Here is a 115,343-nt window from a genome sequence, read left to right as displayed (position 1 = left end):
GTCGTCCGGGCCGATCGACCCGCCGTCGAAGATCTGACGGCGGGTCGACGCCGGGGTCAGTCGGTCGGTTCGCCCTTGATCTCGCACAGGACGGCGCCGCTGGACACGGTTTCACCGACTGCTGCGGACAGCCCGGTGACGGTGCCGGCCTTGTGCGCATTGATGGGCTGTTCCATCTTCATCGCCTCGAGGACCACGACGAGATCTCCTTCGGCGACCTGGTCGCCGTCGGCCACAGCCAATTTCACGATGGTGCCCTGCATGGGCGCGGTGAGGCTGTCCCCGCCGGCCTTGGCCCCGGCCCGTCCGGTGGCTCCGGCCCGCCGGGGGGCTTTGCGTCGGGGGCCGTTCGCTGCCCCTGCGCTGCCGCCGCCCACCGGGAGGTCGCCGGGCAGGCTGATCTCCACGCGTTTGCCGCCGACTTCGACGACGATCTTCTGCCGTTCGGATTCGGGGTCCGTGCCGTCGGCGGTCGGCCCGCTGTAGGGCTCGATGGTGTTGTCGAACTCGGTCTCCATCCACGTCGTGTAGACGCTGAAGGGTTGTTCCGGGTCGTCGGGGGCGAAGGCCGGGTCGTCGACGACCGCCCGGTGGAAGGTCAGGGCGGTGGGCATGCCTTCGACCTCGAACTCGGCGAGGGCACGGCGGGCGCGTTGCAGGGTCTGCTGCCGGTCACGGCCGGTGACGATCAGTTTGGCGAGCATCGAGTCGAACTGTCCGGAGATCACGTCGCCTTGTTCGATGCCCGAGTCGAGTCGTACTCCCGGCCCGGACGGGGGACGGAAGGTCAGGACGTTCCCCGGTGCGGGGAGGAAACCGCGTCCGGGGTCTTCCCCGTTGATCCGGAATTCGATGGAGTGGCCGCGTACCGGCGGGTCGTCGTAGCCGAGTTCTTCGCCGTCGGCGATGCGTAGTTGTTCCCGGACCAGGTCGATCCCGGTGACTTCCTCGGTGACCGGGTGTTCGACCTGGAGGCGGGTGTTGACTTCGAGGAAGGAGATGAGTCCGTCCTGGGCGACCAGGTATTCGCAGGTTCCTGCGCCGACGTATCCGGCTTCGGTGAGGATCGCCTTGGACGCGCGGACGAGTTCGGCGTTCTGTTCGTCGCTGAGGAAGGGCGCGGGGGCTTCTTCGACGAGTTTCTGATGGCGGCGTTGCAGGGAGCAGTCGCGGGTGGAGACGACCACGACGTTGCCGTGGGCGTCGGCCAGGCACTGGGTTTCCACGTGACGGGGTTTGTCGAGGAAACGTTCGACGAAGCATTCGCCTCGGCCGAAGGCGGTGACGGCTTCCCGTACGGCTGATTCGAAGAGTTCGGGGATCTCTTCGAGGGTGCGGGCGACTTTCAGCCCGCGTCCGCCACCGCCGTAGGCGGCTTTGATCGCCACGGGGAGGCCGTATTCCTCGGCGAAGGCGATGATTTCCTCGGCATCCTGGACGGGATCGTGGGTGCCGGGCACGAGGGGGGCTTGTGCCCGGGTGGCGATGTGCCGGGCTTTGACCTTGTCTCCGAGGGCGTCGATGGCGGCGGGGGAGGGGCCGATCCAGGTGAGTCCGTCGTCGAGGACGGCTTGGGCGAAGGCGGCGTTCTCGGCGAGGAAGCCGTATCCGGGGTGGACGGCGTCGGCGCCGGAGCGTCGGGCGATGTCGAGAAGTTTGTCCTGGACGAGGTAGCTGTCGCCGGGGGTGGCTCCTCCGAGTGCGTAGGCCTCGTCGGCCACCTTCACGTGCAGGGCGTCGCGGTCGGGGTCGGCGTAGACGGCGACGGAACCGATCCCGGCGTCCTTGCATGCGCGGGCGATGCGCACGGCGATCTCGCCGCGGTTCGCGATCAAGACTTTGGAGATGGCCATGGCCCGGAGCCTAATGTCCCGGGAGGGTCTGTGGCGGTTTGCCGAACAGCCTAATTGACCGTGACATAGCCCACCTTCGGGGGGTGGGTGCCTGCGGCGTAATGTCGCATCATGACTGGATCTTCGACTGTATCGACTCGCACCTTGGTTTCGGGTGGGAAGCACGTGGAAATGCCTCGGTTGGGGTACGGCGTGTACCAGATCGAGCCGGAGGACGCCGCCCGCTGTGCCACCGAGGCTCTGCGGATGGGTTATCGGAGTGTCGACACGGCGGCCTTCTACGGCAACGAGGAAGGCGTCGGTCGGGCGGTCGTGGAGAGCGGGCTGCCGCGGGAGGAGATCTTCGTGACCACGAAGGTCTGGAATGACGCCCACGGCTTCGACGAGACCCTCCGCGCCTTCGAGGAGTCCCTGGCCCGGTTGGGTCTGGAACAGGTCGACCTGTATCTCATCCATTGGCCGTGCCCTGCTCGGGAGAAGTACGTCGATTCGTGGCGGGCGTTGCTGCGTCTGCAGGAGGAGGGGCGGATCCGGGCGGCGGGGGTCAGCAATTTCGAGCCGGAGCATCTGCGTCGGCTGGCGGAGGAGACCGGTCAGATGCCGGCGGTGAACCAGATCGAGTTGCACCCCTATCTGCAGCAGCGGGAGTTGAAGACCTTCCACGGGGAGCAGGGCATCGCGACCGAGGCGTGGAGTCCGCTGGCCCGGGCCGGGGATCTCTTCGCCGAGCCGACGGTGACGCGGATCGCCGAGGAGGCCGGGGTCACCCCGGCCCAGGTGGTGTTGGCCTGGCATCTGGCGCAGGGCAATGTCGTCATCCCGAAGTCGGTCACTCCGGAGCGGATGGCGGAGAATCTCGCCGCGGTGGACGTCACGTTGACACCTGCGCAGATCGACTCCCTGGACGCTCTCGACCGGGGCGGACGGATGGGCCCGGACCCGCGGGAGTTCAACGGCTGAGCGGGGGCGCGGACCATCGCGCCGGGACGGTCGACCCGGTCGTCCTGTGGGGTGCGTGTGCCGTCGACGTCGTTACCGGAAGTCCTGTCCAAGGGGCCAGCCGGACGCCCGCTCCTGCCCTTGACCCACGACGCCAGGCCAAGGGCAGGAGCTGCGGTGTCGCCGGTCAGATCTGACCGAATTTCGCCGTGAAGTGCCGCAGCGCCGGGGGTTCTTCGACGATCCGGTAGCCGGGAAGGTCGGCGGACATCGCCTTGACCTGTTCGCAGACCTCGATGACGTAGTCGATGTGGCTCTGCGTGTAGGTGCGGCGCGGGATGGCCAGGCGTACCAGGTCCATCGCGGCGGGTTTCTCGCTGCCGTCGGGCTGCTTGCCGAACATGGCGGTACCGATCTCGCAGGTGCGTACTCCGCCGATCTCGTAGAGGGCGACGGCGAGCGCCTGGCCGGGGAATTTCAACGGTTCGATGTGCGGCAGCATGGCGCGGGCGTCGATGTAGACGGCGTGTCCACCGGTGGGTTTGATGCAGGGGATGCCGAGCTTGTCCAGGGCCTGTCCGAGGTAGGCGGTGGAGGTGATCCGGTAGTTGAGGTAGTCGTGGGTGACGGTTTCCTTCAGGCCTTGGGCGAGGGCTTCGAGGTCGCGTCCGGCGAGGCCGCCGTAGGTGGGGAAACCTTCGGTGAGGATCAGCAGGTTGCGGCACTGTTGGGCGAGGTCGTCGTCGTTGAGGGCCAGCCAGCCGCCGATATTGCCCAGCGGGTCCTTCTTGGCGGACATGGTCATGCCGTCGGCGCAGGCGGCCATGTCGCGGATGATGTCGACGACGTCCCGGTCGCTCTGGCCTTCTTCGCGCAGGCGGATGAACCAGGCGTTCTCACCGAAGCGGCAGGCGTCGAGGAAGAAGGGTTTGCCGTGGCGGTGGGCGATCTCGGAGACGGCGCGCAGGTTCTCCAGGGAGACGGGTTGTCCGCCGCCGGAGTTGTTGGTGATGGTCATCATCACGCAGGGCACGTCGTTGCCGCGTTCGACCAGGAGGGTCTCCAGGCGGTCGAGGTTCATGTTGCCCTTGAAGGGGTGGTCGAGGGCGGGGTCGTGCCCTTCGTCGATGACCAGGTCGAGTGCGGTGGCGCCGGTGAATTCGATGTTGGCGCGGGTGGTGTCGAAGTGGGTGTTGCTGGGGACGACCTGGCCGGCGGTGCAGATCGCGCCGAAGAGGATCTTCTCGGCGGCGCGTCCCTGGTGGGTGGGGATGACGTGTTCGTACGGGAAGAGGTCGCGGACGGCGTCGCGGAAGAGGTAGTAGGAGGGGCTGCCGGCGTAGCTTTCGTCGCCGTGCTGGATCGCGGCCCACTGGTCGCGGCTCATCGCGCCGGTGCCCGAGTCGGTGAGCAGGTCGATGAGGACGTCGTCGGCGTGCAGGGAGAACAGGTTGTACGACGCTTCCGCGGCTTTTTCCCGACGGTAGGCCGCTGTGGTCATGCGTAGCGGTTCGACGGAGTGGATACGGAAGGGTTCGATGACGGTGCGGAAGGTCGGTTCGGTCATGGGTCCCACTTTGCCGCCAGAACACAGGGTCGTGCATGTACTTCGCTGTACTCCAAGGTTTTTTGGAAATTCCGAGGGGTTGTCTGCGCGGGTTGACCGGGTTGCGCCGGTTCTGCGGGCGACACGGTCGGTGAGGGCGTGGCGCTAGGTCTCTGTCGCCTTTCGCCGGCAGCTCTCGATCGTTCGCGGAGTGCTCTGCCGAGGGGCGGACGATCTCGCTGCCGGTCTGGCGGTTGAGGGTGGGCTCACCTCGACTGGGTGGGTTTTTTGACCCTCGTAAAGCTGACTGCTCATGTGTGGCGGTCCGATAATCCGGTGTCTGAATAATTTCTCTCCAGCCGTTCCCTGCGCCCGTTATGCCCAGCAGAGAAAGCATAGGGGGAGTAAAGCCGGTGTGGTGGGTCAGTCATTGTGGTGGGAAATCGTAAGCCGGGGGATATTCCCTATCAGGACCAGATTCCTATGCCGATATTAAAGAGCGCCCAGAAGGGTGACAATCATGCCGAAGGCATCAATCGCTTTGATAGCGGCTGTGAAATGCCATTCAGCATCAAGGACGGCATGGCAGCCGCAGACAGATGATCGGTGTTGCCGCGAGATCGTCCTCGCGGCAACACCGATCATCGAACAAGATCGAGATGGCCCGCCGGGCTTTACTTGTGCGTGCTGTTCTTCTCCCACCCGACGTCCTGCCAGCGCGGATGCAAGGAAGCGAAAGCTGCCGGACCGAAGTTCGCCAATCCCTTGCGGGTAGCCAGAACCAGCGGAGAAGTCGACATCGGGATCTGGCCGTACTGCTGGCTCCATTCCTTCTCGATGGCGTTCATCTCCTTCGCCTGCGCCTTTGGATCCTCGATCGAACCCAGTTTGCGGATACGCTCGTCGAGCTCCTTGGAGCCGGTCGAAGAATAATTGCTCTGGCTGTCGGTGCACATGGTCTGGCAGATATTGGCGATCGGCCACGCGCTCGTCACACCCCAGGCCATAGCCAAGAGCCCGAATTCACGTTTGTTCACCGTCTCGCTGAACGAAGCCGCTGGACGCTGATCGATCTGCAGATCGATGCCGGCCTTCTTCAGCTGGGACTGCACGGTCTGGGCGAGCGCGCGGCTCATCGGGTCGTCGCCGAAAGTGGTGTACTTGATCGAGATCTTCTTCCCGTCCTTGGCGTAGAAGCCGTCACCACCCATCGCGTAACCCGCACCCTCGAGGGTCTTCTTGGCATCGTCGACCGAATGGGTGACCGGCATCGTCGGCTCGTACTCCGGCTGGAAGGTGAAGAAGAGCGCCGAGTCGGTGGGCTTCTCCGTCCAGTTCAGACCGTCGAACCGAACCTTCTTCCACTCCTCGCGGTCATAGGCCTGCCAGATGGCCTTACGCACGTTGATATCGGTCAAGCCCTCGGCCTTGGTGTTGAACATGTTGACATTCAGCACCAGACGCTGGCTCCGACGGATGTCCAGATCCTTGGCGCCCTGGATCTGCTGATAACGAGACTTGTTGCCGACCGCCGTGGCGTCGATCTCCCCGTTCTTGAACGCGGGAATGGTCGCCGAGTCCTCCATCTGCCGGAAGACGACCTTGTCCAGCAGCGGCTTGTCACCCCACCAGTTCGGGTTCGCTTTCAACACGAAGGTCTTCGCCTGGTTGTCGATCTTGTCCAAGGTGAACGGCCCGGCCCGCCATTCCGGGTGGAAATCGGTCTTCATCCCTTCGTTGAAGGTCTTCGCATCCGCGGCCAGTTTCGGATGGGTGACCAATTGGAAGAGCTCCGGAACCGGGTAGAACGGTTTGGTCATGGTGACCACGACCTTGTTCTCCGCATCACCCTTCGCCACCGAGGCGATGTCCTCGAAACCCGTGGTGGAGATATTGCCGTAGCCGCCCTTGTCCATCGGGGCCCGGTTGGCCTTCCAATAAGCCTCGAAAGCCGTCCAGTCGATCGGGGTTCCGTCGTTCCACTTGGCCTTCGGGTTCATCGTGTAGGTGATGACCTGTTTGCCGTCCTTCGTCTCGACCTTCGGCATCTCCTCCAGGTAATCCTTGTTCGGTTTGATCTTTCCGTCCGACTCCCACTCGTACAGGATCGGATCGGTGGCATCGGTGATCCCGTGGTAGTCACCACTGTTGCCGTCGATATGTTGGCCGTTGTAGTTCGTCGGCCAGTCGCCGATCTCCAAGGTGAGAGTTCCCCCTTGCTCGAGAGAACCACGGTCCTTCGGATTGTTCGCCACCAACTTGCTGGCCTGGTTGATGTCCTGCTTCTCCGGGGCTGCTTTCCCGTCCTTGTTGCCGGAAGAACACCCGGCCAGAGCGAGCGAAGCGCAGATGCACAGAGCGAAAGCCGCGCGGGACGGACTGCGGGTCATGACGAACTCCTTTCGGAAGACGGCCCCGACACAGGGAGGTCGGACTGAGGGGAAGACCCCTGCACATGTGCGCTCACCAGCTGTTCCTCAGGGAAGAAACAGGCCTGTCTGTGGTCCGCGGTGCCGATCGGTACCAGCGGCGGTTCTTCGGAACGGCACTGCTGCCGCTTCACCTCGTCCAACCCGAGGAAGACCGGGCAACGGGTCGCGAAATCACACCCCACCGGACGGTCCAACGGGCTGGGCAGATCACCCTGCAGAAGGATGCGCTGCCGAGAGCGTTCCTTCACCGGATCAGGGACCGGGATCGCCGACAACAACGCCCGCGTGTACGGGTGGGTCGGATGCTCGAAGACCTCGTCGACCTGACCGATCTCCACGATCTTGCCCAGATACATGACAGCCACCCGGTCACTGATGTGCCGCACCACCGCCAGGTCATGGGCCACGAAGAGATACGAGATCCCCAGATCGGCCTTCAACCGGTCCAACAGGTTGATGATCCCCGCCTGGACCGAAACGTCCAAGGCCGACACCGGCTCGTCCAGGATCAGCAGTTTCGGCTTGAGCGCGAGCGCCCGCGCGATCCCGATCCGCTGCCGCTGCCCCCCGGAGAACTGGGTGGGGAAACGATTCAGATGATCCGGCTCCAACCCGACAGTGGCCATCAGATCCCGCACCCGGTCCTGACATTCCTTCGCGGGGGTCCCGTAGGCCTGGAGCGGTTCGGCGATGATCTCGTAGACCGTGAACCGGGGATCCAAGGCACCCATCGGATCCTGGAAGACCAGCTGGATGTTACGGCGCAGCCCGGTCACCTCGGACTTCCGGCGCAGATCATGCACCGAGGTGCCCAAGACCCGGATATCCCCGCGGGTCTTCGGCGAGAGCTCCATGATCTCCAACAGCGTGGTCGTCTTGCCGCAACCCGATTCACCGACCAACGCCAGACACTCGCCCTCGACGATGTCCAGGTCGATCCCGTCGACCGCCTTCACGTCACCCACCTGACGTTTCAGGAAAGCGCCCTTCATCAACGGGAAATGTTTGTGCAACTCCGAGACCCGCAACACCGGTTCACGCTGCTCCCGGTCGACCTCCGAGAGAGCCGCATGGGGCACCGGCGGCACCGGGAAGATCGCCTGCGGGTCGGGCAGGGCGAGCAGCTCCCGGGAGCGTACGCATGCTGTCGCGTGGTCCGGGGCCACCGGCGCCAACGGCGGTTCCTGCTCGGCGCACACCGGCGCCGAGACCGGGCACCGCGGCAGGAAAGGACACCCGGTCGGTTCGACCAACAGATTCGGCGGATTCCCCTCGATCGGGACCAGGCTGCTCTTCTCCCGCCGGTCCACCCGGGGAATCGAACCCAACAGACCGACCGTGTACGGCATGCTCGGCCGCTGGTAGACGTCGTCGATGAAACCCTTCTCCACCGGGCGACCGGCATACATCACCATGACGTCGTCCGCGACACCGGCGACGACACCCAGGTCATGGGTGATCATGACGACCGCGGCGCCGGTCTCCTCCTGGGCGACCGTGAGCAGATCGAGGATCTGCGCCTGAATGGTCACGTCCAGAGCCGTCGTCGGCTCGTCGGCGATGATCACCCGAGGGTCGTTCGCGATGGCGATGGCGATGACCACCCGCTGGCGCATACCACCGGAGAACTCGTGAGGATAGGAATCGACCCGGGTGCGTGGACTGGGGATACCCACCAGATCCAGCAGCTCGATCGCCCGCACCCGCGCCTTCTGCCGCGAGATCGAACTGTGCGCCTGCAAGGCCTCGACGATCTGATCACCGACGGTGAACACCGGCGTCAACGAACTCAACGGGTCCTGGAAGATCATCGAGATATCGCTGCCCCGATGTCGGGACATCTCCCGATCCGACAGCCCCAGCAACTCCTTGCCACCGTAGGTGATCGACCCGGTGACCTTCGCTGTCTCCGGCAACAGCCCCATGATCGCCAACGAGGTCACCGACTTGCCCGAACCCGACTCGCCGACGATGCCCAGCACGCGGCCCGGGTAGAGATCCAGATCGACCCCGCGGACGGCATGCACCGAACCCGCCTCGGAGCCGAAACGGACGTGCAGATCCCGCACCGACAGGATCGGTGACCCCGGGATCCGTGCCGTGCCTCCCGTCGTACCGTCCGTCCTGGCGGTCATGCCCGTCCTCCTGACTTGCTGTTCGGATCCAAGGCGTCACGCAGACCGTCACCGATCAACGAGAGCGACAACGTGAGCCACAACAGGCAGACCACCGGGCCCCAGAACAGCCACGGATAGGCCGACAACTGGCTGGCCGCCTGCCCGATGAGCTGACCCAGCGACACATCGGGGGCGCGCACACCGATCCCGAGGAAGGACAGGGCGGTCTCGGAGATGATCGCCCCGAAGGTGCCCAGGACGATGTTGAGGATCAGATACGACCCGATGTTCGGGATGATGTGCCGCCGGATGATCTGCCAGTCCGACACCCCCAGATAACGGGCCGAGGTCACGAACTCTCGTTCGCGCAGCGACTGGGTGGTGGCGCGGACCACACGAGCCAGGCCCATCCACCCGAACATCGTCAAGAAGAGCGCCAGATGGACGGCGCTGCCACCGGTGTTACCCATGAAGACCGCGATCAGCAGGAAGTAAGGCATCAGCAGCAACATGTCGAGCACCCACATGCCGACGCGCTCTCGGGTGCCGCCCCAGAACGCGATGGCCGTGCCATAGGCGGCGCCCAGGATAGGCGCACACACCCCGACGATGGCAGCGATCATCAAGGACTTCCCGGTGCCCCGGACCAACATCGCCCACAGATCGACGCCACCGCCATTGGTGCCCAGTATGTGCCCGCCCTCACCGGGAGGAGTCCCGATATTCAGCAGGTCCTGCTGGTCATATCCGTACTCGTTGCCCAGATTGCCCAACAGGGTGAAGGCCACCGCGACCGTGAGCATGCCCAGGCCGATGACCGAACCCTTGTTGCGCAGCAGCCGCCGCACGATCAGCCGACTCTTCGACGTGATCTCGGTGGCCGCCGGGGAATCGGCGTTCAAGGAAGGCGCGGTCTCGGTCTGCACCCGGGCGGGCATCCCCAAGGGGGCCGCATCGATCCGCGCCGACGAGGCCTCAGCCGTCAACGGCGTCGAAGGCAGGACCTCGCCCTCGGCCAAAGGCTCGGCGACCGGACCAGGACGGGTGGGATCACGTTGTTCGTTCATCTCAACTCACCCGCACCCGGGGATCGACGACGGCCACGGACAGGTCCGCGAGGATCGCCCCGATCGCGAACATCACTCCGCCGAAGGTGACACCGGCGACCGTCGCATTGACGTTCTGGGTCATCACGATGGCATCCAGGGTGTACCGGCCCAGCCCCTGCCAGGCGAACACGGTCTCGATGATGAACGTCCCGGTGAACACCATCGGTATCTGGAAAGCGATGGACTGGGCCACCGGGATGAAAGAAGTACGCAGAGCGTGTTTACGCACGGCTTGAGCCTTGGTCAACCCTTTTGCGCGTGCGGTGCGTACATAATCCGCATTGATGTTGTCGAGCAGAAGTGATCTTTGCAACAGTTGGTAGCCGACGTAGGCCACGATCGTCAAAGCGATGGTAGGGAGCACCAGGTGTTGGATCTCGTCGACGATCTGGGCGCCGGTTCCTTCCGGGGGGAGCGCCGATCGCATTCCGGTGACATAGAGGATGGTGCCTCCGGCGCTTTCATTGACCCGGATCCCGGTCATCTGCACCATCAGGTAGATGACCGGAGCAGGCACACAGCTGATGAGATAGCTGAGAGTGGTCACAGCGCGGTCGGAGAGTTTGTACTGGCGGGCGGCGGCGAAGATGCCCAGGGAGACGCCGATGATCACGGAGAGGATAGTGGCGAGGATGACGAGCCGTCCGGAGATGAGCGCTCGGACGAAGAATTCGTCATTGACCCGTGCCCCGTCGGGGCCCATGCCCCAGTCGAAGTGGAGGACGATGTTCTGCAACCACTGGAGGTATCGTTCGGTCGCGCTGAGGGTGGGATCGAGGCCGTTGGCCCTCAACTGGGCGTTGACCTGGTCGATCGTCGGCCTGGGGGTGCGTTCCAGGAGACGTGACTGCGGCTTCATGAAGTTCACCGCGGCGAAATAGGCGATGGTGGTCGCGATGAAGATCATGACCACGTAGTTGCCCATGCGGCGAAGCAGATATTTGGCCATCAGCTGGTCCCTCTGTGGCCGCTTTCTGCCGGTTGTCGTCGTCTCTTGTCGGGTGTTTCAGGCATGGGTTTTCAACCTCATTGTTTTCCGGCGCCGTCCAAGCCGCCCAGCCCTGGGGAGGGTGGTTGATCGTTGTCCTCAGATATGGCATGGCCTCCGTGCGCACCATCGCCGATGGCGCAAAAACTAGCACCAGGAAGATGCTCTTAGCGGGAACTTGAAGAAGCTATGTCTGTGTCGATGGAAAGGTCTTTCCCGGGAACATCCCGGTGGTGGCTTTCCTGGGCGGTCACCCGTGAGGAATGAACGTTCGTTCACGATTCTTTGTCCGTTCTTTTCCCGCAGGTGAACGGCTCCAACTGCTCAACTGCGCCCCGTTCCGGCCGATGGGAGGGCCAGGCATCCGTCACGGCTCCGGCCGCCGGTCGCTGCAGCGGAGCAACTCGGGCGAAGGAAGTGGCGGCATGAGGATCGGTGTCGACGAGGACTCGGCACGCCGGGTCGATCTCGAAACCTGGGCGGCGCAGATCGCCGCGATGCATCTCACCGTGGCCCGGCTGAGCCCGGCCGTCCCGGCCCGGGACGAGGACCGAGGAACCGCGCCGGTCGTCGACATCGCCACCGCCCACGGCGCCCGCGCGCACATGTTCGCCGCCAGGGAAGGCCAGATGACCGTCCAGGAAGGGCTCGGCTATCTGCGCGTCGCCTCCGCCGATCTGCAGCGCGCCCAAGAAGTCCTGGGACGGATGAGCGTGGTCTCGGCGCAAGCCCTCGACGAGAGCTATGACGCCACCCAACGGGCCGGGCTCCAGAAATATTTCGACCGTTCCGTCCAGGAGCTGGAGGGCATCGCCGAGCAGGCCCGCTATCACACCCTGCGGATGTTGGGCGGGAGTGCGTCGGCCTGGTCCCTGCCCGAAGGCGCGGTCACTCCGACGGTGGCACCGGCGATGGTGGACCGTCCCGGTACGCCCCGCAGAGAGGCCCGGCCGATGCCGACCCGGGAACACGCGGCCCCGACCGTGGACGAAAGGGCCGGCGGGCCCGGTGGTGCGGCCCCGACGGCCGCGCACGAGCCACGGGAGTGGGTCCGCTCCTCCCTGGACTCGCCGGCGCATGCCCGACTCGTCGTCGAACGGGTCGGCACCGCCGAGGACATCCTCGCCCAGGTCTCCTCGGTGGTGGACGAAGCCGAGGCGAGCATGCAACGGACGATCCGTGACTGGATGGCCGCCGAAGGCCGGGCGCCCGGTGCGGCCCGGAACGATCCGACATCTGCCACGATGAACCGGCAGATGGCCCTCCACGAAGCCACCCGCAACGGGGCGTCGGTCCTGGTGGAAGCCACCCGGGCCCAGTTCCAGGCGGTGGTCACCGTAGCCGGAGGAGTCATGGCGGCCGCGGTGCTGGGTGCGGCGGCCTCGCCGTCCCGGGAGTCAGGACTCGGGTCCAAACCCGCCGTGGAGCCGGTGTCCGGTCCGGCCGGTTCGGCTCGCACGGCCACCGGTGAACGGCGTGAGGGCTCGCACGGGCAGGGCGCCGGGGTGGCCCGCCGCTGACCCTGGCCCGGAAAGGCTCCCGTCGGCGCGCTCCGGTCGGGAAGGCGCCGGGTTCGGCGGCCGGTCGACACCTGCCATCGGCGTGGGTGACCGTCCGGCCCGGCTGGGTGACCGTTGACCGCTCCGAGGGCGGGTGATCGGCCGTCCACCCCGACTCGGCCGCCCATCGTTCTTGAGAGCGATGTCGCATTCGTCCGAATCCCCGACGGGGGATCGCCCGGTCACCGCGCGCCCGCCCCTCCACGAGAAAACGGTGAACAGCATGTACGAGCTCTCCGCCGACCACGAGGAATTCCGCGCCCACATCAGGGACTTCGCCACCGCCGAGATCGAACCCCATGTCGCCCGCTGGACCAAGGAACAACGATTCCCCGCCGAACTCATCCCCCAGATGGGCGAGCTCGGACTCTTCGGACTGGTCGTCCCCGAAGAATACGAAGGCGCCGGAATGACCCCCGAAGACGGACCCTTCACCTACCTCTGCCTGGCCATCGAAGAACTCGGACGGGTCGACCAATCCATCGGGATCACCCTCGAAGCCGGCGTCGGCCTGGGCATCAACCCGATCCTGACCTACGGCACCGAAGAACAGAAAACACACTTCCTGCCCGACCTCGCCACCGGCCGAGCCCTCGCCGGCTTCGGACTCACCGAACCCGAAGCCGGATCCGACGCCGGGAGCACCCGCACCAGAGCAACCCTCGACGGCGACTCCTGGATCGTCGACGGCGCCAAAGCCTTCATCACCAACTCCGGCACCCCCCTCACCTCCGTCGTCACCGTCACCGCACGCACCGGCACCCGCGACGACGGCCGCGCCGAGATCAGCACCATCATGATCCCCTCAGGCACCGACGGGCTCACCGTCGAACCCCCCTACGACAAACTCGGCTGGTGGATCTCCGACACCCACGGGCTCACCCTCGACTCGGTCCGCGTCCCCCAGGAGAACCTGCTCGGCACCCGAGGCCGAGGATACGGACAATTCCTCGCCACCCTCGACGACGGCCGCGTCGCCATCGCAGCCCTGGCCACCGGATGCGTCCGCCGGATGGTGGAGGAATGCGTCGACTACGCCAAGAACAGACAATCCTTCGGCCGCCCCATCGCCAGCTACCAAGGCGTCAGCTTCCAGATCGCCGACCTGCAGGTCATGGCCGAAGCCAGCAGCCTGCTCACCTACAAGGCCGCCGCCATGAAGGACGCCATGGCCGCCGGACAGGTCACCACCGCCGAATTCAAACAGGCCGCCGCCGTCGCCAAGCTCTACACCAGCGAATCCGCCGTCACCGCGACCCGCATCGCCACCCAGATCTTCGGCGGCAACGGCTTCATGGAGGACTACCCCGTTGCCCGGTTCTACCGCGACGCCAAAATCCTGGAAATCGGCGAAGGCACCTCCGAAGTACAACGCATGCTCATCGCCCGAGGACTCGGCCTGCCCTCCTGAGCCACGGAGACACCGCCCCCGGGACACAGCCAAGGAGAACAGATGAACCCCGGCAGGAAGACCTTCGCGGAATACCCCACACCCCGCCGCGAACCGGATCCCCGCGTCGGCGACATCCGCGCGCGCCTGAACGCCGCGCACGACTCCACAGCAGAACTGAACCCCAGGGCGAGAACGAAACTGGACGCCCAAGGAAAAATGTTCGTCCGCGACCGGGTCGCCATGCTCTTCGACGACGGCAGCTTCGTCGAGGACGGACGCTACGCCCACGCCCTCGCCGGCGGGACACTGCCCGCCGACGGCGTGGTCACCGGACGCGGCACCGTCGACGGACGCCCCGCGATCGTCGTCGCCAACGACCCCTCGGTGAAAGCCGGCTCATGGGGCGCCCGAACAGTGGAGAAGATCATCCGAGCCACCGAATCCGCGCTCCGGGAAGAACTACCGATCTTCTGGTTCGTCGACTCCGCAGGAGCCCGCATCACCGACCAGGTCGACCTCTTCCCCGGCCGCCGCGGAGCCGGACGCATCTTCCACAACCAGGTCGCCCTGTCCGGCCGGGTCCCGCAGATCTGCTGCCTGTTCGGACCGAGTGCCGCCGGTGGCGCCTATATCCCCGCCTTCACCGACCTGGTCATCATGGTCGACGGCAATGCCTCCATGTACCTGGGCAGCCCCCGCATGGCCGAGATGGTCATCGGGGAACAGGTCACCCTCGAGGAGATGGGCGGCGCCCGGATGCACTGCACCACCTCCGGCTGCGGCGACCTCCTCGCCGAGGACGACGAAGAAGCCATCGAACTCGCCAAGCTCTACTTCTCCTACCTGCCCGCCACCTGGCGTGACATCCCCCCGATCTACGCCGCCGAGGAACCGGCCCGGCCACTACGCGCCGACACCGTGCCGGAGACCGAATCCGTCCCCTTCGACATCCGCGAGGTCATCGAAGGCCTGGCCGACGAAGACAGCTTCTTCGAGATCAAAGCCCTCTTCGCCCCCGAACTGGTCATCGGCCTGGCCCGCCTCGACGGACGCACCATAGGCCTCGTCGCCAACAACTCCGCCGTCAAAGGCGGGGTGCTCTTCGTCGACAGCGCCGACAAGGCCGCCCGCTTCGTCCACCTCTGCGACGCCTTCTCCATCCCCCTGATCTACCTGGCCGACGTCCCCGGATTCATGATCGGATCCCAGGTCGAACAAGCCGGCATCATCCGACACGGCGCCAAGATGGTCAGCGCGGTCTCCGAAGCGACCGTGCCGCAGATCTGCGTCGTCGTCCGCAAGGCCTACGGGGCCGGTCTCTACGCCATGGCCGGCCCAGGGTTCGGCCCTGACGCCACCATCGCCCTGCCCACCGCCCGGATCGCCGTCATGGGACCCGAAGCCGCCGTCAACGCCGTCTACGCCAACAAGGTCGCCGAGATCACCGACCCCGCCGAACGGGACGCCTTCGTCGCCGCCCGACGGGAGGAATACGAACAGGACGTCGACCTCGAACGGTTGGCCAGCGACCTGGTCCTGGACGACGTCGTCGAAGCCGACCGGTTACGCGACGACCTGATCAGACGCCTGACCTACGCCTCCCGCCGGGACCGCTCCTTCAGCGACCGACGCCACGGCATCTCCCCGGTCTGAGTCCGGACTGACCCCGGCCGGGCACCGAATCCGCTCCGGCCCCACCAGCGGCATCGCTCGGAGCGAGGAGCCCCGATCAGCCCGGCAGGACGTCCGCGGTCTGCGTCGAGGACCACAACGCCGGCCAGGGAATCCCGATCTCGGCGAGCAGCACCCGCAACTCGGGCAGGGACAGGCCGACCACATTGTGATGGTCCCCGCGCACCCCGGTGACAAAAGCCCCACCCAGGCCGTCCACGGTGAAAGCGCCCGCGCACGCAAGCGGCTCACCGGTCGCGACATAGGCCTCGATCTCGGCGTCCCCCACCCGGGCGAACGAGACCTCGGTGGTGACCGTGCATCCCAAGGTCGCCCCGGTCCCTCCGGCCTCCTCGTCCCGCAGGTCGATCAACCAATGCCCCGTGTGCAACTGCCCGGTGTTCCCCGACATGGCCCGCCACCGCGCCACCGCATCCTCCGCCGAAACCGGCTTGCCGTACGCCCGACCGTCCACTTCGAAGAGCGAATCACACCCCAGGACCACCAGGTCGACGTCCCCGCCCTCGACGTCCAGCCGGGCCGCGACCTCCTCGCACTTGGCCCGGGCCAGGACCAACGCCGCATCGGCGGGTTCGAGGGAGCCGTGGACCTCCTCGGCCCGGGCGAGCACCGCGTCCTCGTCCACCGCGGAGACCACCACCCGGGCGGTGACCCCGGCGGCACGCAAGGTCGCCGCCCGAGCAGGCGACGCCGAGGCCAACACCAGCGTCACCGGCCGATCATCGGGCCGGACGGAGGAAGGTCGTGGATCAGTCGTAGCGTTCACGCCAGCACTGTACGGCGGAAGACATCCAGACCGACGCCCCCGATGTCCAAGGCCCGCCGATGGAAGGCTTTCAGGTCGAAGGCATCCGCCTCCCGGCGCCGAACCTCCTCACGCAACTGCAACCAGATGCGTTCGCCGACCTTGTACGAAGGGGCCTGACCGGGCCACCCCAGATAACGGTCCAGCTCGAAACGGAGGAAGGACTCCTGCATGTTGGCATGCCTCTGCAGGAAGGCCCACGCCTTGTCGTAGTCCCACGACCCGCCACCGACCTCGGCCGGAGCTTCGAACTCGCAGTGCAGGCCGATGTCCAGGACGACACGGGCAGCGCGCATGGACTGCCCGTCCAACATGCCGAGCAGATTGCCCGGGTCGTCCAGGAACCCCAGCTCCTCCATGAGCCGCTCCGCGTAGAGCGCCCACCCCTCACCGTGGCCGGAGGTCCACGACATGAGCCGCCGCCACCGGTTCAACAGATCCGACCGGTAGACGGTCTGACCGACTTGGAGATGATGTCCGGGCACCCCTTCGTGGTAGACGGTGGTCAACTCACGCCAGGTGCCGAATGTGGTGACCCCCTTGGGGACCGACCACCACATCCGTCCCGGCCGGGAGAAGTCGTCGGAAGGGCCGGTGTAGTAGATGCCTCCGGTCTGGGTGGGGGCGATCCGGCATTCGATCCGACGCACCGGGTCCGGGATGTCGAAGTGGGTCCCGGCCAGAGCGTCGATCGCCGCATCGGCCCGTTCCTGCATCCACGCCTGCAAGGCGTCCGTGCCCTCCAGTCGGTAACGGGGGTCGTCGTCGAGGAGATCGGCCGCCTCGGCCGGGCTGGCACCGTCACGGACCTGCCCGGCGACCCGGTGCATGAGCGCGTCGATGCGGGCCAGCTCCTCCTGCCCCCAGGCGTAGGTCTCCGCCAGGTCCACGGCGGCGCCCAGGAAATGGCGGGAGACCAGCGCGTAGGTCTCCGGGCCGACGGCATCCCGTTCGGTGGCGCCGGGCAGGAGGGCCGAGAGCTTCTCGGCGAGTTCGCCGTACCCACGTCGGGCTTCCCGGGCGCCCTCGGCGAGGAGGCCGCGGATCCGGTCGTCCTCCCCGGCGAGAGCGGCGACGGTGGCGAAGTATCCGTTGTCCCCGGCGAGCTCGCGGGCCTGTCCCAGGCAGGTCTCGACCTGGCGTCGGACAGGGGTGCGACCGCGTGAAGCCGCTTCCCGGACGGAGATGTGCCATTGGTCCAAGGCGTCGGGGATATGTCCCATCCGTCGGGCGAGGACGGCGAGTTCCTCCCCGGTGGAGGTCGGCATGAGGTCGAGGACGTCGCGGATGGCCTGCATCGGGCTGGCCAGATTGTTCATCTCGGCCAGGTCGAGGTCGGCGTCGTGGATCTCCTCCTCGAGGCCGAGGCGTTCCCGCATGGCGTCGACGGTCACCCGGTCGACATCGTCCTGGCAGGCGGCGCGGTCGAGGGCGCCCAGGGTGTGGCGGCGCAGATCGGCGAGGGCGGCCCAGCCCTCTGGGGAGAAGTCGTCGTAGCCGTCGTGCTCGCCGGGGATGCCGAACTGGGTGGCCGTGAGCGGGCTCAGCTCGATGACTTTGTCGACATATTCCTCGGCGATCCGGTCGACCTCGGTGGTGGGGCGGGGGGAGGAAGTGGAGTGGATCACGGGCCGAACCTATCCCAGGAAGACTGTCGCACAGCGGACTTCATGCAGATCAGCGCGTCGCGCTCCCGGAGGGGAATCAGCTCGTCCCACCCCAACCGGACCCCCGCACCGCTCCGGTGTTGAACGTCCTGGCCCGATGGGACCAACCCCGACGGGCCAGCGGAGACTCCTGGGCCGCGCCCCCGGCCACCGCGGCCAGCACCACGGCCACCGCCGCGAGCTCCTCCTCGGTGGGACGGCCCCGTTCCACCCGCAGGAAAGAGACCTCGTCCGTCCTCGTCCCGTCGTCGCCCATCCTGATCCCTCCACCTTCGATTCGTGGCCGACACCGACCGGCCGTCCTCTCCGACCGGTCGGCGCGGACGCTCACAACGGGATGTTCCCGTGCTTCTTCGCCGGCAGCTTCTCCTGCTTGGAACGCAAGGCGCGCAAGGCCTTCACGACCTGGACCCGGGTCTGTGCGGGTTCGATGACCGCGTCGATATAACCGCGCTCCGCCGCGGTGTACGGATTCGCCAGGGTCGTCTCGTACTGCTCGATGAACTCCCGGCGGGCGGCCTCCACGTCCCGCCCCTGCGCGGCAGCCTCGGCGAGCTGCTTGCGGTACAGGATGTTGACCGCGCCCTGGGCGCCCATCACCGCGATCTGCGCGGTCGGCCAGGCGAGGTTCACATCCGCTCCCAGATGCTTCGAACCCATCACGTCGTAGGCGCCACCGTAGGCCTTACGGGTGATGACGGTGACCAGCGGCACGGTCGCCTCCGCGTAGGCGTAGATCAACTTCGCACCCCGACGGATGATGCCATTCCACTCCTGGTCGGTGCCGGGCAGGAACCCGGGCACGTCGACGAAGGTCAGCACGGGGACATGGAAGGCGTCACAGGTACGGACGAACCGGGCGGCCTTCTCCGAGGCATCGATGTCCAAGGTGCCCGCGAACTGCATGGGCTGGTTCGCGACCACGCCGACACTGCGTCCTTCGACCCGACCGAACCCGCAGATGATGTTCGGCGCGAACAGGGCGTGGACTTCCGTGAAAGCCCCGTCGTCGAGAACGGTCTCGATGACGGTGTGCATGTCGTACGGAGTGTTCGGCGAATCCGGGATGAAGGTGTTCAGCTCCTCGTCCTGCGGGGTCACCTCGGGGACGGGGTCGAAACCGTAGACGACCGGTTCCTCCAGGTTGTTCTGCGGCAGGTAGGACAACAGCTCACGCACGTACTCGATGGCATCGTCCTCGTCGGACGCCGCGTAGTGGGCCGCACCGGACTTCGTGTTGTGCGCCTGCGCGCCACCGAGATCCTCGAAGGCCACGTCCTCACCGGTGACCGTCTTGATGACATCCGGGCCGGTGATGAACATGTGCGAGGTCTGGTCGACCATGACGATGAAATCGGTGATCGCCGGGGAATAGACGGCGCCACCCGCGCACGGCCCCATGATCAGGCTGATCTGCGGGACCACGCCGGAGGCCCGCACGTTCCGGCGGAAGATCTCGCCGTACATCGCCAGCGAGGCGACCCCCTCCTGGATGCGGGCACCACCGGAGTCGTTGATCCCGATGACCGGGCAGCCGATCTTCAACGCCAGGTCCATCACCTTGACGATCTTCTCCCCGAAGACCTCACCCAGGGAGCCGCCGAAGACGGTGAAATCCTGAGCGAAGACGCACACCGGACGGTGGTCGACGGTGCCATATCCGGTGATGACGCCGTCCCCGTAAGGACGATTGCGTTCCTGCCCGAAGTTGGTCGACCGGTGACGGGCCAGACCGTCGAGTTCGACGAAGCTGTCCTCGTCGAGGAGCTGCTCGATCCGTTCCCGCGCGGTCTTCTTGCCCTTGGCGTGTTGTTTCTCCACGGCCCGGGCCGATCCGGCGTGCAGCAGTTCGTCGTTACGCCGGTGGAAGTCGGCGAGTTTGCCTGCCGTGGTGTGCAGGTCGGGGAGGTCCTGCTGGTCCTCGGAGTGGGCGACATCGCTCATGGGCGAGAGCCTAGCCTTGGGAACATGCCGATGGCTTTGAGCGAAGATCCTTTACGTGCAACTCTCGTCACACCCGAGAGCCCGTGGCGACAGGTCGACTGTTACGAGGAAGTCGGATCGACCAATGCGGTCTCCGCGGCCGACCCGCAACCATGGCGGGTGGTGACCACCCGCCGCCAGACCCAGGGGCGGGGCCGCTACACCCGGGTGTGGGAGTCCCGGGAGGGCGCCTCGGTCGCGATGTCACTGACCGTCCCGCTGGCGGACGACCCACGCAGCTGGGGGTGGCTGCCGCTGACGACCGGACTGGCCGTGGCCGAAGCCTTGGGCGAACTGACCGGCGCACCTGCACGTTTCGTCCTGAAATGGCCCAATGATGTCCTGATCTGCCTGGACGACGGGCAGTACGGCAAGGTGTGCGGAATCCTCTGCGAGACGGTTCCCGCCCCCGCCACCGGCGGAGCACCACTGGTGGTCGCCGGGATCGGGGTCAACATCGCCCTCACCCAGGACGAACTACCCGTCCCCACCGCGACCTCCCTGGCCCTGGCCGGACTGAGCGGACCGGACGGCGAACTCCCCGGAGGCGGGGACGTCGTCATCGCGATCGCCCGCGCCTTCGCCGCGCGACACGCCCAATGGGCCCGAGGAGGAGAAGACCTCGAACGGCTGCGCTCGGCCTACCGACAGTGCTGCTCGACCCTCGGCGCCGCGATCGACGTACACCTGCCCGGTGACCTGGTAGTGCGAGGACAAGGGGTCGACGTCGCCGACGGCGGAGAAATCGTCGTGGACACCGCCGACGGCCGCCGCACCTTCGCCGCCGGAGACGTCGTCCACGTTCGCCCCGGAACGGAGGAGGATCAGGCATGATCGGCCCATGACCACCGGCAGCGGCGCCGGGAGCGCATCCACGCCCCGAGAACCCTCCGCGGCGGTGCCGACACCGGCCCCGCCCGGAGGCGACCCCGGCCGTCCGCCCAGATACGCTCGCGACGACGTCTGCGCAGCCGCAGGCATCCCGCTACCGACGGCGCGACGTTTCTGGCACGCACTGGGCTTCCCCCGCGTCGGTGACGCCGAAGCCGTCTTCACCGACGCCGACGTCGACGCCCTCACCCAGATCGTCGGCCTGATCCACCGCGGCGTCCTCGACGAGGAACGCGCCCTCGGGATGACCCGGGCCATCGGACGCAGCGCGGACCGACTGACCGCATGGCAGACCCAACTGATCCGAGAGATGGCCGCCCCCGAGAACCCCGACCGGACCTGCGACACACCGGCAGGCCCGCCATGTCCCGGAGACCCGGCCACGACCGCCCTGGCCGGCGAACTGGCCGACGAGCTCGAACCCCTGCTGATCTACGCCTGGCGCCGCCATCTCGCAGCCACCGTCTCCCAACTGAGCACCCAGGCCGACGAACTCCGCGAGAACGACGCCATGGAGATGACCGTCGGATTCGCCGACATGGTCGGATTCACCCGAGTCGTCCACCGGCTCGACGAACGCGAACTCGGCTCACTGGTGCAACGTTTCGAGGCAGCCGCCTCGGACACCGTCGCTGCCTACGGCGGACGACTCGTCAAGACGGTCGGCGACGAGATCCTCTTCTGCTGCACCTCCCCCGACGCCGCAGCCGGAATCGCCCTGACCCTCATCGACGTCCACGCGAAACAAGGCGACATGCCACCCCTACGAGCCGGCCTGGCCACCGGCCCCGTCACGGCCCGACTGGGCGACCTCTACGGCATCACCGTCAACCGGGCCTCCCGACTGACCGGCCTGGCCCGGCCGGGAACAGCCCTGGCCGACGTGCAGTCCGGCGAACGGCTCCAAGAACACCGCGGGATCCGACTGGCCGCGCTACGGGCCCGGGAACTTCGCGGCTTCGGACCCACCCGGGCCTATGCGATACGCCCCGGCCGGGAAGGACCCCCACGCCCGGACCGCTCACCGGTACCCCACCTGCGCCACACCCTTCCGCACCCACCCCGTGGAGGCCCGTCATGACAGAGCACGACCAGCTGGTGACCGTGCGCCACCACGGCCCTCAGCACCGGGTGGCCGAACTGGTGCTGAACCGGCCCGACGCGATGAACGCGGTGTCGACAGCGATGGCACGAGCCATCGCCCAGGCCGCGGCAGAACTCACCCAGGACCGCAGCATCTCCTGCGTCGTACTGACCAGCAGCCACCCCCGCGCCTTCTGCGTAGGCGCCGACCTCAAAGAACGACAGACCTTCTCCGACGCCGACCTGTTCGCACAACGGCCGACGACCCGAGCGGCGTACACCGGGATCCTGGACCTGCCGATACCGGCCGTGGCCGCAGTGGACGGTTTCGCCTTGGGCGGCGGATACGAGCTGGCGCTCGCCTGCGACCTGATCGTCGCCGGCGCCGAAGCCACCCTGGGCCTGCCGGAGGTCTCGGTAGGGGTCATCCCCGGTGGGGGAGGCACCCAGCTGCTCACCCGCCGTGTCGGCTGGTCGAAAGCCGCCCGACTGATCTTCACCGCGCACCGGATGACCGCTGCCGAAGCCGCCGGGTACGGGCTGGTCGACCTGCTGGCCCCGGCCGGGCAGGCCCGGGAACAGGCCCTGGAACTGGCCGATCGGATCGCCGCGCACAGCCCGGTCGGTTTACGACAGGCCAAACGGGCGATGCGATTGGGGGCGGACGTCGACCTGCGTTCCGGCCTGGAGATCGAGGACGCCTGCTGGCGGGCGACAGCCTTCAGCGCCGACCGGGCCGAAGGGGTGGCCGCTTTCGTCGAGAAACGTGAGCCACGCTGGCCCGGATATTGATCCTTGCCCGACTTCGCGCTGCTCACAGTGTGATTCGTGTCCAACTCTCCGGTCAGGTCACCCTGCCCGGAGCCCTTTCGGACCCTAATATGACGCCATGATCAGAGTTCTGCTGGCCGAGGACGATCCGGCGATCAGCGAACCTCTTGCCCGAGCCCTGCGCCGTGAGGGTTACACCGTCACGGTCTCCGACGACGGGCTGCGTGCGCTCGCAGCCGCGCAGGACAACCCTGACCTGGTGATCCTCGACCTGGGATTGCCGACCATGGACGGTCTGGAGGTCTGCCGACGACTACGTGGCGAAGGGCGGACCGCTCCCATCCTGATCCTCACCGCCCGGGCGGACGAGGTGGACACCGTGGTGGGCCTCGACGCCGGGGCCGACGACTACGTCACCAAACCTTTCCGCCTGGCCGAACTACTGGCTCGGGTGCGTGCCCTGCTGCGGCGGACCCCCGGATCGGCGGGCGAGGACGAGGGCGGTATCCGGATCGACGCCCAGGCCCGCCGCGCCTACATGAACGACGAGGAACTCCAGCTCACGGCCAAGGAGTTCGATCTGCTGCGGGTGTTGGTACGGGAGCAGGGCAAGGTGGTCTCCCGGGAACAGCTGATGCGGGAGGTCTGGGAGACCCAGTGGTTCGGGTCGACGAAGACCTTGGACATGCACGTGTCGGTCCTGCGTCGCAAACTGGGCGACGACGCGGCCCGCCCCCGGTACATCACCACCGTACGAGGGGTGGGTTTCCGCTTCGAACGCGCCGACGGAACGAGCTGACCGGTGCGCCGGATGCTGGTGCGGTCGACGATCTGGGCCGGGCTCGTCGGCCTGGTCGTCTTCTTCGTCCCGGTGTCGGTCCTGACGGTGCTCTTCGTCCGCTGGCACGAGGAGCACGCCGGTCGTTGCGGCGTCAGCCAGTGGGGGCACAATCCGTGGTGGCTGTTCTCGGCCGGTCTGTCCTTGGCCGTCCTGGCCAGTGCCATCGGGCTGTGGCTGTCGATCCGTCAGGCGGACCGCTTCGTCGAGCCCCTGCAACGGTTGACCGATCAGGCCGAACGTCTGGGGTCGGGCGATGCCCGGTACGAGCGGATCCAGTCGGGGATCGAGGAGATCGACCGGGTCTCGGACGTCCTCTCCCGCAGCGCGCAGCAGTTGTTGACCTCGCTGTCGGTGGAACGGGATTTCGCCTCGGACGCCTCCCATCAGCTGCGGACCCCGTTGACCGCTCTGCTGATGCGGCTGGAGGAGATCTCGCTGACCGATGACGTCACGGTCGCCCAGGAGGAGGCGAATATCGCCATCGAGCAGGTGGAACGGTTGAATGCCACGGTCGACGCGCTGTTGGCGCGGTCGCGGGGGCACACGCCGACCTCGATGACGGCACCCACGTCCTTGGACGCGGTGCTGGCGCGTCTGCAACGGGAGTGGATGCCGGCCTTCGAGGCGGCGCAGCGCACGGTCCGGGTCAGCGGGGAGCGAGGGCTCAGGTTGGTGACCAGTCAGGTCGCCTTGGCGCAGATCCTGTCCACCTTGATCGAGAACTCGTTGGTGCACGGCAGGGGCCTGGTCCGGATCGATGCCCGGCGTTCGGGGCCCTCGGGGGTGATCGAGGTCTCCGACCAGGGGCCAGGGGTGTCTCCGGAGCTGGCTCCGCACATCTTCGAACGCAGTGTGTCCACGAAGAGCACCGGTCTTGGTCTGGGTCTGGCCCGCGATCTCGCGGAGAGCCACGGGGGCCGGTTGGAGCTGGTCCAGGGGTATCCGGTGGTCTTCGCGCTCTTCCTGTCGGCGGTGGAGCCGGGTACGGACGGGGGCGCGCAGCCTTCGGTGGTGGGCTGACCGGGGGCGGCCCCGATGGCACGACATCGCTGCTGAGCTGGTGAACGACTAGCCTGGCCTGCGTGACTGATGTGGTGCGCGCTCCTGGTGGTTTTCCGGTGGTCGGTGTGATCGGCGGCGGTCAACTCGCCCGGATGTGTCAACCGCCGGCGGTGGCATTGGGCGTCCAGTTGTCGGTGTTGGTGGAGGACGGGCAGGCCTCGGCCGCACTGGTGGTCCCGTCTGCCCCGGTGGGCGGCCATGACGATCTGGCTGCGGTGCGGGAGTTCGCCCGCCGCTGTGACGTGGTGACCTTCGACCACGAGCAGGTGCCGACCGGGGTGCTGGCGGCTCTGGAAGCCGACGGGGTCGACCTGCAACCGTCGCCGCGGGCATTGGTCTTCGCGCAGGACAAGCTGCTGATGCGCCGCCGGTTGACCGATCTGGGGGTGCCCTGTCCGCGGTGGGCGCAGGTGGTGTCGGCGGAGGAAGTGGCTGCTTTCGGAGCGGAGGTGGGCTGGCCGCTGGTGGTGAAGGCTCCGCGCGGCGGCTATGACGGCAAGGGGGTCCTGGTCGCCTCGTGCGCGGCGGACGTCGAGCCGTGGCTGGCGGCGGTGGCCCGCGACCGGGCTGCGGTGGAGTCGTCCTCTACGGAGGGGGTGGGGTCGCCTCGTCCGGCTTTCGCCGACGGACTGTTGGTGGAGGAGAAGGTCGACTTCGTCCGGGAGTTGGCGGTGTCGGTGGCGCGGAGCCCGTCCGGGCAGGCGTCGGCGTGGCCGGTGGTGGAGACGGTGCAGGTGGACGGGGTGTGCGCGGAGGTCCTGGCTCCGGCTCCCGGGCTGTCGGAGGAGATCGCCGGTGCGGCGACCAGGGATGCTCTGCGGATCGCCGGCGAGTTGGGGGTCACCGGGGTGTTGGCGGTGGAGATGTTCGAGTTGGCTGCCGGTCCTGGGGAGGACCGTCCTCGGTTCGTGGTCAACGAGTTGGCGATGCGTCCGCACAACAGTGGCCATTGGACGATCGAGGGGGCGGTGACGAGTCAGTTCGAACAGCATCTGCGGGCTGTCCTGGATCTGCCTCTGGGGGATCCGCGGCCTCGTGCCCGGTGGACGGTGATGGGCAATGTGCTCGGGGGCGACTACCCGGAGTTGTACTCGACCTACCGGCATCTGCTGGCCCGGGATCCGGGGTTACGGGTGCATTTCTACGGCAAGGAGGTTCGTCCGGGGCGCAAGATCGGCCATGTGACCGTCTGCGGTGACGACCTGGCGGATCTGCGTGATCGGGCACGTCATGCCACGGAGTTCGTGTCGGGTGTGGTCACCGAGTGAGGCGGGTTTCGCGGTGTCGGTCGGGGAAGAACGTACGGAGGGATGTCTGATGAGTGGTGGACCTGTCGTCGGGATCGTGATGGGCAGTGACAGCGACTGGCCGGTGATGGAGGAGGCGGCCCGGGCGTTGGACGAGTTCGGGATCGGGTACGAGGCCGATGTGGTCTCGGCTCATCGGATGCCGACGGCGATGATCGCCTACGGGCAGGAGGCGGCCGGTCGTGGTCTGCGGGTGATCGTCGCCGGAGCGGGCGGGGCGGCGCATCTTCCGGGGATGTTGGCCGCGGTGACGCCTCTGCCGGTGATCGGGGTGCCGGTTCCGTTGGCCAGGCTGGACGGGATGGATTCCTTGTTGTCCATTGTGCAGATGCCTGCCGGGGTTCCGGTGGCGACGGTGTCGATCGGCGGGGCCCGGAACGCGGGGTTGTTGGCGGCTCGGATCGTGGGGTCGGGGACGGCGGCGCAGGACGTGCAGGTCCGCGAACGGATGGTGGCCTTCCAGGGCGAGTTGGAACGGGTGGCCCGGGAGAAGGGGCGGCGGTTGCGTGAGGGGTGTCGCTGAGGGGTGCCCGGCGGTGGGTTCCTTCCGGGACCGGACGGCACAGGACGGCACAGGACGGGACGGATTCGGGGTGTGTCCGCGCGGTGAGGAGGCGGCGCGCGTAGCGTGTCCTATGACGGGTCTGCGCTGAGCTTTCCCTCGATAGTCTTGCCGGGCAGCGGATCTCAGGAGGCATGATGCGTTTCGGGATGGTGGTTCCGCAAGGTTGTCGCTTGGATCTGGCCGGTATCGACCCGCTACAGCACTGGGGGGTCATGGCCGGTCTGGCCCGACGCGCGGACGAGGGCGACGCCTGGTCGGGGATCTGGTTGCACGATCATCTGCAGACCCTTCCGACGGCGGTCGAGGAGGCTACTCACGAGCTGTGGGCGGTGACGGCGGCTCTTGCCGCGGTCACCGTGCGGGTCCGCTTGGGGCAGGTGGGCTCCTGTCTGGCCGGTCGCCATCCTGCTGTGTTGGCGAAGACGGCCGCCACGGTCGACGTGATCTCCGAGGGGCGACTGGACGTGGGATTGGGCGCGATCCGCCATCCCGAGGAATGGCGGGCCTACGGGTTGACGGTCCCGGAGTTCGCCGAACAAGTGACTGACCTGCGGGAAGCGGCGCAGATCATGCGTCAGGCCTGGACCACCGGTGAGTTGGATTTCGTGGGGGAGAGGTACCGGACCGACGGCGGGATCTGTCGTCCGTTGCCGGTGCAGGCGGCGGCCACCGGTCGGGGACTGCCGTTGTGGCTGTCCTGTGCGGGGGAACCGGCCCTGCTGAGAGTGGCGGCCGAAGAGGCCGACGGGGTGCACCTGTCCGGTGATCCTGAGGAATTCGCCGTCCAGAGCGAACTTTTGGCTCAGCGTTGTCATGAGGTCGATAGAGATCCGGCGGAGATCATGCGGGCGGGGACCTTCGATGTGGTGATCGGTCTCGACGAGGACGATGTGCGACGCCGGGTCGACTGGTACCGCGGCCATCTGACCGCAGCCGGTGTCACCGAGGGGATCGGGTTGAGTGCTGTCGAGGAGCTGATCCGGCAGCCGCTCGTGGGCACTCCGGAGACGATTGTGCACACCCTGCAGGGCCTGCAGGCCCAGGGAATGGGGTACGCGATCTGTTATTTCCCCGAATCCGCTTATGACGTCAGCGGGTTGGACCTTTTCGAGCGGGCGGTGATTCCTCAGCTGCGCGTGCCGGGCGGAGGACATCACCGCCATTGGCCTTTCTCGCTTCCGTGATCCGGCCGCGCACGGCTGCTTGACCTGCGAAGGTATGCCTTCTGAGGTGGTTTCCTCCGAGGAGGGAGAGAAATATCACGTTCGTCTCGGCCCGCCTTCCTCCTCCTCGGCGCCGGCCGGCAGGTGAAGGCCGACGCAGGGACGGGCAGCCAGCGCGCGCGGGGCACAACGCCTTCCGGGGCGCATGCCGGGGCAGTGTCAAAGGTTCTGACCTGCTGATGTGCGCTTGTCATAGCGTTTGTGTCGGCCGAAGAGGTGGGGCCGAAGGCTCCCGAAGTGACCCAGCGGAGGGCACAACCGACCCCATATGTCATGGAGAACGTTCGAGTTTCCCTGGAGTTCTCCTGATCGTGAGCGAACTTGGACGTCGACGCTGATTAAGGGGGGGCGTGGATAAAATCCACAGACCTTCCCCCGATACTGGGATGATCATGAGTCGGTACAACTCCCGCGATCCCTACCGTGACCGCCAGGACGACGATGGCTCGACGGGTTCCCGTCGCGCCATTCGAGAAGTCCGTGGCGGCGGTGGTGCACGCGCGAACGCTTATCGGTCTCGGCGTGTGACGGAGTCTCCTTCCGATTACGCCGACGATTACGACGACAGACCGCGTCCGCGGCCGGTCGCGCCTCGGCGCCCGCCGGCCTCGGCGCGTCCTCACCCGAAGGGTGCGCCTGCTCGGCAGACGTTGTCGGATCCGGACCGGCTCCCGCCCCGATTACGTCGCCGTCGTGCCTATGCCCTGATCGGCATGACTTTCGTCGCGCCCGGTTCGGCTCAGTTGATCGCAGGCAACCGGCGCCTGGGCCAGTTCGGCATGCGGCTGTGGTTCACCTTCCTGGCCCTCGTGGTGACCGGGGCCATCCTGGCCGTGGTCAAACGTAGCTGGGTGCTCTCCTTCGCCACCCGTTCCTGGGCGTTGATCACCTTGGCGGTGATCCTGGGCGTGCTGGGATTCCTGTGGGCGGTCACCTTCATCGACGCCGCCCGCCTGGCCAGCACCCGGCGGTTGAAGGCCTCGACCCGCCGCGGGGTCGTCTTCCTGGCCGTCATCGGTATGGTGGTCACCGCGGGTCCGCTCGGCTGGGCCGCTTCCACCTTGTACACCGGAAGCACCGTCCTCGACTCGGTGTTCGACGGGGGACAGAGCAAGGGGCGTAGCAAGGGCCGGTACAACATCCTGCTCCTGGGCGGCGACTCCGGTACCGGGCGGATCGGTAACCGACCCGACACCATCATGCTGGCCAGCATCGACGGGAACACGGGGAAGACGGTCACCTTCGGTTTCGCCCGGGACACCGAGAACATCAACTTCCGCCCCGGGTCGACCATGGCCCGCTTGATGCCCAAGGGTTGGAACTGCGGCGACGAGTGCCTGCTCAACGGTCTGTACATGTGGGCCACCGAACGCAAGGACAGGTTCCCCAAGGACGTCAAGGATCCGGGGGCGCTGGCCATGAAGGAAGCCGTCGAATCGCTCTCCGGCCTCGACATCCAGTACTACGCGTTGATCGATCTCCAAGGTTTCCAGACCATGGTCGACGCCATCGGTGGCCTCGAGGTCGACGTGAAGAAACGCACCCCGGTCGGTGGCGGTACCTCCAAGATCCACGAGTGGATCGAACCGGGTCGACAACACTTCAACGGCTTCTACGCCCTGTGGTACGCGAGATCCCGTGAAGGTTCGACGAACTACGAGCGGATGGCCCGTCAGAAGTGTGTCCTGCAGGCGGCGACCAAACAGGTCGACCCGCAGAAGGTCCTGATGAAGTTCCGCGAGTTGGCCGCGGCGGGCAAGCAGGTGCTGAACACGGACATCCCGCAGGCCGAACTCGGTGAACTCGCCGACCTGGCTCTGCGCTCCCGCTCGCACCCGATGAAGAGCATCAACTTCACGCCGCCGCTGATCAAACCGTGGAGCTACGATCCCCAGGTGATCCGGTCGACCGTGGCCGAGAGCCTGGGCACGGCGACGCCCTCCCCGACGAGCACTTCCACCAGTGCTTCCTCGTCCCCGACCACCAGCACGAAGGGTTCCTCAGCTCAGAAACCTGGAGCCGGTGGCCGTACGTCGAGCACCAGCAAGAAGAGCACCGCATCGGCGAAGACTTCTTCGCCCGCACCGACCCCCACCGACGGCAGCGAGATCTGCACGGTTCCCTGACCTCGTCGCCCCTCGGGGCACCGAGTACCCCTCTCGTGGACGGAGAAGAGATGTCTGTGGACGGTGGCCTGACCCGGGACGCGAATCCCGACCGGGAACGGGCCGCATCGGCCGAGGAGTGGCCGAGCGTCAGCGTGATCATGCCCATCCTCAACGAGGAGAGGTACCTGGCCGAGGCGGTGCGTCGTGTCCTGGCCCAGGAATACGACGGCGAGCTCGAAGTGGTGCTGGCCATCGGCCCCAGCCAGGATGCCACCGCAGAGGTAGCGCAGGGGCTGTCCGCGGCCGACCCCCGGGTTCGGGTGGTGGACAATCCCAGCGGGCGAACTCCGGACGGTTTGAACGCTGCCCTGCACGCAGCCCGGCACGAGGTGATCGTCCGGGTCGACGGGCATGCCGAACTCTCGGACGGATACATCCGGACCGCGGTGACCGAACTGGAACGCACCGGAGCGGTCAACGTCGGCGGCATCATGGACGCCCAGGGCACCACTTCCTTCGAACGGGCGGTGGCCTGCGCGATGAAGTCCCCGCTGGGCGTCGGCAACGCCCGCTTCCACTGCGGTGGCGGTGAGGGGGAGGCCGAGACGGTCTACCTGGGGGTCTTCCGCCGCCAGACCCTGCTGGAGGCCGGAGGTTACGACACCCATTTCACCCGGGCCCAGGACTGGGAGCTCAACCACCGGTTGCGGCAGTCCGGGGGCCGGATCTGGTTCACCCCCGAGTTGAAGGTGACCTACCGTCCTCGCCCCACGGTGAACCGGCTCTCCCGCCAGTACTTCGAGTACGGCCGGTGGCGTCGGGTGGTCTCGGCCCGTCACGCCACGATCAACCCGCGGTACCTGGCACCTCCGGCGATGGTGGTGGGCACGGCTGCGGCCACGGTGGCCGGGCTGCGTCGTCCCGCTCTGCTGGCGATCCCGGCCGCCTATCTCACCGCGGTCGCCGCCGGCGGGATCGCCATCAGCAAAGGGCAGAAGACCAGTACGAGGGCCCTGGTCCCGGTGGCTCTGGCGACCATGCACTGGTCGTGGGGGGTCGGCTTCCTGACCAGCCCCCGGCGGTTGCGTCGCCCCGCTCAGGAGAAGTCGCAGGCGTGAACGCCCTCCGGACAGCGACGGTCGATGTCACCGTCGTCACCAGCGGACATGATGTCGCCGACGCCCGGCTGCACCGGGAGGTGGCGGCCCTGCGCGCCCGCGGACTCACCGTGGAGGTGCTCGGTCTGGGCGCTGCCACGAACGGTCCTGCGGGGGCAGCGGTGCGCACCTGGCAGCGTTCGGGAATGGCCGCTCGCGCCCTGTTGGCCCTGCGCCAGCCCTTCCTCGCCCGGGGGCGGGTGATCCTCGCTCTGGACCCGGATTCGGGTCTGGCGACCTGTCTGGTGGCCCGGGTCCGGGGGCGGAGGTCGGTCGCCGATGTTCACGAGGACTATGCGGCCCTCCTGGGGGACCGCGACTGGGCGAAGCGGTGGGGCGGCATCCCCGGGATGGTGGGTCAGGCTCTGGTCCGCAGTGGACTACGGGTCTTCGAACGCGCCGACCTGGTCGTGGTCGCCGACGAGCACGTGCCACCGCCGACGGCCCGGCAACGCCTCGTGGTCCGGAACCTGCCGGATACGTCGATGCTGCCCGAACCGGGCCCACGGTCGGCGGTGCCCAGAGCTTTCTACATCGGTGACCTGCGGCGCAGCCGGGGACTGTTCGCCATGGTGGAGGCGGTGCGACGGGCTCCCGGATGGGAACTTGACCTGGTGGGTCCGGTCGCAGCGGCCGACGAGGAAGATCTGCGGAGGCTCCTCGCGCAGGACCCGGAGCTGTCCGGGCGGGTGTGTCTGCACGGGCGTCGTCCCCCGGCGGAGGCCTGGCGTTGTGCCGAAGGTGCCTGGGTGGGGTTGATGCTCCTGGAGCCGACACCGGCTTTCAATGACGCGGTGCCGAGCAAACTGTACGAATATGTGGGATGCGGGGTGCCGGTGATCACCACCGATCTGCCCCGTCCTGCCGAACTGGTGACCCAGGGCCAGGCCGGCGCGGTCGTGGCCGGTGGCACCGACATCGAGGTCGGTGAACGGGTCGCCGAGGTGCTGCGTTCCTGGTCCGCCGATCCCGAGCCGATGGATCGCATCCGGGAACGTCTGGCGCAGGAAGCGCAGATCACCAGATCACGTCCTACCCCTTACGAGGAGCTCGCCGACCGGATCGTCGATCTGCTCGGACGCTCCTGACCCACATCCCTGGCTATCTCTGGAGGATTGATGTCCGTCCGTATCATCGACACCGCAGATGTGTCCGAACAGGCGCAGATCGGTGACGGGAGTTCCATCTGGCACCTGGCCCAGGTCCGCGAGGACGCTGTCCTCGGGGAGAACTGCATCGTGGGCCGCGGCGCCTACGTCGGCTCGGGCGTCGTGATGGGCGACAACTGCAAGCTGCAGAACTACGCCCTGGTCTACGAGCCCGCCAAGCTCGGCGACGGGGTTTTCGTGGGTCCTGCAGTGGTCTTCACGAATGACCACTATCCGCGGTCGATCTCCCCGGACGGCACCTTGAAGCGAGGGGACGACTGGGAGCACGTGGGGGTCACGGTCGAGGACGGCGCCTCGATCGGCGCGCGTTCGGTGTGCGTGGCACCGGTGACGATCGGTAAATGGGCTCTGGTGGCCGCGGGGTCGACGGTGGTGAAGGACGTCCCGGCCTATGCTCTCGTAGCGGGGACACCGGCCCGTCGGATCCGTTGGGTCGGCGAGGCCGGGGTTCCGTTGGAAGAGGCCGGGGACGACCTGTGGCGTTGCCCGCAGACCGGCCGCACCTATCTTCAGGACGGGGAGACCCTGCGTCCGCAGGACTGACCGGCTCAGTCAACGCGATCCATCTGGTGGGGTACAGCCGCGGCCCGGCGGACGTACCCCACCATCGTCTCAGGAACCGAAGACGCCGAGTCCTTCGGCGATGAGCAGCAGACCGAAGATCGCGAAGGCCGCTGCCGCGCCGATCTTGATGACCTTCTCGGGAAGTTTCCGGCCCAGCACCGCACCTACGACGATGGCCAGGGCATCGGCGGCGACCATGCCCAGGGTGCTGCCGACCCAGGTGCCGAACCAGTCCTCCTTGGTGGCCAGGGCGATGGTGGCCAACATGGTCTTGTCGCCCAGTTCGGCGAGGAAGAAGGCGACACCGACGGCGACAATGGCGGCGCCGGTGCTGTGCCGCGCCTTGTCGGCTTCGGCATCGGTGAGTTCGTCACCGCGCAGGGTCCAGGCGGCGAAGGCGAGGAAGGACAGCCCCGCGACGACGGAGACGATCCATTGTCGGTCTGCGAAGGCGTTCCCGACGACCCGTCCCAGGCCGACGGAGGCCAGGTGTACCAGTGCGGTGGCCGCGGTGATACCGATCAGGACATCCCGTGGACGGTATCGGGCGGCGAAGGTCATGGCCATCAACTGGCTCTTGTCACCGAGCTCGGCGGCGAAGATCACCGCTGTGGACAGGAGGAAGGCGTACATGGGCGGGGCTCTCGGTCAGGCACCGACCGGAGGAACCGCACAAGGGAGCCTCGGCCGACGCTAGCGTGTGCACGGTTGCGCTTTCGGCCGAAAGTCTCGTCCGCCACCGATCGGACTCGGGGTCTGCCGAGCGGTGACCGCCCTCACCGGGTACCGAGAAGAACCGGGACCAGTATGTCGATGGGGACGCGGGGGACTACTCCCTTTCGCGCTCCCATCTTAACCGGCTCCTCAGCCAGAAATGCCAGTCCGTTCTGTCTGACGAGATATGTCGTTGTCGTCGACGACCTGCGATTCGTCCGGCTGCTCTGTTTCGGCACGCCACCCGAGCACGACGACATGGGCCAGCATGACGAACCACATCGGCAGGGCCAAGGACGAACTCACCACGACTCCGGTCACGGTGAAGGCGATCAGCAGACAGGCGAGTTCAACCCGTCGGGAGATGACTCCGGCGTCCACCGGGCCACGGAGGCCGACGGTATGCCGGCAGCTGTACACCAGGAGCGCAGCGAAGGGCACGGTCACGAACAACCCGTACTGGCTGAGGATCTCGATGAAGCCGTTGTGGGCGTTGATCGTCAGGTCCTCGATCCCCGGAGGTTTTTCCTCCCCCAACCGGTACTCGAAGGTTCCCGGACCGGTCCCGAACCAGGGGCTGCTCTCCCAGTACCGCAGCCCGGCCCGGATCAGATTGATCCGCAGCCCGTCGGATTCCTCCTCGCCGGCTTTCGGCGCCCGGAGGAGAGGGTTCCGGGCGGCGAGAGCGGGGACGAGGAAGGCCGCCGCGATCATCGCACCGAGGACGACCGAGAACCCCGCGGCGATCCACCGGGCCGCCCGGGAACGACGCACCGCAGCCCACCATCCACGCCGGGCGGCAACACCGACCGCGACGACCGACAGTTGAAGGGCCACCGCACCGACCGCGCCCCGGCTCAAGGTGCTCCAGATCAACCAGGTGGTGGCTGCGGCCGTGGTCAGGAAGACCACGCTGACCCATCGAGGGACCCGGTCCAGGGACCAGGCCAACAGGGTTCCGGTGACAGCGACGAGTACACAGGCGTAGTTATTGGGATTGGAGAAGGTCCCGGCCGGGATATGAGGCTGGAAGTACCACTCGATCCAGCGGGTCACGACGATGTGTTCGTCGTACAGGATCTCCATGACGGCCACCGGGGCAGTGGTGGCCAGCACCAGAACCCACAGGGTTCGGAAACCGTACTGGCCGGCGAGCGTCCCCCTGGAGAGCAGGATCATCGCCCCGGTCACCGCGGCGGATGCGGCCATCAGCGAGATCTCACCGCGGGCGGCTTTCCCGGTCGCTCCGGGCTGGGTGTTCCAGGTGATGGCGGCCCCGACGGCCCAGGTCACCCAGAAAGCCGCCCACAGCAGTACCGAACGTGAACGCCACCAGGGCAGACGCCACAGACAGGCGGCCGTGACCACGAAGACCGCGACGAGGAGCAGCCCGATCGGGGCCAGCCAGATCCCCTTGACCCGCAAGGAGATCTGACTGATCCAGGTCAGCAGCAAGCCGGCGACCACGATCATCGCCGGGCCGGCCGACCACACGGGGGAGACGATCCGGTGGAGCCGTTCGCGCACACCGATCGTCGCCGGGGGACGGCGCTCCTCCTCCGCCGACCCCGCAGGGGAGTTCACGGTCACGGCGTACGGATCCCCGACCACTGTTCGTGCCGACGGTGGGTCGACAGGATGAAGTTCACCGCGCGTTGTGAACAGTTGTCGATGGCGTAGTCGGCGGGGAGCACCGGGTGGACATCGCCCCGGTCGTCGCGACCCGCGAGTACGGTGCGGATGCCTTCCACCACGTTCTGCGGATCCAACCCGGTCATCACGATGGCACCGGTGTCCAGAGCTTCGGGACGTTCGATGGAGTCACGCAGGGTCACCGCAGGGAATCCCAGGACGGACGACTCCTCGCTGATGGTGCCCGAGTCGGAAAGGACACACAGTGCTTCCTGCTGCAGACGCACGTAGTCGACGAAGCCGAGCGGTGCGTGGAAGAGGACGCCCTCCGGCAGCGCGCGTCCGGTGTCCGCCACCAGGGCGTCCAACCTCTTACGGGTACGGGGATGAGTGGAGACCAACATCGGCATGTCGTACGCCCTTTGGGCTGCTTCGAGACAGTCCAGAAGTGCCTCGAGCCGTGCCGGCGAATCGACGTTCTCCTCCCGGTGCGCACTGACCAGCAGGAACTCGCGTCGAGTCAGGCCCAGGTCGGCCAGCACGGTGGAGGCGGCGAACTGGGCGGCGTGATGGTCCAGGACCTCCTTCATCGGTGACCCGGTGAGCAGGATACGACGGGGATGCATGCCCTCGGCGAGCAGATTCCGGCGGGCGTGCTCGGTGTACACCAGGTTGTAGTCGGAGACATGGTCGACCATCCGCCGATTGGTCTCCTCGGGCACATTCAGGTCGAAGCAGCGGTTGCCGGCTTCCATGTGGTAGACCGGAACCCGCATCCGCCGTGCCATCACCGCGGCGATACAGGAGTTGGTGTCGCCCAACACCAGCAAGGCGTCGGGGGACTCCTCGAGGATGGCCTGCTCGACCTTCGTCAGCACCCCGCCGAGAACCGCGCCCAGTGAACTGGTGTCGACCTCGAGGAACCGGTCCGGTTTACGGATCCCCATCTCCTCGAAGAAGATCCCGTTCAGCTCGTAGTCATAGTTCTGACCCGTGTGGACCAGGACGTGCTCGACGGTCTCGTCGAGTCGGGCCATGACCCGGGACAGACGGATGATCTCCGGGCGGGTGCCCACGACGGTCATCACCTTCGTCATGACTGCTCTCCTTCTCTCGAGGCCATCCCGGTGACCTGCGACGGCAGCACCTTCTCCGGGTAGGTGTCGGCATCTGCCGGATCGTACATCTCGTTGATCCAGAAGAGAGTGAGCATCTCCTCGTCGCCGGTATTGGTGATCGAATGCGTCCACAAGGTCGGCATGTCCACGGCCACCGGAGCATCTCCGCCGACCGGGATCTCCACGACTTCGTCGGTCAGTACCTTGCGCAGTCGGATGACGCCCCGGCCTCGCACCACCACGAAACGCTCGATCTTGCGGAAGTGCAGATGGTCGCCACGGGTCACGCCGGGAACGGTCGTGGAGAAGGAACTCTGCCCGGCCCCGCCGTGCTGGCGCAGAATCTCGACGAAAGACCCCCGGGCGTCGGTGTGTGCGGTCAGCGGGAAGGACCGGACGCCCTGATCCCACATCGCGGCACGCAGGACGTTGAACAGGCGGACGTCCACGGCATCGGTCAACGTCGGGATCTGCCCGACGCGATAACAGTCGTGGAAGGACGCGAGCCGGTCGGCGACCCAGGAGATCCGCAGCGGCACCACCGCGGTAGGACGGAGCAGCACCGGCGGGTCGGCTTCGAAAGCCGCGGCGAGCAGATCCGCCACGGCGTCCTGCACGTGCAGGAGGGGGATCTCCCTGTCCCCGGTGACCTGCGGGGTCTGTCCGGCGGCGATCCGGTGGGCGAAAGTCGCGACGAAGCTGTTGTACTCCGGACGGCCGTGCTCGCCATACAGATTCGGCAGCCGTACCTCCACACAGGACGATCCCTGCTCTTCGGCGAAGGCGGCCAGCCGTTCGGCGGCGACCCGCTTACCGACCCCGTACGGGGTCTCGTCCGGTCCGGTGCCATCGGCCTGGAGGGAACCGGCCACCACGATGCGGGCCCGGGATCCGGTGCGGGTCATCGCCTCGACGAGCCGCTCGGCCAGAGCGATATTCCCCTCCCTGACCTCCTCCTGCGAGGCACGGTTGATCCCGGCGATGTGCAGGACGACATCGGCGTCCGCCACCGCATCCTCCAGCGCGGCGGTCGCAAAGGCCGTCCGGTCGATTCCCACGACCGTGCCCACCGAGGCGAGGGTCGACAGCCGGGCCCTGGTGTGCCAGCCGAGGAATCCTGCCGCCCCGGTGACGACGACCTTCATCGGGTCCCCTCGACCAGGGCCTGGATCTCCGGGAGCATCATCAGCAGCTCCTTCGTCCCGGCCAGGTCGAGACGCTCGGTGTTCTCCGAGGTGTAGTCCCCGATCCGGGCGATCTCCTGGGTGCCCTCTTCGAAGTACTGCTCGTACTGCATCGACCGGGCGTCGACCGGAACCCGGTAGTAGTCGCCCCGGTCCTCGGACTTGACCATCTCCTCCCGGGAAAGCAACGTCTCGTGGAGCTTCTCGCCGTGCCGCGAACCGATCACCGAGATGGGGTGCTCGGGACGACCCAGCAGGTCGGCGACGGCCCGAGCCAGGATCTCCACCGTGCAGGCCGGTGCCTTACGGACGAAGAGGTCGCCCGGCTCGGCGTGCTGGAAGGCGTAGGTAACCAGGTCGACCGACTCCTCCAAGGACATGAGGAACCGGGTCATGCTGGGCTCGGTGATGGTCATCGGGATGCCGGCCATGACCTGCTGGACGAACAGCGGGATGACACTTCCCCTGCTGTACATGACATTGCCGTAACGGGTCACCGAGATGGTGGTGGGGCTGTTCGGCTGCTGCCGGGCGAAAGCCTGCGCGGTCTTCTCCATGAGCGCCTTGGTCATGCCCATCGCGTTGACCGGGTAGACCGCCTTGTCGGTCGACAGGCAGACCACGGAACGGACCCCGGAGGCCGCTGCCTGCTCGATGACATTGTGGCTGCCCAGGACATTCGTCTTCACCGCCTGCTGGGGGAAGAACTCACAGCTGGGCACCTGCTTCAGCGCCGCGGCGTGGAAGACGTAGTCGGCGCCGACGAAGGCCTTGGCCACGCTCTCGGCGTCCCGGACGTCGCCCAGGAAGAAACGGAGACGGGAGTCGCCGAAACGCAGACGCATCTCGTGCTGTTTCGCCTCGTCACGGCTGAAGATATGCACCGCGGCGATGTCGTCCTCGAGCAGGCGGCGGGCCATCGTGGAACCGAAGGAACCGGTTCCGCCCGTGATGGCGACGGTCGCGCCGGACAGGCTGGTCATCAGAGCGCTTCTCCTTAGCAGGGTGGTTCAGGGTGCGGTGGCCTCGACATCGGGTCGCGGGCCGTCGACGGCCTTCTTCCCTCCGTCCAGGGGGGTGCCGCTGGTGGAGACCGGGCGGCAGCCCGTCGCAGGAATCACATGATCGGCATCTGAGCCGAGGGCGGCGCCACGCATCCATTCGTAGGCCGATACCGGGTCGGACAAGGCCGTTCCCAGAACGAGCATGGGGTCCAGGGCGGGGACGTCGACGGCATCCACCAACGGGTGCGCGGTGGCCCGCCGACCCTCCTCGTCGGAGAAGAGGTCCTCACCGAGTTTCTCGCCGGGACGCAACCCGGTGAAGATGATCTCGATGTCCTTCTTGCCCGACATGCGGATGAGGTTACGGGCGACTTCGACGATCTTGACCTGCTCACCCATCTCCAGGACCATGACCTCGCCATCATTGCCGATGGTCCCGGCCTCCAGCACGAGCTGACAGGCCTCGGGGATCAACATGAAATAACGACGCACGTCCGGGTGGGTGACGGTGACCGGACCACCGGCCTTGATCTGGGCGGTGAAGGCATGCAGCATCGACCCCCGCGACCCGAGCACATTCCCGAAACGGACCGAGACGAACCTGCCGGGCCGGTTGCGCGCGAAATGCGAGGTGAGCCGCTCGGTGCACCGTTTGCTGTAACCCAGGGTCGAGGTCGGGTCCGCGGCCTTGTCGGTGGACACGTTGACGAAGGTCTCCACACCGATTCCGGCCGCAGCTTCCAGGACGTTCAACGTGCCGCGCACATTGGTCTTCCACGCCTCGAGAGGGAAGCTCTCCAACAAGGGGAGATGCTTGAGCGCCGCGGCATGGAAGACGACCTGGGGACGGGCCTGCTCGAAGACCAGGCGCAGACCCTCCGGGTCGCGGATGTCGGCCAGGAGGAGGTCGTCGCTGTCGAGCAGCCCCTGACCGGTCAGGCTCATCTGGGTGGCCTGCAGCCCGGACTCGTCCCGGTCCAGCAGGAAGAGCCGCTCGGGGGAGAACTTGGCGATCTGACGGCACAGCTCCGAGCCGATGGAACCACCGGCCCCGGTGACCAACACCCGACGCCCCTGGATCTGCGCGGCGATGGCCGTGGTGTCCAGTTGTACCGGCGGACGGCTGAGCAGATCGGTCAGGTCGAGATCCCTCAGGTCACGGACGCCGCCCTCGGCGGTCGAGCTCGGGTCCAGGACGTCGGAGAGCGAGGGCAGGATCTTGACCTTCAGACCGGCCTCGTTGGCGCCCTCGGAGAGAACCCGCAGGTCGGCGGCAGTGGCATGAGGTGCGGCGACGATCAGCATGGTCGCCTTGGTGGACTCGGCGACCTGGACGATGTCGTTCTTCGTCCCCCGGACGGGCACCCCTTCGATACGCAGGCGCTGGCGTTCCCGGGTGTCGTCGAGCATGGCCACCGGCAGGATGCGGGCTTCCTGCTCCCGCAGCGCGCTCTTCACCAGACGCCGACCGGTGTCCCCTGCGCCGTAGATCACGGCGCGTTCCTCGGCGTCGGTCCGTTCACGCAACTCGTGGGTGCGGAAGATCCGGAAGAAGAGCCTCATCCCGAAACCGCCCAGCATCGCGAATCCGCCGCCCTGGGCTGGCGTGGCACGCGGCAGGTGGTCGGGATGCCACAGGAAGAAGACGACGATGCTGGCGACGATGATCGTGATGAACATCGACCGCATCAGGTCGAAGGTCTCCTCGTAGGAGCCTCGGGTGTGGCTGACCCGGTACGGGCCGAGCAAGGTGCCGACTGCGAGCTGGCACAGCGCGCATCCCAGGGCCAGGGTCAGGGTGATCCCGAACAGGCTGGCCGGAGCCACCTGCCCGTTGAGGACGTCGTAGCGAAGGTAGGCCGTGGCGAAAACGGCCACGACCCACATCAACATGTCCATCGCGGCCCAGAACCAACGGCGCAGGCGCGCTCGGCTCGTCGGCGACTGCGTCAGCACGAATGCCTCCCTTGCTGCCCTGCGGATTGCCGCTCTAGCCTATCCCCGCCGGAGGGCTCCCCGAACCGCGGTCGCAGGCAGGCGCCTCCCGGTGCGTCGTCCCTTCCGTCGCAGAAGTTCCCCCACTCGATAGTGTCGACCCATGCTCGCCGTCTACTGCGCCAGTCAGTCCCCCACCGACCCCCTGTCCGGTCTCGTCGTCGGGGAACGTCCGGACCCGGAACCGCGCCCCGGATGGACGGTGGTCGACCTCCGCGCAGCCACCGTGAACCGACACGACCTGTGGTCCTTGCAAGGTGTCGGACTGCCTGCGGAACGGCTGCCGATGATCCTGGGTTGCGACGGTGCCGGGGTCACCCCGGACGGACGGGAGGTGATCCTGCACGGGGTCATCCCTTCCCCGGGCTGGTCCGGTGACGAGACCCTCGACCCGCGTCGATCCCTCTTCTCCGAGGTGCACCAGGGCACCTTCGCGGAGAAGGTCCTGGTCCCCGACGCGAACCTGGTACCCAAACCGGCCGGGATGAGCTGGGAGGTCGCGGCGGCACTGCCCACCGCATGGTTGACCGCCTACCGGATGCTCTTCACCAACGCCGAGGTCACCCCGGGTTCCCTGGTGCTCGTCCAAGGAGCGGGCGGGGGAGTGGCCACCGCCTGCATCCGGCTGGGAGTCGCCGCCGGTCTGCGAATCTGGGTGACCAGTCGTTCGGCCAGGAAACGCGAACAGGCGATCGAGCTCGGAGCCGAGGCCGCCTTCGAATCCGGCGCCAGGCTGCCCGAGAAGGTCGACGCCGTCATGGAGACCGTCGGTGCGGCGACCTGGTCGCATTCGGTGAACGTGCTGCGCCCCGGCGGGACGATCGTGATCTCCGGTGCCACCAGCGGTGACGCGCCGCCCAAGTCGGAGCTGACGAAGATCTTCTTCCGCCAGTTGCGGGTCATCGGCTCGACGATGGGCAACCGCCAAGAGCTGGAGCGCCTCGTCGCCCTCGCCACCCGCCACGACCTGCAACTCCCGATCGACGACGTCATGCCGCTGGCCGACGCCCGCCGCGGCTTCGAGCGTCTAGCGTCCGGCGAGTCTTTCGGCAAGATCGTCCTCACCGTGTGAGCGAGGCGGGAGACGCCGCCCGGAGGCCGGGCCCTCGACGTGGGCTGCGGCATCGGGCGCAACTCCCGCTGGCTGGCCTCAGTCGACTTCGACGTCCTGCGCGTCGTCCGGGGTCGGCACGCGGTCGTTCACGCTGACCACGCCGCGCTCGATGAGAAGGTGCACAAGGACGCACAAGGACACGTTCGGGATATCGATGACCTCCGGCTCCGAAACGGATCAGGGCCCGCTCACGCCGGCCCCTTCCGCGTCAGGGCGCGATCTGCAACCAGTGTTCCCAGCCGCCGTGCAAGACCAACCAGGCCAACAGACCGTATCCGGCCTGGCCGGGGTGCCGCTGATCCTCGGCCGCGCTCAGCTCCGCCAGCCACTGTTCGTGTTCCAACAGGGGGTAGTAGCAGTCGACATAGGGGATGCTGCGCCGGCTGCACACATCGGACTGGGCCTCGACCAACGGCTCCAGCGCATGATTGAAATCGGCGTCGAGAGTCGGAGGCGGACCCACCACGAAGGGTGAGATGCCCCGAGCTGTCGCCTCGTCCAACATATTCGCCATATTGAGCCGAGACCGGGCGATCGTCAGCTCCTGGTCGATGTCGCCGTGCCCGACCCCCATCACGAGGCGCCGCTCCCGCCGCCCCTCCCAACGGGGAGCGCCCTCCTGGCGCCAACGGTTCAACAGATCCGCCGACGACTGCCCCCGGATGCCCAGGTTGTAGCTCGTCACATTGAGATCAGGATGCGCGGTGCGGGCGGTGACCCGACTCACCCACCCCAACGCCTTGGGGTCGCCGTAACCGGCGACGAAGGAATCCCCCATGAAGACCAGGCCGACATCACGTGGCCCGTCCGTGGCGAGCGCCTCCGCGCTGGCGATGAACTCCATCGGGGCCGCCCCCGCGCCGCTGCTGGGCTTGCTCTCTTCGTTGCTCACAGGCCTACTCAGTCCTCGTCGTCGTCGAGCCGTGCGAGCCAGGTCGCGAACCTCTCGATCGGAATCTCAAATTCCGGATTCAGATCAACGAAGGTGCGTAGCTGCTCGGCCAGCCAGTCCAACGTGATCTCCTCATCGCCGCGACGGGCCGACAACTCCTCAATTCCACGGTCGGTGAAGTACACGAGATGCATTCTGCCGCACATCAGCACTCACCGGGGACAGGGGCACGCGCCCTGTCCCCGGTGAATCGGGGCGACGACCCGGCCGACCCGACCGGGCACCCCGACGGATCAGCGGTCGAAGGACTCCCTCATCAAGGCGGCCCGCTCGACCTCGTGCTGTTTGTGCGAACCGGTGGACGGGGAAGCCGAAGCCGCCCGGGAGACCACTCGGATCGGTCGGCGCTCGCCATTCTCGGCCAGAGCCTGCGGAAGGTTGACCATCATGAAGGGCCAGGCACCCTGGTTCGCCGGTTCGTCCTGAGCCCAGACGAGTTCGGCATTCGGGTAGTGCTTCACGATCTCGGCGATCTCCCGGCCGGGCGTCGGGTAGAGCTGCTCCACCCGGATGATGGCCGTGGCTCCGTCCTGGCGTTGTTCGCGCTCGGCCTCCAGGTCGTAGACCACCCGCCCGGAGGCGAGCAGCACCCGGGTGACCGCCGCGCCGTCCAACGGTGCCTTGTCCCGTACGGCCGGTTCGAAGGTTCCTTCGGTGAAGTCCTCGACGGCACTGGTCGCCGCACGCAGGCGCAGCAACTGCTTCGGTGTGAAGACCACCAAGGGCTTGCGCGGCCGGGAGTACGCCTGGCGGCGCAGCAGGTGGAAGTAACTGGCCGGGGTGCTGGGGTTGGCGACCGTCATATTGTCCTGAGCGCACAGCTGGAGGTACCGCTCGATCCGTGCCGAGCTGTGATCCGGCCCCTGCCCCTCGTACCCGTGGGGGAGGAGCAGCACCACGGAACTGCGTTGGCCCCATTTCTGCTCGGAACTGGAGATGAACTCGTCGACGATGGTCTGGGCGCCATTGGCGAAGTCACCGAACTGGGCCTCCCAGCAGACCAGCGCATCGGGACGTTCCACCGAATAGCCGTACTCGAAGCCCATGGCCGCGAACTCGGACAGCAAGGAGTCGTATACCCAGAAGCGGGCCTGCCCGTCGCCCAGGTAGAGCAAGGGGGTCCACTCCTCGGCGCTGGCCCGGTCGATGAGGACGGCATGCCGTTGCACGAAGGTGCCCCGGCGGGAGTCCTGGCCGGCCAGTCGCACCGGGGTCCCCTCGCTGAGCAGCGAACCGAAGGCGATCAGCTCACCCATCCCCCAGTCGATGCCGCCCTCGCGGGTCATCTGGGTGCGCTTCTCCAACATGCTGCGCAGCTTCTTGTGCGGTTCGAAGCTGTCCGGCCAGTTGGTCCACAGGTCACCGATCTTGTGCAGCAACTCCGTGCTGATCGCGGTGGAATGGCTGCGGTGCGCGCGTACTTCGTCCTCGACCTGGGCCTCGGGCCGTTCCAGGCCGTCGATCTCGGTGGTCGCACCCACTGCAGGTGCCACCGGTTTGGCCTTGGCGGCTTCCTTGGTCTCCAGGAAGACCTGTTCCAGACGGCCCTGGTAGTCCTGCAATGCGGTCTGAGCGTCCTCGAGAGTGATGTCACCGCGTCCGACCAGTGCCTCGGTGTACAGCTTACGGACGCTGCGCTTGGCCTCGATGAGCTTGTACATCAACGGTTGCGTCATCGAGGGGTCGTCGCCCTCGTTGTGTCCACGGCGTCGATAGCAGATCAGGTCGATGACGACGTCCTTGGCGAACTTCTGACGGAACTCGTAGGCCAGCTCCGCCACCCGCACACAGGCCTCGGGATCGTCCCCGTTGACATGGAAGATCGGGGCCTGGATCGTCCGGGCCAGGTCGGTGGAGTACACCGAGCTTCGTGAACTCGTCGGCGCAGTGGTGAAACCCACCTGGTTGTTGACCACGACGTGCACGGTCCCGCCGGTGCGATAACCCCGCAACTGGCTCAGCTGCAAGGTCTCCAGGACGACGCCCTGACCGGCGAAGGCCGCATCACCGTGCAGGAGCAACGGCAGGACCGTGAACTCCTCACCGTGCCTGTCCAACCGGTCCTGCTTGGCCCGCACGATGCCTTCCAGTACCGGGTTCACCGCTTCCAGGTGGCTGGGGTTCGCCGCCAGGTAGACCTTCGTGGTCTTCCCGTCCTCGGACTCGAAGACGCCTTCGGTGCCCAGGTGGTACTTCACATCGCCCGATCCCTGGACGCTCCGCGGATCCTGCGTGCCCTCGAACTCACGGAAGATCTGCGCGTAGCTCTTACCGGCGATATTGGCCAGCACGTTGAGCCGACCACGGTGCGGCATGCCGATGCACACCTCGTCCATGCCGTCCTCGGCAGCGCGGCACAGCACCCGGTCGAGCAGCGCGATCACCGACTCGCCGCCCTCGAGGCTGAACCGTTTCTGTCCGACGTACTTCGTCTGCAGGAAGGTCTCGAAGGCCTCGGCGGCATTGAGCCGACGCAGGATGCGCATCTGCTCGTCCCTGCCGACCTTCTCCGCTTTGACCTCGATCTTCTGCTGCATCCACAACCGCTGGTCAGGGTCCTGGATGTGCATGTACTCCACGCCGACGGTGCGGCAGTAGCTGTCCCGCAGGACGTCCAGGATCGCCCGGAGCGTGGCCCGTTCGGAACCGCCGAAACCACCGGTGGCGACCTCCCGGTCCAGATCCCACAGGGTCAGTCCGTAGGTCTCCAGAGCGACATCGTCGTGCTGTCGCATCCGGTACTCCAACGGGTCGGTGTCGGCCAACAGGTGGCCCCGGACCCGGTAGGCATGGATCAGCTGCTGCACCCGGGCCGCCTTGGACAGGTCGTCCTCGTGGCTGGCCACCAGGTCGCGCTTCCACCGCACCGGCTCGTACGGGATGCGCAGGCTGCGGTAGATCTCGTCGTAGAAACCGTCCTCGCCGAGCAACAACCGGTGGATGATCCGCAGGAAGTCGCCCGACGCGGCGCCCTGGATGATGCGGTGGTCGTAGGTGCTGGTCAGCGTGATGATCTTGCTGATCCCCTGCCGGGCGACGGTCTCCAGGCTCGCGCCCTGCCATTCCGCCGGGTAGTCGAGCGCACCGGCGCCGATGATGCACCCCTGACCCTGCATCAGTCGGGGCACCGACTGTACGGTGCCGATCCCTCCGGGGTTGGTCAACGAGATGGTCGTCCCGACGAAGTCGTCGACCGTCAGCTTGTTGCCCCGAGCCTTGCGGACCAGTTCCTCGTAGGCATTCCAGAACTGGAAGAAATCCATCCTCTCGGCGGCTTTGATCGACGGCACCACCAGGCTGCGGGTGCCATCAGGGCGCGGAAGGTCGATCGCCAACCCGAAATTGACATGGGCCGGTCGGACCAGCTGTGGTTTGCCCTTCTCGTCCACCCGGTAGCTGCAGTTCATGTCGGGAAGCTCGGCGAGCGCCTTCACGATCGCGTACCCGATGAGGTGGGTGAAGCTGATTTTCCCGCCGCGGGTGCGTTGCAGATGCTGATTGATCTGGATGCGGTTGTCGATCATCAGTTTCGCCGGGACGGCGCGGACACTGGTCGCGGTGGGCACCTGCAGGGAGGCGTCCATGTTCGTCACGATGCGGGCCGCGGGGCCCTTGATCGCCTTGACTTCTTCGGCGTCCTGCACCTGAGGGGGACTCACTTGTGGGGTGTCCCGGGGGGTCGGGGTCTTTCCCATCGGCATCGCAGGCGGTGTCGGTTCCTTCTGTTGTGCGGGGGCCTGGCGGGTCGTCGCGGTGTCCGGCTCCGGTTCGGTTTTCTTCTCCGTCTTCTCCGGGGACTTCTTCTCGGGGGACCCGGTCCGGGCCGCGGTGTCCGCGGGTGGCCTGACCGTACTCTCGGAGGTTCGCGCACCCGTTTCGTTCCGGGGCGCGGCCTGGCCGTCCGTGCTCGCCGTGGGAGGGGTGGGCTCTGGAGCAGGTGCCGCGGTGGCGGCCGGGGCGGCCGGAGCGGCCGGAGCGGCCGGGGGGCTGCTCTCCCGGCGAGGGGCGTACCCGTCGAAGAACGGCCACCACGCTTTGTCGACGGATTCCTTGTCCTGCAGGTACTGCTCGTAGAGCTCGTCGACGAGCCACTGGTTGGGCCCGAAGCTGGCGGTGGGATCGTTCGGAGCGGGCAATTCTGCCACGGCGGACTCGCCTCTTTCGTCTGTCGCCGGTGACGGCCAGGACACATGACGGACCACCCGACGACATCGCTGGTCCGCCGGTGCCAGGCTACCCCGCGGTGGGCGGCTGGTGCGGTTCCGGAAGAAGGCGAACGGGGTCGTTCCACGGTCGATCCCACCGATCGGGACATGTCCTTCCGCCATGTCCGCTTTGTGGCGGATTAGGATGGCGGCCACTATGACCGAATGGTTGCTCGTCGGTGTGGGCATCCTGTTGACCCTGGGGACGGCCGTCTTCGTCGCGGCGGAGTTCTCCCTGGTCGCGCTCGATCGGTCCAGCGTGCACGGTGCGGCCGAGAGCGGGGATGCCGGGGCGCATGCGGTCCTGCCGTCGTTGGCGACCTTGTCCACCCAGTTGTCCGGGGCCCAGGTGGGGATCACCCTGACGACTCTGGCGTTGGGGTACATCGCGACGCCGTCGGTGGGGGCCTTGTTGACCGGCCCGGTCACTGCGGCGGGTGTTCCGGCGGAGAGCGCGTCGGCGGTGGCCTCCGGGGGTGCCCTGGTGGTGGCGACCTTGTTCTCCATGGTCGTCGGGGAGTTGGTGCCGCAGTTCCTGGGTATCTCCGTCCCGTTGGCGACGGCGAAGGTGGTGGCGGTACCGGTCCGGGTCTTCACCGTGGCGGTGCGGCCGCTCATCGTGGTGCTCAACGGCTCGGCCAATGCGGTGCTCGAGTCCTTCGGGGTGCGCCCGCAGGAGGAGCTCTCCGGGGCGCGTACCCCGCAGGAGCTGGCGTCGATCGTACGCAGGAGCGCGCAGGTCGGCACCTTGGACGAAGATCTGGCCACCCGGGTGACCAGGTCGTTGGATTTCGGTTCGCGGACGGCGGCGGACGTGATGACACCGCGGGTGCGTTGTGTGGCGGTGGAACGTACGGATTCGGCGGCGGACGTGCTCTCGCTCGCGCGTCGGACCGGTCATTCCCGTTTTCCGGTGCTCGGCGACGACTGGGACGACGTGGACGGCATGGTGCATGTGAAACAGGCGGTGGCGGTGCCGCACGGGCGGCGGGCTTCGGTGCCGGTGTCGGGTCTGATGACACCTCCGGTGCTGGTGCCGGAGACGATCGGGTTGGAACCGTTGCTGGGGTTGTTGCGCGGGGGCGGGCACCAGTTCGCGATGGTGGTCGACGAGTACGGGGGTACTTCCGGGGTGGTGACCTTGGAGGACGTGGTCGAGGAGCTGGTCGGGGAGGTCGCCGACGAGCACGACCGGCAGCTGACCTCGGCCCGACGCGATGTCCGGGGGCGTTGGACGGTGCCCGGTGCGTGGCGGGTGGACGAGGTCCGGGAACGGGTGGGTGCCGATCTGCCGGAGGGCGCGTCCTACGAGACGGTGGGCGGGTTCATGATGGCGGTGCTGGGCCGGATTCCTGCGGTGGGTGACGAGGTGGAGATCGTGGGTTGGCGGGTCCTGGTGGAGGGGATGGACGCCCGCCGGGTGGAACGGGTGCGTCTGCTGCCGGTGGATCCGGTCGTCCAGCAGCTCGACGAGGGACGGTTGCCGCGGGAGATCGGAGGCCACGGGTGAGCCCGGGGGCGGCCTTGGTGGTCTCGGTGCTGCTCCTGATGGGGAACGCATTCTTCGTGGGGGCGGAGTTCGCGGTGATGACGGCTCGGCGGAGCCAGTTGGAGCCGCTGGCCCAGGGCGGGCGCAGGTCGGCTCAGCTGGCGTTGGTGGCCTTGGAGCATGTGGCCAGTCTGTTGGCCTGTGCCCAGTTGGGGATCACGGTCTGTTCGCTGCTGTTGGGGGCCTTGGCCGAGGATGCCATCCATCATCTGATCGCTCCGTGGATCGCGCGGACGGGTCTGCCCGAGGGTGCCTCTCATCTGGTGGGTCTGTCTGCGGCCTTGTTGATCGTGGCGTACTTCCATGTGGTGGTGGGGGAGATGGTGCCCAAGAATCTGGCCATCGCCGGACCGGATCGGGCGGCCCTGTGGTTGGCCCCTGCGCTGTTGTACGTCACCCGAGCCCTGGGGCCGGTGATCCGGGTGCTCGAGTGGGTGGCGAAGTCGCTGGTCCGTGCCTTGGGTGTGGAACCTCAGGATGAGGTGAGCAGCGCGTACACGGCCGAAGAGGTCGACCGTATCGTCGTGGAGTCGGCGAAGGAGGGGCTTCTCGGCGTCGATCAGCACGGTCTGGCACGACGGGTGTTGGCTTTCGGTGATCGTGTCGCTGCAGATGTGGCCGTTCCACGGGCCGATCTGGTGACCCTGCCGCGCGGATGCACCCCTGAGGACGTGGAGCGGATCGTGGCGAAGCAAGGGTTCAGCCGGGTGCCGATCACGGATCCGTCCGGTGACCTCGCCGGTTACGTGCATCTGAAGGATGTGCTCTACGCCGACGAGGAGGAACGGGTGCAGGCTCTGCCGTGGAAGCGGGTGCGGCCGTTGGCGACGGTGTCCCCGGAGGACGAGATCCAGGACGTCCTGGTGAGTATGCAGCTCAGCGGAGCGCATCTGGCCAGGGTGGTGGACGCCGGGGGCGGGGTGAACGGGGTGGTCTTCCTGGAGGACGTCCTGGAGGAGCTGGTGGGGGAGGTCACCGATTCGACCCGGCGGTGAGTCCGGTGTGAGGGCGCCTTGCCGGAGGGTGCTCCCGGTGGTCAGGGCAGGGCGAGGACGGCTTGGGCGGTGACCGTGTCGGTGACGAGGAGGTCGACGTAGCCGCCTCGGAGTGCGCCTTGGATCGCGCGGGCCTTCTCGGTTCCGGCGGCGACGGCGACGACCTGGTCGATGGACCGTAGCCGGTCCAGGGGGACCGCCATCACCCGTTCGCACAGGGTGGCGTGGATGTGGCGGCCGTTCGCGTCGAAGTGGTGTCCGGAGATGTGACCGACGGCGCCCAGGCCTGCCAGGTAGTCGCATTCGGCGGGGGTCAGCCAGCCTTGGAAGATCGGCCCGGAGATGCCGGCGCGGTCGAGTGCGCCGATTCCGACGATCGCGACATCGGCGTGGGAAGCGAGCGCCAGCGCATTGGCCACCGATTCTTCCCTGCGCAGGGCTTGGGCGAGTCGGGGCGAGCCGACGAGGAGTGGCGCCGGCATCAGGCGGTAGGTGGCGCCGAAGCGTTCGGCGATGCGCCGGGTGACATCCGGTGAGTCGGTGACCGGGCTGTCCTTCGACAGTGCGCCGATCATCTGGACGACGCAGAGGTCGTGGAGTGTCTGGTGGGGCAGCTGTTCGACCACGGCGCTCAAGGTCGTCCCCGAGGAGGTGGCCAGGACGGTGGCCTGTCGGCAGAGGTCGACGAGGACCTCTGCCGCGGTGGTGGCGACGGCGGTGAGCGGGCTCATGCCTTCGCCGCACTGGGCGACCCGGGCGTCGCGTAGTCCAAACCGGGAGCACAAGGATTCTTCCAGGGCCATGGCGCGTTCGAGCGGGTGTCCGATGACGAACCGGACGATCTTGCGTCGCCGGGCTTCGGAGAGCAGCCGGGAGATGCGGGACCGGGAGAGACAGACCTTCTTCCCGATCTCGTCCTGGCTGAGCCCGTCCAGGTAGTACCAACGGGACACCTGGGCGAGCAGGGAGAGATGTTCACGGCCTTCCTGCACGGTCCAAGTGTGCACGAATGTGCTTTTTAGAAGGAGGACAGGTTCTCCTTACGGCTTGTGAACAGGGTATTCGTCAGCACTTATCCGGGCCTTTCTCCGTTCAATCTGCACAGATGTGCTCGTACACATTGTGTCGACCTGTGTTCCCGGGCGTACACCTTGGGCAGGCGGGCCACATCTCTCGGGGGCCCCGGCACAAAGGAGTGACGGCATATGTCATTCGTCCGCACCATCAAAGGTGACGTCGACCCTTCGACCCTCGGCGTGGTCAACGCCCACGACCACCTCATCCGGGTCGGCGCAGGCGAGGTCTACATCGACGGCGATCACATGCTCGACGACGTCGACAAGGCGGCGCAGGAAGCCACCTACTTCGTCGAGGCCAGCAAGAACTGGTCCACCGGAGGCACCGTCGTCGACATGTGCCCGGCAGCCTGCGGCCGGTCCATCACCAAGCTCAACGAGGTCGATGACAAGGTCGACGACCTGCAGGTGATCGTGGCCTCCGGGTTCCACCAGCAGAAGGTCTACCTCGAGGTCCACACCACCTGGGTGCACCAGTACACCGTGAACCAGATCGCCGATCTGCTCATCGCCGACATCTGCGAGGGCGTCGACGAGTACGACTACATGGGCCCCCTGGTGAAGCGCCACACCTCCAAGGCCGGCGTCCTGAAGTGGGCGACCGCCTACGGGAAGATCACCGACTGGGAGAAGAAGACCGGTGAAGCGGTCGTCATCGCCCACAAGGAGACCGGCTGCCCGATCAACACCCACACCACCGCAGGGACCGCCGCCCTCGAGCAGGCCCATTTCCTCCTCGGGCTGGGTGCCATCCCGGAGAAGACCGCCATCGGGCACGTCCAGCGCAATGCCGACGTCTGGTACCTCGAGCAGATCATGAAACTCGGCTGCTACCTCGAGCTCGACGGCACCAACCGGATCAAGTACCTGCCCGACCACCACCGCGTCAACCTGGTGCGTTCGTTCGAGGCCGACGGCTTCGGCAAGCAGATCCTGCTGGGCACCGACTCCGGCAAGGCGTCCTACCAGAAGGTCTACGGCTCGGTCACCGGCATCGACTTCGACCCGGCCGTCTTCGCGCCCCGGCTCATCGACGAAGGCGTCGACCGCGCCTACGTCCAGGACCTCCTGGTCGGCAACGCCCGCGAGTTCTTCGCCTTCGCCGACGGGAAACAGCAGTGACCTCCCCGAGGTTGCAGATCGCGCTCGACACCCCGGATCTGCCCAGCGCGCTGCGACCTTTGCAGCTGGCCGCCCCCGCGATCGACGTCATCGAGGTCGGGACGGTGCTCTGCCTGGCCGAAGGCATGTCCGCGGTGCGCGCCATCCGAGCAGCCTTCCCCGACAAGCCCGTCCTGGCCGACATCAGGATCGCCGAAGCCGGCCGCATCCTCGCCACGATGGCTTTCGAAGCCGGCGCCTCGCTGGTGTCGGTCGTGGCCGGCGCCAGCCTGGAGACCGTACGCCAGGTCGTCGCCGTCACCCGAGATCACGGCGGCGAGGTCCAGGTCGAGCTCGCCGACGAATGGTACGACCCCCAGCGGGCACGCACCTGGCTGGAACTCGGCGTCGACCATGTCATCGTCAAGCGGTCCCGGGACCGGGAGGCCTCCGGGGATCTCTCCTGGGGAGCGGATGATCTCGCCCGGGTCGACGAGCTCGCCGAGCTGGGATTCACCGTCACCATCACCGGCGGCATCACCGCCGCCGACCTGGCCACCTTCGCCGGGCATCCGGTCGGCATCGTCATCGCCGGGCGTTCCGTCGTCGGCGCGGCCGACCCGCTCGCTGCCGCTCGCGCACTCAAGGACGAGATGACCAGGGTGTGGGCCGGATGAGCGCACTCACCGCCGTCACCGAACTGCCCGTCGACGAACGTTCCGCAGCGGTGCCCTGTGTCGAACTCGGCATCTACGAGAAGGCGCTGTGCTTCAACGGCTCCTACGACGACCTCTTCGACCAGGTCGCCCGGGGCGGTTTCGCCTTCATCGACCTGTCCGTCGACGAGAGCACCGAGCGAGCCGCCCGGCTGAACTGGACCACCGCCGAACGGGTGGCCGTACGCCAGGCCGCCGCCCGCGCCGGGATCGCCCTGGGCGGATTGTGCCTTTCCCTGCACCGCAAGGTTGCCCCGGGAAGCAGCGACCCCGCCGTCCGGGAGGAAGCCCGCACGGTGCTCTTCCAGGGGATCGACCTGGCCGCCGACCTCGGCATCCCCGTCGTGCAGGTCGCCGGCTACTACAACTACTACGAGAAGGCCCACCCCCGGGCCCGCGAGTTCTACGTCGACTGCCTCCGCAAGGGCGCCGAACATGCCGCCCGCAGGGGGATCCTCCTGGGCATCGAGAATGTCGACGGACACGACGTCGACTCGGTCTCCGAAGCGCTCGCGGTGGTCGAGCAGATCGATTCGCCGTGGTTGCAGCTGTACCCGGACGTGGGCAATATCGCCGAGCAGGGGCTGCCGATGGAGGCCGAACTGGCTCGTGGCGAGGGCCGCATGCTGGCGATCCATGTCAAGGACGTCCGGCGCGGGGAGCCGCGTCGGGTGCCGATGGGCGGGGGGATCGTCGACTGGGACGTGGCCTTCGCCGAGCTGGCCCGGCAGGGCTGGTCGGGCCGGATGATGATCGAGATGTGGAATGACGACGCCGAGGGCGGGCTCGAGCGGGCGGTCTCCGCTCGGGAGTTCATCGAAGGCAAGCTCGCCGCTGCCGGGATCGTCGTCTCCACGACCCGTGTCCCGGCCGGTCAGGAGCTCCCTGCTTCGGTCGTCCGCCTCTGCGAGGAGGTCTGTCGGGGCAATCTCGAACTGCCCAGGCACGGGTTGGTGGCCTGGACCGGCGGCAACCTGTCGGCACGCGACCCGCAGACGGGCCTGGTGGCGATCAAACCGTCCGGGATGCTCTACGACGACATGAAACCCACCGACATGGTGGTCGTGGATCTCGACGGCCGGGTGGTCGCCGGGGACCGCGGGCCCAGTTCGGACACGGCTTCCCATCTCGCGGTGTACCGGGCCCGCCCGGACGTCATGTCGATCGTGCACACCCATTCGCGCTACGCCACGGCCTTCGCTGCCGTGGGCGAGTCGATTCCGTGTTGTCTGACGGCCATCGCCGACGAGTTCGGCGGTGACATCCCCTGTGGCGGTTATGCCGCGATCGGTGGGGACGAGATCGGCGCCGAGATCGTGCGGTCCATCGGGCGCTCGCCGGCCATCGTGATGCGCCAACACGGTGTGTTCACCGTCGGGCGTAACATCGACAAGGCCCTGCAAGCTGCCGTCATGGTCGAGGATGTCGCGGCGACCGTGGCGATCGCGCGCGGTCTCGGCGCGGTGACCCGGTTGCCCGACGAGGAGATCGAAGCGAACTGGGACCGCTACCAGAACCGTTATGGCACCGCGAACGCGAGCAAGGGCGTGACACGATGACGACCTACGACCTGGCCACTTTCGGTGAGGGGCAGATCAGGCTGACCGTCGGCAAGGGCGACCGGTTGAGTACGGCGACCCAGCTACGGATGACGGCGGCCGGGTCGGAGGCCAACGTCGCCGGTCTGCTGGCGCAGCTCTCCCGCCGGACGACCTGGGCGTCGGTGATCCCGACGACCGATCTGGGCACTCGGGTGATGGGGGAGTACCGCTCCGTCGGGGTCGACCTGTCCCATGTCATCCGCACCGGTGACGAGCGGATCGCGTTGTACTTCATGGAGCCCGGTGATCCGCCGATGCCGGCTCGGGTGACCTACGACCGGTTGCACACCAAGTTCCGGGAGATCACTCCGGAGACCTTCGACTGGGACGGTCTGCTGGACACCCGGGTGCTCTTCGTCACCGGGATCACGGCGTCGTTGACCGAGCAGACCGCTGCCGTGGTCACTCATGCGGTGGAGCAGGCCGCTGCCCGCGGGGTCGATGTGGCTCTGGACGTGAACTATCGCAGCCTGTTGTGGAGTCCTGAGCAGGCCCGGTCGGTGCTGGAACCGTTGTTGGACAAGGTTTCGATCCTGTTCTGTTCCCGGGCCGACGGCACGAAGGTGTTCGGGATCGACGGTGACGGGCCGACGGTGAACCGCCGCTTGCACGAGTGGAGCGGTGTCCGTCACGTGGTGTCGACCGATGCGACCGCGGGTGTCTATTACTGCGGGGCCGAGGGCCAGGACGTCTACGAGGTGCAACCGGTGCCGGTGATCGACCGACCCGGCGCGGGGGATTCCTTCGTGGCCGGTTGTCTGCACGGGTACCTGGACGGCGAGGTGAAGGCCGGTATTGGTTACGGCCTGCGTACTTCGAAGTTCGCGTTGACCCATCACGGCGATCTGACCCATGTCTCGGCTACCGAGCTGGCGATCCCCACGACGACGGACATCGTGCGCTGATCCTGCGGCACGTGTTGTCCCCTCGGGGCGAAACCCTCTGCGGCGGGACGGTCGGCGTTGTCCGGGCGCCGCCGTCACCCCGGAGCCGGTGGCAGGTCCTGTTCCTGTCCTGACTCCGGGGTCGGCCGTATCGGTTCGTCCTTCGCGGCTCCGGGTCGTGCGGCCGCGCTATTTCCCACAACGATGTGAAGAAAGTGACCCCTGTCATGACGGCTACTCAGCCGACGCCGATGACGGCGCTGGAACAGATAGATGCTCATCCACTGACGCGTAACCAGCGGTCGTTGATCGGTCTGGCCATCACCGGCAATATCGCCGAGTTCTTCGATATGTTCCTGATCGGGTTCGTCATTTCTTACCTGGTCAAGCCGTGGCATCTGACCGGTTTGGAATCCGGCGTGATCCTGGCTTGTTCCGGTTTGGGAACCGTGGTGGGCGCCATCATGTGGGGACGCCTGGCCGACATGATCGGTCGTAAGCAATCCTTCAAATGGTGTGTGATTCTTTTCGTCGGTTTCACCGCGCTGTCGGTGTTTACGCCAGACCGTGGGTGGATCTTGTTGGCGATCCTGCGTATCGGTGTGGGGATCGGCGTCGGGGGGTTGAACATCACGTCGATCCCTTATGTCCAGGAATTCGTCCCGGCGGCTCAGCGCGGTCTGCTCTCGGGCCTCGCCTCGGTGTTCATCCCGTTGGGTCTCTTCCTGGGTTCGATGGCGCAGGCCTGGTTGGGTGACATCATCGGATGGCGTGGTCTGATCGCCCTGGGTGCGATCCCGATCTTCCTGCTCGCCTGGTTGGCGAAGGTGCCGGAGTCCCCGCGTTATCTGCAGCTGCAGGGTCGTACGGACGAGGCGCGTGAGTCGTTGGCCTGGGCCTTGGAGATCCCGGTGTCCGAGGTGGGCGCCCTGCCGGAGGCGAAGGTCGACGAGGGCATGTCTTACGGGCAGGTGATCCGCAAGCACCTGCGTCCGCTGGTGATCGTCACGCTCGGGTCGTTCTGTTTCATCCTGGGTTCGTTCACGGTGCAGTCCTGGGGACAGACCTTGCTGAAGGAGGGTTACGGTTACGCGGCTGCCACGGTCGGCTACCTGTTCATGGGGGTTTCCCTCGCCGACCTTCTGGGCCGTCTGGCCTCGGCCTGGCTGGCCGACCGGATCGGTCGCCGGTGGACGATGTTCTCCTTCGGGATGTTGGGTGCGGTGGGCGCGGTGGTCGCCGCGACGTCCACGTCCGGCACGGTCTTCTTCATCGGCGTGTTGATCATCATGGGCTTCGGTGACGGGGCCTTCGGCATCCTGAACGCTTTCGGCGCCGAGCAGTTCCCCAATGAGGCCCGTTCGACGGGCCTGGGGTTGGGCTACGGGTTGGGAGCGATGGCGAAGGTCGTGGGCCCCGGGCTCATGGGCGTGATCGTGGGCGGCGACATGAACAAGCAGAATGTCACGGTGGACGCGGTGCCGCCGGCGTTCTTCCTCTTCGCGGTGCTCCTGGTCATCGGGTCGTGTATCTACTTGTGCGCGAAGGAGACGAAGGGACGGTCGTTGGATTCGATCTGACCGCTGGTCGATGTGGCGCGGGGCCGATGGGATATCCCATCGGCCCCGCACCACGTGTACGAACGGAGAGGGTCAGCTCGGCGCTGCGGCGAGGCTCCCCGGTCCGGACTTGCTCGTCCATTGTCGGGCGGAGAGGCTGGTCAGCGCGTAGATGGTGGCCAGGTCGAGGCTCATCGGTGAGATGGTGACCCAGTTGGGTCGTTCGCCATAGAAGGCCTGGAGGAGCTGTCCGACCAGGGAGAGGCAGAGCAGCGCGAGCATGAAGAGTCGCGCGGTCTTGCTCCCGCGGAAGGTCGACCAGGCCAACGAGCCCATGATCAGGTAGGTCCCGATGACGATGGCCGTCAGGATGATCTGGGCGGTTCCTTCTTCGTCGGGGGAGAGCCCTTCGCTGATGGCGTCGAAGTTGCTGATGTCGATGACTGCGGTGATGACCGACCCGAGCAGGGAGAGCAGGGTCATGATGCCGGCGATGACGATGGAGAACGGGCGCCGTCCCACTTCGGTCAGCAGCTGGTCATGACGGTTCTTCTTGGCTTCGGCCCGGGTGGTATTGGTCGGGATGGCCGTGGTGTAGCCGTATTCGGTGTTCAGGTCGACGGCGGGCGTCGGGCCGGGGACGACGAGATCTCCCAGCTGAACGATGGGCAGGTCGCCGTCGGTGGTGACGGCGTCGCCGCCGCCGTTGCGGCAGTGGTAACCGGTGGAGAAGTCCTCGATGATGTCGACGGTGGCTTCGGGGACGGCGTAGACGATCGAGTCGACGATGTAGTCGCGTTCGATGTCGATGTCGCGGTCGATCTTGTGGGTGACCTGCAAGGTGAACAGCGAGAAGCCGACCGATCGGTCGTAGGTGCCTGCGGCGAGCCAGTCGACATGGTGGCCACCGGGGAGGAGCCAGCCTTCGGGGGCGGGCCAGAAGCGGACGTGGTGTCTTTGCGCGGGGTTGCCTTCGACTTCCTGCTGGTAGGCGAACTCCTGCATGGAGCCGAAGAGCATCAGTGGGCTGACGGGCGCTTCTGGGTAGCTCTTCCGGGTGATCGATGCGGTGACGATCCGTGCGCTGGAGGCCAGGTTGACCGGGTCGGCGAGGACCCATCCTGCGCGGGTCATGGCTTCGTGGATCTGTTCGGCGCTGCCCCGTAGTGCGAGGTTGACGGGGTCTCCGAGGAGCCCGTCGCTGGTCCGGCTGCGTCCGATGAAGTAGTCGGGGACGTAGAGGGTGGTCAGGACGCGGTGCAGGCGTGGCAGTGCCAGGTAGGCGAGCACGGCCCAGAAGACCAGCAGGTAGGCGATGGAGACCCATCGGGTCAACCCCTGCCTGAGCAGGAGGAAGGCGAAGACGAAGGTCAGGAATGTGGTGACACCGAAGAACAGGTTCTCGATGAGATCCAAGGCGAAGAATCGGCGCAAGGCATATGTCTCGACCTTTTCGGGCACATGGTCGTAGACAGGCTTGCGTGCTGGCGTGGTCATTTACCGTCCTTCCCGGCTTATGTGCTGTCACAGAGTCGCACGGGTGTCTGATCCTTCATATAGCCACCTGGCTCATCGTCGTCCCGGGGCAGGAGATAAAGGGACTCCGGTCCGGTTACGGGTGACGACGCGACATAGTCCTGAAGGCCGGGGACATGAGTAAGGGGCGAGACCGATTCGGTCTCGCCCCTTCGCTCCATCGAGTGCCCCCGGCAGGATTCGAACCTGCGCTCCCGCCTCCGGAGGGCGGTGCTCTATCCCCTGAGCTACGGGGGCTCACTCATATGTCGTCGTCCGTATGACGAGTGACAGGAGAACGTTACCAGCTCGAACGCCCAAGAAGGGAACCGGCAGGTGGGAAGGCGCCCTCCGGTGCAGCTCTCATCGCCGGGCCTGTCGTATACCGGCGGGTGGTCGCCCTGCTCGAGCCGAGGCTCCCGCAGTACGGACGGAAAACTTGTTCCGCAAGCTGACTTCGTAGTATGTCGGGGTGACACCCGACGAGCTCGCCCAGACCATCACCAGCTGCTTGCGCGACGCCGTCGCCGCAGGCGACATCCCCTTGGCTCCCGAGGCGGTGCCCGCCGCCGTCCGTGTCGAGCGACCCCGGAACAGGGACCACGGGGACTGGTCGACGAATATCGCGATGCAGCTGGCCAAGAAAGCAGGCCAGAACCCCCGCGAGCTCGCCACGGCCCTGGCCACCCGCCTCCAGTCGCAGCCCGGGGTGTCCCGGGTCGACATCGCGGGCCCCGGCTTCCTGAACATCGTCCTGGACGCTGCCAGCGCCGGCGAACTGGCCCGCACCATCGTCCAGGCGGGAAGGTCCTACGGTCGCGGTGACGCCCTGGCCGGGAAGAACGTCAACCTGGAGTTCGTCTCCGCGAATCCCACCGGACCGATCCACCTGGGCGGCACCCGCTGGGCGGCCGTCGGTGACGCACTGGCCCGGGTCCTGGAAGCCGCGGGCGCATCGGTGACCCGCGAGTACTACTTCAATGACCACGGGGCGCAGATCGACCGGTTCGCGCGGAGCCTGCTCGCCGCGGCCAAGGGCGAGGAAGCACCCGAGGACGGCTACGCAGGTGCCTACATCTCCGATATCGCCGCAGCGGTCGTCGCGCAGGAACCAGGCGTCCTGGACCAGGACGCCGCGCAGGCGCAGGAGACCTTCCGCTCCCGCGGCGTCGACATGATGTTCGAGCAGATCAAGAAGAGCCTGCACAACTTCGGTGTCGACTTCGACGTCTACTTCCACGAGAACTCCCTGCACGAGAACGGCTCCGTCGACCGTGCGATCGGCCGGCTGACCGAGCTGGGCCGTACCGAACAGCGGGACGGCGCGCTCTGGCTGAAGACCACGGACTTCGGTGACGACAAGGACCGCGTCATCATCAAGTCCGACGGCGAGGCCGCCTACCTGGCCGGTGACATCGCCTACTACCTGGACAAGCGCGAACGCGGCGCCGACATGGAGATCCTCATCCTCGGCGCGGACCACCACGGCTACGTGGGTCGGATGATGGCGATGTGCGCGGCCTTCGGCGACACGCCGTGGGAGAACCTGGTCATCCTCATCGGGCAGATGGTCAACCTCGTCAAGGACGGACAACCGGTCCGTATGAGTAAACGTGCCGGCACCGTCGTGGTCATGGAGGACCTGGTCGACGCCGTCGGTGTCGACGCCGCGCGATACCAGATCTCCCGGTACTCGATGGACTCGAATATCGACATCGATCTGGACCTGCTGGTGCAACGGTCCAATGACAACCCGGTCTTCTACGTGCAGTACGCCCACGCCCGCACCTGCAATGTCGCCCGGTTGGCCGCCTTGGACGGGGTGCACCGCCAGGACGCCTTCTGCCCGGAGACCCTCACCCACGAGACCGAGTCGGCCCTCCTGGCGATCCTCGGCGACTACCCCCGCGTGGTGGCCCAGGCCGCCGCTCTGCGCGAGCCGCACCGGGTCGCCCGTTACCTGGAAGACCTGGCTGCGAAGTACCACAAGTGGTACGACGAGTGCCGGGTACGTCCGGCTCAGCGCGACGGCGTCCTCGAGGAGGTCACCGACCTGCACCGCACCCGGCTGTGGCTCAACGACGCCACCCGCCAGGTGCTCGCCAACGGACTCGACCTGCTCGGCGTCTCCGCGCCCGAGAAACTCTGAAGGACGGTGTGATGCGCGCGCACGAGGCAGGGGCACTCCACTCTGACGGTTACGGTGCGGCACCGCAGTGGCTCCCGCACCCCACGGATGTCAACGTCCTGTTGCCCCAGCTCTGGTCGTCAGGCGTCGACAAGGACACCGACGGTGTCCTCACCGTGGCGGGGATGCGGATCACCGATCTGGTGGCTGAGCACGGGACTCCGGCCTATGTCGTGGACGAGGCCGACTTCCGCGCCCGGGCGAGGTCTTTCCGTGACGACTTCGGTGCATCTTTCGCGGGATGCGGTGGGCTGAAGGTCTACTACGCGGGCAAGGCCTTCCTGTGTACCCAGGTGGCCCGGTGGGTCATGGAAGAAGGCCTGGGTCTGGACGTCTGTTCCGGCGGTGAACTGGCGGTGGCCCAACGGGTGGGCTTCCCCGGGGAACGCCTGGAGATGCATGGCAACAACAAGTCCGTAGCCGAGATCGAGGCCGGGTTGCGGTACGGCATCGGCCGTATCGTGATGGACAGCTTCGACGAGATCGAGCGGGTCACGGCGGTCGCGGCCCGTCTGGGTGTCGTGGCCCCGGTGATGTTGCGGGTGACCGCCGGGGTGGAGGCGCACACCCACGAGTTCATCGCCACGGCGCACGAAGACCAGAAGTTCGGTTTCTCTATCGCCGGTGGCCAGGCGATGAAGGCGGCCGAAGCGGTGCTGGCGCACCCGGAACTGAATCTACTCGGGTTGCACAGCCACATCGGTTCGCAGATCTTCGACACCTCTGGCTTCGAGGTGGCGGCACGGCGGGTGTTGTCCCTGCATGCGCAGATCGCCCGGGAATCGGGTCATGTGATGCCCGAACTGGATCTCGGTGGTGGTTTCGGTATCGCCTACACCTCGGAGAACACACCGTTGTCGGCGGCGGAGCTGGGCTCACAGTTGGCGCGGATCATCGTCCGGGAGTGCGCGGTCGAGGGCATCGATGTTCCCGCCGTGTCGATCGAACCGGGACGGGCCATTGCCGGGCCGTCGGCTTTCACCGTCTACGAGGTCGGCACGGTCAAGGAGGTTCATCTCGACCATGGTGCGCGTCGGGCCTATGTCTCGGTCGACGGTGGGATGAGCGACAACGCCCGTACCGCGCTCTACGGGGCGGACTACTCGGTGACCTTGGCGAATCGGCGTAGCGATGCTCCGCCGATGATCAGTCGGGTGGTCGGGAAACACTGTGAGTCGGGCGATATCGTCGTGATGGACGAATATCTCCCGCAGGATGTACGGCCGGGTGATCTGTTGGCGGTCCCGGGCACCGGGGCCTACTGCCGGGCGTTGTCGAGCCAGTACAACCACGTGCCGCGTCCGCCGGTGGTCGCAGTCCGGCGGGGCGCCGAGGGTGTGGCCGAGGCGCGGGTGATCGTACGTCGGGAGACGGTCGAGGACATCCTGGGTCTGGACGTCGACGCCTGATCTTTCTCGTCGGGGCGGCGGAGTATCGCTTGTGCCGTCGCCCTGGGCCGGGGGTCTGTGTGGGAACCAGCTTCATCTATCAGAGCAGTAAGGAGAATTCTCTTGAGCGACAACGCTGTTGTTCCTCTGCGCGTCGCCCTGCTCGGGTGCGGGGTGGTCGGTTCGTCCGTGGCGCGTCTGCTCACGCAGAATGCCGACGACCTGGCGGCCCGGATCGGTCGGCCGATCCGGATCGAAGGGGTCGCCGTCCGGCGGTTGGGGCGTGACCGCAGCGACACCCTCCTTCCTGACGAGGCTTTCACCACCGATGCGGAAGAGCTGGTGACCAGGGCGGATATCGTCGTCGAGGTCATCGGCGGGATCGAACCGGCGCGCAGTCTGATCCTGCGCGCGATGGAACACGGTGCCAGCGTCGTCACGGCGAACAAGGCCCTGCTGGCCGAGGACGGCCCCGCGCTGTACGAGGCAGCGGCCAGGTACGGCGTCGATCTGTACTTCGAGGCGGCCGTCGCCGGTGCCATTCCTCTGCTGCGTCCCTTGCGGGAGTCCCTGGCCGGGGACGACGTCTCCCGGATCATCGGCATCGTCAACGGCACGACCAACTACGTCCTGGACAAGATGGACGCCACCGGGGCCGGTTTTGCCGAAGCCGTCGCGCAGGCCCAGGCCCTGGGGTACGCCGAGGCCGACCCCACGGCGGATGTCGAGGGTTTCGACGCCGCGGCCAAGGCGGCGATCCTGGCCTCCTTGGCCTTCCACACCAGGGTCAGCAGTCGGGACGTCTACCGGGAGGGCATCACGGAGGTCTCGGCTGCCGACGTGGTCGCGGCCGCAGAGATGGATTGTGTCGTCAAGCTGTTGGCGATCTGTGAACGTGTGGTCGACGGGCAGGGCACGCAGGGCGTGAGCGTCCGTGTGCATCCGGCCATGGTGCCTCGCAACCACCCGTTGGCCGGTGTCCGTGAGGCCTTCAACGCCGTCTTCGTCGAGGCTTCGGCAGCTGGCCAGCTCATGTTCTACGGGCCGGGGGCCGGCGGGGACCCGACGGCTTCGGCAGTGCTGGGTGACGTGGTCGCCGTGGCTCGCCATCGCGTGGGCGGCGGGCTGGGTCCGAAGGAATCTGCCTACGCGGACCTGGCTGTGCTGCCGATGGGCAGCGCTGCTACGCGGTATTACATCAATCTGGAGGTCGCGGACCTGCCCGGTGTGCTGGCCCAGATCGCCTCGGTGTTCGCGACCCACGGGGTGTCGATCCAGCAAGTCCGGCAGGAGGCCTGCCCGCCGCACGATCTCGACGAGACGGATCGTGAGCTGCCGGGGTCGGCAGCCCAGTTGGTGGTCGTGACCCATACGGCAGCAGATGCTGCCCTGTCGGCGACCGTCGATGAACTGTCCGAGCTGGACATCGTCCGGGGCGTGACGAGTGTCATGCGCGTGGAAGGGGACTGACATGGCTCACCAGTGGCGAGGCGTCATTCGAGAATATGCCGAGAGACTGCCGATGCTCTCCGGTGCGCCGGTCGTCTCGCTCTGCGAGGGTGGCACCCCGCTGATCGAGGCGGAACGTCTCTCGGCGCAGGTCGGGGCACGGGTGTGGGTGAAATTCGAAGGGATGAACCCGACCGGTTCCTTCAAGGACCGGGGGATGACCACGGCCATATCGATGGCTGCGGCGCATGGGGCCGAAGCCGTCATCTGCGCTTCCACCGGCAATACGAGCGCCTCGGCAGCCGCCTATGCGATGAAGGCCGGCATGACCTGTGGAGTTCTGGTCCCTGAGGGCAAGATCGCGATGGGGAAGCTCTCGCAGGCGATCGCGCACGGGGCCACCTTGTTGCAGGTCGAGGGGAACTTCGACGACTGTCTGATGGTGGCTCGCAAACTTGCCGAGGCCTACCCGGTGGAATTGGTGAACTCGGTCAACCCTGCCCGGATCGAAGGGCAGAAGACGGCATCCTTCGAAATCGTCGACGCCTTGGGCGATGCACCGGATATTCACTGTCTGCCGGTCGGGAATGCCGGCAATATCACTGCCTATTGGCGTGGTTACCAGGAATATCTCGGCGGCACTCCTGGTGCGCAGGGAGCGGCGGCTGCAGGGGGGCCGGCCACCCGGCTGCCGAAGATGTGGGGCTTCCAGGCCGCTGGGGCCGCTCCGATCGTGCTCGGCCACCCGGTCGACGAACCGGAAACCATCGCCACGGCGATCCGGATCGGTAATCCGGCGAGCTGGCAGCAGGCGGAGGAGGCCCGGGACGCCTCCGACGGCCTCATCGACGCAGTGACCGATGCCGAGATCCTCGAGGCACACCGTCTGCTCTCGTCGACCGAGGGCATCTTCGTCGAGCCGGCCTCGGCGGCGAGCGTCGCGGGGCTGCTCAAGATGCACACGGCGGGCTTGGTCCCTTCCGGGGCGACGGTCGTGTGCACCGTGACCGGTCACGGTTTGAAGGACCCGTCCTGGGCATTGCGTGGCGCCGACGGTTCTGAGGTGACTCCGACCAGGGTCGGTGCGGATGCGGTGAGCGCAGCCCGTGCGCTGGGGCTCGAGTTCTGATCCGGTGACGACTTCTCTGGACGGCCTGCGGGTTCGGGTCCGGGTCCCGGCGAGCAGCGCGAACCTGGGTCCGGGCTTCGATTCGGTCGGCCTCGCCCTGGGCGTCTGGGACGAGGCCGAGGTCATGGTAGGCGGCGAAGGCCTGCGCATCCGGGTCGACGGCGAGGGCGCAGACCAGGTGCCCGTGGACGAGCGGCACCTGGTGTACCGCTGTCTCGCCTTGGGTCTGCTCGAGCTGGGCTGTTCCCCGGCACCGGGGATGGAGCTCTCGTGTCTCAACCGGATCCCGCACAGCAGGGGGATGGGTAGTTCCGCCACTGCGGCAGTGACCGGTTTCACCTTGGCGAGCGCGCTGTACGTGGCCTCGTCGGAATCGGTCCCTGAGGGGGAGCTCCCGGTGGACCGCGATTTCGTCAACGAGATGGCGGCTCGGGTCGAGGGCCATCCGGACAACAGTTCGGCCAGCGTCTTCGGTGGGATGACGGTCTCGTGGGCCGAAGGTGCCTCCGGCATCGGTTTCTCCACGGCTCGGATCCCGGTGCACGAGGATGTCGTCCCGGTGGTCTTGGTGCCTGATGTGGAGTTGTCGACGGCGGCGGCACGGGCCGCGCTGCCCACGGAGGTCTCCTTGCGGGCAGCGGCCGCTACGGCAGGTCGTGCGGCCCTGCTGGTGGAGGCGATGAGTCGTCGGCCGGATCTGCTCATGGCAGCGACCTGCGAATGGTTGCATCAGGAGCAGCGTCGGATCGCTTATCCGTCGACGATGAGGGTCGTCGACGCACTTCGGGCGGCAGGTTTCGCCGCGGTGGTCTCCGGTGCGGGGCCGACGGTGATGGTGTTGACCACTCGGGACTGCTCGGCTCAGGCCGAGGCCTGTGCTACGACGGTTTGCGCTGAGAGCCCCGGCCATTGGCAGGTGCTGACTCCGGGAGTGCCGGTGGGTGGGGCGGAGGCGGCCTTGGCTGGGCGGGGGTATCCAGCCGGGGCATGAATCCGTCGGTGTCGACGGCGAGTACGTCCAGCTGGGCGAAAGCGGTGGTGCGTTCGGCCCCGTCGAACTAATCGTGCTACATTCGACTTGCTCCACGGGGAACCGTGCGCCACACCGGCCAGCCCTGATCGGATCCGACGGCACACAGGAGCAGATCGTCACCAACGGTTGATGTAATCCCGTTGCTGGCCGACCTCCCCAACCATCGCCGCCAATTTCCTTTGCCGCACACCGTGACAAGGGGACCTGAAAATATGCAGGTCCGGGCGGAAATTCTACATTGGCGCTGCCGTCGTCCCTGCGTGACGGCCCGCCGACCGAGGTCGAGGTCCGGTAGTTGACCGGCTTCGTACGACGAGGGAAGGACCTTCGTGACTGACACCACCGAGCTCTCCACGCCTGCGGATGAGGCCCCGAAGCGTCGCGGCCTGACGACGCTGCGGCTGGCCGAGCTCCAGAACCTTGCGCAGGCCATGGGTATCTCCGGTACGTCCGGCATGCGCAAGGGTGATTTGATCCTCGCCATCAAGGAACGCCAGGGCGGTGCTTCCACCATCGACGTCCAGGTCGCTGCACCTCGAAGGACGGGCAAGGTCCAGTCCACATCCGTGTCCGAGGAGAAAGCCACGTCGGACGAGGGGACACGACGCTCCACCCCCTCTGAGAAGACCACGAAAGATGCGGAGCCTGTGGTGAAGACGTCAGCAGGAGAAGTCCGAGGCACGCCAGCCGGCCAGGATGAGCAGCCCCCGGCCGGAACCGGACGCCAACGCCGCTCCCGCCGCGCCACCGCGCCGGTCGCTGCACCGGAACGACGCGAGGAGACCACCCCGGCTCCGGTCGAGCAGGAGAAGTCTTCCTCGCGCAGCGAGCAGGCCGAGGTCCGTCAACAGGGTGCTGCTGGAAATGGTGAGAGCTCCCAGAACAGCGACGAAGGTCAGGGACGTCGCCGCTCCCGCCGGGAACGGCAGCGCGACTCTCGACAGAACGGGGACCAGAGCAGCGACTCCGGACAGTCCCGTAGCGACTCCCGAGGCGAGTCGGGGCAGAGCGGCGGGCGCCAGAGCGACAACCGCCGTTTCGGCGACGACGACGACAGCCGGGGCGGCCGTCGCCGCAACCGTCAGCGCAGCCGCGACCGTAAGCGTCGGGGCAACCGTGGCATGGGCGACGACTACAGCGACCAGATGGAGACCTTCACCGAGGACGACGTCCTGGTGCCGATCGCGGGGATCCTCGACGTCCTGGACAACTACGCCTTCGTGCGGACCAGTGGTTATCTCCCCGGTCCTAATGACGTCTACGTCCCGCTGGGCATCGTCAAGAAGCACGGTCTGCGCAAGGGTGACGCGGTGACCGGTGCGGTCAAGGCACTCCGGGAGGGCGAGCAGCTCCCCGCACGGCAGAAGTTCAACGCCCTGGTGCGTCTGGACACGGTCAACGGCGGAGCACCGGACTCGGCCAAGGGGCGGGTCGAGTTCAACAAGCTCACCCCGCTGTACCCGCAGGAACGTCTGCGTCTGGAGACCGAACCGAACATCTACACGACTCGGATCATCGACCTCGTGTCGCCGATCGGTAAAGGTCAGCGTGGGCTGATCGTCTCCCCGCCCAAGGCCGGTAAGACCCTGATCCTGCAGGCGATCGCGAATGCGATCACCAAGAACAACCCTGAGGCCCACCTCATGGTCGTGCTCGTCGACGAGCGGCCTGAAGAGGTCACCGACATGCAGCGGACGGTGAAGGGTGAGGTCATCGCCTCCACCTTCGACCGTCCGGCCGACGACCACACCACGGTGGCCGAGTTGGCGATCGAGCGGGCGAAGCGTCTCGTCGAGATGGGGCACGACGTGGTCGTCCTCCTGGATTCCATCACCAGGCTGGGGCGTGCCTACAACCTGGCAGCGCCTGCGTCCGGCCGGATCCTCTCCGGTGGTGTGGATTCCTCGGCGCTCTACCCGCCGAAGCGTTTCTTCGGCGCCGCACGCAATATCGAGAACGGTGGCTCGCTGACGATCCTCGCCACTGCGCTGGTGGAGACCGGCTCCAAGATGGACGAGGTCATCTTCGAGGAATTCAAGGGCACCGGAAATATGGAGCTGCGGTTGTCCCGTCAGCTCGCCGACCGCCGGATCTTCCCCGCTGTCGACGTGAACCCGTCGGGGACACGTCGGGAGGAGATTCTGATGAGCGCGGACGAGCTGAAACTCATGTGGAAGCTGCGGCGTATCCTGTCGGCCCTGGAGTCCCAGGCTGCGCTGGAGCTGTTGCTCGCCCAGATGAAGAAGACGAAACAGAATGCGGAATTCCTGATGATGGTGCAGCGCAACAGCAGCATCAAACTGGACGACGAGGACTGAACCGTTCTGTTCCTTTCCGAGGGGTGACTCCTCAGGAAGAACGAACACGACGCGGTGCGGACCCGGCCTTCAGGCCGGGCCCGCACCGTCGTATCGGAAGGGAACGCTGCTCAGCCACCTCGGGATTTCTCCACGCCCGGCGATTTCTGGCAAACTGGGCTGTTGGCTGCCGGTTCACGTCGCACCATCCGAGGTGCGCGACCCGGCAGAGCGACCACCCCCTGAGGAGAGATCGTGCAGAAAGACATTCACCCCACTTATGTGGAGACCACGGTGACGTGCACCTGCGGTAGCACCTTCACCACCCGCAGCACGGCCAAGGGCGGCGCCATCAGCGCCGACGTCTGCAGCCAGTGCCACCCGTTCTACACGGGCAAGCAGAAGATCCTCGACACCGGTGGCCGGGTGGCTCGTTTCCAGGCCCGTTACGGCAAGAAGGCCGCCAAGTAGCTTTTCCGACCGACGCCGATCCGAGATGCCCCAGGGCATCTCGGATCGGCGTCGGTGCATGTCAGGCACAGAGTCGTCCTTCATGCCGATGAGGAGAAGCAAGATGTTGGAGTCCGCAGCAGCGCAAGCCCAGGAGTACGCCGAGATCGAGGCGCGTCTGGCCGATCCAGCGATCTTCGCCGACCAGTCCTTGGTGAAGAAGCTCAACAAGCGATATGCCGCCCTGGCACCGATCGTCCGCTCCTACGGCGAAGTACAGGGGATCACCGACGATCTGGCAGCTGCGCGTGAGCTTGCAGCTGAGGATGCGTCGTTCGCCGAGGAGATCCCCGCGCTGCAGGAGAAACTCGACGTAGCCCGGTCCCGCTTGCGGGCCCTGCTGGTGCCCCGTGACCCTGACGACGACCGGGACGCGATCGTGGAGATCAAGGCGGGGGAGGGCGGTGAGGAATCGGCGCTCTTCGCCGGGGATCTGCTCCGGATGTACTTGCGCTATGCCGAACGTCGTGGATGGTCCACGCAGATCCTCGATCTGATGGAGTCGGACCTGGGGGGGTACAAGGACGTTCGGTTGGCGGTGTCCGCTCGAGGCGTTCCAGGGCCGGGCGAGGCACCGTGGGCACGACTGAAGTACGAGGGCGGGGTGCACCGGGTCCAGCGGGTCCCGGTGACCGAGAGCCAGGGCCGCATTCACACGTCGGCGGCAGGCGTCCTGGTGATGCCGGATCTCGACGATCCCGAAGAGGTCGAGATCTCCCCGGCCGACCTGCGCATCGATGTCTACCGTTCGTCCGGTCCCGGTGGCCAGAGTGTCAACACCACCGACTCCGCGGTGCGGATCACCCACCTGCCCACCGGCCTGGTCGTCAGTTGCCAGAACGAGAAGTCCCAGTTGCAGAACAAGGAGTCCGCATTGCGGGTGCTGCGCGCCCGGCTCCACCAGATGCGGGTGGACGAGCAGGAAGCCCAGGCAGCCGACGCCCGTCGCAGCCAGGTCCGGACGGTCGACCGCAGCGAACGCATCCGGACGTACAACTTCCCGGAGAACCGGATCGCCGATCACCGCACCGGTTTCAAGGCTTACAACCTCGACACCGTCCTGGACGGGGAACTGGACCCGGTCGTGCAGTCCGCGGTCGATGCGGATGAGGCGGCCCGTTTGGCACGGATGGTCGATCGCCCGTGAACGATGATGTCTCTCCGGGCGTGGCCGATGACCAGGCTCCGGCGGAGCTCGGGAAGGCGCTGCGGTGGGCCATGTCAGTCCTCGCGGCGGCCGGGGTACCGAGTCCACAGGCGGACGCAGTTCTCCTGGCAGCTCATCTGGCGGGGATCTCCCCGGGCGAGGTGCACGGCAGCGCGATCCTGGGGGCGAAGACACCGCCGGGATACGCCTCTCTGGTGCGGCGACGTGCCGAGCGGATCCCGGTGCAGCATCTGACCGGGAGAGCGGCCTTCCGCCGTCTGGAGTTGACGGTGGGGCCGGGCGTCTTCATCCCACGTCCGGAGAGCGAGCTACTGGCCGGGGTGGCGATCCAGGAGCTGACGTCCAGGCAGGACCGGGACGGACGTCGTCAGGTGATGGTCGACCTGTGCACCGGGTCTGGGGCGATCGCACTGGCCGTGGCCGACGAGACCCAGGGCGTGGAGGTCCACGCGGTCGAGCTCTCCGCGGAGGCCTTCGTCTACACCGTTCGTAACGTGGCTGATCACGGCGGCGAGGTGGCGGCGGTCCACGGGGACGCCGGGGATCTCGACCTGCCGGCCCTGGCCCGGCTCGCCGGGACGGTGGATGTGGTCACCTGCAACCCGCCTTATATTCCTGACGGCATGGTTCCGATCGACCTGGAGGTGCGTCGGCACGATCCGTGCATGGCGCTCTACGGGGGGAGCGCGGACGGCCTGACGATTCCGTTGCGCATGGTCGACCAGGCGGCTCGACTGCTGATGCCGGGAGGCATGCTCTTCATGGAGCATGCCGAGGCTCAGGGTGAGAGCCTGCCGGCGGCCGTGCGGGCTCGTGGTGGGTGGCGTCAGGTCGAGGACCTTCCCGACCTGACCGGTCGCCCGCGGATCACCGTTGCTGTCAAAAGTTGATGAATTCCAGTATGGATTCAACCTTTTAGGGCTGAATTCGGGGAACGTCAGCTCGTCCTGACACGTTGACAACCCGTAAGCGACGGGCATTTCGGGCCCGATCCGACGTGAAGGGACGACCATGGGTTTCTTTGACCGCCTGTTTGGTGGTGGCCGAAAGGACCGGGGGCAGGGCGAGGCGCCGATGGCGCAGCCTGCGCCGGCCCCGGCACAGACCGCTCCGCCCGCACCCGCACCCGCGGCGGCCCCGGCACCTCCGGCGATGCCACCGGCACCACCGGCCGCCGCTCCTTCGCCTGCTCCGGTGAATCCGGGCGAACAGCCTCCTGCTCAGCCCGGAGCACCCGCGTCCGGTGGGCAGACACTCTCCGCTGCCGATGAGCAGGCGCTCAAGCGTTACCAGTACATGTTGCAGACGGCGCCGCCCGACCAGATCGAGAAAGCTCACGAAGAAGCCTTCGCCAAGCTCACTCCGGAGCAGCGCAAGGAACTTCTTGCGCGTCTCTCGAAGGGCAACCCGGCCGACAAGCCGGCGGACGACAGCCCCCAGGCCTTGGCTCGTTCGGCCACTCGTACCGAGATGCGGGAGCCCGGCTCTCTGCAGAAGGTCGTGGGTGGGGAAGGCGCCGGAATGGGTAAGGGCGGCGCAGCCCTGGGCATGGGTGCAGCGCTCCTGGGAGGTGTGGCTGCCGGCGTCGTCGGCACGGCGGTCTTCAACTCGCTCTTCGACGAGAATTCTTTCCAGCAGTGGGATTCGGCAGCTGAAGGGCTCATCCCCGATGTAGAGATTCCCGAGGTGGGGGATTTCTTCGGCTTCGATGGTGACTCCGGGGGCGGGTTCTTCGACGACTTCTAGACTGTGGCCATGAGCCCCGTCATCGACTGCACCACCGAGGACGCCCGGGCGGAGGCCGTCGCTCGCGCAGCGGCGGCCGTCCGTGACGGGCGTCTGGTCGTCCTACCCACCGACACGGTCTACGGAATCGGTGCCGACGCCTTCAACGCTGCAGCGGTGACAGCGGTCCTGGCAGCCAAGGGCCGCGGGCGGGAAATGCCCCCTGCCGTCCTGGTGTCCTCCCCGCATACCGTCGACGGCCTGGCCACCGAGGTGCCCGGTTACGCCCGCCGGCTGATGGAGGCCTTCTGGCCCGGCTCGTTGACCCTGATCCTGCGAGCGCACGCCTCGTTGATGTGGGATCTGGGCGAGACCAATGGCACGGTGGGCCTGCGGATGCCCGATGACGCCGTCGCCCTGGCTTTGCTGTCCCAGACCGGGCCGATGGCGGTCAGCAGCGCGAATCGGTCGGGCGAGCCGCCTGCGGCGTCCGTTCTCGAGGCGGCGGCGATGTTCGGCCCGGCGGTGGAGATCTATCTCGACGGAGGGCCGGCCCGCGGGTCGGTGGCCTCGACCATCGTGGACTGTACGAGGGACGAACTCGTCGTCCTACGTCAGGGTGGTATTCCCGAGGCGGAGATCCGGCGGGTGGCGTCGGGGACCGGCCCGCGGTCCGCGGCGGGATGACTCTCCTCAGAGTCCTCGGGGGCGGCGCCAGCCCAGGGCTGAATAGGCGAACCTGATGTGGTCCTCCACGACGGCTGCGGCGGCGTCCTCGTCCTGCGCCGCGACGGCGAGGTAGATCCGGCGGTGCCCGTCGCGCAGATGGGCGACGAAGGTGTCCCAGTCCTCCATCGCCTGGAAGGACGTCAGGATCGGGATCCGCATGGATTCCCGGATGGCGATGGTCATATCGGCGACGAGAACATTCTCCCCGGCCGCGGCCAGGGTGACGTGGAAGTCGGTGTCGAGGTCGTTGAAGGCCGAACGGTCGGTGGCGGGGTCCTCCATCGCCTCGACGAGCCTGCGGAGTTCTGCGACATGTTTTTCCTGACGTGCGCGAGCGGCCAGCCGAGCGCTCCACCGTTCCAGCATGACGCGGGCCTCGATGACGTCGGACATCGGGAAGTTGGACAGAGCCACGTGCAGCCTGAGTACCCGGGAGAGTGCCTCGGTGGGCATGGCGCACACGATGGTCCCGCCGTCGCGGCCGACCCCGACCGAGGCTTTCAGCACGCCTTGTGATTCCAGGACGCGCAGTGCCTCTCTGACGGCTGCCCTGCTGACGCCGAGCTTGGTGGCCAGATCGCGTTCCGGAGGGAGTCGGTCGCCCACGTTCAGGGTGTCGTTCAGGATCTGTTCTTCGATGCGAGCGATGACTTCTTCGTAGGCGCGGGTCTTGGTGATCTTGCGCCAGGTCTGCTGATCGCCCGCAGGTCCGTCGTTCATGGGTTGCCTCTTCCGTTCCTTCGAGCGGGACGGCTATGGAGATATCACCTGCGACCGTACCGTTCTTCGGGGTTGGAACGCTGGAAGGCTCAAAGAATCCGCCCGAGCGTCGATGTCCAAGACATGGAACATTCTGCCGATGGAACGTGACCTTCGGACTGTTTACATGTCAGACTTTGGTCTTAATCTCGTATGGTCAGACCAATTGGCGGTCGGACCGCAGTCAGCGGGTCGCAATTCAGGGCGCCCTCGAAGGACAACGGAGTTCTCATGACCGTGCTCACCGGCTTTCAGCCGAGTACTGACCCGACCGGTAACCAGTTCCTCTCCGCGCTGGTCGCCATGATCCCCATCCTCGCCATGTTGATCACCTTGGGTGGTCTGCGTTGGCGGGCCCATTACGCAGGCCTGTTCTCCTGGGCACTCGCCTGTATCGTCGCGGTGGCCGTCTTCAAGATGCCGGTCGCCATGGTAGCCGCAACGAGTGCGGAGGGATTCCTCTACGGGATCTTCCCCATCGTCTGGATCCTGCTCGCCGCGATCTGGATGTACCAGGTCACCGTGATCTCGGGGCGTTTCGACGACCTGCGGCGCACTTTCTACTTGATCAGTGACGACACCCGTGTCCTGGGTCTGCTGATCGCCTTCTGCTTCGGTGGTTTGCTCGAGGCCCTGGCCGGCTTCGGCGCTCCGGTGGCGATCACCACGGTCATGTTGATCGCCATCGGCTTCTCTAAACTGCGCGCGGCGATCGTCGCTCTGCTGGCGAACACCGTCCCGGTGGCCTTCGGCGCCGTGGGCCTGCCGGTCCTCATGGCGGCGAAGACGGCGGACATGGACGTCTACCAGATCGCCCCGATCACCGGCCGTATCACCGCCATCCTGTGCATCGTCGTGCCCTTCCTGCTGCTCGCGGTCATGGACGGCAAGCACGGCGTGAAACAGTGCTGGCCCTTCGGTCTGGTCGTCGGTCTGACCTTCGGTATCACCAAATGGATCATCTCGGGATCGGCTCTCTACAACCTGACCGAGGTCTTCTCGGCCGTTGTTTCCGTCGTCGTGGCAATCGCCTTCACCCGGGTCTGGAAGCCGGTCGGTTCCGCCGAAGCACGTCCGCGGGTCGGTGCACCGCTGGTGCCCGAGGTGGAGGGTGAGCCGGTCGAGGCCCAGTCCACCGACGCCTCCGACCTGACCCGTCAGCGCATCTTCATGGCCGTCGTGCCCTACGTCCTGGTCATCGTGGTCTTCGCCATCGCCAACCTCGCGCCGGTCGCCAAGTTCGCCAAGTCCCTCGACGTGAAGATCCCCTGGCCGGTCCTGTCCGGGCAGCTCTTGGACAGCGTCGGCAAGGCCTCCTCGCACCAGACCTACACCTTCTCCTGGGCCTCGACTCCGGGCATCCTGTTGGCCTTCGTGGCCATCCTGGTCGGTCTGATCTACAAGGTCTCCATGAAGGACCTCTTCGGTGAGCTGGTCGTCAACGCCAAGAAGATGAAGTTCACCGTGCTCACCATCGGTTCCGTGGTGGCTCTGGCCTACGTGATGGGCGACTCCGGCCAGACCTTGGCCCTGGGCATGTGGATCGCCGGCGCCGGCGCGGTGTACCCCTTCCTCGCCCCGATCCTGGGTTGGATCGGCACCTATGTCACCGGCTCCGACACGAGCGCCAACATCCTGTTCTCTGGCCTGCAGGCAGGTGTCGGTGACCAGATCGGTCACAAGGCGCTCCTCGTGGGGTCGAACGCCGCCGGTGGTGTCGTCGGAAAGATGATCTCCCCGCAGAGCCTCGCCATCGCCGCGACCGCGATGAGCCTGGCCGGGTCCGAGTCGACGGTGCTCCGCAAGGTCATCGGGTGGAGCCTGGGGCTCCTCGTCGTGCTCTGCCTGGTCTCCGGCCTCATGTCGACGCCGGTCCTGGCCTGGGTTCTCCCCTGATTTTTCACTGGCCGGTTCTCGGCCGTTGATCGCAAGGAGTCGCTATGAACAGCAAACCGGGCGAGGGCAAAAAAGTAGCCCTGTTCGCCACCTGTGCTGGGGATGCCATGTTCCCGGCCACGCCCAAAGCCGTGCTCTCCGTCCTGGAGCGCCTCGGCTGTGAGGTCGAGTTCCCGGAGAAGCAGACCTGCTGCGGGCAGGCCTTCACCAACACCGGGTACTTCGACGAGACCATCCCGGTGGTCCGTAACTTCGTGGACACCTTCGGGAAGTACGACTACATCGTGGCACCCTCCGGCTCCTGCGTCGGATCGGTCCGTGAGCAGCACCCGATGCTGGCCGAGCACGCCGATGACACAGGTCTGCAGGCCGAGGTCGCCGAGATCGTGCGACGCACCTACGACATCAGCGAGTTCATCATCGACGTCCTGGGCGTCGAGGACGTGGGCGCCTACTTCCCGCACAAGGTGACCTATCACCCCACCTGTCACTCCACCCGGGTGGCGAAGGTGGGCGACAAGCCCTACCGGCTGCTGAAGGCGGTCAAGGGGCTGACCCTCCTGGAACTGCCCGACGAGGACCGCTGCTGCGGATTCGGCGGCACCTTCTCCATGAAGAACCCCGACGTCTCCGTGGCGATGGCCTCGGACAAGGCCCGTCACGTGGCCTCGACGGGCGCCGAGTACCTGGTGACCGGTGACAACCTCTGCCTGCTGAACATCTCCGGTGTGCTGGGCCGTCAGAACTCGGGGATCAAGCCCATCCACCTGATCGAGATCCTGGCGCAGACCGAAGGAGTGCCGGCATGAGCGAGCGCCGTACCCCCGCCCCGCCTGCTGGCGACCTGATCGACTCGCCGCGGTTCCCGATCGCTGCCCGGCGCGAGCTGTCCAACCCCGTCCAGCGCGGCAACCTGCACCATGCGATGACCACGATCCGCGCCAAGCGTGGCCGCGTCGTGGGTGAGCTCGACAACTGGGAAGAGCTCCGCAAAGCCGGGGAGGCGATCAAGAACCGGACCCTGCGCCACCTCGACACCTACCTGCTGCAGCTCGAGGAGTCGTTGACCCGGGCCGGCACCCAGGTCCACTGGGCGCGGGACGCCAAGGAGGCCAACGAGATCATCGTGCGGCTGACGAAGGCTGCCCTGGCCCGCCACGGGGTCGCCGACGAGGTCTCCGAGGTCGTCAAGGTCAAGTCGATGGCCACCCAGGAAATCGACATGAACGAGGCCTTGGAAGAGGCCGGGGTCGCGGCCTGGGAGACCGACCTGGCCGAGCTGATCGTCCAGCTGGGTCACGACCGTCCCAGCCACATCCTGGTCCCGGCCATCCACCGGAACCGGGCCGAGGTCCGGGAGATCTTCCTGGAGGAGATGGGCCGTTACGGCAAGGCGGCTCCCGCGGACCTTCCCGCGGAGCCTCCCCAGCTGGCCGGCGCGGCACGTCTGCACCTGCGGGAGAAGTTCCTGCGCGCCAAGGTGGCGATCTCCGGCGCGAACTTCGCCGTGGCGGAGACCGGGACGCTGACCGTGGTCGAGTCGGAGGGGAACGGCCGGATGTGCCTGACCCTTCCGGAGACCCTGATCTCCGTGGTCGGGATCGAGAAGGTCGTCCCGACCTTCGACGACCTGGAGGTCTTCCTCCAGCTGCTGCCGCGTAGCTCCACCGGTGAGCGGATGAACCCGTACACCTCGCTGTGGACCGGCCCCACCGAGGGCGACGGACCGCAGGAGATGCACGTCGTCCTGATCGACAACGGCCGGACCAAGGTGCTCTCCGACCCGGAGGGTCGCCAGGCACTGCGGTGCATCCGGTGCTCGGCCTGCATCAACGTCTGCCCGGTCTACGAAAAGGTCGGTGGACACGCCTACGGTTCGGTATATCCCGGGCCGATCGGTTCGATCCTCACCCCGCAGCTGCGGGGGACGGGGAGCGCCGTGGACAAGTCGTTGCCCTTCGCCTCGACCCTGTGCGGGGCCTGCTTCGACGTCTGCCCGGTGCGCATTCCCATCCCCGATCTTCTGGTGCACATGCGCAACAAGGTCGTGGAGGCCAAGAAGACCGAGGCCAAGCAGTCGAGTGTCTTCAAGCGGATGACACATCCGCATGCCGAGCCGGCGATGATGAAGGCGGGGGCCTGGATGATGGCCGACTCCCGTCGTTGGGCCGCTGCTACCGCAGGAGTGGGCCTGTCCGGCAAGGTGATGGGGCTGGGCAAGGGCGTCGACCATCTGGGCCCGTTGCCCTACCCGTTGTCGAAGTGGACCAATGCGCGGAATGTCCCGGCGCCACCGAAGGAATCCTTCCGGAGCTGGTGGAAGCGCGAACGTGAAGGACAGGGACGATGAGCGGGATGGGTTCGATGTCTGCGAAGGAAGAGATTCTCGGTCGTATCCGCACCGCGCTGGCCGATGTCCCGCCGGTGGACCATGAGGTCGACAGCCCCGTCGACTGGCGGTACCACCAGGTGACCGCGATGCCCGATGTCCTGGACCGGTTCGTGGAACGGGTCGAGGACTACAAGGCGGAGGTCGTGCGGACGGACGCGGCCGGCGTCTCCCGCGAGATCGCGCGTGCGCTCACTCAGCTGGGTGCCGAGTCGGTCGTTCTGCCCTCCGGGCTGGACCCGGCCTGGCGACTGGCCGTGGTCGGCGCGGGGATGCACATCCTTTCCGACGAGCCGCCGCTCACCCAGCGCCAGCTGGACGAGACGAACGCCGTGGTGACGGCTGCGGCCGTTGGCGTGGCCGAGACCGGCACGATCATGCTCGACCACGGTGCCGACCAGGGCCGTCGTGCTCTTTCCCTGGTACCGGACATCCACATCTGCGTGGTCCGGGCTGACCAGGTCGTCTCCGATGTCCCCGAGGCCGTCGAACGACTGGGTGACTCGGTCCGGGCCGGACGTCCGGCCACCTGGATCAGTGGTCCGAGCGCCACCAGTGACATCGAGCTCTCCCGGGTCGAGGGTGTCCACGGCCCGCGGACGCTCTACGTCATCCTGCAGGAGGGCTGACCTGCTGGACGCCGGGACCGGGGCCCTGCGGTGCAAGAGCGCCGCTGGGCCCCGGTCCTCTTGCTCGGCAAGGACTCTCGTGGTGGAGGTCGGCCGGTGTGCTTTTCGGCTCCCGAGCCGCCTAGAGTTGACCAAAAGTACTGTCATGACTGAAGGGCGGAGGGCGTGCGCGAATACTTCCTGGTGTTCGCCGTGGCGCTGGTGGTGACCTTCGCGGTGACACCCGCAGTGCGTTGGTCGGCTATCCGCCTCGGCGCGATCACCCCGGTGCGCGACCGAGATGTGCACAAGACCCCGATCCCTCGAATGGGTGGGGTGGCCATTCTCATCGGCTTCCTGTCTGCTGTCGCGGTCGGTAGCCAGCTCCCGCATCTGCACTGCATCATCCGTACCGATCCGGTCGCTTGCGGCCCGGGCAGCGCCGGGGAGATCAAGGGCATCGTGATCGGAGCGATCCTGATCACTCTGGTGGGGGCCATCGACGACGTCCGGGAACTGGACTGGCTCACCAAACTGTCCGGTCAGATCATCGCCGGGGGGGTGATGGCCTATTCGGGGGTGCAGTTGCTCTCCCTGCCCATCCTGGGGGTGACAGTGCTGCCTTCGCCGGTGCTCGTGGTGCTGACCATCGGTATCGTCCTGGTGACGACGAATGCGGTGAACTTCGTCGACGGTCTGGACGGGCTCGCGGCAGGGATCGTCGCTGTCGCGGCTTTCTCGTTCTTCCTCTACGTCTACGGGGTGTCCTATCGGTACAACCCGCCGAATGTGTTCTCCACGGCGACTTTCGTCAGTGCTGCGACGGTGGGTTGTTGCGCAGGCTTCCTGCCCCACAATTTCCATCCGGCGCGTTTGTTCATGGGGGATGCCGGGGCCTTGTTGCTGGGGTTGCTGATGGCGGCGACCACCATCACCTTCATCGGTAACGTCGATCCGGCGGTACCGACCTCGGGGAACGAGCAGTTGGCCATGTACCTGCCGATCCTGCTTCCCCTGGCGGTGATCGTCATCCCGTTGCTGGACATGACCTTGGCGGTGATCAGACGCACCAGGCGGGGGCAGAGCCCGTGGTCGCCGGACGCGCAGCATCTGCAGCACCAACTGTTAGGCCTGGGGCACAGCCATATGGGTGCGGTGTTGCTGCTCTATCTGTGGGCAGGGATCGTGGCTTTCGGGGCGGTGGCCCTGGCCTATGTCGAAGGGCCAGTTCCCTTGTTCCTCATCGCCGGTGCCATGGCCGGGGCCTTGTGGTTGACCGGGCGTTTCCCGAAGTGGTTGGAGCACAAACGCTTGTGATAGCTTTCACAAGCCGTGAGGGGTTCGGCATGCTCCTGCGTTCTCCTCGGTGGTTCCTGCCTGTGGCAGGATGGCAACGTCGCCCCACGAGTGAGGACTGGCAGACCCCATGACCGTAGCGCGTGTCGCACGATCGGTGTTCTCACCGGGTCGCGTCGTGCTCATCTGGGGTGCTCTCGCGTCAACGCTGGTCGGTCTGGTGGGCGCGACGGCCGGTTTTCTCGTGGCCGGTGTCGACGAGGCGATCAGTGCAGCAGCAGGGACCCTGCTGGTGGCAGCATTCTTCGCCAGCGGAGCCCTCGCGTTGGAGATCATTCTCAAGTATGCGGAATCCCTCGCTCTCATGGGAGCTTTGGCTGTTTACGGCACACAGGTGAGTGTGCTCTACGGCCTCTATGACACACTCGACCACTCCTGGTGGTTGAGGGGGAAGTGGTTCGCCGCAGCTGCTCTGGTAGAAGTTGTCGTGTGGCAGTGCATGCACGTCCTCGCCGTGCTGAAGACACGGACCCTGATCTACTCCGTGCCGCTGCCTACCGTCGAGTCGCGTTGAGGGGAGTTGAGGGGAGGGGATGACCATGGTCCGACAGTCATCGAGTGCCGATGACCACGGCACGACATCGATCTCGGGAGAAACGCTTCCTGCCCGGGACGACGCCTCCGCGATCCTCTCCTATCTCTTCTCCGGGCCGTTGACCTTCGGGGGGATGGGATACGGCCTCGACTACTGGCTGGGCACGAATTTCATCGTGGCGATCGGGATTCTTCTGGGCATCGCTATGAGCATTTACGTCATCTGGCTCCGGTACGGTGGCAGTTGACTGCACTGACTGATGTGCGGTCCTCCGGCCGCGTCTGCCTTTGCCGTTCCCTGGGCGTGCACACTCCCGCGCGAGTCGAAGCACGTGTGATCCTCAAGGAGATGAAGTGGTCCTGAGCGCCATGATCCCCCTCGCCGGGCGTGTCGCTGCGGAAGCTGGCACGTTCACGCCTCCCTCGCCCTACGACTTCTGGCAGCCGCTGTGGACGGTCGGTGGTGTCACCATCACCCGTCCCATGGTGGTCATGCTGGTGGCCTTCCTCGCGCTCATCGGTTGGATGTCCTACGCCCTGAAAGGGGCGCAGACGGTTCCGACGCGTCGTCAGCACCGGTTCGAGATGGTCTACGACTTCGTCCGCAATGACATCGCGAAGGACATGATCGGCAGCAAGGACCTGGTCCGGTTCATGCCGTTGATCTTCGCCTTGTTCACCTTTATCGCCTTGAACAACTTCATGGCGATCATCCCGTTCTTCCAGAACCCCCCGATGGCGAGGATCGCCTTTCCGATCGGTCTGGTCGCTATCGTGTACATCGCCTATCACTATGCGGGTATCAAGAAGCACGGACTGGTGGGTTATTTCGGTCTGCTCATTCCCCCGGGTCTGCCGTTCATCATGAGGTTCTTCATCGCCCCGCTGGAATTCATCTCCAACTTCATCGTGCGTCCGCTGACGCTGACTCTGCGACTCTTCGGCAACATGATGGCCGGTCACATGGTCCTGGTGCTTTTCATCCTCGGTGGTGAAGTCCTGCTCCTCCATGGTGACGGACTTCTCAAACTCGCCGGTGTCGCTTCTTTCGGAATGGGTGTCCTGATGACACTCTTCGAGCTGCTGGTGCAATTCCTGCAGGCCTATGTCTTCGCTCTGCTCGCAGCGTCGTACATCGGTTCCTCCCTCGCGGACGAACACTGATCGCAGCGCTGTCGGTAAAAACTGAACATATCCCTCGAACGCCGGGGGCAGTCGCTCCCCGGTTCACGCCCAGAAAAGGACACGCATCATCATGACCGGCACCATGAACCTCGTTGGCTATGGCATCTCCACCATCGGCCCGGCCCTTGCCATCGGTCTCATCTTCGCCGCACTGATCAACGGGATCGCCCGCCAGCCCGAGGCCAAGAGCGCCCTCATGCCCGTCGCGATCATCGGCTTCGCGGTGGCCGAGGCCCTGGCCATCCTGGGCTTCGTCGCGCTGTTCATCTTCAGGTCCTGACCCACCCGCGGTCGCACTCCGCCCCCGGCCGCAGCCACGCGTCGGGGTACAGCCTGTTCATAGGAGATTTCCGTGCAACTCAGCCTGATACATCAGGTCGTGGCCCTCGCACCCATGGCAGGTGGGGGCGGCGGCGACGACGGACAGGGATCGTCGATCCTGCCGCACACCGGCGAGCTCGTCTTCGGACTCGTCCTCTTCCTGATCTTCCTGATCTACATCTGGAAGAAGGTCGTCCCGACCATCGAAGGCATCTACCAGCAACGGACCGAGGCCATCGAAGGCGACATGGGGCGCGCCGAAAAGGCCCTGGCCGAAGCCGAGGCCCTGAAGGCACAGTACGAACAGCAGCTGTCCGAAGCCCGGACCGAAGCAGCTCGGGTCCGTGAGGAAGCCCGCGAGCAGGGGGCAGCCATCATCGCGGAGATGCGCGACCAGGCCCAGGTGGAAGCGGCACGCATCCTGGAGAACGCCCAGCGCCAGATCGAAGCCGAGCGCAACCAGGCCATGCAACAGCTCCGAGGCGACGTCGGACAGCTCTCCACCGACCTGGCCAGCAGGATCGTCGGGGAATCCCTGCACGACGAGATTCGGCAACGGGGCATCGTCGAGCGGTTCATCAGCGAGCTCGAGGCCGGTCGGATCGAGCCGACCACGGCCTCCTCCGGCGACGGCCACGCACCGCGGGACGTCTGATGGAAGGGTCCTCCCGCGGCGCTTGGAAAGCTGCCCTCGACACCGCGCACGAGATCGAGCGCCGACGGACCGTCGACCTGCGGTCCCTGGCCGGAGATCTGTTCGCGGTCAGTGAGGCTCTCTCCGGGGAAGCCCGCCTGCGTCGAGCCTTCGCCGACCCTTCCCGGGACGCCTGGCCCAAACGTGAACTCGCGACCCAGATCCTCGGTGGACAGATCTCCACCGAGGCGCTGAACATCGTGAACAGCGTGGTCAGCGGACGTTGGAACTCCGACCAGGACCTGGTCGACGCCCTCGAACGGATCGGCGTCGACATGATCTTCGCCGCCGTGGAGAGCGAAGGACGTCTTCCCCAGCTGGAGGACGAACTCTTCGAGGTCGAACAGCTGGTGCAGCGCGAACGCGAACTCGGGGACTTCCTCGGACGTCGGGATGTCGAGAAGACACCCAAGGCCGAACTGCTGGAGAGGCTGCTCGCCGGCCACATCTCGCGGGACGCCCTGTGGCTGTCGACCCGACCCGTCCTCAACCCCCGAGGACGTAAGTACTCCGCGGCGATCTGGCGGCAACTCGCCATCGCGGCGGAGCGGCGGCGGCAGATCACCGCGATCGTGACCTCGGCGATCCCGCTCGACAAAGAACAGAAGAACCGGATCGAGTCGGCCTTGGCCCGCACCTACGGACGCGCGGTCAACGCCAACCTGGTCGTCGACCCGGACGTCCTCGGCGGCGTGCACATCCGGGTGGGCGACGATGTCATCGACGGAAGCATCCTGAGAAGGCTCGACGATGTCCGTCGAGCTGTGAGCACCACATAATTCCGCCGGTCCGGCCGCTGAACGCACCCGGACCGGACCACCGCACCACGCCGCGAGTCGGCACCGAAGCATCCCGACACTCGGCCCCTTTCGAACAGGCCGGGCTGCAGACGAGGAAGAAGAGAGAGACGATGGCGGAGCTCACCATCCGTCCGGAGAAGATCCGGGACGCACTGAACTCCTTTGTTCAGTCCTACGAGCCCGACGCGGCCACACGTGAAGAGGTCGGTCGGGTCACCGATGCCGGGGACGGCATCGCCCACGTCGAGGGGCTACCCTCCGCGATGACCAACGAGCTGCTCCAGTTCGAGGACGGAACCCTCGGCCTCGCGCTCAACCTCGACGTCCACGAGATCGGTGTCGTCATCCTCGGTGACTTCTCCGGTATCGAAGAGGGGCAGACCGTCAAGCGCACCGGAGAGGTCCTCTCCGTACCGGTGGGGGACAGCTACCTCGGCCGCGTGGTCGACCCGCTGGGCACACCGATCGACGGACTGGGCGAGATCAAGGCCGAAGGCCGCCGTGAGCTCGAGCTCCAGGCACCCAACGTCATGCAGCGCAAGTCGGTCCACGAACCGCTGCAGACCGGCATCAAGGCCGTCGACTCGATGATCCCGATCGGCCGCGGACAGCGCCAGCTGATCATCGGTGACCGGCAGACCGGCAAGACCACGGTCGCCGTCGACACGATCATCAACCAGAAGGCCAACTGGGAGAGCGGCGACATCGACAAGCAGGTGCGCTGCATCTACGTCGCCATCGGTCAGAAGGGCTCCACGATCGCGTCCGTCAAGGGCACCCTCGAGGAAGCCGGTGCGATGGAGTACACCACCATCGTCGCCGCCCCGGCCTCCGACGCGGCCGGTTTCAAGTACCTCGCGCCGTACACCGGGTCGGCCATCGGCCAGCACTGGATGTACCAGGGCAAGCACGTCCTGATCATCTTCGACGACCTGTCCAAGCAGGCTGAGGCCTACCGGGCCGTCTCCCTGCTGCTGCGTCGCCCGCCGGGCCGCGAAGCTTACCCCGGTGACGTCTTCTACCTGCACAGCCGCCTGCTCGAGCGCTGCGCGAAACTGTCCGACGAGATGGGTGCCGGGTCGATGACCGGTCTGCCCATCATCGAGACCAAGGCTGGCGACGTCTCGGCGTACATCCCCACCAACGTCATCTCCATCACCGACGGCCAGATCTACCTCCAGGCAGACCTCTTCAACGCCAACGTCCGCCCGGCGATCGACGTGGGTGTCTCCGTGTCCCGAGTCGGTGGCTCCGCCCAGATCAAGGCGATGAAAGAGGTCGCCGGCCGTCTCAAGCTGGATCTCGCGCAGTTCCGCGCCATGGAAGCCTTCGCGATGTTCGCCTCCGACCTCGACGCGGCATCCAAGGCCCAGCTGGCCCGAGGTGCTCGCCTGGTCGAACTGCTCAAGCAGCCCCAGTCCTCCCCCTACCCGGTCGAGGAGCAGGTCGTCTCCGTGTGGGCCGGTACCACCGGGAAACTCGACGACGTCGAAGTGGAGGACGTCCGGCGGTTCGAGAGCGAATTCCTCGAGTTCATGCGGCGAGAGAACAACGGGATCCTGCAGTCGATCCGAGAGAGCAAGAAACTCGGGGACGACGCCAAGCAGAGCCTCGAGGAAGCGATGAAGTCCTTCAAACGGGACTTCCGTACCAGCAGCGGAACGCTGATCGCCGACGAGCCCGTCGAAGCACTCGAGCACGACAACCAGGACCAGGAACGGATCGTCCGCAAGCGCTGACCGGACCGGGCCGACACCACCTCGGTGGTCTCGGCCCGGAACGGCGGGGCCAACTTCACCCACGACTATCGTTAGATCAAGGAGAGGCGGAAAGATATGGGAGCGCAGATCCGGGAATACCGGCAGCGCATCCGCTCCGTCAAGGCGACGCAGAAAATCACGAAGGCCATGGAGCTCATGGCTGCCTCGCGGGTGATCAAAGCACGTCAGCGGGTGGAGGAGACGACACCGTACGCCGTCGCGATCACCGAAGCACTCGGCGCCGTCGCGAGCCACTCGGACGCAGAACACCCGCTCACCACCGAGGTCGAGCACCCGCGCCGCGCCGCCGTGCTCATCATCGCGAGCAATCAGGGCCTCGCCGGCGGATATATCTCCTCGGTGCTGAAGGAGAGCGAGCGACTGGTCGAGAAGCTCCGGAGCGAAGGCAAGGAGGTCATCCCCTTCCTCGTCGGCCGGAAGACGATCTCCTTCTACCGTTTCCGGCACCGCGAGTACGCCGCCAGCTGGGACGGCTCGACGGACAACCCGACCTTCGAGACCGCCAAGGAGATCAGCGACCGCATCCTCCAGGAGTTCCTGGCCCCCGAGGGCAACCGCGTCGACGAGGTCCACATCGTCTACACGCAGTTCCGCACGATGGTCACCCAGGTGCCACGGGCCCTACGGCTGCTGCCCATCGAGGTGGTCGACGAACACGTCGAGGAGACCGGCCACCGCAGGATGCTCCCGCTGTACGAATTCGAACCCTCCACCGAGGACGTGCTCGACGCGATCCTGCCGCAGTACGTGACCCACCGCGTCTTCAACTGCCTGCTGCAGTCCGCCGCATCCGAACTGGCGGCCCGTCAGCGGGCGATGAAATCGGCCACCGACAACGCCGACGAACTCATCAAGACGTACACCCGGCTGGCCAATCAGGCCCGTCAGGCCCAGATCACTCAAGAGATCAGCGAGATCGTGGGCGGCGCCAACGCCCTCGCGGACGCAAAGTAAAGACACGAGGAGCATCTCCCATGAGCACTGCCTTTGCCGAGCCCCAGTCGGCTCAGCCTGCCCACGGCGGACAGGGGCGCCTGTCCCGCATCATCGGCCCGGTCGTCGACGTGGAATTCCCCGCCGACCAGATGCCCGACATCTACAACCTCCTCACCGTCGAGGTCGAGGTGTCCGGCGAACGCAAGAAACTGAACCTCGAGGTCGCCCAGCACATCGGCGACAACATGGTGCGTGCGATCTCGCTGCAGCCCACCGACGGCCTGGTGCGCGGGACGACGGTGCAGGACACCGGCGGACCGATCTCCGTCCCGGTCGGTGATGTCACCCTCGGCAAGGTCTTCAACGCCACCGGTGACTGCCTCAACCTGGAGGGCGACGGACAGCTCGAGGCCCACGAGCGGTGGGGGATCCACCGCCAGGCGCCGCCCTTCGACCAGCTGGAGTCCAAGACCCAGATGTTCGAGACCGGCATCAAGGTCATCGACCTGCTCACCCCGTACGTGCAAGGTGGCAAGATCGGCCTCTTCGGTGGTGCGGGCGTCGGCAAGACCGTCCTCATCCAGGAGATGATCGCCCGCGTGGCGCGCGACCACGGTGGTGTGTCGGTCTTCGCCGGCGTCGGCGAGCGCACCCGTGAGGGCAACGACCTCATCGTCGAGATGGAGGAGGCCGGCGTCCTCGGGCAGACCGCCCTCGTCTTCGGCCAGATGGACGAGCCGCCGGGCACCCGTCTGCGCGTCGCCCTCTCCGCCCTCACGATGGCGGAGTACTTCCGCGACGTGCAGAAGCAGGACGTGCTCCTCTTCATCGACAACATCTTCCGGTTCACGCAGGCCGGTTCCGAGGTCTCCACGCTGCTCGGCCGCATGCCGTCCGCCGTGGGTTACCAGCCGACCCTCGCCGACGAGATGGGCGTCCTCCAGGAGCGCATCACGTCGACGCGCGGTCACTCGATCACCTCGATGCAGGCGATCTACGTGCCCGCCGACGACTACACCGACCCGGCGCCGGCGACCACCTTCGCCCACCTGGACGCGACCACCGAGTTGTCCCGCGAGATCGCCTCGCTCGGTATCTACCCCGCGGTGGACCCGCTGACCTCCACGAGCCGTATCCTCGACCCGCGGTACGTCAGCAAGGAGCACTACGAGACCGCGGTCCGGGTGCGCCAGATCCTGCAGCGCAACAAGGAGCTGCAGGACATCATCGCGATCCTCGGTATCGACGAGCTCTCCGAAGAGGACAAGATCCTCGTCAACCGGGCCCGTCGTATTCAGCGCTTCCTGTCGCAGAACACCTATGTCGCCAAGCAGTTCACCGGCATCGAGGGTTCGACGGTGCCGCTGGCCGACACGATCGAGGCCTTCACCAAGATCGCCGACGGCGACTACGACACCGTCCCCGAGCAGGCCTTCTTCATGTGCGGTGGCCTCGACGACGTCGAGCGCCAGGCACGCGAGATCGAGAAGAACAGCTGAAAAGACAAGACAGCACCGTTGTCTGAGGGTGCCGGGCGGGAACACCGCCCGGCACCCTCAGCGGTCATGTCGGACCGGGGCCGCCGGGACACCCACATAGGTATGTCCGGGCAGGGTGTTCCGGACGACCACGGCATTGGCCCCGATCTTCGTCCTGGAGGCCACCGTGATCGGTCCCAGCACCCGGGCCCCCGTCCCGATCAGGACATCGTCCTCGACACGAGGTGCCGGCAGAGTGTTGGTCATCCCGACCGTGACGTGGTGGTAGAGCACGAGATTCGAACCCAGGACGCATGAGGGGTGCAGGATGACGCCCCTGGCCGCATGAGGGATCCGCACGCCCGGGCCACAGACCACCTGTGAGGGGAGCTCCGCGCCGAGAAGACCTCGTATCCAGAGGATGTCGCCGACCCGTACGATTCGGCGCAGGAGGAAGGCCGGGATGCCCGGACGCCCGCACAATGCCTGGCCCGAACGCCAGATGAGCAGGGTGATCCGTTGCATAGGAAAAGGGTTCTTCGGCCAGTCGGCCCGCAACAGAGTTCTTGCCTCGTCGCGTGCCTCACGGATGGACGGTGATTTTCTGCGTCCCAGGGAATCGTGAGAACCCGGGCGCAGCCGGGGGATCAACATTCCCGGGGGACGTCGTCGTGGCTGCGGGGGTACTCGGAAGGCCCCTGGGGTGCTCGGACGGTCTTCTCCTGCCACACCCGGAAGAGGAAGAGCGGATTGCCGATGACATAGCGGCGCCACATCCGGCGGGGTTCCTGCTTCAACCGCCACACCCATTCCATGCCGAGTTCCCGGACCCACAGCGGCGCGCGGGGGATACGTCCGGAATAGAAATCGAAGAGACCGCCGACCCCCATGATCACCCCCGGATCCAGGCGTGGGCGCATCCGGTCGCACCACATCTCCTGCTGGGGGACCCCCATCGCGACCAGGAGAAGACGGGCTCCGGACCGGTTGACCAGGTCGACGACCTCGTCGTCGTGGCTGGAGATATATCCGTGGTGGGTGCCGACGATCCTCAACCCGGGGTAGGCGTGCTGCACGGCCCGGGCTGCGGTCTCGGCGACGCCGGGGCGGGCGCCCAGCAGGAAGATCGGGATGCCCTCGTCGGCAGCGGCCTTGCAGAGCCGGGGGAACATGTCGGTGCCGTTGACATTCTCCCGTAGAGCGATCCCTTTCATCCGGGAGGCGACCTTCAGCCCGATGCCGTCGGGCAGGATCAGTGAGGCGCGGTGCAGGACCATGCGGTAGGACCGGTCGGTCACCGCGATGTTCAGGCAGCCGGGGTTCACGAAATAGACGAGGTCCGCCTGCCCGGTGCGGGGTTCCTCCCGGGCGCGGGTGATCACCTGGGAGAGTGCTTCCTCCATGGTGGTGTTGGCGATGGAGACGTCGAACAGGTTCACCTGGTCGGGTTGTTCCTGCCCGGGTGGGGTGCGGAGCGCCGAGGCGAGCAGGGAACGCACGATCAGCCCCAGGTTCCCCGAACGGGCCAGGCTCCGGTCGGCCATGAGCGCGCGGTCGTCGGCCTGGTCGCTCTCGTAGGTGATGCCGGTGTACTCGCGGAGGCGGTGGGTGGAGAAGATCCCCGGCATGCCGTCTACCCGCCACAACTGCCGGTCGGGGAGTGCTCGGGCCTCGTCGCTGTTCAAGGGGAAAGGCCCCATGATGCGCATGTCGCCGCGGATCACGGACCACAGGTGCAGGATCGTCGCTCCGCGGCCTTCTCCCGCAAGGGTCCACAACCGGAAGGTGTGTTCGGCCGGTCCTACGGCCTCGGCAGCATCGACCATCTTCCCGGTGCGGGCATATCCGGTGGCGGCTCGGACCAGGATCACCGGAGTGAGGGCCAGCAGGGACAAGGATGCGGCTGCTCTCTCACTGATCGGGGTGTGCTGTCGCGTCCGAGATCGACTGTGCTGTCGAAGATCTGACGTGTGGACGGAGAGCACCTTCGGATCACCCCTTGATGTGAAACAGATCACATTGAACGCCCGATGTTCTGCTCAGGAAAAAGAAATCGTGGGCGGAACCATTCTCCCGCAGGAGTTTTCAAAAGCCGTGAGCTGCGAGCGTGTCAACCGACCGAATTCATGTCCTCCGAACCGGGGCCGATGGGGCTTGCGACCTGATACCACGACAAGGCCACGGAAGGCAATCATGCGCCTCGCCCCCCATCGCCACACCAGGAGTGTCCTGGCCATCGCACTGATGGCCCCGCTCACCATCGCCCTGGCAGCACCGGCGACCGCCGCTCCCGGAAACCCCGAAGCACCGCGGCCCACCCCCGGACAAGGCGTCGACTTCCAGAACAACACCGACCCGGGACGGACCATGGCCCGCCGCCAGATCCCACCGCGTACCCCCAACCCGGCCCCGGAGAAACCCGGCCGCGCACCAGGCCGCCTGCTCAACTTCTCCCCCGACAGCTTCTTCTACGACGACATCAGCAGCGCGCCGCTGGACCCCAACAGTGCGGCCATCGGTGCCTCCGTCGCCACCCAGGTCGCCGAGCACTGGGGCGGCATCGCCGCCTTCAACGCCCACGCCTGGAACAGCACCTTCTACCGGGTCGACGCGAACACCCCCCGCGTCCGGGTGAAATGGTCGAACTGCTTCAAATGGAACTGGACACCGAAGAACCTCTACGACGGACGCAAAGTCTTCGTCGACGTCCCCATCCCCAGCTATGCGACCTCCGCACCCGGAAGTGACGGCGCCATGTCGATCTACGACCCGGCGACCGACACCTCCTGGGAATTCTGGCAGATGAAGAAGGACGCCTCAGGGGACTGGCAGTCCTGCCAAGGCGGACGGATCGACAAGGTCAGCAAAGCCGCCGGCCAGTACCCGCTGGGCTTCGGAGTCAGCGCAGCCGGGATCTCCATGACCGGTGGGATGATCTCCGCCGAGGAGATCCGCCGCGGACGCATCGACCACGCCATGTACCTCGCCGTCGTCCAAGCCCGCCACTTCACCGAATACAGCTGGCCCGCCGTTCGATCCGACGGCTACACCAAAGACCCCAATCTTCCCCTCGAAGGACAACGGCTCCGACTGGACCCCACCCTCGACGTGGACTCCCTGAACATCACCCCCTTCGCCAAGACCGTGGCCAAAGCCGCCCAGAAATACGGCTTCATCGTCTCCGACAAAGGTGGAGCCGTCGCCCTGATCGGTGAATCCGGCCAATCGCTGAAAGCCACCACCGGGACCGACCCCTGGCCGCAGCTCCTCGGCGGCTCGGACCACGAGGCCCTACGAGGCTTCCCCTGGAACCGGTTGCAAGCACTGCCCAAGGACTACGGCAAGCGCTGACCCGTCAACGCCGGGCCCACAGCCAGGATCCACGCACCACCGGACCCGCTGCGCGCCCCCGCGCCCTCGCACATCCCCTCACCCCGCACCTCCGGACGCGGCTGCGTCCGACCCTGCCCCGACGGCAGGTCCGCACCCCCGCCCTACGTTCACCCTGCCTGGCACCCCGTGCTGGGCCTACTACCCCACGCCAGGAGTGGTCATGTCTCGTCGTCTCACCTCACTCGTCGCCCGATGCCTGCCACCGGTAGCCCTGCTTCCGCTCGCCTTCGTCACGACCTCCTTCGCCGCCGACACCACCTCGGAACAGGTCGTCGCCCGCGTCGTCGCCCGCTACTCACCGGTCGTCGACACCGCCGGGAACACCTGGAGATCCCGCACCGGATTCATCGGCACCGACCGGAACTCCCGCTCACTCGTCGGCACCGACATCCTCGGCACCACCGACGACCTGCTCTACCAGGAGACCACCTTCGGAACGACCGGCTACACCCTCCCGGTCGCCGCAGGCCGGTACCGGGTACGCCTGCTCATGGTCGAGAACTACTGGACGAAAGCCGGCCAACGGGTCTTCGACGTCTCCGCCGAAGGCCACCCGGCACTCGACAAGGTCGACATCGCCGGAGCGGTCGGCGCCCGCACCGCCTACGACCGGACCTTCGAGACCGATGTCACCGATGGATCCCTCGACATGACCTTCACCAAAGTCGTCGACAACCCGCAGTTCAGCGCGATCGAAGTCACCAAGATCGCCACCACGACGACCGCACCGACCCCGGAACCCACCACGACCACACCCGCCCCCACACCGACCACGACCACACCTACTCCCACGCCGACCACGACCACCCCCAGCCCGCAGACCGTCCAACCCACCCCCGCGGACAACCAGCCCGGACACGCCCCGATCCCCCTCGCCCCAGACAGCCCCTGGACCAGCCGGATCGAAAATGCCCCCCTCGACCCCAACTCCGCGCAGATGTCCGCGAACCTCCGGAAGGACGTCATCGAGAACTGGGGCGGCATCGCCGCCTTCAACAGCGGCCACTACAACGCCTCCTTCTACCCGGTCCCCGCCGACCAACCCCGCATCGACGTCGACTTCTGGAACTGCCAGAAGAAGACCTGGATCGACCCCAACCTGACCACCGGCCCCGCCTACTTCCGCCAGGTGCCCGTCCCGGACTACGCCCGACCCGCAGCCGGCAGCGACGGCGAGATGAGCATCTACGACCCCCAGACCGACCAACTCTGGGAGTTCTGGCAGATGCGCCGCAACACCACCACCGGCCGGTGGGAAGCCTGTTGGGGCGGACGCATCGACAAGGTCTCCACCAACCAAGGGATCTTCCCCCGCTGGTACGGCGCCACCGGCACCGGCGTCGCCATGGCCGCAGGCATGATCTCCCTCGACGAGGTCCGCAAAGGCAGCATCAACCACGCCATGTACCTCGCCGCGATGAACATCCAGCAGTACCCCGAGATCTCCTGGCCCGCACTCCGCGGTGACGGAAACCTCGTCGACCCCAACGTCGTCCGTGAAGGACAGCGGCTGCGCCTCGACCCGAACCTCGACCTCGACCGGTACAACCTGACCCCCGTCGGACGCATGGTCGCCGAAGCCGCCAAGAAATACGGCTTCATCGTCAGCGACCGCTCCGGATCCGTCGCCGTCATCGGCGAAGCCGGACTGCGTGAACAGAGCCTCACCGGCACCAACCCGTGGCCAGGACTCCTCGGCGGAACCCCCTCCTACGAAGTCATGCGGAACTTCCCCTGGGAAGCCATCCAGGTCGTCGCCAAGGACTGGGGAGCACCCGCCAACTGACCAGATCAGCCGATGTCACAGGTCACCGGCCGGACGCATGCGCTCCAGGAAGGACGCCATCGCCGGCCCGGTGACCTGTGGCACGAACTCCTCCAGAACCGTCCGCCGCCCCCGCCCACCCAGCTCCTCCCGCAGAACCCGATCCCCGGCCAACCGGTCCAAGGCATCGGCCAACAGATCCGCCCGGCCCGGCCGGACCAACAGACCGTTCACCCCGTCCACGACCAACTCGGGCACCCCCGAGATATTCGTCGCCACCGCCGGAAGACCCGTAGCCATCCCCTCCATCAACACCACCGGCAGGCCCTCCATGAACGAGGGCGACACATAGACATCCGCCCAGTGGTAATGCGCCGGCAGATCGTCCTGACCCACCGGGCCGCACAACAGGAACGAATCGGCCAGGCCCGCCCGCTCGACCTGCTCCTGCAGGGCGGCCATGTCCTCACCGCCGCCGATGACCCGAGTCACCGTCGGCACCCCCCGTTCGGCCAGGATCTGCACCGCCTCCACCAGCGTGGGAATACCCTTCAAAGCCACCAGACGCCCCACCGTGACCAGACGCAGAGGCCCACCGTCCCGGACCCGCGGCCGCGACGGCGGAGCATAAGCATCCGCATCCACACTCATCCGGACGACCTCGATCTTCGACCACTGATCGGGAGTGGTCAGCCGCATCAACTGGCTCCGCGTGAAATCACTGATCGCGCAGATCCCCCGGGCCGAAAGAATCTTCGCCGGGACATCCCACTGCTCCACATACTGGAACTCGGCATAACCGTGGACCGTCAACGACCACGACCACGAACCCGGACCGTCCACGGCCTCCCCGATGACCGTGACCAACCGAGCCACATCCGCCGACACATTCGCCATGTGCACATGGACATGACGCAGCCCCGCCTCCCGCATCCACTCGTGCAAGAGCACCGCCTCAGCCAGATAGAACCCCTGCCAGACCCGCCCCTTCACCGTGCCATAACCCGCCCGCACCGCACACCGCGCCGCAGCCGCCCACGCCGCCGGATGCCGCCGGGCCAACCGGGCCGAAGCCGCCGCCACCCGCCCCTTGTCCGCCAACAGGACCCGGGTCGAAGCCGCCTCAGCCCGCATCGACACCGACCTGAGCTGATCCGACGGACAAGGACGCACGCTGTACGTGTGCACCTCCCACCCCTGAGCGCGCACCGCAGCGATCTCCCGCTCGATGAAAGTGTGCGACAACGCCGGATACTGACTGTTCAGATAGGCGATCCGCCGGGACGGCATCGATCTCTCGGAAAGGGACATCGCAGGACTCCTCGACTGAACGGTCTGATCGGACCTACCGGGTGGACTGGTCACGGTTCCAGGTGCCGGTGGCATGCCGGGTACGACGGGCCCGCCAACGAGCGACCACGGTCACCCCCACGTACACGCCGATGGCAGGCCACAACCGGGGCTCGGCGCGCGCCAGATCGGCCAACGCCCGCCCCGTGCGCCCGGTCGAGGACGAGAAATCCGCCGGAGCCCCCGCCACGACAGACAGATCCTCACCGCTCGCCTGCGCGAGCTGCCCGTTGCCCCGGGCCACCCGCGTCCTGACCTGGAGAAGACTGCGCAGGTCACGCGGAGGACGCACGACGGAACGCCCCGGGACACAGACATGCTCCCCGGCAGCGAACAGCCGCCCCACGAAGAGATCGTCCCCCTGCATCTGCGGAAAGACACCGAAACGTTCCCGACCGCTGCGGGACAGACCATAGACCCCCCGCCCCACCAAGGTCTCGCGCGCCGACGGCAACCGTGCGAACACCCGGTGGAAAGCCCTCACCGGCCAAGTGCAATCCGTCAGATCGAACGCCAGCTCCGGCGCGGCACAACGTGCGCCGGGAAAGGTCAGCGCGCCGACGAGTTCACCCAAAGTACCCGGGGACAGCTCGACATCGGCGTCCAGATAGATCCGCGGGAAAACCGTGGCCACTCCGTCGGCGGCATTCAAAGCCCCCACCTTGCCCGGATCCGGCAGGTCGAGCACGGTCACTCCGGCGAAGGCCCGCGCCCGAGCGACCGTGTCATCCGTGCAGCCGTTCGCAGCCACGACGATCTCCACCGGCCCCGGCAACGACTCGGCGGTCAGCGCGCGCAGACAACGGTCGATGACCGCACCCTCGTTGTAGGCCGGGACGACCACCGAAGCGATCGGGCCGTTCACGAGATGTGCCTCGGCGCCGCCCCGGCCCGCGTGTTCTCGTCAGGCAGGCGACTCTTCAACCGTCTGGCCGGGACGCCGCCCATGATGCTGAAGGGAGGGACGTCCTTGGTGACGACCGCGCCCGCCGCCAGGACGGAGCCTCGCCCCACGGTGACCCCTGCGGTGATGGTGACATTGGCGCCGATCCACACGTCGTCCTCGATGACGACCGGGCCGCTGCTGGGCGTCCACCCCTGACGGTTCATCGGGACGGCGACATCGTCGAACCGGTGGTCGGTGCTGATGATGACGCAGCGCGGGCCCATCATGACGTCGTCACCGATGGTGACCGGGCCGAGGATCTCGGCATCGATACCGATACCCGAGCGGTGCCCGATCCGGATGCCCCGGCCGGAACCGAAATGCGCTCCGTGCTCGACGTTGACCGAATGCCCGGTGCGATCGAACAGTTGCCGGGCGGTGGCGGTGCGGAGGACGGCGCCGAGTCTCCCCAACGGTGCATAACTGCGGGGGAGATGGGACCCGATCGCGTAGTAGGCCAGATAGGCGAAACCGCGCAGGGCTGGGCGGGCGGAAACCTTCGGCACAGCGGACCTTCTTCCTCAATGTGATGAAAGACCTTGTCTTATTATGAACTTCGAGCGTTTTGTCCGCTCGGGGCGTCGCGGGGGCGATGAGAGGAACTCTGGTCCAACGTCCGACTCATGGCGGGGAGGGCGAGCACCTGGGCGCGTCGCGCCCCTGAGCCCGAGGACACGGTCGAGGATGGACGGAACCACGGGACGACGCGAGAGGCTGTTGTGACCGACGACGATGGCGGCGCCCGCGACCGGGACGAGGACGCCCCCGAAGCCTCTCCCGACCGGTCCGCCGAGGAGGGGGGCCGACGTGGCCGGGCCAGAGCCCTGGTCCACGGCGCCAGCTGGCAGCTGTTGGCCCAGCTCGCACCACTGGTGGTCAACCTGGCGCTCACCCCGTACGTCATCACCAAACTGGGGGTGGTCGCCTACGGGCTCTTCCTCATCGCCAGCACCCTCACCCAGTTCCTCAGCCAGTTCGACGGAGGGATCGGCCGCAGCGCGACCCGCTATTTCGCCCTGTACGCCGGGCAGGGCGACCGGCGTGCGGCGACCAGGTTGCTGACCTCGCTGCTGGTCTGTGTCATCACCCTCACCTCGGTGACCCTGGGCACCGTCTTCGTCCTGGCGCCCATCGTGGTGGACTTCTTCCACGCGCCGCCCGACCTGGAACAGGACACGATCTTCCTGGTCCGGGTGTTGACGATCACGGTCGGGGTCGCGCTGGCCCGCAATCTCTTCTCCGGGGTGCTCAACGCCCACCACCGGTTCCGGTTGACGGCCTCGACGATCCTGCTGGGATACGTGGTCTACGCGGTCGGGATGCTGGTGGTCCTGGAGAACGGTTACGGGCTGTGGGGGGTGGCCTGGATCTTCGTGGTCCAGCAGATCCTGGCCACCGTGACCCTCGTCCCGTCGGCGCTTCCGCTGCTCAGCGCCGACGGCATCGGTTTCGTCACCCGCGCGGAGCTCCGGGAGTTCTTCGCCTTCGCCTGGAAGGTGCAGCTGGCCGGACTGTTGAATATGACCGGTCTGCAGGGGGCGACTCTCATCGTCGGCCGGATGGCCCCGCACGACGTACCGGTCTTCGGCCCGGGCAGTACCTTCGCCTACCAGCTGCGGATGGTGCCTCTGAACGCCATCGCGCCACTGCAGTCGATGCTCGGGCAGTCGATCGGCCGCCGGGGCGCGCCGGACACGGTGGAGATCTTCGCCAGGGCGCAGCGGATCTGGGTGATCGTCATCGGGGGATGGGTGGCGGTGGGTGCGCCTGCCGCCTATTTCGGGGTGAACGTCTGGCTGCCCCTGCCCGGGGAGGAGGCCGGGCTCGTCGCATCGCTGATGCTGTTGGCCCATCTGTTCGCCCTGTTGCCCGAGCCCCTGGGGCTGTGGTGCATGTTGTTGGAACGCCCCGAGTTCGAGATGCGCGCCGGGGCGATCACCGTGACATTGATGTTGACGCTGTCGGTGCTGCTGGTGCCCTTGGTCGGGGCGGTGGGTGTGGCTCTGGCGACGATCGTCGCGCAGATGTCGTCCTTCTCGTACCGTCTGCGGATGGTCTCCCGGTTGCCGGTTCCGGTGCCGGGGCCGTTGAGATCGGTGCCCTGGACACGGATGGTCCTGGCCGCGCTGCTGAGTTTCCTGTGCGTGTGGGGGATGGCCACCTTGATCCGTCAGGGCTTCCTGCCCGGACGCGGGATCGGGCTGGTGCTCTGCGGCGCGGCAGCCGCTCCGGCGATGGCGGTCTACGTGGGGACGACGTTGGGCCTGCGCCGGGCCTGGCAGCTGATCCGGAGGAGGGGTCGATGAACATATCCCAGCGGGTGACCGTGCTGCTTCTGGCGGCAGTCCTGGTCGTCGGGGGTGCGGTCTGGTTCGTGGAGCGGTCGACCCGGCCCGGCGCGGGGCCGCCGTCACCTGGTGCGTCGTCGTCTTCCCCGGAGTCGTCCTTCGGTCCTTATCCGCGTTTCGCTCCGGGCTCGGTCTTCACCCAGGAGTTGACCTCGGCCCCGGTGGATCAGGGACGACGCCCGCAGGTCGAGTTGATCGCCAGGCATGTCCGGGACAACTGGGGTGGGATCGCGGCGTTGAATGTGGACGACTACGCCGCTGGTTTCGCGGTGGCCTCCTCGGAGACTCCGCGGGTCGACGTGCTCTTCCACGACTGCCAACGTAAGGGCGGGACGCCTGCGGGTCTGTACGACGGGGCGAAACATTTCGTGGGGGTGCCGATCCCGGACGATGCGGTGCCCGCCTCGGCCTCGGACGGCCACCTGGCGGTCTGGGACCGTGAGCGGGACATCCTGTGGGAGTTCTGGGTGGCCTCGCGTCGCCCGGACGGTCGTTGGCAGGCCTGCTGGGGTGGCCGGATCGACCGGGTCTCCCAGGCCGACGGACGTTTTCCCGCACCTTTCGGGGCTTCGGCGGCGGGTTTGGCGGCGAGCGGCTACATGGTGACCCTGGAGGAGGCCCGTCGGTTGCAGATCGACCACGCCATGGGGTTGGTGGTGATGGAAGCCGGTCGTGGACATCATTACCCGGCGAACCGTGATGACGGGACGAGCGCGCGGCCCGAGGCCGTGAAGGAGGGGACCCGGCTCCGGCTCGACCCGTCGGTCGACGTGGATTCCTCGTCGTTGACCCCGCTGGGGAAGGCGATCGCCCGGGCCGCCCAGAAGTACGGGTTCATCGTGGTGGACAAGGGGGGAGCGGTGGCGGTGATGGCCGAGAGCGGCGGGCGACATCGTGCCGCCACCGGACGTGACCCGTGGGCGGACCTGGGCCGGGGGACCCCCGCGTATCAGGTGTTGCGGGGATTCCCGTGGGACCGGCTCCACGTGGTGGAGCCGGGGTGGGGCGCGCCGGGCTGATCCCGGATGGTTTCCCGGAGGGTCCACGGCGCGGTGGCGACTCCGGCGATCAGCCAGGTGATGTAGTTCGGGAAGGGGATCCCCATCGGCCCGGCCATCCCGGTGCCGACCCAGGTGACGAAGACGACCAGGCCCAGGACGCGCCATCCCTGCAGGTCTGCATCGCCCCGGTGGATCAGCAGGCGTCCCGGTCCGAGCACCCAGATCGCCAGGAAGACGAATGCGGCGGGGATGCCCAGTTCGACCGCTCGGGAGAGCAGCACGTTGTGCACCTCGACGACGACGTTGTTCATCGCGTAACCGTCGGAGATCCGGAACCAGTCGGCGCCCTCGGGGTAGAAGCGACGCCATCCGATCCCGGTCCAGGGCAGGTCGTGCAGCAGTGCGATGGCGGCGTCATTGCTGCCCAGCCGGTCGTCGACCGACGACTTCTCGTTGAGACGTACGTCGAAGGCCTCCTGGAGCCCGGGGAGCAGGGCCAGGGCGAGGGCGACGGAGGCCAGCGCGCCACCGACGGCCACCGGTACCCACTTGCGCAGGGCGGGCACCAGCACGCCGGCCAGGAGGATGCCCAGGGCGACCCCCACCCAGGTGGCCCGGGTCAGGCTGAGCACCGTCGTCACCAGACCGGCGGCCAGCGCGGTCAGACCGGCCAGCCGCCAGGGACCGCGTCGGACCCGGTAGGCCAGGAAGACCCCGGCGAAACCACATGCGGCGGAGGAGAACCCCATCGCGTCACCGGCGAGGAAAGGCCCGCGGGCCCGGCCGAACATCATGCCGAGGGTGGGATCGGAGATATAGCGGGGGAAGGCCAGCTTGACGTTGACCATTTCGATGATGCCGGTGAACCCCAGGTAGATGCCGATGAGGGTCAGCGTCTTCAACAGCAGGTCCCGATGGGCCGTCCGATCGAAGAACAGGGGCGCGGTGGCGAAGAGCACCAGCGGGATCACCATCCGGTCGGCGAAGGCGAAGACCGCGACGACCTTGAAGAGGTTGCCGTACCAGGCCATGGAGAAGAGGGTCCACAGGACGAGGGCCGCCATGAGGAGGTGCACGTCGCACAGTCGTAGCCGTCGGCGTCGCCCGTCGAGCAGGAGGAGGACCACGGCCAGCGGGATGAGGAGCCGGTCCGGTCCGATGGGCAGCCGCATGTACTGGCTGTTGCCGCTGACGAGATTGGTCACCAGTCCGAGGAGGAGGCACCACAGGTAGGCCGGCGGACGTTCCCGGGGCGGGGACGTCTCGGAGTGGTCCGTGGACGGCGCGGTCATGCCTGGGGCTGTCGGCCGCGGCCCCGGTGCCGACGGTCGAGCAGGACGCAGACGCCGAGTGACAGGACCATGCCGATGCCGGCGCCCAACAGTGCTCCGCGTTGGATGCGGCTGCTGCGGTCGTTGCCGACGAGGCGGGCGCCTTGTCCGATCGGCCGGAGGTCGGCCGAGGTGGAACGTTGGCTGATCAGTCGACGGTACTTGTCCAGGCGGGCGTCCTGTTCGGCCTGGAGTTGGGCTCGGACGGTGTCGACCTGCGCGAAGAGTTCCAGGTCGGCCTGGATCGTGGCGGCGGGCCGTTCCGCGCCGAGGTCCCGGTTGTACTTGGCGAGGGTGCCGGCGGCGCCGGCCTGCGCCTTGGACAGGGCCGGGGCCTTGGCGACGATCTCCTTCATCACTTCGGCGGGGTCGTTCTCGGCACGGGACTTGTTCACCTCGGCGGTGAGGGCGTCGGCGGCCTGTTGGCTGGCCCGTACGGCGGCGTCGGCGTCGCGGGCCTTGGCCTCGATGCGGATGATCGACGACTCGGGGATGGGGGAAGCGGCCAGCGAGGTCACCTCGGGGGGCGTCTTCAACCCGGCGACGCCCTGGTCGGTGACCCAACGGGAGTAGTTGGACGCCATTTCCTTGGCGGCGGTGGGATAGCCGGGGATATTGAGGGCGCTCATCTCGCCGTGACCGATGGCCAGCCTGGTCTCACCGGTGTAGGTCGTCGGACGGACCAGGGCGACACCGCTGCCGATCATCGCGGCGAGGAGGGTGAGGAGGAGCGCCGGAATCCAGTGGTGTCGCAATGAGGCGAGTGCCGAGGACCCGTGGTCGGCGGTGAGGGTGGTCACAGGACTCCTTCTGATCGTGAGGGGTCGCGGTCGTAGGGCCGCGCAGAAGACATCCCCTTATTCCCCATTTAGGCGAATTGCGTTCGCGTGGTTCAGCATAACTGCGGGGGACGGTCCTTCCCCGGGGCCACGACGACGGAGACACGGCTTTCTGCGGGAGCCGGTCGGCGGCGGCTCGGCGCAGACTGCGCCCGTCGGCGACGGAAGGCGGGGTGGTGCGGAACTTTCCGGTCGGTCGGCTCGGTTAGACTGCCCGTACCCATCGCTGAAGTGGAGGAACTCCGTGGCAACTTTGCACGTAGAGCTGGTCGCGGCCGACCGCAAGGTCTGGGAGGGCGAGGCCCATTCGGTGAGTGCTCGGGGGATCGAGGGCGAATTGGGCATCCTGCCGGGGCACGCGCCCTTGATGACGGTGCTCGCGGACGGTGACGTCCGGGTCAAGGGGGTCGAGGGCCCCCAGCATGTTCATATCGACAGCGGTTTCCTGTCGGTGGACGAAAATATCGTGCGCATCGTCGCCGAGACGGTCAGCGAACCGATCCAGGGCTGATCGTGGTGGATGCACTGGTCGCGGCGGAGATCGTGGTCGGTGTCTGTCTGGGGGCGGTCATCCTCCTCCTGCTCTTCGTCGCGGTGCGTCGGTCCCTGCTCGCTCGAGGTGGGGACCTTCTGCTGTGTGGACTGCGCACCGACCCTCAGGCCCGCTGGAAGGCGGGCCTTTTACGTTTTGACGGGCTCTCCCTGGCCTGGCTTCCGTTGCTGGGTGTCTCACTGCGTTCGGAACACTGCTGGCAGCGGGTCGGCCTGGACATCGGTGGTTTCGAGGAGCTTCCGCCCGGCGACGGTCTGGACGTGAACTCGGTGCGTACCGTGTTGTGCGGGCAGCCGCTGTCTGCGTCGGGGGAGAGCACGGAGACGGTCGAACTGTCCATGGGGCGGGACACCTATACGGCTTTGCGTTCCTGGGTGGAGGCGTCACCGCCGAAGCATCGTCCCGTGGAGTGGTGACGACGCCTCGGCGCTTCCGGAGAGGCTGCCCGGTCAGTCTTCGGTCGGGGCGGACGGGCCCGCCGTCGGGGTCTTCCGGCCGGTCTCCTTGGGGTTCGATGCGCGACCTCCGCCCGGCTGCCACAGGATGTCGCCGCCGGCGTCGAGATTCGCCACCCGGGCCAGGACGAAGAGCAGGTCGGAGAGCCGGTTCAGGTATCGGCAGGTCTCGGGGTTGACTCCGCCGGGGGTCATGCTCTCTTCGTCGGCCGGGTCCTGCCCGTATTTCTGGACGGCCCGCCAGGCCGAGCGTTCGGCGCGTCGGGTGACGGTGCACGCCAGGTGGAGATAGGCCGAGCCGGGGCTGCCGCCGGGCAGGATGAAACTGCGGAGCTTCTCCAGCATGTCGTTGTAGCGGTCGCAGTCGGACTCCAGTTCACCGGTCCAGGCCGGGTCGACCCGCAACGGCGGGTAGGCGTACGTCCGGGCGAGCGGGTTGCACAGGTCGGCGCCGACGTCGAAGAGGTCGTTCTGGATGCGCGTCAAGGTGGCGGTGACATCTGCTCTCAACCCGCCGCAGGCGATGGCGACGCCGATCGCGGCATTGGCTTCGTTGACATCGGCGTAGGCCTCGAGGCGTTCGTCGGTTTTCGAGGTGCGGGAGAAATCGCCCAGGGCGGTCGTACCGTCGTCCCCGGTGCGGGTGTAGACACGGGTGATGTTGACCATGCGGTGATCCTTTCACGGGGCGGGTCTCCGGGGGCGGGCGCGGCACACGTCGGGGTGGACGGCTGCCGAGGTGGCGGGACGCAGGTGCCAGGACGGGACGTCCGTTCGGCGCAGGCCCTGGCTGTGAGGACGCTCACCTAGGCCCTAAGGCCCGAAACGGCTGTCACGGTCGCTACTTTCGCCCCATGGAGATGCGAAGCAGGCCCTGGGTGATGCGTACCTACGCGGGTCACTCCAGCGCCGCCGCCAGTAACGAGCTCTACCGGCGTAATCTCGCCAAGGGACAGACCGGTCTCTCGGTCGCCTTCGACCTGCCCACCCAGACCGGCTACGACCCCGACCACGAGCTGTCCCGGGGGGAGGTCGGCAAGGTGGGGGTGCCGATCAGTCATCTCGGTGACATGCGGGCGCTCTTCGCCGGGATCCCCCTGGCCGAGATGAACACCTCCATGACGATCAATGCCACCGCGATGTGGCTGCTCGCCCTGTACGAGGTGGTCGCCGAGGAACAGGCCGTGGCCGACGGAGCAGCCGACGGCGACCCCTCCTCGACCGTGGCGAAGCTGGCCGGGACGACGCAGAACGACATCATCAAGGAATATCTCTCCCGCGGCACCCACGCCTTCCCGCCCGGCCCGAGCCTGCGACTCACCGTCGACACCATCGCCTACACGGTCGCCCGGATGCCCAGATGGAATCCGGTGAACATCTGCAGCTACCACCTGCAGGAGGCCGGGGCCACCCCCGTCCAGGAGGTCGCCTTCGCGATGGCCACCGCCATCCAGGTGCTGGACGCGGTGCGTGACTCCGGGCAGGTCCCCGAGGAACGCTTCGGCGACGTCGTCGCCCGGATCAGTTTCTTCGTGAACGCCGGGGTGCGTTTCATCGAGGAGATGTGCAAGATGCGGGCCTTCGTACGGATGTGGGACGAGCTCGCCCGGGAACGGTACGGCGTGACCGACCCCAGGCAGCGTCGTTTCCGTTACGGGGTGCAGGTCAACAGCCTGGGCCTGACCGAGAGCCAGCCGGAGAACAATGTCCAACGGATCGTCCTGGAGATGTTGGCGGTCACCTTGTCCAAGGATGCTCGCGCCCGCGCCGTGCAACTTCCGGCCTGGAACGAGGCGCTGGGGCTGCCCCGGCCCTGGGACCAGCAGTGGAGCCTGCGTTTGCAGCAGGTCCTCGCTTATGAGTCCGACCTGCTCGAATACGACGACATCTTCACCGGGTCACCGGTCGTCGAGGCCAAGGTCGAGCAGATCGTGGCCGGCGCGAAGGAGGAACTGGCGCGAATCGAGCAGATGGGCGGAGCCGTCGCCGCCGTCGAGAACGGATACATGAAACAAGAACTGGTCGCCAGCCACGCGGCCCGCAGACAGCGGATCGAAGCCGGTGAGGACATCGTGGTCGGGGTCAACAAGTTCACCACCACCGAGCCCAGCCCGCTCACCGCCGACCTGGACACCGCCATCCAGACCGTCGACCCGAAGGTCGAGTCCGCCGCGGTCGACGCGGTCCGGGCCTGGCGTCGGGAACGCGACCGGGACGAGACGCGGCTGGCCCGCAAGGACGCCGCGCTGGACCGGTTGCGTGTCGAAGCAGCGCAGGAATCGACCAACCTGATGGACGCCTCGGTGGAATGCGCCCGCGCCGGGGTCACCACCGGGGAATGGGCGGCGGCCCTGCGCGAGGTCTTCGGTGAGTACCGGGCCCCGACCGGGGTCACCGGGTCGGTGGGTGTGGGGGAGGCCCCGGAGGGTTCGGCGCTGGCGAAGGTCCGTGAACAGGTGGTCCGGACCGCCGACGACCTCGGTATGACCTTGCGTTTCCTGGTGGGCAAACCGGGTCTGGACGGGCATTCCAACGGGGCCGAACAGGTCGCTGTCCGGGCCCGCGACTGCGGCTTCGAAGTGGTCTACCAGGGGATCAGACTGACTCCGGACCAGATCGTCGCGGCAGCGGTGGCCGAGGACGTCCACGCCGTGGGGGTGTCGATCCTGTCGGGCTCCCACATGGAGTTGATTCCCCAGATCCTGCGGGGACTCCAGGAATCGGGTGCGGCCGATGTGCCCTTGATCGTCGGGGGGATCATCCCCGACAGTGACGCACGACGTCTGCTCGACGCCGGGGTCGCCGCGGTGTTCACCCCGCGCCATCACGATCTGACCGAGTCGATGGGGCAGATCGTCGCCGCTATCCGGCGTTCCCACGGGTTGGTCCCGCTGGAGGGATGAGGAGGTGCTGAGCCGGAGCGATCGCCGCCAACGGGCGGAACCGTCGGCCGGTCGGTGCGGACTTCATCCGCGCAGTGCGGAGACCCTCCGGCGTCCGGCCCGCAGGAACATCCGCCCGGCGTGGGCCGCCATGGCCGGGTCGAGGCCGCTCACGCCCAGACCCCGGGTGACTTCGAACAGCTCGGCGAAGGCCCCCTGGTCGGCGAAGATCTTCATCAGGTAGTGGCGGGAGGCCCGGACGTTCTCGTCCGGCATCGAGGGATATTCGCGGCACAGCTGCCGGTAGATCTGTCGATGTCCGGCCACCACCGAGTCCTTGCGGGTGGTGATCCGGTGGGGGTCGCCCGCGCCGTGCCAGTAGTGCACCAGCACCTCCGGGACCACGCAGACGCCGGTGACCTGACTGACCCGACTCACGAATTCCCAGTCCTGGCAGGCGGGGAGGGACAGGTCGACGCCGCCGACCTGCTCGGCCACGGCCCGGGAGACCATCATCGTGGAGAAGGTTCCCACCAACGGTTCGGCGATCAGCTCGGGCCGGTGCAACCCCTCGGCCCGCACCTGGCGTGGCGGGAGGAAACTGCCGTCGTTCAGTTCGATGTCGTACCAGGTGTAGCAGAAGCCGTACTCGGGTCCTTGTTCGTCCAGCCGCTGCAACTGTTTCTCGAGTTTCTCCGGCAGCCACAGGTCGTCACTGTCGAGAAAGGCCAGCCAGGTGCCGCGGGCCTGGTCCATCCCGGTCTGGCGGGCGGCATTCCCGCCCCGGTTGGTCTCATGGGTGAACAGGCGGATGCGTTCGTCACCGAGTCCGTGCACGACCTCGTCGGTACCGTCCCGGCTGCCGTCGTCGACGACGACGACCTCCAGGTCGGTGACGGTCTGGGCCAGGGCGCTCTCCACGGCCCGGCGGATGCTCCCGGCACGTCGATAGGTCGGGACGATCACCGAGACCGAGGGGGAGGATGTCATGGGGGCCTCACATCAGGGGAGCGGGTGCGGGGGCGCGGGGATCAGGTTTCGCGGAGGCGGCGGTTCTGTGCGCGGACCAGCAGCGGGGCGGTCAGCGGGAGTCGTGACAGGCGGGTCTTGCGGCGCAGACCGCGGTTACTGGGCAGCAGTTCCGAGGCCACGGCGAAGGCTTCGGCCGCGGCTCGGCTGTCGCCCCGGGCCAGGGCCTGTTCGCCCCGCCGGATGTGGACGATCGCGGGACCCAACCGGATCCGCTTCTCCACCACGGCCCGTTCCTCGGCGCTGAGCGTCACCTCCGAGGAATCCAGGAGCTTGTGCATCACGGTCTGTTCGTGTTCGCCCAGCTGGTCGATGTCCGCGGACAGGGACGATCCGGTGCGGCGGTACAGGGCGGAGGGTTCCATCTGGAAGACGATCCGCCATCCGCGGAAGACCGCCCGCAGCCAGAAGTCGTAGTCCTCGACGGTGCGAAGCTCGCTGTCGAAACCGCCGATCTCCTCCGCCAGCGCGCGGGGGAAGACCGAGAAGATCGAGATGGCAGGCCCTTCCAACAGGCGCATCCGTTGTTCTTCGGGGGGTACCGCCTGGTGGATCACCCGGCGGTGGGGGGCGATGCCCTCCGAGGTGAGGAAGTAGGCATTGGTGGTGACGATCTGACGGCCGCCCCCGGCGGCCCGCCAGGCGGCCAGGGCCTTCTCCAGGTGGTGGGGCATCCAGATGTCGTCGGCGTCGAGGAGTGCGACGAGTTCGCCGTCGGCATGACGTAGCGCGGTGTTGCGGGCTGCCCCGCATCCGCTGTTCGGTTGGACGACCAGGCGGACGCGTTCGCCGTAGGCTCGGGCGATGTCCTCGGTGGCATCGGTACAGCCGTCGCTGCACACGACGATCTGGGTCTTCGGATAGGTCTGGGTGAGTACGCTGCTGATCGCTGCGCCGAGGGTCTTCTCGGCCTGGTAAGCGGGGATGACCACGCTGATGAGCGGGCTGGTTGGCATCGGACCTCCGAAGCGGCTCGCATGCGGCCAGGACACCGCAATGCTATCGACGGGAATTTGCAAACTTCGCCAATCGCCTTCCGGAAGAATGCAACCCGGAAAGTTCGCTGATCAGGGTGTTGCGGGTCTGTCTCATATCTCCGTCAGAATTCCGTGCCCGGCGTCACCACGGCGGCCGACACCCGACGCGGATCGGCCGCCGCCGAGAGCCTCCCCTCGCCGTCGCACAGTGCGGCACCCACCCCGCCGAAGTACATCGTCAACGGCTCGTGGGGGACCACCGGCAGCGAGATCCCGGCCACCGCCTCGGCCAGCGGCTCCGAGCGTTCATAACGGACGCACAGGCCGCCGTCCTGCAGGTCGACGTGCAGGCGGGGCTGGTCGACCGCAGCCTGCAGGGCGAGCTCGTCCAGGCAGAGCCCGCCCAACACCTGGAAGAGCGCCGTCGTGATGCGATCCGCCCCCGGCGAACCGATCGCCACCATCGCGCCGTCGTCGCGTCGCGCCGTCGCCGGGGCCATGTTCGAGGCCAACCTGGCGCCCGGCGGGAGGGCGTGCAGCCCCCGACGGTTCAGTTCCGGCTCGCCCAACCCGTTGTTCAACGCCAGGCCGGTGCCCGGCACGGTGACCCCGGACCCGTAACCCGCCGATGCGGTCACCGCGCAGGCCAATCCGTTCGAATCCACCGTCGAGACATGGATGGTGTCCTGCGAGGAGGCCACCGCGGCCAATCCGTCCGGTCCGAGTTCGTCCACCACCCGGACGAGTTCACGCCCGGCATCCTCCAGGTCGTCGGAGACGTCGATCAGTCGATGACGGTAGGACAACACCAGACGTTGGATCTCGATCACATCGCCGGCATCGGTCACCCCCTGCTGCGCCCGGCGGCTCTGCAACAGCCGCAGCATCGCCGTCAGTACCGGGCCGCCGATCGACGGCGGCGGATTCACCGCCACATCCCAACGGCCCAGCCGGGAGCGCAGAGCAGGACGGGTCACCGTGCGATAGGCGGACAGATCCCGCATCGACACCAGTCCGCCCCGGGCCGCCATGTCCTCGGCGAGAGCATGACCGAGCTCGCCGGTGTACAGGTCCTCGGCGCCATGACGTCCGACCCTTTCCAAGGTGGCCGCCAGGTCGGGGTCGCGCAGGAGGGCACCGGTGGTCGGCGGGCCACCGGTCTGCCCCAGGAAGGCCGCCGTGCCTTCGTCGCGGGCGAAGAGCTCCGCGGTGGCATAGCCGAGGTAGTACGCCGAGGTCGCTCCCAGCCGGTATCCGCGGCGGAGGACGTCCACGGTCGGTGCCAGCAGCTCCGCCCAGGGCAGCACACCCCACCGTGTGGAGGCCTCGTCCAGCGCGGCGAACATCCCCGGGGTGGCCACCGATCCAGGGCCGCCGAAGACGGTGAGACCGCCGGCGTAGTCCATGGTGGCGGCCCAGGTCCCGGTGCCGAGATGTTCCGGGGGGCAGCCGCGTCCGGGCATCTCGCAGTTCCCGTCCAGGACGACGGGTGAGGCACCCGGCTCCCAGACGTTCACGAAGGCGCCACCCATCGGGCTCATGATCCCCGGTTCGGTGCAGGACGCCGCCACGACGGCGGCGACGGCCGCGTCCACCGCATTGCCTCCCGCGCGGGCCACCTCCTCGGCGGCCTCGGCGGCACCCGTACCGGGCGCGGCCACGGCGATACGCACAGTCATGGGTTCAGCCTGACACGCCAGGTCCTCGACGACCCGCCGTGTCAGCTCCCGCCGTTCAGAAAAGTCGCGACTCGCGGTCGTCGGTGCCCTTCAAGGCGTCGTAGTCGAGGGTGAGGCAGCGGATCCCGCGGTCCTCGGCGAGGGTCCTGGCCTGCGGCCGGATCTCCTGGGCGGCGAAGACCCCGATCACCGGGCCGGCGGCGACCAGGTGCGGGTCACGGTTCATCAACTCCAGGTACCGGGTCAACTGTTCGACCCCGTCGATCTCCCCGCGACGTTTGATCTCCACCGCGACGCTGCGTCCCTGGGCGTCCTTCGCCAGGATGTCCACCGGTCCGATCGCCGTCATGTACTCCCGGCGCACCAGCCGGTAACCCACGCCCAGGGTCGTGATGTGTTGGGCCAGCAGGGCCTGCAGGTGGGCCTCGACCCCGTCCTTCACCAGCCCGGGGTCCACGCCCAGCTCGTGCGCGGAATCGTGCAGCACCTCGTAGAGCCTGATCCGCAGGCTGTCCCCGGACTTGGCGTGGCGCACCACCCAGACCGCGCAGACGCCCAGTTCCGCCTCCGTCGGTTCCGGGGCGATCTCGGCCATCGCGCAGGGCGGGGACATCCAGTTCAAGGGTTTGTACGAACCGCCGTCGCTGTGGACCAGGACGGAACCGTCCGCTTTTACCAGCAACAAACGGGTCGCCAACGGGAGATGGGCCGACAGGCGGCCCATGTAGTCGACACTGCATTTCGCGATCACCAGACGCACGCGCCTCACCATCTCACAACCAGCCCGTCACGGCCGAGCCGGACGGCAGGGTGCAGAGGACGCCCGGCCGGTGCGCGAGCTGCCCGGGACAGTGGTGGACCGGCGTGTGGCCCCACCGGACGCCACCCCCGAGGTGTGACCGTGATCGCTTTCCGCACAAGCCTTTTCATCCGAAATGTCCTGACACACTCGCGCTATGACGCGACAGATCAACACGATCGGAGTGATCGGCCTGGGCACCATGGGCGCCGGCATCGCCGAAGTCTTCGCCCGCCACGGCCTGACCGTCCACGCCGTCGAGATCGACGACGACGCCGCCCACGACGGACACCGTCGCCTCGCCGACTCCACCTCCCGCGCCGTCGCCGGAGACAAGATGACCGCCGGAGAACGCGAACAGATCCTCGACCGAATCACCGTCGGCACCGACCCCGCCGCCGTCGCCGACTGCGACCTCGTCATCGAAGCCGTCACCGAGGACATCGAACGCAAACGCATCGTCTTCGCCCAGCTCGACGCCGTCGTCCGCGAAGACACCATCCTGGCGACCAATACCTCCGCACTGTCCGTCACCGACATCGCCGTCTCCACCGCGCACCCCAACCGGGTCGTCGGCATGCACTTCTTCAACCCCGCACCCGTCCAAGGCCTCGTCGAGGTGGTCGGCACCGTGGCCACCGACGAGACGATCCTCGACGAGGCCAAAACACTCGTCGAAAGGATCGGCAAGGAACCCGTGGTCGTCGGGGACCGCGCCGGATTCATCGCCAACGCCCTCCTGCTGGGCTATCTCAACCACGCCATGTCGATGTACGAGAACCGTTACGCCTCCCGGGAGGACATCGACGCCGCGATGCAACTGGGCTGCGGCTACCCCATGGGTCCGCTCGCGCTCGCCGACCTGATCGGGCTCGACGTCTGCTACGCCGTGCTCGACACCATGTACCGGCAAGGACGCGACCGACTGCACGCCCCCGCGCCCCTGCTGAAGCAGATGGTCGCCGCCGGCCGGCTCGGCCGGAAGAGCGGACGAGGTTTCTACACCTACCAGCGGGCAGGGTCGGGCACCGTGGTCCCCGACCGGGAGACCCCCGGCACCATCCCCCCGGACGGCACACCCGAGCCCCGCCCGATCAGGACGGTCGGCGTGGTGGGCAACGGGACCATGGCGACCGGCATCGTCGAAGTCTTCGCCAAGGCCGGCTACCCGGTCGTCCTCGTCGCCCGGACCCAGGAGAAAGCCGACCGCGCCGTGGCCGGACTGGCGAAGAGCCTCGACCGGGCGGTGACCCGAGGCCGACTCGGTCAGCAGGACCGGGACGCCGCGCTGGCCAGGGTGACCGGGACCGACCGCCTCGAGGAACTCGCCCAGGTCGACATCGTGGTCGAAGCCGTCGTCGAGGACCTCCAGGTCAAGCAGGAGATCTTCCGTCGACTCGACAGGATCTGTCGTCCCGGATGCGTCCTGGCCACCACCACCAGCTCGTTGCCGGTCATCCAGGTCGCCGTGGCGACCAGTCGGCCCGGGGACGTCGTCGGCATGCACTTCTTCAACCCCGCCCAGGTGATGAAACTCGTCGAGGTCGTCTCCACGGTCACCACCGCCGACGACATCCGACAGACCGTCCACGAACTGTGCGGACGTCTCGGCAAACATGCCGTCCACTGCGGGGACCGTGCCGGGTTCATCGTCAACGCCCTCCTCTTCCCGTATCTCAACGACGCCGTGAAACTGCTGGAGGCGCACTACGCCAGCGCGGACGACATCGACCGGGCCATGATCGCCGGCTGCGGGCTGCCCATGGGGCCCTTCGAGCTGCTCGACGTCGTCGGCCTGGACGTCTCCTATGCCATCCAACGTGAGTTGTACCTGGAGTTCCGGGAGCGAGGCTTCGCCCCGGCGCCCTTGCTGGAACATCTGACCAAGGGCGGCTACCTGGGACGGAAGACCGGCCGAGGGTTCCGCATCCACGCCGCCTGACCGAAGGCGGGTGCCGGACCGGGCCGCTCCCCGCCTTGCGATGATGGACCTATGCCCCGGGCCAACCGCCGCCGACGCGATGAACGCGAACTCGACCTCGGGCGCGCCCTGGGCGGGTTGGAGAGACGGGAGAATCATCCCGACGGAGACTGGTTCGTCCGACGGGTCGCCGGCCGGGATCCCGGCCGCCGTTATCTGTGTCCCGGATGTCAGCAGACCCTGGCCGGGGACATCGCCCATGTCGTCGTCTGGCCGGCCGACGGACTCGGCGGCCTGGACGACCGCCGTCACTGGCACAGCCGCTGCTGGCAGAATCGCAGCCGACGCCCACCGAGAGGTTCCTGGAGATGACATCGACGCCCCCGCCCACGGATCCCACCACGGGTTCGTTGCGCGCCATCACCCCGCGGGAGATCCGCGCGAACAGTGTCCTGCCGGCACAGCGGGAGGACATCGAACTGCACACCGCGGACGGGCTGACCCTGGTCGGTGAGCTGGCCACCCCGATCGGGAAGACCCCGGTCGCCACCTTGATCACCTTGCACCCGCTGCCCACCCACGGCGGTTTCATGGACAGCCACGTCTACCGCAAGGCCGCCTACCGGTTACCGGCCCTGGCCGACGTCGCCGTCCTGCGGTTCAACACCCGGGGGACCTCCTCCGCACGGGGAACCTCCGAGGGGGAGTTCGACTATGCCCAGAGCGAGAAGTACGATGTCGCCGCGGCCATCGAGTTCGCCGAATTCCACGACCTGCCCCACCGGTGGCTCGTCGGCTGGAGCTTCGGGACCGACCTGGCCCTGATGCACGGGCACGACCCGTCGATCGAGGGAGCGATCCTGCTGTCCCCGCCCCTGCGGTACAGCCACGAGTCCGACCTGCAGGAGTGGGCCGACTTCGGGAGACCCGTGGTCGCGCTCGTCCCGGAACACGACGACTACCTGCAGCCGGCCGAGGCCGTGGAACGTTTCAGCACCATCCCGCAGGCCAAGGTGATCCCGGTCGAGGGCGGCAAACACCTGTGGGTGGGGGAGACCTTCGTCCGCCGCGCGCTGCAGGAGATCGTGGACGTCGTGGCCCCCGGACACGGCCAACTGCCGACGGCCTGGCTGGGACCGATGGACATGGCGGAAAACTCCGACTCCGACGGCTGACCGGCCCTCCCGGCCCGACGACGCTGGCGGTTACCGGCTCCGGAAACGGTTGATCCCGGCGAGATGCCGTTCCCTTTTCTCGGGATCGGTCACGCCGAGACCCTCCTCGGGCGCCAGGCAGAGCACCCCGACCTTGCCCTGGTGGGTGTTGCGGTGCACATCCAGGGCGGCCTGCCCGACCTCGGTCAGGGGGTAAGTCCGACTCAACGTCGGATGGATCAGCCCACGGCGGATGAGACTGTTGGCCTCCCAGGCCTCGCGGTAGTTCGCGAAATGGCTGGAGACGATGCGTTTGAGGTTCATCCACAGATAGCGGTTGTCGTACTCGTGCAGATAGCCGGAGGTGGAGGCGCAGGTCACGATGGTCCCGCCCTTGCGGGTCACGTAGACCGAGGCGCCGAAGGTCTCCCGTCCGGGATGTTCGAAGACGATGTCGACGTCGTGGCCGTGGGTGAGCTCCCGGATGTCGGCGCCCAACCGCTTCCATTCCTTCGGATTCTGTCTCGTCCCGCTCTCGTCCCAGAAGGCATACCCCTGGGCGCGACGGTCGATGACCAGGTCGGCGCCCATCGCCCTGCAGAGCTCGGCCTTGTCGGGGGAGGAGACCACACAGACCGGCGTGGCACCCCCGGCGACGGCCAACTGGGTGGCATAGCTGCCCAGCCCGCCGCTGGCCCCCCAGATCAGCACCCGATCGCCCAGTTTCATCCCGGCACCGTTCCGGGAGATCAGCTGCCGGTAGGCGGTGGAATTGACCAGCCCGGGACTGGCCGACTCCTCCCAGGTCAGATGCTCGGGTTTGGGCATCAACTGGTTGGCCTTGACGATGGCCAGCTCGGCCAGGCCACCGAAGTTCGTCTCGAAACCCCAGATGCGCTGTTCGGGGTCGAGCATCGTGTCGTCGTGGCCGTCGTGATGTTCCAGCTCCACCGAGAGACAGTGCGCCACACATTCCTGCCCGGGCTTCCACAGATGGACCCCGGGACCGGTGGCCAGGACCACGCCGGCCAGATCGGACCCGACGATGTGATAGGGCAGGTCGTGCCGCCGCGCGCTCGGGGAGAGCCGTCCGTAACGCTCCAGGAAACCGAAGGTCGGCAGCGGTTCGAAGATGCTCGACCAGACGGTGTTGTAGTTGATGGCGCTCGCCATGACCGCGACCAGGGCTTCGCCGGGCGCCAGTTCGGGCAGGGGCACCTCGTCGATGTGCAGGCTCCGGCGGGGGTCCTTCTCCCGGCTGGGGACGTCGGCGAACATGCCCGCCTCGTCCTTGTGCACCGTCACGGCTCGGAAACTCTCCGGAGACATGGACGCATAGGTGCCTTGTTCGCGGTCGCCGGACAGGATGGCGGCGCGGATCTCCTGGGTGGTCGTCACGGGAACTCCTCGGGTCGGTGGGGCTCTCCTCACCGGTCAGGATTCCCGAGGCAGGCGGTCCCTGAGGCCGCGGTCACCGGTGAGCTTCGTCACGAGTCGCCCTTTTCGGACACGGCGAGGCCGGGGGTCGATGTCGCTGTCGACCCCCGGCCCGGACCGCTGCGGGACCTACGGGCGTCAGTGCCCCTGACCGGGTTCCACCAGTTCGACCAGGACACCACCGGCGTCCTTGGGGTGGATGAAGTTGATACGGCTGCCGGCGGTGCCCCGCTTCGGCTCGGCGTACAGCAGGCGCAGGCCGCGCTCGCGCAGGGTCGCGCAGACCGCGTCGATGTCCTCGACCCGGTAGGCCATCTGCTGGATGCCGACGCCGTTCTTGTCGATGAACTTCGCGATCGTGGAGTTCTCGTTCAGGGGCGCGAGCAGCTGGATGCAGGAGGTGGAGTCCCCGACGGCCATCATGGACTCGGCGACGCCCTGCTCCTCGTTGACCTCACGGTGGGCCATCGTCATGCCGTACTTCTCCTCGTAGAAGCGGATCGCTTCGTCGAGGTCGCGTACGGCGATGCCGACGTGGTCGATGTGGGTGAACAGTCCTGCCATGGTGTCGGTCATGGGGCCAGCCTAGGCCGAAGCCGAGCAGGCTCGGGAGGGACGAAGGCCCTTGTCGGCATGTCGGATACGCCGGGGTCGGATCGGGTTCGGAGTGTCCGCGGTGCGGTGCCCTCGCTCCAGATGCCCTCACCGGTAGCCTCGTGACGGCGACCTGAACGGCTGTTCCCCTACCGGGCGAACCCCGATTACCGGGTGGTGAGACAATGATCGTGCCCGCTCGCAAGGACTCGGCCGGGGAACGGGGCGTCCGGCCGGGGCGGAGCGGCAGGCCCTGGGCCTGGCAGTGGCGGCCCCTGGTGCGTAGGAGTGGAAGATGCTCGCCAACACCAAGAGTGCACGTCACCAGCTGATCGCCGACATCCTGGCGCGATACTGCGTGCACTCCCAGTCCGAACTCCTCCAACGGCTCGCCGAGCACGGCGTCGTGGTCACCCAGGCCACCCTGTCCCGAGACCTGGTGGCCTTGCGCGCGGTGAAGGTGCGCAAGGGGCGCAAACTCGTGTACGCCCTGCCCGGCCTGGGTGGGGACACCACGCCGCGTCCTGCACCGGACGAACGCACCCTCGACCATCGTCTGCGGCATGTCTGCGAAGAATTCATCGTCTCGGCCGTGCCGGTGAAGAATTTCGTGGTGGTGCGGACCCCGCCGGGCGCGGCGGACTACGTGGCCTCGGTGCTCGACCAGAACGGCGGATTGGGTGCGCTGGGCACGATCGCCGGGGACGACACGACCCTGCTGGTCTTCCGCGATGACACAGCTGCTGCTGAGGTCAGCGAACTCCTTCTGGACAACTCCGGTCGTCCCCGGAGCTGAAGGCGTCCTGGGACCGGACGACGATGCGGCGGGCCCGTGGTGCCGGGCCCGCCGCATCGTCCGTAGTCGTCGGTGTCACAGGGTGATGGCGCCATTCGCCAGGGAGACCGCTCCGGCGACCGCAGCGATGGCGATGGCGATGAAGAGCACGATCTCCCCGCCGGTGAAGGGCTTCTCCCCGGCTGCCCGGCGGGAGGGGATGTAGACGGCCGCGCCGATCACGTAGAAGAGGGCCGACAGCAGGAGGTATTTCGGCCCGGCGGCGTAGAGCAGCCAGACCGCGTAGATCGTGGAGATCCCGCCGATGACCATCGCCTTGACCCGGGCGGACTGTTCCTGTTCGTAGGTCTCTCCACTCATGGCCAGTTTCAGCTGATAGGCGGTGGACAACAGGTAGGGGATGAGGATCAGCGAGGAGGCCAGCAGGATCAGGGCGTCGTAGGCGTCCTTGTTGGTGGTCGACCAGATGAGGAAGATCTGTTCGCACACGGCGGTGATCAACAGGGCCCCGGCCGGCGCGCCCTTGGGGTTCAGTTTGCCGAGGACCTGCGGCATCACCTTGTCCTGGGCGGGCAGTGCGAGGATCTCCGCGCACAGCAGGGTCCAGCTCAACAGGGCGCCGAGCAGGGAGATCGCCAGGCCGAGGGCGATCAGGGTGCCGCCCCAGGGGCCGACGACGGAGACGAGCAGTTGTCCCAGCGCCGGGTCCTTGACCCCGGCCAGCTGTGCTTGGGCCATCAGGCCGTAGGAGATGACGTTGACCAGGACGAGCAGGGCGAGGACGCCCAGGAAACCGATGACCGTGGCCTTGCCGACGTCAGAGCGTTTACTGGCCCGGGCGGAGAAGACGCTGGCTCCCTCGATGCCGATGAAGACCCAGACGGTCACCAGCATCATGCCTTTGACCTGCTCCAGGGCCGATCCCAGCGGTGCGATCTCGTTGTCGGGGCCGGAGGGGACGCTGGTGTTGGTCCCCCAGATGTCGGCGGTGAAGATCCCGGACTTGAAGGCGACCGCACCGATCACGATGAACATCAGCAGAGGGACGACCTTGGCGATCGTCACGACGGTGTTGACGAAGGCCGCTTCCTGGACGCCGCGGATGCACAGCCAGGTGGTCGCCCACAGGACGACGGAGGCACCGATGACCGCGGGGACCTTGTTCTCCCCGCCGAAGAGCGGGATGAGTTCGCCCAGCGCGGTGAACAGGAAGACCAGGTAGCCGACATTGCCCAGCCAGGCGCTGATCCAGTAACCCCAGGCCGAGTTGAAGCCGATGTATGAACCGAAACCTGCTCTGGCGTAACCGTAGACGCCCCCGTCGACATCGGGCTTTCTGCTGGCCAGGTTCTGGAAGACGAAGGCGAGCGTCAGCATGCCGACGCCGGTGATCGTCCAGCCGATGAGCAGAGGGATCGGAGAAGCGCTCTGCGCCATTTGACGGGGCATCGCGAAAATGCCGCCGCCGATCATGGAACCGACGACGAGCGCGATGAGCGCGCCGAGTCTCAGGCGGTTGTCGGTTCCGGTGGGCAGGCTGTCCGAGACAGTCGATTGAGGCGTGCTGCTGGTCATGGGAGTCGCCGTTCTCGATAACTAAGGTGACGAGAGGGGGGAACCGTCATCGCCGACTTCGGATGTGCGATGACGTTCAGGTGCTCGTCGCTCACCTGAATTTGTGGACGATGGTGCGAGGGTCAGAACTATATGTCTGCTTTCAGCTTGGCGGGTCGGTGATGTCCCGGAGCTCCACCACGCCGAAGGATTTCCTCGCACAGATGATCTCGCGATAACACCCTGTTTTCTCGGAAATCCACCGGAGTCACCGGACCTGTGCCCGGTGCGGTGTCCCCGCTTTCCCTCACCGGAGCTGCTCAACGGTCCGGGAGGGTGTCGAAGGCGGTCTCCCGGCTGGCTGCCATCGCGCCCAGCGCGAGGACAGCCACACCCGTGAGATACCAGGCTGGGGCGGACGGTGACCCGGTCACCTGGATCAGCCACGT

At 66.9% G+C, this 115,343-nt stretch carries 100 protein-coding genes, 1 tRNA gene and 1 pseudogene (2 of these 102 cut by a window edge); 63 read left to right on the top strand and 39 right to left on the bottom strand.

The window, feature by feature from the left end; translation table 11 throughout:
* On the top strand, positions 1-37 hold the 3' end of the coding sequence (locus AUCHE_RS01725) for an antitoxin (protein ID WP_143115116.1). It extends 260 nt beyond the left edge of the window; 37 of the gene's 297 nt are visible here — the last part of the coding sequence; its start codon lies beyond the left edge, outside the window; its stop codon occupies positions 35-37.
* A gap of 19 nt (positions 38-56) precedes the next feature.
* Here AUCHE_RS01725 and AUCHE_RS01720 read toward each other — a convergent pair whose 3' ends face one another.
* Positions 57-1,853 (bottom strand): acetyl/propionyl/methylcrotonyl-CoA carboxylase subunit alpha, encoded by a 1,797-nt coding sequence (locus AUCHE_RS01720; protein WP_006501530.1) that lies wholly within the window; start codon positions 1,851-1,853, stop codon positions 57-59.
* 111 nt (positions 1,854-1,964) lie between these two features.
* Here AUCHE_RS01720 and AUCHE_RS01715 point away from each other — a divergent pair, with 111 nt between their 5' ends.
* Positions 1,965-2,813, top strand: coding sequence for an aldo/keto reductase (locus tag AUCHE_RS01715; RefSeq protein WP_040321129.1), 849 nt, complete (start codon positions 1,965-1,967; stop codon positions 2,811-2,813).
* A gap of 166 nt (positions 2,814-2,979) precedes the next feature.
* On the opposite strand, the gene AUCHE_RS01710 is transcribed toward AUCHE_RS01715, so the two are convergent.
* Complete coding sequence (locus tag AUCHE_RS01710; RefSeq protein WP_006501528.1) at positions 2,980-4,359, bottom strand: tryptophanase; 1,380 nt, start codon at positions 4,357-4,359, stop codon at positions 2,980-2,982.
* A gap of 414 nt (positions 4,360-4,773) precedes the next feature.
* Between AUCHE_RS01710 and AUCHE_RS17215 the strand changes: the two genes are divergently transcribed.
* Complete coding sequence (locus AUCHE_RS17215; RefSeq protein ID WP_217994328.1) at positions 4,774-4,941, top strand: hypothetical protein; 168 nt, start codon at positions 4,774-4,776, stop codon at positions 4,939-4,941.
* A 71-nt stretch (positions 4,942-5,012) separates the two neighbouring features.
* Here the strand turns inward: AUCHE_RS17215 and AUCHE_RS01705 are convergent, their stop codons facing one another.
* Genes AUCHE_RS01705 through AUCHE_RS01690 form a run of 4 tightly spaced genes read right to left on the bottom strand, consistent with a single transcriptional unit; the run spans position 5,013 to position 10,945 of the window.
* Complete coding sequence (locus AUCHE_RS01705; protein WP_006501527.1) at positions 5,013-6,728, bottom strand: ABC transporter family substrate-binding protein; 1,716 nt, start codon at positions 6,726-6,728, stop codon at positions 5,013-5,015.
* Positions 6,725-8,905, bottom strand: a complete 2,181-nt coding sequence (locus AUCHE_RS01700; RefSeq protein WP_006501526.1) for an ABC transporter ATP-binding protein — start codon at positions 8,903-8,905, stop codon at positions 6,725-6,727. The genes AUCHE_RS01705 and AUCHE_RS01700 overlap by 4 nt, the downstream gene beginning before the upstream one ends.
* The gene (locus AUCHE_RS01695) at positions 8,902-9,954 is read right to left on the bottom strand and encodes an ABC transporter permease (protein WP_006501525.1); all 1,053 of its coding nucleotides are present in this window, start codon (positions 9,952-9,954) and stop codon (positions 8,902-8,904) included. The genes AUCHE_RS01700 and AUCHE_RS01695 overlap by 4 nt, the downstream gene beginning before the upstream one ends.
* A 1-nt stretch (position 9,955) precedes the next feature.
* Positions 9,956-10,945, bottom strand: a complete 990-nt coding sequence (locus tag AUCHE_RS01690) for an ABC transporter permease (RefSeq protein ID WP_006501524.1) — start codon at positions 10,943-10,945, stop codon at positions 9,956-9,958.
* 464 nt (positions 10,946-11,409) lie between these two features.
* On the opposite strand from AUCHE_RS01690, the gene AUCHE_RS01685 reads away from it, so the two are divergent.
* From AUCHE_RS01685 to AUCHE_RS01675, 3 genes are all read left to right on the top strand, one after another.
* The gene (locus tag AUCHE_RS01685; RefSeq protein ID WP_006501523.1) at positions 11,410-12,504 is read left to right on the top strand and encodes a hypothetical protein; all 1,095 of its coding nucleotides are present in this window, start codon (positions 11,410-11,412) and stop codon (positions 12,502-12,504) included.
* 262 nt (positions 12,505-12,766) lie between these two features.
* Positions 12,767-13,954, top strand: a complete 1,188-nt coding sequence (locus AUCHE_RS01680; protein ID WP_040321168.1) for an acyl-CoA dehydrogenase family protein — start codon at positions 12,767-12,769, stop codon at positions 13,952-13,954.
* A 42-nt stretch (positions 13,955-13,996) separates the two neighbouring features.
* Positions 13,997-15,589: an acyl-CoA carboxylase subunit beta gene (locus AUCHE_RS01675; RefSeq protein ID WP_006501521.1), complete on the top strand. Its 1,593-nt coding sequence runs from the start codon at positions 13,997-13,999 to the stop codon at positions 15,587-15,589.
* Between the two features lie 76 nt (positions 15,590-15,665).
* Here AUCHE_RS01675 and AUCHE_RS01670 read toward each other — a convergent pair whose 3' ends face one another.
* The 4 genes from AUCHE_RS01670 to AUCHE_RS01655 all read right to left on the bottom strand — a co-directional run bounded on the left by AUCHE_RS01670 (position 15,666) and on the right by AUCHE_RS01655 (position 20,044).
* Positions 15,666-16,394 carry a Maf family protein gene (locus tag AUCHE_RS01670; protein ID WP_245706845.1) on the bottom strand — a complete coding sequence of 243 codons (729 nt, stop codon included), beginning with the start codon at positions 16,392-16,394 and terminating at the stop codon, positions 15,666-15,668.
* The gene (locus AUCHE_RS01665; protein WP_006501519.1) at positions 16,391-18,061 is read right to left on the bottom strand and encodes a DUF885 domain-containing protein; all 1,671 of its coding nucleotides are present in this window, start codon (positions 18,059-18,061) and stop codon (positions 16,391-16,393) included. Before AUCHE_RS01665 ends, AUCHE_RS01670 begins: the two co-directional genes overlap by 4 nt.
* 76 nt (positions 18,062-18,137) lie before the next feature.
* On the bottom strand, positions 18,138-18,356 hold the full coding sequence (locus AUCHE_RS01660; protein WP_006501518.1) for an acyl-CoA carboxylase epsilon subunit: 219 nt from the start codon (positions 18,354-18,356) through the stop codon (positions 18,138-18,140).
* Positions 18,357-18,427: 71 nt separating this feature from the next.
* A complete protein-coding gene (locus AUCHE_RS01655; protein WP_006501517.1) occupies positions 18,428-20,044 on the bottom strand; it encodes an acyl-CoA carboxylase subunit beta in 1,617 nt (538 codons plus the stop codon).
* Between the two features lie 24 nt (positions 20,045-20,068).
* Between AUCHE_RS01655 and AUCHE_RS01650 the strand changes: the two genes are divergently transcribed.
* The 12 genes from AUCHE_RS01650 (at position 20,069) to AUCHE_RS01595 (ending at position 32,803) form a co-directional block, all read left to right on the top strand.
* Positions 20,069-20,917: a biotin--[acetyl-CoA-carboxylase] ligase gene (locus AUCHE_RS01650; RefSeq protein ID WP_040321128.1), complete on the top strand. Its 849-nt coding sequence runs from the start codon at positions 20,069-20,071 to the stop codon at positions 20,915-20,917.
* Between the two features lie 7 nt (positions 20,918-20,924).
* Positions 20,925-22,055, top strand: coding sequence for an adenylate/guanylate cyclase domain-containing protein (locus AUCHE_RS01645; RefSeq protein ID WP_006501515.1), 1,131 nt, complete (start codon positions 20,925-20,927; stop codon positions 22,053-22,055).
* Entirely contained in the window at positions 22,052-22,849 is a 798-nt protein-coding gene (locus AUCHE_RS01640; protein WP_006501514.1) for an enoyl-CoA hydratase/isomerase family protein, read from the top strand. Before AUCHE_RS01645 ends, AUCHE_RS01640 begins: the two co-directional genes overlap by 4 nt.
* Before the next feature lie 97 nt (positions 22,850-22,946).
* A complete protein-coding gene (locus tag AUCHE_RS01635; RefSeq protein ID WP_006501513.1) occupies positions 22,947-23,627 on the top strand; it encodes a response regulator transcription factor in 681 nt (226 codons plus the stop codon).
* Positions 23,628-23,639: 12 nt separating this feature from the next.
* Positions 23,640-24,689 (top strand): sensor histidine kinase, encoded by a 1,050-nt coding sequence (locus AUCHE_RS01630; protein ID WP_143115181.1) that lies wholly within the window; start codon positions 23,640-23,642, stop codon positions 24,687-24,689.
* Between the two features lie 62 nt (positions 24,690-24,751).
* Complete coding sequence (locus AUCHE_RS01625) at positions 24,752-25,999, top strand: 5-(carboxyamino)imidazole ribonucleotide synthase (protein WP_040321127.1); 1,248 nt, start codon at positions 24,752-24,754, stop codon at positions 25,997-25,999.
* Between the two features lie 49 nt (positions 26,000-26,048).
* On the top strand, positions 26,049-26,561 hold the full coding sequence (gene purE, locus AUCHE_RS01620) for a 5-(carboxyamino)imidazole ribonucleotide mutase (protein ID WP_040321166.1): 513 nt from the start codon (positions 26,049-26,051) through the stop codon (positions 26,559-26,561).
* A gap of 173 nt (positions 26,562-26,734) precedes the next feature.
* Complete coding sequence (locus AUCHE_RS01615; protein WP_245706844.1) at positions 26,735-27,787, top strand: LLM class flavin-dependent oxidoreductase; 1,053 nt, start codon at positions 26,735-26,737, stop codon at positions 27,785-27,787.
* A gap of 563 nt (positions 27,788-28,350) precedes the next feature.
* Positions 28,351-29,952, top strand: coding sequence for an LCP family protein (locus tag AUCHE_RS01610; protein WP_217994327.1), 1,602 nt, complete (start codon positions 28,351-28,353; stop codon positions 29,950-29,952).
* 50 nt (positions 29,953-30,002) lie between these two features.
* Positions 30,003-31,052, top strand: a complete 1,050-nt coding sequence (locus tag AUCHE_RS01605) for a glycosyltransferase family 2 protein (protein ID WP_081578085.1) — start codon at positions 30,003-30,005, stop codon at positions 31,050-31,052.
* Positions 31,049-32,179: a glycosyltransferase gene (locus tag AUCHE_RS01600; RefSeq protein ID WP_006501506.1), complete on the top strand. Its 1,131-nt coding sequence runs from the start codon at positions 31,049-31,051 to the stop codon at positions 32,177-32,179. The genes AUCHE_RS01605 and AUCHE_RS01600 overlap by 4 nt, the downstream gene beginning before the upstream one ends.
* Before the next feature lie 30 nt (positions 32,180-32,209).
* Positions 32,210-32,803 (top strand): acyltransferase, encoded by a 594-nt coding sequence (locus AUCHE_RS01595; protein WP_006501505.1) that lies wholly within the window; start codon positions 32,210-32,212, stop codon positions 32,801-32,803.
* Positions 32,804-32,872: 69 nt separating this feature from the next.
* Here AUCHE_RS01595 and AUCHE_RS01590 read toward each other — a convergent pair whose 3' ends face one another.
* The 6 genes from AUCHE_RS01590 to AUCHE_RS01565 all read right to left on the bottom strand — a co-directional run bounded on the left by AUCHE_RS01590 (position 32,873) and on the right by AUCHE_RS01565 (position 40,432).
* Positions 32,873-33,457 carry a TMEM165/GDT1 family protein gene (locus AUCHE_RS01590; protein WP_006501504.1) on the bottom strand — a complete coding sequence of 195 codons (585 nt, stop codon included), beginning with the start codon at positions 33,455-33,457 and terminating at the stop codon, positions 32,873-32,875.
* Between the two features lie 231 nt (positions 33,458-33,688).
* A complete protein-coding gene (locus AUCHE_RS01585; protein WP_006501503.1) occupies positions 33,689-35,128 on the bottom strand; it encodes an O-antigen ligase family protein in 1,440 nt (479 codons plus the stop codon).
* Entirely contained in the window at positions 35,125-36,267 is a 1,143-nt protein-coding gene (gene wecB / locus AUCHE_RS01580; protein WP_006501502.1) for a non-hydrolyzing UDP-N-acetylglucosamine 2-epimerase, read from the bottom strand. The genes AUCHE_RS01585 and wecB overlap by 4 nt, the downstream gene beginning before the upstream one ends.
* Positions 36,264-37,433 (bottom strand): polysaccharide biosynthesis C-terminal domain-containing protein, encoded by a 1,170-nt coding sequence (locus AUCHE_RS01575; protein WP_006501501.1) that lies wholly within the window; start codon positions 37,431-37,433, stop codon positions 36,264-36,266. Before AUCHE_RS01575 ends, wecB begins: the two co-directional genes overlap by 4 nt.
* On the bottom strand, positions 37,430-38,455 hold the full coding sequence (locus AUCHE_RS01570; RefSeq protein WP_006501500.1) for a polysaccharide biosynthesis protein: 1,026 nt from the start codon (positions 38,453-38,455) through the stop codon (positions 37,430-37,432). The genes AUCHE_RS01575 and AUCHE_RS01570 overlap by 4 nt, the downstream gene beginning before the upstream one ends.
* 27 nt (positions 38,456-38,482) lie before the next feature.
* Entirely contained in the window at positions 38,483-40,432 is a 1,950-nt protein-coding gene (locus AUCHE_RS01565) for a polysaccharide biosynthesis protein (protein ID WP_006501499.1), read from the bottom strand.
* 142 nt (positions 40,433-40,574) lie between these two features.
* Between AUCHE_RS01565 and AUCHE_RS01560 the strand changes: the two genes are divergently transcribed.
* Positions 40,575-41,543 carry a zinc-binding dehydrogenase gene (locus AUCHE_RS01560; RefSeq protein WP_006501498.1) on the top strand — a complete coding sequence of 323 codons (969 nt, stop codon included), beginning with the start codon at positions 40,575-40,577 and terminating at the stop codon, positions 41,541-41,543.
* A 36-nt stretch (positions 41,544-41,579) separates the two neighbouring features.
* Positions 41,580-41,741 (top strand): annotated as a pseudogene (locus AUCHE_RS17865) (hypothetical protein); the annotation flags it as partial.
* Between the two features lie 52 nt (positions 41,742-41,793).
* Here AUCHE_RS17865 and AUCHE_RS01555 read toward each other — a convergent pair.
* From AUCHE_RS01555 to AUCHE_RS01545, 3 genes are all read right to left on the bottom strand, one after another.
* Positions 41,794-42,477 (bottom strand): GDSL-type esterase/lipase family protein, encoded by a 684-nt coding sequence (locus tag AUCHE_RS01555; RefSeq protein WP_006501497.1) that lies wholly within the window; start codon positions 42,475-42,477, stop codon positions 41,794-41,796.
* A gap of 8 nt (positions 42,478-42,485) precedes the next feature.
* Positions 42,486-42,662, bottom strand: coding sequence for a DUF6104 family protein (locus AUCHE_RS17065; RefSeq protein WP_006501496.1), 177 nt, complete (start codon positions 42,660-42,662; stop codon positions 42,486-42,488).
* Positions 42,663-42,770: 108 nt separating this feature from the next.
* On the bottom strand, positions 42,771-46,682 hold the full coding sequence (locus tag AUCHE_RS01545) for a multifunctional oxoglutarate decarboxylase/oxoglutarate dehydrogenase thiamine pyrophosphate-binding subunit/dihydrolipoyllysine-residue succinyltransferase subunit (protein ID WP_006501495.1): 3,912 nt from the start codon (positions 46,680-46,682) through the stop codon (positions 42,771-42,773).
* 217 nt (positions 46,683-46,899) lie between these two features.
* On the opposite strand from AUCHE_RS01545, the gene AUCHE_RS01540 reads away from it, so the two are divergent.
* Positions 46,900-48,252, top strand: coding sequence for a hemolysin family protein (locus tag AUCHE_RS01540; protein WP_006501494.1), 1,353 nt, complete (start codon positions 46,900-46,902; stop codon positions 48,250-48,252).
* On the top strand, positions 48,249-49,286 hold the full coding sequence (locus AUCHE_RS01535; RefSeq protein ID WP_006501493.1) for a hemolysin family protein: 1,038 nt from the start codon (positions 48,249-48,251) through the stop codon (positions 49,284-49,286). Before AUCHE_RS01540 ends, AUCHE_RS01535 begins: the two co-directional genes overlap by 4 nt.
* Positions 49,287-49,327: 41 nt before the next feature.
* On the opposite strand, the gene AUCHE_RS01530 is transcribed toward AUCHE_RS01535, so the two are convergent.
* Positions 49,328-50,278, bottom strand: coding sequence for a sugar-binding transcriptional regulator (locus AUCHE_RS01530; RefSeq protein WP_162137209.1), 951 nt, complete (start codon positions 50,276-50,278; stop codon positions 49,328-49,330).
* A gap of 213 nt (positions 50,279-50,491) precedes the next feature.
* Between AUCHE_RS01530 and AUCHE_RS01525 the strand changes: the two genes are divergently transcribed.
* The 5 genes from AUCHE_RS01525 (at position 50,492) to AUCHE_RS01500 (ending at position 56,244) form a co-directional block, all read left to right on the top strand.
* Entirely contained in the window at positions 50,492-51,484 is a 993-nt protein-coding gene (locus AUCHE_RS01525; protein WP_006501491.1) for a phosphotriesterase family protein, read from the top strand.
* Positions 51,481-52,140, top strand: coding sequence for a 3-dehydro-L-gulonate-6-phosphate decarboxylase (locus tag AUCHE_RS01520; RefSeq protein ID WP_006501490.1), 660 nt, complete (start codon positions 51,481-51,483; stop codon positions 52,138-52,140). The genes AUCHE_RS01525 and AUCHE_RS01520 overlap by 4 nt, the downstream gene beginning before the upstream one ends.
* Positions 52,137-53,738 (top strand): L-ribulose-5-phosphate 3-epimerase, encoded by a 1,602-nt coding sequence (locus AUCHE_RS17825; RefSeq protein ID WP_217994326.1) that lies wholly within the window; start codon positions 52,137-52,139, stop codon positions 53,736-53,738. The genes AUCHE_RS01520 and AUCHE_RS17825 overlap by 4 nt, the downstream gene beginning before the upstream one ends.
* Positions 53,735-54,685 (top strand): sugar kinase, encoded by a 951-nt coding sequence (locus AUCHE_RS01505; protein WP_006501488.1) that lies wholly within the window; start codon positions 53,735-53,737, stop codon positions 54,683-54,685. The genes AUCHE_RS17825 and AUCHE_RS01505 overlap by 4 nt, the downstream gene beginning before the upstream one ends.
* Before the next feature lie 206 nt (positions 54,686-54,891).
* Positions 54,892-56,244: an MFS transporter gene (locus AUCHE_RS01500; protein ID WP_006501487.1), complete on the top strand. Its 1,353-nt coding sequence runs from the start codon at positions 54,892-54,894 to the stop codon at positions 56,242-56,244.
* 72 nt (positions 56,245-56,316) lie between these two features.
* On the opposite strand, the gene AUCHE_RS01495 is transcribed toward AUCHE_RS01500, so the two are convergent.
* Together AUCHE_RS01495 and AUCHE_RS01490 are read right to left on the bottom strand one after the other, a co-directional pair.
* The gene (locus AUCHE_RS01495) at positions 56,317-57,720 is read right to left on the bottom strand and encodes an LssY C-terminal domain-containing protein (protein WP_006501486.1); all 1,404 of its coding nucleotides are present in this window, start codon (positions 57,718-57,720) and stop codon (positions 56,317-56,319) included.
* A 204-nt stretch (positions 57,721-57,924) separates the two neighbouring features.
* Positions 57,925-57,996: transfer RNA gene (locus AUCHE_RS01490), tRNA-Arg, on the bottom strand.
* A 214-nt stretch (positions 57,997-58,210) separates the two neighbouring features.
* On the opposite strand from AUCHE_RS01490, the gene argS reads away from it, so the two are divergent.
* The 11 genes from argS to AUCHE_RS01435 all read left to right on the top strand — a co-directional run bounded on the left by argS (position 58,211) and on the right by AUCHE_RS01435 (position 71,312).
* Positions 58,211-59,887, top strand: coding sequence for an arginine--tRNA ligase (gene argS, locus AUCHE_RS01485; protein ID WP_006501485.1), 1,677 nt, complete (start codon positions 58,211-58,213; stop codon positions 59,885-59,887).
* 11 nt (positions 59,888-59,898) lie between these two features.
* Entirely contained in the window at positions 59,899-61,335 is a 1,437-nt protein-coding gene (gene lysA, locus AUCHE_RS01480) for a diaminopimelate decarboxylase (RefSeq protein WP_006501484.1), read from the top strand.
* A gap of 102 nt (positions 61,336-61,437) precedes the next feature.
* A complete protein-coding gene (locus AUCHE_RS01475) occupies positions 61,438-62,784 on the top strand; it encodes a homoserine dehydrogenase (RefSeq protein ID WP_006501483.1) in 1,347 nt (448 codons plus the stop codon).
* A 1-nt stretch (position 62,785) separates the two neighbouring features.
* Positions 62,786-63,892, top strand: a complete 1,107-nt coding sequence (thrC, locus tag AUCHE_RS01470; protein ID WP_006501482.1) for a threonine synthase — start codon at positions 62,786-62,788, stop codon at positions 63,890-63,892.
* Positions 63,893-63,896: 4 nt separating this feature from the next.
* Entirely contained in the window at positions 63,897-64,883 is a 987-nt protein-coding gene (gene thrB, locus AUCHE_RS01465; RefSeq protein WP_006501481.1) for a homoserine kinase, read from the top strand.
* A 371-nt stretch (positions 64,884-65,254) separates the two neighbouring features.
* Positions 65,255-67,243, top strand: coding sequence for a transcription termination factor Rho (gene rho, locus AUCHE_RS01460; protein ID WP_006501480.1), 1,989 nt, complete (start codon positions 65,255-65,257; stop codon positions 67,241-67,243).
* Positions 67,244-67,477: 234 nt separating this feature from the next.
* Entirely contained in the window at positions 67,478-67,693 is a 216-nt protein-coding gene (gene rpmE / locus AUCHE_RS01455) for a 50S ribosomal protein L31 (RefSeq protein WP_006501479.1), read from the top strand.
* Between the two features lie 103 nt (positions 67,694-67,796).
* Positions 67,797-68,879, top strand: a complete 1,083-nt coding sequence (prfA, locus tag AUCHE_RS01450) for a peptide chain release factor 1 (protein ID WP_006501478.1) — start codon at positions 67,797-67,799, stop codon at positions 68,877-68,879.
* On the top strand, positions 68,876-69,790 hold the full coding sequence (gene prmC, locus AUCHE_RS01445; RefSeq protein WP_006501477.1) for a peptide chain release factor N(5)-glutamine methyltransferase: 915 nt from the start codon (positions 68,876-68,878) through the stop codon (positions 69,788-69,790). The genes prfA and prmC overlap by 4 nt, the downstream gene beginning before the upstream one ends.
* Positions 69,791-69,974: 184 nt before the next feature.
* Positions 69,975-70,646 (top strand): hypothetical protein, encoded by a 672-nt coding sequence (locus AUCHE_RS16430; RefSeq protein WP_162137208.1) that lies wholly within the window; start codon positions 69,975-69,977, stop codon positions 70,644-70,646.
* Between the two features lie 9 nt (positions 70,647-70,655).
* A complete protein-coding gene (locus AUCHE_RS01435; protein WP_040321158.1) occupies positions 70,656-71,312 on the top strand; it encodes an L-threonylcarbamoyladenylate synthase in 657 nt (218 codons plus the stop codon).
* Between the two features lie 6 nt (positions 71,313-71,318).
* Here the strand turns inward: AUCHE_RS01435 and AUCHE_RS01430 are convergent, their stop codons facing one another.
* On the bottom strand, positions 71,319-72,074 hold the full coding sequence (locus AUCHE_RS01430) for a FadR/GntR family transcriptional regulator (RefSeq protein WP_006501474.1): 756 nt from the start codon (positions 72,072-72,074) through the stop codon (positions 71,319-71,321).
* A 270-nt stretch (positions 72,075-72,344) separates the two neighbouring features.
* Here AUCHE_RS01430 and AUCHE_RS01425 point away from each other — a divergent pair, with 270 nt between their 5' ends.
* From AUCHE_RS01425 to atpD, 14 genes are all read left to right on the top strand, one after another.
* Positions 72,345-74,009: an L-lactate permease gene (locus AUCHE_RS01425; RefSeq protein ID WP_006501473.1), complete on the top strand. Its 1,665-nt coding sequence runs from the start codon at positions 72,345-72,347 to the stop codon at positions 74,007-74,009.
* Between the two features lie 44 nt (positions 74,010-74,053).
* Positions 74,054-74,818, top strand: a complete 765-nt coding sequence (locus AUCHE_RS01420) for a (Fe-S)-binding protein (protein ID WP_006501472.1) — start codon at positions 74,054-74,056, stop codon at positions 74,816-74,818.
* The gene (locus AUCHE_RS01415; protein ID WP_006501471.1) at positions 74,815-76,359 is read left to right on the top strand and encodes a LutB/LldF family L-lactate oxidation iron-sulfur protein; all 1,545 of its coding nucleotides are present in this window, start codon (positions 74,815-74,817) and stop codon (positions 76,357-76,359) included. Before AUCHE_RS01420 ends, AUCHE_RS01415 begins: the two co-directional genes overlap by 4 nt.
* The gene (locus AUCHE_RS01410) at positions 76,356-77,027 is read left to right on the top strand and encodes a LutC/YkgG family protein (RefSeq protein WP_006501470.1); all 672 of its coding nucleotides are present in this window, start codon (positions 76,356-76,358) and stop codon (positions 77,025-77,027) included. The genes AUCHE_RS01415 and AUCHE_RS01410 overlap by 4 nt, the downstream gene beginning before the upstream one ends.
* A gap of 165 nt (positions 77,028-77,192) precedes the next feature.
* Positions 77,193-78,323 carry a glycosyltransferase family 4 protein gene (locus AUCHE_RS01405; protein WP_006501469.1) on the top strand — a complete coding sequence of 377 codons (1,131 nt, stop codon included), beginning with the start codon at positions 77,193-77,195 and terminating at the stop codon, positions 78,321-78,323.
* A gap of 109 nt (positions 78,324-78,432) precedes the next feature.
* Positions 78,433-78,876: a hypothetical protein gene (locus AUCHE_RS01400; protein ID WP_006501468.1), complete on the top strand. Its 444-nt coding sequence runs from the start codon at positions 78,433-78,435 to the stop codon at positions 78,874-78,876.
* A 19-nt stretch (positions 78,877-78,895) separates the two neighbouring features.
* On the top strand, positions 78,896-79,144 hold the full coding sequence (locus AUCHE_RS01395) for a hypothetical protein (protein ID WP_006501467.1): 249 nt from the start codon (positions 78,896-78,898) through the stop codon (positions 79,142-79,144).
* Between the two features lie 106 nt (positions 79,145-79,250).
* Positions 79,251-80,060: a F0F1 ATP synthase subunit A gene (atpB, locus tag AUCHE_RS01390; protein ID WP_006501466.1), complete on the top strand. Its 810-nt coding sequence runs from the start codon at positions 79,251-79,253 to the stop codon at positions 80,058-80,060.
* A gap of 85 nt (positions 80,061-80,145) precedes the next feature.
* Positions 80,146-80,361 (top strand): ATP synthase subunit c family protein, encoded by a 216-nt coding sequence (locus AUCHE_RS01385; RefSeq protein WP_430732298.1) that lies wholly within the window; start codon positions 80,146-80,148, stop codon positions 80,359-80,361.
* 72 nt (positions 80,362-80,433) lie between these two features.
* The gene (locus tag AUCHE_RS01380; protein WP_006501464.1) at positions 80,434-81,057 is read left to right on the top strand and encodes a F0F1 ATP synthase subunit B; all 624 of its coding nucleotides are present in this window, start codon (positions 80,434-80,436) and stop codon (positions 81,055-81,057) included.
* The gene (locus tag AUCHE_RS01375; RefSeq protein ID WP_006501463.1) at positions 81,057-81,875 is read left to right on the top strand and encodes a F0F1 ATP synthase subunit delta; all 819 of its coding nucleotides are present in this window, start codon (positions 81,057-81,059) and stop codon (positions 81,873-81,875) included. The genes AUCHE_RS01380 and AUCHE_RS01375 overlap by 1 nt, the downstream gene beginning before the upstream one ends.
* Before the next feature lie 131 nt (positions 81,876-82,006).
* Positions 82,007-83,635, top strand: a complete 1,629-nt coding sequence (gene atpA, locus AUCHE_RS01370; protein ID WP_006501462.1) for a F0F1 ATP synthase subunit alpha — start codon at positions 82,007-82,009, stop codon at positions 83,633-83,635.
* 96 nt (positions 83,636-83,731) lie between these two features.
* The gene (locus AUCHE_RS01365) at positions 83,732-84,631 is read left to right on the top strand and encodes a F0F1 ATP synthase subunit gamma (protein ID WP_006501461.1); all 900 of its coding nucleotides are present in this window, start codon (positions 83,732-83,734) and stop codon (positions 84,629-84,631) included.
* A gap of 20 nt (positions 84,632-84,651) precedes the next feature.
* On the top strand, positions 84,652-86,112 hold the full coding sequence (atpD, locus tag AUCHE_RS01360) for a F0F1 ATP synthase subunit beta (RefSeq protein WP_006501460.1): 1,461 nt from the start codon (positions 84,652-84,654) through the stop codon (positions 86,110-86,112).
* 57 nt (positions 86,113-86,169) lie between these two features.
* Here the strand turns inward: atpD and AUCHE_RS16870 are convergent, their stop codons facing one another.
* Together AUCHE_RS16870 and AUCHE_RS01350 are read right to left on the bottom strand one after the other, a co-directional pair.
* Positions 86,170-86,616 carry a serine O-acetyltransferase gene (locus AUCHE_RS16870; protein WP_052024746.1) on the bottom strand — a complete coding sequence of 149 codons (447 nt, stop codon included), beginning with the start codon at positions 86,614-86,616 and terminating at the stop codon, positions 86,170-86,172.
* 122 nt (positions 86,617-86,738) lie between these two features.
* Positions 86,739-87,986, bottom strand: coding sequence for a WecB/TagA/CpsF family glycosyltransferase (locus tag AUCHE_RS01350; RefSeq protein ID WP_006501458.1), 1,248 nt, complete (start codon positions 87,984-87,986; stop codon positions 86,739-86,741).
* Positions 87,987-88,284: 298 nt separating this feature from the next.
* Between AUCHE_RS01350 and AUCHE_RS01345 the strand changes: the two genes are divergently transcribed.
* Both AUCHE_RS01345 and AUCHE_RS15380 read left to right on the top strand, forming a co-directional pair.
* A complete protein-coding gene (locus tag AUCHE_RS01345; RefSeq protein ID WP_006501457.1) occupies positions 88,285-89,442 on the top strand; it encodes a hypothetical protein in 1,158 nt (385 codons plus the stop codon).
* A gap of 202 nt (positions 89,443-89,644) precedes the next feature.
* Positions 89,645-91,270, top strand: coding sequence for a malectin domain-containing carbohydrate-binding protein (locus AUCHE_RS15380; protein ID WP_006501456.1), 1,626 nt, complete (start codon positions 89,645-89,647; stop codon positions 91,268-91,270).
* Between the two features lie 15 nt (positions 91,271-91,285).
* Here AUCHE_RS15380 and AUCHE_RS01335 read toward each other — a convergent pair whose 3' ends face one another.
* The 3 genes from AUCHE_RS01335 to AUCHE_RS01325 are packed head-to-tail and all read right to left on the bottom strand — an operon-like array spanning position 91,286 to position 94,051.
* Positions 91,286-92,560 carry a glycosyltransferase family 4 protein gene (locus AUCHE_RS01335; RefSeq protein WP_006501455.1) on the bottom strand — a complete coding sequence of 425 codons (1,275 nt, stop codon included), beginning with the start codon at positions 92,558-92,560 and terminating at the stop codon, positions 91,286-91,288.
* A 34-nt stretch (positions 92,561-92,594) separates the two neighbouring features.
* Entirely contained in the window at positions 92,595-93,464 is an 870-nt protein-coding gene (locus AUCHE_RS01330; protein WP_006501454.1) for a glycosyltransferase family 2 protein, read from the bottom strand.
* A complete protein-coding gene (locus tag AUCHE_RS01325) occupies positions 93,461-94,051 on the bottom strand; it encodes an acyltransferase (RefSeq protein WP_006501453.1) in 591 nt (196 codons plus the stop codon). The genes AUCHE_RS01330 and AUCHE_RS01325 overlap by 4 nt, the downstream gene beginning before the upstream one ends.
* Positions 94,052-94,264: 213 nt before the next feature.
* Between AUCHE_RS01325 and AUCHE_RS01320 the strand changes: the two genes are divergently transcribed.
* Entirely contained in the window at positions 94,265-95,851 is a 1,587-nt protein-coding gene (locus AUCHE_RS01320) for a lipopolysaccharide biosynthesis protein (protein ID WP_006501452.1), read from the top strand.
* Entirely contained in the window at positions 95,848-96,912 is a 1,065-nt protein-coding gene (locus tag AUCHE_RS15375; protein WP_006501451.1) for a hypothetical protein, read from the top strand. Before AUCHE_RS01320 ends, AUCHE_RS15375 begins: the two co-directional genes overlap by 4 nt.
* Here AUCHE_RS15375 and AUCHE_RS01310 read toward each other — a convergent pair.
* Together AUCHE_RS01310 and AUCHE_RS01305 are read right to left on the bottom strand one after the other, a co-directional pair.
* Positions 96,843-98,186: an O-antigen ligase family protein gene (locus AUCHE_RS01310; RefSeq protein WP_006501450.1), complete on the bottom strand. Its 1,344-nt coding sequence runs from the start codon at positions 98,184-98,186 to the stop codon at positions 96,843-96,845. The two genes, AUCHE_RS15375 and AUCHE_RS01310, sit on opposite strands and share 70 nt — an antisense overlap.
* A complete protein-coding gene (locus tag AUCHE_RS01305) occupies positions 98,183-99,025 on the bottom strand; it encodes a hypothetical protein (RefSeq protein ID WP_006501449.1) in 843 nt (280 codons plus the stop codon). Before AUCHE_RS01305 ends, AUCHE_RS01310 begins: the two co-directional genes overlap by 4 nt.
* A 283-nt stretch (positions 99,026-99,308) precedes the next feature.
* Between AUCHE_RS01305 and AUCHE_RS01300 the strand changes: the two genes are divergently transcribed.
* Both AUCHE_RS01300 and AUCHE_RS01295 read left to right on the top strand, forming a co-directional pair.
* Positions 99,309-99,575 (top strand): F0F1 ATP synthase subunit epsilon, encoded by a 267-nt coding sequence (locus AUCHE_RS01300; RefSeq protein WP_006501448.1) that lies wholly within the window; start codon positions 99,309-99,311, stop codon positions 99,573-99,575.
* Positions 99,576-99,577: 2 nt separating this feature from the next.
* On the top strand, positions 99,578-100,033 hold the full coding sequence (locus tag AUCHE_RS01295) for a DUF2550 family protein (protein WP_006501447.1): 456 nt from the start codon (positions 99,578-99,580) through the stop codon (positions 100,031-100,033).
* Between the two features lie 33 nt (positions 100,034-100,066).
* Here AUCHE_RS01295 and AUCHE_RS01290 read toward each other — a convergent pair whose 3' ends face one another.
* Positions 100,067-100,741 carry a cob(I)yrinic acid a,c-diamide adenosyltransferase gene (locus tag AUCHE_RS01290; RefSeq protein ID WP_006501446.1) on the bottom strand — a complete coding sequence of 225 codons (675 nt, stop codon included), beginning with the start codon at positions 100,739-100,741 and terminating at the stop codon, positions 100,067-100,069.
* Positions 100,742-100,926: 185 nt separating this feature from the next.
* Between AUCHE_RS01290 and AUCHE_RS01285 the strand changes: the two genes are divergently transcribed.
* Entirely contained in the window at positions 100,927-102,975 is a 2,049-nt protein-coding gene (locus AUCHE_RS01285) for a protein meaA (protein WP_040321121.1), read from the top strand.
* Positions 102,976-103,038: 63 nt separating this feature from the next.
* Here the strand turns inward: AUCHE_RS01285 and AUCHE_RS01280 are convergent, their stop codons facing one another.
* The 4 genes from AUCHE_RS01280 to nucS all read right to left on the bottom strand — a co-directional run bounded on the left by AUCHE_RS01280 (position 103,039) and on the right by nucS (position 107,399).
* Positions 103,039-103,944, bottom strand: a complete 906-nt coding sequence (locus AUCHE_RS01280) for a glycosyltransferase family 2 protein (RefSeq protein WP_006501444.1) — start codon at positions 103,942-103,944, stop codon at positions 103,039-103,041.
* A gap of 41 nt (positions 103,945-103,985) precedes the next feature.
* Positions 103,986-104,939 carry a glycosyltransferase family 2 protein gene (locus AUCHE_RS01275; RefSeq protein WP_006501443.1) on the bottom strand — a complete coding sequence of 318 codons (954 nt, stop codon included), beginning with the start codon at positions 104,937-104,939 and terminating at the stop codon, positions 103,986-103,988.
* Between the two features lie 143 nt (positions 104,940-105,082).
* The gene (locus tag AUCHE_RS01270) at positions 105,083-106,639 is read right to left on the bottom strand and encodes a gamma-glutamyltransferase (RefSeq protein WP_006501442.1); all 1,557 of its coding nucleotides are present in this window, start codon (positions 106,637-106,639) and stop codon (positions 105,083-105,085) included.
* A 55-nt stretch (positions 106,640-106,694) separates the two neighbouring features.
* On the bottom strand, positions 106,695-107,399 hold the full coding sequence (gene nucS / locus AUCHE_RS01265) for an endonuclease NucS (RefSeq protein WP_006501441.1): 705 nt from the start codon (positions 107,397-107,399) through the stop codon (positions 106,695-106,697).
* 196 nt (positions 107,400-107,595) lie between these two features.
* Here nucS and AUCHE_RS01260 point away from each other — a divergent pair, with 196 nt between their 5' ends.
* From AUCHE_RS01260 to AUCHE_RS01250, 3 genes are read left to right on the top strand one after another with little or no spacing between them, the layout of a single operon-like run.
* Positions 107,596-109,380 (top strand): 3-hydroxyacyl-CoA dehydrogenase family protein, encoded by a 1,785-nt coding sequence (locus AUCHE_RS01260; protein WP_006501440.1) that lies wholly within the window; start codon positions 107,596-107,598, stop codon positions 109,378-109,380.
* 51 nt (positions 109,381-109,431) lie between these two features.
* Positions 109,432-109,731 carry a hypothetical protein gene (locus AUCHE_RS01255; RefSeq protein WP_006501439.1) on the top strand — a complete coding sequence of 100 codons (300 nt, stop codon included), beginning with the start codon at positions 109,432-109,434 and terminating at the stop codon, positions 109,729-109,731.
* Positions 109,728-110,534: an alpha/beta hydrolase gene (locus tag AUCHE_RS01250; RefSeq protein WP_006501438.1), complete on the top strand. Its 807-nt coding sequence runs from the start codon at positions 109,728-109,730 to the stop codon at positions 110,532-110,534. The genes AUCHE_RS01255 and AUCHE_RS01250 overlap by 4 nt, the downstream gene beginning before the upstream one ends.
* Before the next feature lie 30 nt (positions 110,535-110,564).
* Here AUCHE_RS01250 and ccrA read toward each other — a convergent pair whose 3' ends face one another.
* Together ccrA and mce are read right to left on the bottom strand one after the other, a co-directional pair.
* A complete protein-coding gene (ccrA, locus tag AUCHE_RS01245) occupies positions 110,565-111,911 on the bottom strand; it encodes a crotonyl-CoA carboxylase/reductase (RefSeq protein ID WP_006501437.1) in 1,347 nt (448 codons plus the stop codon).
* 177 nt (positions 111,912-112,088) lie between these two features.
* Positions 112,089-112,526, bottom strand: a complete 438-nt coding sequence (gene mce / locus AUCHE_RS01240; protein WP_006501436.1) for a methylmalonyl-CoA epimerase — start codon at positions 112,524-112,526, stop codon at positions 112,089-112,091.
* Positions 112,527-112,839: 313 nt separating this feature from the next.
* On the opposite strand from mce, the gene AUCHE_RS01235 reads away from it, so the two are divergent.
* Positions 112,840-113,340: an arginine repressor gene (locus tag AUCHE_RS01235; RefSeq protein WP_006501435.1), complete on the top strand. Its 501-nt coding sequence runs from the start codon at positions 112,840-112,842 to the stop codon at positions 113,338-113,340.
* A 75-nt stretch (positions 113,341-113,415) separates the two neighbouring features.
* Here AUCHE_RS01235 and arcD read toward each other — a convergent pair whose 3' ends face one another.
* Both arcD and AUCHE_RS01225 read right to left on the bottom strand, forming a co-directional pair.
* Positions 113,416-114,915, bottom strand: coding sequence for an arginine-ornithine antiporter (gene arcD / locus AUCHE_RS01230; protein ID WP_006501434.1), 1,500 nt, complete (start codon positions 114,913-114,915; stop codon positions 113,416-113,418).
* Positions 114,916-115,214: 299 nt separating this feature from the next.
* Positions 115,215-115,343 carry the final stretch of an MFS transporter gene (locus tag AUCHE_RS01225; RefSeq protein WP_006501433.1) on the bottom strand. 1,218 nt of this gene lie beyond the right edge of the window, so the window shows 129 of its 1,347 coding nt (coding positions 1,219-1,347); its start codon lies off the right edge, out of view; the stop codon is at positions 115,215-115,217.

The organism is Austwickia chelonae NBRC 105200, assembly GCF_000298175.1.
In the GTDB taxonomy this organism is placed as follows: Bacteria; Actinomycetota; Actinomycetes; order Actinomycetales; family Dermatophilaceae; genus Austwickia; species Austwickia chelonae.
The sequence above is the reverse complement of the archived record's forward strand: the minus strand, read 5'-3'. Positions and strand labels throughout refer to the sequence as shown.

Bases quoted from the DNA above. Each gene is read 5' to 3' on its own strand.
- AUCHE_RS01540 (WP_006501494.1), top strand. From the start codon at position 46,900: ATGACCGAATGGTTGCTCGTCGGTGTGGGCATCCTGTTGACCCTGGGG.
- AUCHE_RS01705 (WP_006501527.1), bottom strand. From the start codon at position 6,728: ATGACCCGCAGTCCGTCCCGCGCGGCTTTCGCTCTGTGCATCTGCGCT.
- AUCHE_RS15375 (WP_006501451.1), top strand. From the start codon at position 95,848: ATGAACATATCCCAGCGGGTGACCGTGCTGCTTCTGGCGGCAGTCCTG.
- AUCHE_RS01345 (WP_006501457.1), top strand. From the start codon at position 88,285: ATGCGCCTCGCCCCCCATCGCCACACCAGGAGTGTCCTGGCCATCGCA.
- AUCHE_RS01255 (WP_006501439.1), top strand. From the start codon at position 109,432: ATGCCCCGGGCCAACCGCCGCCGACGCGATGAACGCGAACTCGACCTC.
- mce (WP_006501436.1), bottom strand. From the start codon at position 112,526: ATGACCGACACCATGGCAGGACTGTTCACCCACATCGACCACGTCGGC.
- wecB (WP_006501502.1), bottom strand. From the start codon at position 36,267: ATGACGAAGGTGATGACCGTCGTGGGCACCCGCCCGGAGATCATCCGT.
- AUCHE_RS01285 (WP_040321121.1), top strand. From the start codon at position 100,927: ATGGAGATGCGAAGCAGGCCCTGGGTGATGCGTACCTACGCGGGTCAC.
- AUCHE_RS17825 (WP_217994326.1), top strand. From the start codon at position 52,137: ATGAGCGCACTCACCGCCGTCACCGAACTGCCCGTCGACGAACGTTCC.
- AUCHE_RS01595 (WP_006501505.1), top strand. From the start codon at position 32,210: ATGTCCGTCCGTATCATCGACACCGCAGATGTGTCCGAACAGGCGCAG.
- arcD (WP_006501434.1), bottom strand. From the start codon at position 114,915: ATGACCAGCAGCACGCCTCAATCGACTGTCTCGGACAGCCTGCCCACC.
- atpD (WP_006501460.1), top strand. From the start codon at position 84,652: ATGAGCACTGCCTTTGCCGAGCCCCAGTCGGCTCAGCCTGCCCACGGC.
- AUCHE_RS16430 (WP_162137208.1), top strand. From the start codon at position 69,975: ATGGCGCAGCCTGCGCCGGCCCCGGCACAGACCGCTCCGCCCGCACCC.
- AUCHE_RS01250 (WP_006501438.1), top strand. From the start codon at position 109,728: ATGACATCGACGCCCCCGCCCACGGATCCCACCACGGGTTCGTTGCGC.
- AUCHE_RS01495 (WP_006501486.1), bottom strand. From the start codon at position 57,720: ATGACCACGCCAGCACGCAAGCCTGTCTACGACCATGTGCCCGAAAAG.
- AUCHE_RS15380 (WP_006501456.1), top strand. From the start codon at position 89,645: ATGTCTCGTCGTCTCACCTCACTCGTCGCCCGATGCCTGCCACCGGTA.
- AUCHE_RS01570 (WP_006501500.1), bottom strand. From the start codon at position 38,455: ATGACCAGCCTGTCCGGCGCGACCGTCGCCATCACGGGCGGAACCGGT.
- AUCHE_RS01290 (WP_006501446.1), bottom strand. From the start codon at position 100,741: ATGGTCAACATCACCCGTGTCTACACCCGCACCGGGGACGACGGTACG.
- AUCHE_RS01410 (WP_006501470.1), top strand. From the start codon at position 76,356: ATGAGCGGGATGGGTTCGATGTCTGCGAAGGAAGAGATTCTCGGTCGT.
- AUCHE_RS01425 (WP_006501473.1), top strand. From the start codon at position 72,345: ATGACCGTGCTCACCGGCTTTCAGCCGAGTACTGACCCGACCGGTAAC.
- AUCHE_RS01235 (WP_006501435.1), top strand. From the start codon at position 112,840: ATGCTCGCCAACACCAAGAGTGCACGTCACCAGCTGATCGCCGACATC.
- AUCHE_RS01655 (WP_006501517.1), bottom strand. From the start codon at position 20,044: ATGAGCGATGTCGCCCACTCCGAGGACCAGCAGGACCTCCCCGACCTG.
- AUCHE_RS01415 (WP_006501471.1), top strand. From the start codon at position 74,815: ATGAGCGAGCGCCGTACCCCCGCCCCGCCTGCTGGCGACCTGATCGAC.
- AUCHE_RS01500 (WP_006501487.1), top strand. From the start codon at position 54,892: ATGACGGCTACTCAGCCGACGCCGATGACGGCGCTGGAACAGATAGAT.
- AUCHE_RS01260 (WP_006501440.1), top strand. From the start codon at position 107,596: ATGACGCGACAGATCAACACGATCGGAGTGATCGGCCTGGGCACCATG.
- AUCHE_RS01335 (WP_006501455.1), bottom strand. From the start codon at position 92,560: ATGTCCCTTTCCGAGAGATCGATGCCGTCCCGGCGGATCGCCTATCTG.
- AUCHE_RS01575 (WP_006501501.1), bottom strand. From the start codon at position 37,433: ATGAAGGTCGTCGTCACCGGGGCGGCAGGATTCCTCGGCTGGCACACC.
- AUCHE_RS01560 (WP_006501498.1), top strand. From the start codon at position 40,575: ATGCTCGCCGTCTACTGCGCCAGTCAGTCCCCCACCGACCCCCTGTCC.
- AUCHE_RS01505 (WP_006501488.1), top strand. From the start codon at position 53,735: ATGACGACCTACGACCTGGCCACTTTCGGTGAGGGGCAGATCAGGCTG.
- AUCHE_RS01275 (WP_006501443.1), bottom strand. From the start codon at position 104,939: ATGCCAACCAGCCCGCTCATCAGCGTGGTCATCCCCGCTTACCAGGCC.
- AUCHE_RS01720 (WP_006501530.1), bottom strand. From the start codon at position 1,853: ATGGCCATCTCCAAAGTCTTGATCGCGAACCGCGGCGAGATCGCCGTG.
- AUCHE_RS01435 (WP_040321158.1), top strand. From the start codon at position 70,656: ATGAGCCCCGTCATCGACTGCACCACCGAGGACGCCCGGGCGGAGGCC.
- AUCHE_RS01690 (WP_006501524.1), bottom strand. From the start codon at position 10,945: ATGGCCAAATATCTGCTTCGCCGCATGGGCAACTACGTGGTCATGATC.
- AUCHE_RS01280 (WP_006501444.1), bottom strand. From the start codon at position 103,944: ATGACATCCTCCCCCTCGGTCTCGGTGATCGTCCCGACCTATCGACGT.
- AUCHE_RS01700 (WP_006501526.1), bottom strand. From the start codon at position 8,905: ATGACCGCCAGGACGGACGGTACGACGGGAGGCACGGCACGGATCCCG.
- AUCHE_RS01685 (WP_006501523.1), top strand. From the start codon at position 11,410: ATGAGGATCGGTGTCGACGAGGACTCGGCACGCCGGGTCGATCTCGAA.
- AUCHE_RS01675 (WP_006501521.1), top strand. From the start codon at position 13,997: ATGAACCCCGGCAGGAAGACCTTCGCGGAATACCCCACACCCCGCCGC.
- atpA (WP_006501462.1), top strand. From the start codon at position 82,007: ATGGCGGAGCTCACCATCCGTCCGGAGAAGATCCGGGACGCACTGAAC.
- AUCHE_RS01365 (WP_006501461.1), top strand. From the start codon at position 83,732: ATGGGAGCGCAGATCCGGGAATACCGGCAGCGCATCCGCTCCGTCAAG.
- AUCHE_RS01650 (WP_040321128.1), top strand. From the start codon at position 20,069: ATGCCGATGGCTTTGAGCGAAGATCCTTTACGTGCAACTCTCGTCACA.
- AUCHE_RS01710 (WP_006501528.1), bottom strand. From the start codon at position 4,359: ATGACCGAACCGACCTTCCGCACCGTCATCGAACCCTTCCGTATCCAC.
- AUCHE_RS01590 (WP_006501504.1), bottom strand. From the start codon at position 33,457: ATGTACGCCTTCCTCCTGTCCACAGCGGTGATCTTCGCCGCCGAGCTC.
- AUCHE_RS01420 (WP_006501472.1), top strand. From the start codon at position 74,054: ATGAACAGCAAACCGGGCGAGGGCAAAAAAGTAGCCCTGTTCGCCACC.
- AUCHE_RS01635 (WP_006501513.1), top strand. From the start codon at position 22,947: ATGATCAGAGTTCTGCTGGCCGAGGACGATCCGGCGATCAGCGAACCT.
- AUCHE_RS01525 (WP_006501491.1), top strand. From the start codon at position 50,492: ATGTCATTCGTCCGCACCATCAAAGGTGACGTCGACCCTTCGACCCTC.
- AUCHE_RS01375 (WP_006501463.1), top strand. From the start codon at position 81,057: ATGGAAGGGTCCTCCCGCGGCGCTTGGAAAGCTGCCCTCGACACCGCG.
- lysA (WP_006501484.1), top strand. From the start codon at position 59,899: ATGCGCGCGCACGAGGCAGGGGCACTCCACTCTGACGGTTACGGTGCG.
- AUCHE_RS01660 (WP_006501518.1), bottom strand. From the start codon at position 18,356: ATGGGCGACGACGGGACGAGGACGGACGAGGTCTCTTTCCTGCGGGTG.
- AUCHE_RS16870 (WP_052024746.1), bottom strand. From the start codon at position 86,616: ATGCAACGGATCACCCTGCTCATCTGGCGTTCGGGCCAGGCATTGTGC.
- AUCHE_RS01430 (WP_006501474.1), bottom strand. From the start codon at position 72,074: ATGAACGACGGACCTGCGGGCGATCAGCAGACCTGGCGCAAGATCACC.
- AUCHE_RS01310 (WP_006501450.1), bottom strand. From the start codon at position 98,186: ATGACCGCGCCGTCCACGGACCACTCCGAGACGTCCCCGCCCCGGGAA.
- AUCHE_RS01640 (WP_006501514.1), top strand. From the start codon at position 22,052: ATGACAGAGCACGACCAGCTGGTGACCGTGCGCCACCACGGCCCTCAG.
- AUCHE_RS01680 (WP_040321168.1), top strand. From the start codon at position 12,767: ATGTACGAGCTCTCCGCCGACCACGAGGAATTCCGCGCCCACATCAGG.
- prfA (WP_006501478.1), top strand. From the start codon at position 67,797: ATGTTGGAGTCCGCAGCAGCGCAAGCCCAGGAGTACGCCGAGATCGAG.
- purE (WP_040321166.1), top strand. From the start codon at position 26,049: ATGAGTGGTGGACCTGTCGTCGGGATCGTGATGGGCAGTGACAGCGAC.
- AUCHE_RS01630 (WP_143115181.1), top strand. From the start codon at position 23,640: ATGCTGGTGCGGTCGACGATCTGGGCCGGGCTCGTCGGCCTGGTCGTC.
- AUCHE_RS01270 (WP_006501442.1), bottom strand. From the start codon at position 106,639: ATGACTGTGCGTATCGCCGTGGCCGCGCCCGGTACGGGTGCCGCCGAG.
- AUCHE_RS01715 (WP_040321129.1), top strand. From the start codon at position 1,965: ATGACTGGATCTTCGACTGTATCGACTCGCACCTTGGTTTCGGGTGGG.
- AUCHE_RS01395 (WP_006501467.1), top strand. From the start codon at position 78,896: ATGACCATGGTCCGACAGTCATCGAGTGCCGATGACCACGGCACGACA.
- thrC (WP_006501482.1), top strand. From the start codon at position 62,786: ATGGCTCACCAGTGGCGAGGCGTCATTCGAGAATATGCCGAGAGACTG.
- AUCHE_RS01615 (WP_245706844.1), top strand. From the start codon at position 26,735: ATGATGCGTTTCGGGATGGTGGTTCCGCAAGGTTGTCGCTTGGATCTG.
- AUCHE_RS01400 (WP_006501468.1), top strand. From the start codon at position 78,433: ATGACCGTAGCGCGTGTCGCACGATCGGTGTTCTCACCGGGTCGCGTC.
- AUCHE_RS01605 (WP_081578085.1), top strand. From the start codon at position 30,003: ATGTCTGTGGACGGTGGCCTGACCCGGGACGCGAATCCCGACCGGGAA.
- AUCHE_RS01695 (WP_006501525.1), bottom strand. From the start codon at position 9,954: ATGAACGAACAACGTGATCCCACCCGTCCTGGTCCGGTCGCCGAGCCT.
- AUCHE_RS01645 (WP_006501515.1), top strand. From the start codon at position 20,925: ATGACCACCGGCAGCGGCGCCGGGAGCGCATCCACGCCCCGAGAACCC.